Source organism: Pseudomonas petrae (assembly GCF_021728295.1).
Classification (GTDB): Bacteria; Pseudomonadota; Gammaproteobacteria; order Pseudomonadales; family Pseudomonadaceae; genus Aquipseudomonas; species Aquipseudomonas petrae.
In genome coordinates this window covers 171559-286052 of sequence record NZ_JAKJXE010000006.1, presented here as the reverse complement: position 1 = coordinate 286052, position 114494 = coordinate 171559, and the positions used below count along the sequence as shown (strand labels likewise).

The window sequence follows — 114494 nt, the reverse complement described above, 5'->3', positions numbered from 1 at the left end:
AAAGCCGTACGCGGCAATACAGCCTTGGCGGACATACGCGCCATGCTGAAAAGATAACGTTCATTTCGCGCACATCGCGCTCTGAGGACCACCCACGTGGAAGCACTGCACAAGAAAATTCGCGACGAAGGCATCGTGCTTTCCGACCAGGTATTGAAGGTCGACGCGTTTCTCAACCATCAGATCGACCCGGTCCTGATGCAGCAGATCGGCGACGAATTCGCCGCGCTGTTCGCCGACTCGGGCATCACCAAAATCGTCACCATCGAGGCGTCGGGCATCGCCCCTGCGGTCATGACCGGTTTGAAGATGGGCATCCCGGTGATCTTCGCGCGCAAGCATCAGTCACTGACGCTCACTGAAAACATGTTTTCGGCGTCGGTGTATTCGTTCACCAAACAGACCGAAAGCACCATCGCCATTTCCACCCGTCACCTGAACAGCAGCGATCGGGTGCTGATCATCGACGACTTCCTGGCCAACGGTAAGGCGTCCCAGGCGTTGATCTCGATCATCAAGCAGGCAGGCGCAACCGTCGCCGGCCTGGGTATCGTGATCGAGAAGTCGTTCCAGGGCGGCCGCGCCGAGCTGGACGGTCAGGGCTATCGTGTAGAGTCACTGGCGCGTGTGCAGTCGTTGAAAGATGGCGTTGTAACGTTCGTTTGATCCCCCAAGGCCTGAATTTGACACCCCGCACTTCCTGTAAGAGCGCGCTTGCCCGCGAAGACGCCGTAACCGTCAACCTCCGCATCACAGACACAGCGCAACGTCCCTGCATCGGCAACAAAGGAGAGCACACATGATCATTGGCGAAACACTGAGCGTAGAGGCGTTCTTCGATCCGCAGACCTCGACCATCAGTTACCTGGTCATTGACCGCTCTACGCTTCAGGCTGCGCTGATCGACAGCGTGCTGGATTACGACCCGAAATCCGGGCGCACCAGCACGCTGTCCGCGGACAAGCTGATCGACAGGGTTCGCGAGCTGGGCGTGTCGGTGCAGTGGATTCTGGAAACCCACGTCCACGCCGACCATGTTTCGGCGGCGGCTTATCTGAAAGAACAGCTCGGCGGCACCGTCGCGATTGGCAGCCACATTACCCGCGTGCAAAAAGTCTTCGGCACGCTATTCAACGCCAAAGGCGACTTTGCCCGCGACGGTAGCCAGTTTGATCGACTGCTGGAAGATGACGCGCACTTTCAGATCGGCACACTGCAGGCCAGAGCCATGCACACCCCTGGCCATACACCGGCGTGCATGACTTATGTGATTGAAGCGGGGAACGAAGCCGTCGCGTTTGTCGGCGATACGCTGTTCATGCCCGACTACGGCACCGCTCGTTGCGACTTCCCCGGTGCCGATGCGCGCACGCTGTATCGCTCGGTCGGCCGGATTCTCAGCCTGCCGCCGCAGACGCGCCTGTTCATGTGCCACGACTACCTGCCCAATGGCCGTGAGCTAATGTTCATGACCACCGTCGCCGAGCAACGCGCCAGCAACATCCACGTGCGCGAAGGCATCGACGAGGACGCCTTCGTCGAGATGCGTGAGAAACGCGATGCCACCCTCGACATGCCCGTGCTGATCCTGCCTTCGGTGCAGATCAACATGCGCGGCGGCCATCTGCCGGAAGCGGAAGACAACGGCGTGCGCTACCTGAAGGTTCCGATCAATGCGCTGTAAATCCTGCCGAGCGCGCCGATCAGGCGCGCTTATCTAATGCACAGCCCCCACTGAACATGCTCACTTGACATGAATGAACACGAACTGATCGGAGCCGGCCTCGGTACGATCATTGGCGCGGTGTTGGGATTGACGGGCGCGGGTGGCGGCATTCTTGCGGTGCCGCTGCTGGTTTTCGGGCTTGGCCTGACGATGATCGAAGCAGCGCCGGTGGGCCTTCTGGCGGTTGGACTGGCTTCGGCCGTCGGTGCAGCGCTTGGGCTGCGTCAGGGCATCGTCCGTTACCGCGCGGCGATTTTCATCGCGATCATTGGCATCGCGCTTTCGCCGGTAGGCCTGTGGCTGGCGCATCAATTGCCCAATGCACCGCTGGCGTTGGGGTTTGCGCTGATTCTGTTTTATGTGTGCGGGCGGATCTACCGCAAAGCCGCTCACGAGCTGCGCCACGGCAAGCCACCGGATCGAGGGGCATTCAGGCCCTGTGTGGTCAATCCGCTGGTGGGTCGGCTGCGCTGGACCCTGCCTTGCGCACGTTCACTGGCGGCGACCGGCGCATTGGCCGGGCTGTTGTCAGGATTGCTTGGTGTGGGTGGCGGCTTTGTCATCGTGCCGGCATTGACTCGATACACCGACCTTGAGATGAAGAGCATCGTCGCCACGTCGCTGGCGGTGATCGCCCTGGTCTCGACCGGCAGCGTGATCACGGCAAGCGTCAGCGGCGCGATGCACTGGACGGTGGGCCTGCCGTTCGCCGCCGGGGCCGTCGCCGGACTGGTAGTCGGCCGGCAGGTCAGCCGATATCTGGCCGGGCCGAGGTTGCAGCAGTTGTTTGCGGTCAGTGGCTTTTTTGCCGCAGTGTTGCTGGTGATCAAAACCCTCGGTTGAGCGGGTGCAGTTCGCGAGCAAGCTCACTCCTACAGTTTCGCCGCGCGCCCGACATCTGCGTCGGACGCAAATCTACTGTAGGAGTAATCGGAGGTTACGACGGTCGCGAACGCGGTGGGTCTGTGACATCGATGCTGGCTGACAAACCGCATTCGCGGGCAAGCTCACTCCTACAGTTTTGCACCACGTCCAACATCTGCGTCGGACGCAAATCTACTGTAGGAGCAATCGGAGGTTACGACGGTCGCGAAAGCGGTGGGTCTGTCACATCAGGGTTGCCTGACTCAATGCATTCGCGGGCAAGCGCGCTCCTACCGTCTTGCCCCGCGCCCAATATCTGTGCCTGACGCAAATCCCTGTAGGAGCAATCGGAGGTTACGACGGTCGCGAAGGCGGTGGGTCTGTCACATCAGGGTTGCCTGACACAATTGCATTCGCGAGCAAGGTGGAGCGCCACCCCGGTCGCTCTCACGATGTCGTGCCCGCGTCCGTAATCAAGCCGTGGCCTGCAACCCCGCCAGCACCAGCCGCTGATATAGCTCGTCGCGCAACCCCTGGGGATGAGCGAGGCCCATGCGCTGCAGATGCTCCGGGTACGCGCTCACGTCAGGCGCTTCCAGCGTGGCCTTGCCCAGCTCGATGATTTCCGTGAGCTTGAACTTGCTCTTCAACCAGTTCAACGCACGGAGCAGATCGCGCTCCTCGGGCGTGAAATCGCTGCCCAGCGGATACTCGATGAACAGCGACGGGAACTGGTCGCGGATATCCTTCAGCCGCTCGGGCGTGTTCTGGCTGAACAGCGGATCAAGGCGGAAATCCTTCGGCAGCTTGCCGGCCTTTTGCGCCTGATCGATCAGGCCCGGCTGGAAGCGTGAATCGCTGATATTGAGCAGCGCCTCGATCACCGCAGCATCGGTCTTCCCGCGCAGATCAGCGATGCCGTATTCAGTGACGACGATATCGCGCAGATGCCTCGGGATTGTCGTGTGCGCATAGTCCCAGACGATGTTGGAACTGACCTCCCCAGCCGACTCACGCCAACTGCGCAGGATCAGCACTGAACGCGCGCCTTCCAGCGCGTGGCCCTGAGCGACGAAGTTGTACTGCCCCCCGACACCGCTGACCACCCGGCCATCGGCCAACTGATCTGAAACCGCTGCGCCCAGCAAGGTCACGGTGAAACAACTGTTGATGAAACGCGCATCCCGTCGTTGCAGACGCTTGAGGGTCTCGTTGCCGAAAAGCTCGTTGATGTAGCTGATCGCCGTCATGTTGATCTGCGCGATCTGCGCCGGCGTGAATTCCCGCAGTCGCTCGTAGAAACTGCGAGGGCCGAGAAAAAAACCGCCGTGAATCAGCACGCCGTCGCCATAAACCGACTCATCAAGCACCCCGGCATTGGCCATGTGCTGCAGCTCAATGTCGGCGTACACCTTGCGGCGGATGATCCCCGCGTCCAGCAGCACCAGCAGGCCGTTGACCAGCATCTCGCTGCAGCCATAAAGCCCGGTGGCGAAGGGCATCACCCCGCCCTGCGCCTCGATCAACGGCTTCCAGGTAGAAATGCCGTCCAGCTCGGCCAGGCACGCGCGGTAGGTTTCGTTATCGGCCTGGCGCGCAAGCAAGGCGGCGGTCAGGGCGTCGCCCATCGAACCGATGCCGATCTGCAACGTGCCGCCGTCGCGGACCAACGTGCTCGCGTACAAGCCAATGAAATGATCCTGAACACCGACCGGCATGTTCGGCGTCGAGAACAGCGTGCTGCGCTCTTCGTGCTCGATCAGCAGGTCGAAGGTGTCAACGCCGACCTCGGCATCACCCTGCATGTACGGCAAATCCGAGTGGACGTGGCCCAGCATCAGAATGCGCTCGCCCGCCGCACGGCGTTTTTCCACCATCGGCAGCAGGTCGAGGGTGATGTCGGGGTTGCAGCTCAGGCTGAGGTGATCGGGCCGTTGCGGGTCACGGGCGATCAGTTGCGCGATCAGATTCAGGCCGTTGGCATTGATGTCCCGCGCAGCGTGGCTGTAATTGCTGCTGACGTAATCCTGCTGCGCTTCAACACTGCCCAGCAGGCTACCGGGCTGCATGAAGAACTGCTGGACGTGAATGTTGGGAGGGAGGTCGTCCCGGCGCAGATCGGTGAGGAAATCCAGTTCAGGGTAATCGTCGAAGACGCGCTCCAGAAAAGGCTCCAAAAACCGTCCCTGCAAACCGTCGCCGCCATCCGGTCGCCCGAGGCACAAGGCGGTGTAGATCGTGAGTTGCCGATCCGGCAGCGATTTGATTCGGGCATACAACGCGTTGGCAAAGCGATTGGGTTTGCCCAACCCCAGCGGCATACCCATATGGACATGCGCCGGCAACTCGGCCAGCACGTGATCGACAGCTTGCTCGATCGAGCAGGAATGCGGCATCCGGCCTCTCCTGATTTTGTTATTTGATGGGGGTTGGACCGGGCCTTCAGGGCATTTGCTGCAATGCGCCGCTTGCGCCCTCATAAAACGACTGCAACTCGGCGACTCAATCCCGCTTCGTCTCGATTTCTACCAGCTTGTCCTCGACAAATCGCAGGTGTTGTTTTGCACCGTTGCGAGGGCCGTACAACCACAAACTGACCTTGGCAGTGCCGAGCTTCGGAACCCCGTTGCTCCTGAGCGCAGGCATTTGATCAACGCTACTGTCAGGCGCCCCGCACTTTTGACGGACCACATCGGTGGTGTCCCCCAGACTGATAAGCGCCGTGCCGCAGCGCATCGTCGCGTCAGCAGTATCGGCGAAGAGCAAGACGGCCAGCCCGAGGAAGATCAGCTTTCGGCTAATCATGTCGTTGATCAGAAATTCGCTGGCGTGGCAGCGCTGATGAGACGCGCAGGGACGTCGTACGGGTTGCGAAAGCGATGCGGTCGAGAGCTCTCGAAGTAGTAACTGTCACCCTCTTCAAGCACGTAGGTGTCGAGACCGACCACCAGCTCAAGACGGCCCTCGACCACAATCCCGGTCTCCTCGCCCTCGTGCACGAGCATCTCGACGCCGGTGTCGGCACCCGGTGGATAGACTTCGGAAAGGAACGCAATGGCACGGCTCGGATGGGATTTGCCGACCAGTTTCATGGTCACGGCACCGTCCGAGATATCGATCAGTTCGCTGGCTTTATAGACCACTTGGGTCGGGTTTTCGGGTTCGAGCTCTTCGGAAAAGAACTCCACCATGGACATCGGTATGCCGCCCAGCACCTTGCGCAACGAGCTGATCGAGGGGCTGACGCTGTTCTTCTCGATCATGGATATGGTGCTGTTGGTCACGCCCGCTCGTTTGGCGAGTTCACGCTGGGACAGACCTTTGAGTTTACGAATGGATTGCAGTCGTTCACCGACGTCCAATGCGGGAGTCCTCCTGATGATCAAGTTGGGTCAAGTGGCCGCCATCATGGCAACAGCGTTCAGTATTTACAACACTTGAGCCCATGGCCGGAACAGCAAAGGGACTGGCGGCCGTGACTGGCCGCGAAGGGGTGGTTTAGAGGGGATTGCCGAGCGGCGATCAGGCCCCGGTATAGAGCCTCGGCACTCGCTTGAGATTGCAGAGGATTTGGTAGGGGATCATGCCCGCGCTCGACGCAACCTCACTGATGAGGATGTTCTTGCCCCACAGTTCGACGCGGCTGCCCAGCCCTGCGCCCGGCACGTCGGTGAGGTCGACGCAGAGCATGTCCATCGACACACGGCCGAGCAACTGGCTGCGCTGACCGTCGACCATCAAGGGTGTGCCGGTCGGCGCTTGTCGTGGATAGCCGTCGGCATAGCCCATCGCGACCACACCGATGCGCATGTTGCGCTCAGCGACGAATGTACCGCCGTAGCCCACTGGCTCACCGACGGGCAGATCGCGCACGCAGATGACGCGGGACTCGAGGGTCATCACCGGCTGCAAACGATCGGCGACAGATTGCGGCTGATCGAACGGCGTCGCGCCGTAGAGCATGATGCCAGGACGCACCCAGTCACTCGGCACGCTGGGCCAGCCCATGACGCCAGGAGAATTGCGCAGGCTGACTTCCGCGGTCAGGCCGGAACGCGCCGATTGAAAAATCGCCACTTGCTCGTCGGTGCGCACGCTGTCGAGTTCGTCGGCGCGGGCGAAGTGGGTCATCAAGACAATCTTCGCGGCCTTGCCACTGTTCAGCAGCCGTTGATGCGCCGCCTGAAAATCCGCAGGGTGAATGCCCACTCGGTGCATGCCCGAGTCCATCTTCAGCCACACGTTCAGCGGCTTGCCGAGGGCGGTTTGCTCGATGGCATCGAGTTGCCAAAGGGAATGCACCACGCACCAGAAATCATGCTCGACCATCAGCGCCAGTTCGTCAGCCTCAAAAAAGCCCTCCAGCAGCAGAATCGGGGCGTTGATTCCGGCCTGACGCAGCTCCAGCGCTTCTTCAATGCACGCCACCGCGAAGCCATCGGCTTCGGCTTCCAGCGCCTGCGCAACCCGCACCGCGCCATGGCCGTAGGCATCTGCCTTGATGACGGCAAGCGCCTTGGCGCCCGCAGTATCGCGCGCCAGTTGGTAGTTGTGGCGCAGGGCTTGAAGATCGATAAGGGCGCGGGCTGGACGCATGGTGGGGCTTCTTGGTCAGGGTTTCGGAATCTGTAGGAGCGCACTTTCCCGCGATTGCGGTGTGTCAGGCGAGGTCGATGCAGCTAACCCTTTTTTCGCGGGCAAGCGCGCTCCTACAGGAAGATGTTGCGTAAGGTTCAGCGGCACACGGGCGTGCAACGTGCAAATGAGCTACGGCAGCGCCGCAACCACTGACAGCTCCACCAGAATCTCCGGCTCGCACAGCTTGGCTTCAACCGTCGCACGGGCGGGGGCAAGGCCTCTCGGCAACCATTTGTCCCATACGCTGTTCATTCCGGCAAAGTGCGCATCAATATCTTTCAAGTAAATCGTCACCGACAGGATGCGGGTCTTGTCGGTACCGGCCAGGTCCAGCAGTCGCTCAATGTTGTGAAGCGTCTCGCGGGTCTGTTGCTCGATCCCCGCCGCCATGTCGTCGGCCACTTGCCCGGCAAGGTAAACGGTGCCGTTATGGACAACCAACTGGCTCATGCGCTCATTGGTGAGCTGGCGCTGAATGGACATGTCTTGCGATCTCCTTGGAACTGCCGTAACGAGAAATATCGAGGCCTTCAGCACTGATCTGTGGCGCTTTGCGAGCGATCAGGTCAGCCAGCAATCTGCCTGAACCGCAGGCCATCGTCCAACCCAACGTGCCGTGGCCGGTGTTGAGGAACAGATTGCGGTACGGCGTTGCGCCTACGATGGGCGTCCCGTCCGGCGTCGTCGGGCGCAGACCGGTCCAGAAGCTGGCCTGCTGCAGGTCGCCGCCGTGAGGATAGAGGTCGTTGACGATCATCTCCAGCGTCTCGCGGCGACGAGGATTGAGCGACAGGTCGAAGCCTGCGATCTCGGCCATGCCACCCACGCGGATGCGGTTGTCGAAGCGGGTAATCGCGACTTTGTAGGTCTCGTCGAGAATGGTCGAGGTCGGCGCCATTGCCGGGTTGGTGATCGGCACCGTCAGCGAGTAGCCCTTGAGCGGATAAACCGGCGCCTTGATGCCAAGCGGCTTGAGCAGTTGTGGCGAGTAGCTGCCGAGCGCGAGTACGTAGCGGTCAGCCGTTTCGAGCTTGCCGTTGATGCGCACGCCATTGATGACGTCGCCCGCGAAATCAATGGACTCGATCGACTGGCCGAAGCGGAATTCAACGCCCAGCTTCACGCACATCTCGGCCAGGCGCGTGGTGAACAGCTGGCAGTCGCCGGTCTGATCGTTCGGAAGGCGCAGCGCGCCACTGAGAATGTTGCTGACACTGGCCAGGGCTGGCTCGACCCGGGCAATGCCTTCACGGTCGAGCACTTCATACGGCACGCCGGCCTGTTCGAGGACCGCGATGTCCTTGGCGGCGTTATCCAGCTGTTCCTGAGTGCGGAACAACTGGGTGGTGCCCAGACTGCGGCCTTCGTACGCGATGCCGGTCTCGGCACGCAGCTCATCGAGGCAATCGCGGCTGTATTCGGAGAGGCGAACCATGCGCTCTTTGTTCACCGCATAGCGATTCTGGGTGCAGTTGCGCAGCATCTGCGCCATCCACAGGTATTGATCGATATCGGCTGTCGCCTTGATGGCCAGCGGCGCGTGGCGCTGCAGCAACCACTTGAGGGCCTTGAGCGGCACACCCGGCGCGGCCCATGGGGAGGCGTAGCCCGGCGACACCTGCCCGGCGTTAGCGAAACTGGTTTCCATGGCCGCGGCCGGTTGACGGTCCACGACAGTCACCTCGAAGCCCGCACGCGCCAGGTAATACGCAGTGGTGGTACCGATTACGCCACTTCCAAGGACCAGAACGCGCATGTTGATTCCCTCATCGCGGATATCCGCTGACGTTTTCAAGTTTTAAGCAAGGATGTGCGGAGTATAAAAAGGCCCGAGCAGTGCTTTTAACTATATAAACGCCTATATTCGGCGTTTCTTCCCGGCAACCGACGCTTTGGCAGAGGGCTTTTCGATGCGCACCCAGCACCAGTCCAAACGCGAGCTGGACAAGATCGACCGCAACATCCTGCGCATCCTGCAAAACGACGGCCGGATCTCCTTCACCGAACTGGGCGAACGGGTCGGGCTGTCTACCACGCCGTGTACAGAACGGGTCCGTCGGCTGGAGCGTGAAGGCATCATCATGGGCTACAACGCCCGCCTCAATCCGCAGAACCTCAAGGCAAGCTTGTTGGTGTTCGTCGAGATCAGCCTGGACTACAAATCCGGTGACACCTTTGAAGAATTCCGCCGCGCGGTACTCAAACTGCCCCACGTGCTGGAATGCCATCTGGTGTCAGGGGATTTCGACTATCTGGTGAAGGCGCGGATTTCAGAGATGGCGTCTTACCGCAAGCTGCTGGGCGACATTCTGCTCAAGCTGCCCCATGTGCGGGAGTCCAAGAGCTACATCGTGATGGAAGAGGTGAAGGAGAGTTTGTGCCTGCCCATTCCGGAGTAAGCATGCGTAACGGGCTCACTGCAACTGGCTTCGGCTAAACCAATACCTGCCGCGTCGACGCGATGAACTCATGCACCTGCTTCTCGGCGCGAGGGTGAATCAAGACGTCAGGGCGGCGGCCATTGGGGCATGGCAGGGTTTTCGTGGTGCCAAATAGACGGCAGATCAGCGGTCGCTCGTCGTAGACGGTGCAGCCACTGGGCCCCAGGTGTACGCAGTTCAGCTCGTTGAGCGCCGCTTCCTGCTCGGCAGGCGTCTTGCGCGGCAAACGCGACATCTCTTCGGACGACGTGGTAACCGGCCCACAGCAATCGTGGCAACCCGGGACGCATTCCAACGACGGAATCTGCCGCCGCAGATCGCGGATTTTCTCGCTGTTGCAGCTCATAGCGGCAGTTTCCCCTGTGAAAGGTGCTGATTGTGCCCCAGCGCCACTGCGACTGACACCTAGGTGATCATCCGCTGGCATTTTCTTGCCCGTACAACCCGACCCCGCTACCCTCCGTAAAATTTTCCAAACAGTGCTCTCGGGATATTCAACATGAATGCTCGGTCTCCCCAGCCCGGATTGTCTGATCACGCGGCCTCTTACTACGCCGCCACCTCCCATCCCCAGCCTGACTCCCCTGCCCTGCAAGGCGAGATCAAAACCGACGTCTGCATCATCGGTGGCGGATTTTCCGGGCTGAACACGGCGATCGAACTGGCTGAACGCGGCCTGAAGGTGGTGCTGCTGGAGGCGCACAAAATCGGCTGGGGCGCGAGCGGGCGCAATGGCGGGCAACTGATCCGCGGGGTCGGTCACGATGTGGACCAGTTCAGCAATGTCATCGGCGAGGATGGCGTTCGTCAGCTCAAGCTGATGGGCCTCGAAGCGGTGGAAATCGTCCGCGAGCGCGTCAGCAAATACCAGATCGACTGCGACCTGACGTGGGGTTACTGCGATCTGGCGAACAAGCCCAAGGAATTCGAGGGTTTCGCCAAGGACGCAGAAGAGCTGCGCAGCTTGGGTTACCGACACCCGCTTGAATTGGTTGAAGCGGGCAACGTCAGCAGCGTCATCGGCTCGCCCAACTATGCCGGCGCCATGCTGGACATGGGCTCGGGCCATCTGCATCCGCTGAACCTGGCGCTGGCAGAAGCCGCCATCGCCCGGTCGCTGGGCGTGCAGGTGTTCGAACACTCGGCAGCGACGCGGCTGGAATACGGGGCAGAGGTCAACATTCATACAGCCCACGGGCGGGTGCGCGCCAGTACGCTGGTGCTGGGCTGCAATGCGTATCTCAATGAGCTCGATGGGGAGTTGAGCGGCAAGGTCCTGCCCGCCGGCAGTTACGTCATCGCCACCGAGCCGCTGAGTGAAGCACTCGCCAGCCAGCTGATTCCACGCAATACCGCGATGTGCGATCAGCGCGTGGCGGTGGATTATTTTCGCCTGTCGGCTGATCGGCGCCTGCTGTTCGGCGGCGCCTGTCACTATTCAGGCCGGGACCCGAGCGACATTGCCGCGTACATGCAGCCAAAGATGCTCAAGGTGTTCCCTCAGCTCAAAGACGTGAAGATCGATTTTCAGTGGGGCGGGATGATCGGCATCGGCGCCAACCGCTTGCCGCAGATCGGGAGGCTCCATAAGCATCCAAACGTTTTCTACGCCCAGGCGTACGCGGGGCACGGGCTGAACGCGACGCATCTGGCCGGCAAGTTGCTGGCTGAGGCCATCAGCGGCCAACACAGTGGCGGGTTCGAGCTCTTTGCCAAAGTCCCTCACATCACCTTCCCAGGCGGCAAACATCTGCGTTCGCCGCTGCTGGCGCTCGGGATGTTGTGGCACCGCTTCAAAGAGCTGGTGTAACCGGCCTCGCCCTGTGAGGGCAACTGTCACAGTCCTCATTCGCGCCAGAAAGGCTTGAGGCCTTCATGGCGCGCCTGCTCGCTGCTCAAGCCAATATCCCGCAACTGCTCGTCAGTCAGTTTCAACAATGCGCGCCGAGTGGCTCGGCGATGCTGAAACAGCCCCCACATCCCCAGCCCTTCCGGTGCGTTGATGCGCGAGCCCGCGTCATGCTCACGGACCAGCTCACCTGCATACAGCGTTAACCGAACATCACTTATTCCGCTCATTTCCAGACACCTCATGGTAGGTTTCGAGTGAATTCATGATGTGTCTGTATGGAAAACCATTACAGATCCAAAGAATTATTATTCTTTGCATACAGATCGGTTTCATCCCGCGCTGAATGCTGTATTTTCCCAACATCTGTATCGGTTTGCCGATCGCATTACCTTGTGGGAGTACGCCATGACCCTCTACGTCAACCTTGCCGAATTACTCGGCACACGCATCGAAAACGGCTTTTATCGCCCCGGCGACCGGCTGCCCTCGGTGCGTGCGTTGAGTCTTGAGCATGGCGTCAGCCTGAGCACGGTGCAGCAGGCGTATCGATTGCTGGAAGACAACGGCCTCGCACTACCACGCCCCAAGTCCGGGTATTTCGTACCGGCTGGCCGCAAGACGCCCGCCCTGCCTGCGATAGGCCGCCCCGCGCAGCGCCCTGTGGAAATCTCTCAGTGGGATCAGGTGCTGGAACTGGCGCGAGCGGCTCCCAGCCCTGACGTGATTCAGCTGGGTCGCGGCATGCCCGACGTCACCAGCCCGACCTTGCGCCCACTGACCCAGGCGCTGGGCCGGATCAGCCGTCGCTCGGACATGCCCGGCCTGTATTACGACAACATCCACGGTCGGCGCTGCCTGAGGGAACAAGTCGCGCGGCTGCTGCTGGATTCGGGCACCAGCGTTGACCCCGATGACCTGATGATCACCACCGGCGCCCAGGAAGCACTGGCCATCTGCATCCGTTCGGTCTGCGAGCCGGGCGACATCGTCGCAGTCGACTCGCCCAGCTTTCACGGGGCCATGCAGGCGCTCAAGGGGCTGGGCATGAAAGCCCTGGAAATCCCCACCGACCCGCTCACTGGCATCAGCCTCGACGCATTGGAGCTGGCGCTGGAACAGTGGCCGATCAAAGCCATACAGCTGACGCCGAGCTGCAACAATCCGCTGGGCTACATCATGCCGGAGGACCGCAAACGCGCACTGCTGACGCTGGCGCAACGCTTCGACGTGGCGATCATCGAAGACGATGTGTATGGCGATCTGGCCTACACCTACCCTCGCCCGCGCACGATCAAATCCTTCGACGAAGACGGCCGCGTCCTGCTCTGCAGCTCGTTTTCCAAGACGTTGGCGCCTGGCTTGCGCGTCGGTTGGGTCGCGCCCGGTCGATACCTTGATCGCGCTTTGCACATGAAATACATCAGCACCGGTTCGACCGCGACCCAGCCGCAGCTGGCAATTTCCGATTTTCTCAAGGCCGGGCACTACGAGCCGCACGTGCGCCGGATGCGCGGCCAGTACCAGCGCAGTCGCGACCTGATGACCGGCTGGGTCACGCGCTACTTCCCGGAAGGCACCCGGGTGAGCCGTCCCCAGGGCGGATTCATGCTGTGGATCGAGCTGCCGGAAGATTTCGACTCCTTGCGCCTGAACCGCGCGTTGCAGGGGGAAGGCGTACAGATTGCCGTCGGCAGCATCTTTTCGGCGTCGGGTAAATACAGAAATTGCCTGCGCATGAATTTTGCCGCCAAACCGACCGCGCAAATCGAGGACGCAGTCCGCAAGGTCGGCGCTGCCACGGCGCTGCTCATGCAGCGCGTCGAGCCTGCATAACCTTTTGCAGCTTTTAACCTTTTCCAGAAAGCGCGGTCATATCGCCATGACTGATTTTCGGATGACCGCGTTGACGAACTTACGGGCAATGCCCCTCCTGCTGGCTCTTGCTCTCGGCCTCAGCGGTTGCGCGCACACGCCCGCCCCCGACGGTCCGAGTCAGGCCTTGCCAGCGGCGCAGTCTTCGTTCGGGCGCTCGATCATGGCCCAGGCGGCACCTCACGAAGGTCGCTCGGGCTTCCGCCTGCTGCCCAACAGCACCGAAGCCTTCATGGCCCGCGCCGAGCTGATTCGCAACGCCAAAACCAGCCTGGACCTGCAGTACTACATCGTTCACGACGGCCTGAGCACCCGGGCGCTGGTTGATGAATTGCTCAAAGCCGCCGATCGCGGCGTCCGCGTGCGCATCCTGCTGGATGACACCACCAGCGATGGGCTGGATGAAGTCATCGCCACACTCGCTGCGCACCCGAACATCCAGATCCGCCTGTTCAATCCGCTCAATCTGGGCCGCAGCATGGGCGCCACCCGTAATCTGGGTCGGCTGTTCAACCTGTCCCAGCAGCATCGACGCATGCACAACAAGCTGTGGCTGGCCGACGGCGCCGTGGCCATCGTCGGCGGGCGCAATCTGGGCGACGAGTATTTCGACGCCGAACCCAATCTGAATTTCACCGACATCGACATGCTCAGCGTGGGCCCGGTCGCGGAACAGCTGGGTCACAGTTTCGATCAGTACTGGAACAGCACGCTCAGCAAGCCGATCAACGACTTCCTCTACTGGCCGCCCGACCGCAAGGATCTGGCCAAGGCGCGCGTGCGTCTGGCCGAATCGCTGGATCAGGCCCACGTAGAGAAGAAGGCCCTGTATGAACGGCTGATGGACTATCGTCCTCACCCGCGCATGAAGACCTGGCTCAATGAGCTGATATGGGCGCACAACCAGGCCTTGTGGGACGCGCCGACCAAGGTACTGTCACGCGGCGAGCCTGATCCGCACCTGCTGCTGGCAACCCAATTGAGTCCTGACCTGGGCAACGTGCATCAGGAATTGATGCTGATCTCTGCCTACTTCGTGCCCGGGCAGGAAGGCCTGGTGTACCTGACCGGGCTCTCCGATAAAGGCGTGTCGGTGAACCTGTTGACGAACTCGCTGGAGGCCACCGATGTGCCGGCGGTGCATGGCGGCTATGCGCCTTACCGCCGAGCGCTGCTGGAGCACGGCGTGAAGCTGTTCGAACTGCGCCGCCAGCCAGGCGACCCGAGCAATGCCGGGGGAAGCGGGCCGAAGTTTTTGCGCACAAACCTGATCAAGGGCGGCTCGGAATCGAGCCTGCACAGCAAGGCGATGATCTTTGATCGACAGAAGATGTTTGTGGGTTCGTTCAATTTCGACCCACGGTCAGTGCTGTGGAACACTGAAGTCGGCGTGCTGGTCGACAGCCCCGAGCTGACCGAATACCTGCGCGAGCTGGCGCTCCAGGGTATGGCGCCGGCCATCAGTTATCAGGTCAAGCTGGAGAACGACCGACTGGTGTGGGTGACCGAGGACAACGGCAAAATCCACACGCTGTCCAAAGAGCCTGGCGACTGGTGGCGCCGGATGAACGCCTGGTTCAGCACGGCGGTCGGCCTGGAAAAGATGCTTTAAGCCGCCACCGCTGGCGCGCCAAATGCCTTGGGACGCTGGGACAGAATGACCAACCCCAGCGCGCCCGCCGCCATTAGCAGCGGCAGCGCCTGACCACTGACCCACTGGCTGCCAGCGCCTGCGGCCAAAGGGCCGAGCAGGCAACCGATTCCCCACAGCTGGGCGACGTGGGCATTGGCGCGCACCAGGGCGTCATCGCGATAGCGCTCGCCAATCAGAATCAGCGACAGCGTAAACAGCCCGCCCGCACTTGCGCCGAACAGCACCCACAACGGCCAGATGACGATGGTGTCGACCAGCAGCGGGATCGCCAGGCTCGACACCATCAGCACCAGCGCACACCCGGAAAACAACCGCCGACGGGAAACCCTGTCGGCCAGCGCCCCAATCGGCAGTTGCAGAAGCGCATCACCCACCACCACGGTGCTGACCATCGCCAAGGCCACTTCAGGCGTGAAACCCTGTTGCAGGCAATACACCGGCAGCAAGGTCAGGATCATCGCTTCAAACCCGGCGAATAGCGCGATGGCCCATGCAATTGCCGGCAAACTCCGACAGAAGCCGCCAAGATCGCGCAGCGTCACATGGCTGGACTCCGCGCTCGGCGCGCCTGTTCTGCCCAGCAATAGAAACGGCGATACCGCCAGCAACAGGGTCCCGACCCAGAACCCGTAATCTGCTTCCGTGCCAATGAAGCCCAGCAGCACGGGCCCCCCCAGCTGACTCAGCGCGTAGGAACTGCCGTACAGCGCCACCAGCTTGCCGCGCAGCCTTTCGATCACCAACTGGTTGATCCAGCTTTCGCCGAGCACGAACACAATGGTGAGGATTGTCCCGAGCATCAGGCGCAGGACCAGCCATATCCAGTAATTGGGCAGTAACGCCAGCAAACCCACTGAAAATGACCCGGCCCACAGGCACAGCCGCATCAGGTTGGCGGTGCCGAGTCTTGAAGCGAGTCGGCTGGCAAGGCTGGCACCCAGCAACACGCCGATCGCAGGCATCGCGGCCATGACGCCAATGGCAAACGCGCCGTAACCCCAGGCTTCCAGCCGCAGCGACACCAGCGGCATGCTCACGCCCAGCGCCAGGCCGACGCTCAACACCGACGCCAGCACAGCGAAATAAGTACCCCAACGCATCACCACGCTCCTGTGGCTCAAAGGGACGAAACAAAACAGCCGGGCTTTGAGAAAAGCCCGGCTGCGTTGGTTTTTTACAGCGACTGAGTTTTGAAGCGCGCGCGGCCTTTTACAGCTTGATCCAGGTCGCCTTCAGCTCGGTGTATTTATCGAACGCATGCAGCGACTTGTCGCGCCCGTTGCCGGACTGCTTGAAGCCACCAAACGGCGCGGTCATGTCGCCGCCATCGTACTGATTGACCCACACGCTGCCCGCGCGCAACGCCTTCGCGGTCAGATGCGCCTTGGACAAGTCAGCCGTCCACACCGCCGCGGCCAAGCCATAAGGCGTGTCGTTGGCAATCTGAATGGCTTCTTCAGCGGTATCGAAGGTCAGCACAGAAAGCACCGGCCCGAAGATCTCTTCCTGAGCAATCTTCATCGCGTTGGTCACGCCGTCGAAAATCGTCGGCTCAACGTAGGTGCCGCCGGTTTCCTGAAGAATGCGCTTGCCACCGGCGACCAGCTTGGCGCCGTCGGTGTGTCCGGCTTCGATGTACGACAGGACGGTATTCATCTGCTGGGTGTCGACCAGCGCGCCGACCGTGGTTGCCGGATCAAGCGGGTTGCCCGGCTTCCAGGCTTTCAGCGCGTCGATCACCATCGGCAGGAATTTCTCCTTGATCGAGCGCTCGACCAACAGGCGCGAACCGGCCGTGCAGACCTCGCCCTGGTTGAAAGCAATGGCGCTGGCCGCAGATTCGGCCGCAGCTTGCAGATCCGGCGCATCGGCGAAGACGATGTTCGGGCTCTTGCCGCCGGCTTCCAGCCAGACGCGCTTCATGTTCGATTCGCCCGAGTAGATCAGCAACTGCTTGGCAATCTTCGTCGAACCGGTAAACACCGCCGTATCGACGTCCATGTGCAGCGCCAGTGCCTTACCCACAGTGTGACCGTAACCTGGCAGCACGTTAAGCACGCCAGCCGGAATACCGGCTTCAATGGCGAGTTGAGCGACGCGGATGGCGGTCAGCGGGGATTTTTCCGACGGTTTGAGGATCACCGAGTTGCCACTCGACAGCGCAGGACCGAGTTTCCAGGAAGCCATCAGCAGCGGGAAATTCCACGGCACGATGGCCGCCACCACGCCAATCGGTTCGCGAGTCACCAGCCCCAGCTGATCGTGCGGGGTGGGCGCCACTTCGTCGTACAGTTTGTCGATGGCCTCGCCACTCCAGCTCAACGCCTGAGCGGAGCCGGGAATGTCGATGCCGTAGGAGTCGCTGATGGGCTTGCCCATGTCGAGGGTTTCGAGCAGCGCCAGCTCTTCGACGTTCTCGTTGATCAGCTCGGCCAGACGAAGCATGGCTGCCTTGCGCTTGGCCGGCGCCAATCGCGACCAGACGCCGGAATTGAACGTAGCCCGGGCATTTTCGACGGCGCGTTGCGCATCGGCGGCGTCACAACTGGCTACGTGGGCAAGGAAGCGGCCATCGACCGGACTGATGCAGTCGAACGTCGAGCCGGATGCGGCGTCTGTGTATTCACCGTTGATGAAAGCACGGCCTTCGATTTTCAAATCCTGGGCGCGTTGTTCCCAGTCAGCATGAGTCAGGGTGGTCATGAAACGTCCTCCTCTTATGAAATAGGCGCGTCTTCGCACTCGAATCGGGCTTCAGGACAGGTCCTGAAGCGTCATCGGATCGGCCGAAGGCGTTCGCCACCCTAAACCAGCATTGGGCGGATTTCCAATATGTTGGACAGAAGCGGGCGAAACCTGGCCGGATCGTGCATTTTATTCAACAGCCGCCCGGGCTCGCCTGCGCTTTCCATCCGGCCCTCTGCGAGCAACAATCACGCAGCCCCCACTTTCAGGAATCAAATATGAGCATCGAAAGCATCGTCGACTTCAGCGAAGCCACTACTGCAGCGGAGCGTTTCACGCCTGCTGCTGAAAAGATTCTCAAGGGCGAGCCGAACCAGACGGTTTATAACCATTACAACAGCCCGTGCGGGCAGTTGAATGCAGGCGTCTGGGAAGGGGAAGTCGGCCAGTGGAAAGTGAATTACACCGAGCATGAGTACTGTGAAATCGTGCAGGGCGTCTCGGTACTTCGTGACGAAGAGGGCAAGTCGAAAACCCTGCGCGCCGGTGACCGGTTCGTGATTCCCGCAGGTTTTAAAGGCACGTGGGAGGTGCTGGAGGCATGCCGCAAGATCTATGTGGTGTTCGAACAGAAGGTCTGAGTGTTATGTGACCGACTTTAGTGCACCCACAAAAAAGCCCGCATCGCTGCGGGCTTTTTTGTAAGACGCAAAAATCAATTACTTGATTTTGGCTTCTTTGTAGATCACGTGCTTACGAACAACCGGATCGAATTTTTTAATTTCGATTTTGTCCGGAGTCGTGCGCTTGTTCTTGTCGGTGGTGTAGAAGTGGCCGGTGTTAGCGGTCGACACCAAACGGATCAATTCACGCATGATTTTCTCCCTTAAACCTTCGCGCCAGCACGGCGGATTTCGGCCAGAACAACCGTGATACCACGCTTGTCGATGATGCGCATGCCTTTAGCAGATACGCGCAGACGTACGAAGCGTTTCTCTTCTTCAACCCAGAAGCGGTGATGCTGCAGGTTTGGCAGGAAACGACGACGGGTTTTGTTGTTTGCGTGGGAAATGTTATTCCCGGTTACCGGACCCTTACCGGTAACTTGACATACTCTCGACATGCCTCAGCCCTCTAAAACCACATGCCCAACCCGGCATGGGTTGGCCGCTTAATCTCTCAGTCATTTGGCGCCAGGCGCCGCGTTTCTTCAGGGGTCTTACCGGCCACACCTGCGGTGAAGGCAGCGGGCCCCTAGAAAAGAGCGCTGCTTTATACCAGAAAGCCCCCGGTGCAACAACACAAACCACGAATTGCCTGTTAGAAAGCCAGGGCTTTAAACCCGGCAAGGCCAGCAGCGTTAGGCGCAGCGGGAAATATACCACTCGTCGCGCCGCAGCGATTGTTCTGCATCAATCGATGGTCTAGGGTTACTGACTCTCCAGACTGCGCCGGCAGATGGGCTATCTCTGAAAGGAAAATCGCCATGCGCCTAGCCGTTTTACCCCTATTGCTCGCGTCCCTGTCCACGCCATTCCTGGCCCAGGCGGCAACGACGCTGAGCGTCTGCACGGAAGCCAGCCCCGAAGGCTTTGACGTGGTGCAGTACAACTCGCTGACAACCACCAACGCTTCGGCCGACGTGCTGATGAACCGTCTGGTTGATTATGACGCCAGGGACGCCAAGCTGGTGCCGAGCCTGGCGCAGAGCTGGAGTGTGTCGCCTGATGGACTGACGTATGACTTCAAGCTTCGCTCCGGCGTGAAATTCCATCACACCGACTACTTCACCCCGACGCGCGAGCTCAATGCTGACGACGTGGTGTTCAGCTTCCAGCGCATGCTCGATCCGGCCAATCCGTGGAATAAGGTCGCTGCGCAGGGCTTCCCACACGCGCAGTCGATGCAATGGCCATCGCTCATCAAGAAAGTCGAGGCGACCGACGCCACTACAGTGCGCATCACTCTGGACCACCCGGATGCGACGTTTCTGGCGACGCTCAGCATGGGCTTCGCTTCTATTTATTCTGCCGAGTACACCGCGCAGTTGTTGAAGGCCGGCACTCCGGAGAAGCTCAACAGCCAGCCGATCGGCACCGGTCCTTTCGCCTTCAAGCGCTTTCAGAAAGACTCGGTGGTGCGTTACGAGGCCAATCCGGATTACTTCGCCGGCAAGCCCGCCGTCGATACGCTGGTCTACGCGATCACGCCTGACGCCAACGTTCGCCTGCAGCGTATTCGCCGGAATGAGTGCCAGGTCGCCCTGTCGCCAAAGCCCCTTGACGTCGCAGAAGCCGTGAAGGATTCAAACCTGCAGGTCGAAAAAACGCCTGCCTTCATGACCGCTTTCCTGGCGATCAACAGTCAGCATCCGCCGCTGGACAAGCCGGAAGTCCGTCAGGCAATCAACCTGGCGTTCGACAAGGACACTTACCTGAAAGCGGTGTTCGAAGGCTCGGCAAGCCCGGCCAACGGTCCGTACCCGCCTACAACGTGGGGTTACGCCAGCGACTTGCCCGGCTACAAACATGACGTGGCGAAAGCCAAGGAACTGCTGGCCAAGGCCGGTCTGAAAGACGGATTCAAGACGACGATCTGGACTCGCCCATCAGGTAGCTTACTCAATCCCAATCCGAACGCTGGCGCGCAGTTGCTGCAGAACGATCTGGCGGCGGTAGGGATCAAGGCAGAGATCAAAGTCATCGAATGGGGCGAGCTGATTCGCCGCGCAAAAACCGGCGAGCACGACCTGCTGTTCATGGGCTGGGCGGGTGATAACGGCGATGCGGATAACTTCCTGACGCCGCAGTTCTCCTGCGCTGCAGTCAAATCCGGCACCAACTTCGCGCGCTACTGCGATGAAGGGCTGGACAAGCTGATCAGCCAGGGCAAGGCCGTGACCGATCAGGCACAGCGCAGCAAGCTGTATCACCAGGCTCAGGAGCAGATCCAGAAGCAGGCATTATGGCTGCCGCTCGCACATCCAACGGCCTACGCCCTGACGCGCAAAAATGTTGAGGGTTACAGCGTGAGCCCGTTTGGTCGTCAGGATTTTTCCAAAGTGACCGTGAAGTAATTCGCAAAAACCATGGAAGTGAGCGCGCTCAGTAGGACCGGCTTCAGCCGGGAAGGGGCCAGTTTGTACACCTTCAATTATGAGGCGTGACTGCCGACGTCTTCCCGGCTAAAGCCGGTCCCACTGTCGAGGTCACAGCCGGTCCCACGGTCGAGGTCACGCCCAATACCTCTGGATGCGCACGACGCTTTTAGTGGGACCGGCTTCAGCCGGGAAGAGGCCGGTTTGCACACCGACAGTTATGCGGTGTGACTGCCGACGCCTTCCCGGCTAAAGCCGGTCCCACGGTCGAGGTCATGCCCAATACCTCTGGATGCGCACGACGCTTTTAGTGGGACCGGCTTCAGCCGGGAAGAGGCCGGTTTGTACACCGCCAGTTTGCGGTATGACTGCCGACGTCTTCCCGGCTAAAGCCGGTCCCACTGTCGAGGTCACAGCCGATGCCACTGGATGCGCACGACGCTTTGAGTAGGACCGGCTTCAGCCGGGAAGACGCCCGTTTGCACACCGACAGTTATGCGGTGTGACTGCCGACGCCTTCCCGGCTAAAGCCGGTCCCACGGTCGAGGTCACGCCCAATACCTCAGGATGTGCGCGATGCTTTTCAGTAGGACCGGCTTCAGCCGGGAAGAGGCCCATATGTGCGCCGTCAGTTATGCGGCGTGACTGCCGACGCCTTCCCGGCTAAAGCCAGTCCTGGATGAGTTCGGCGGCCAGCCCCAGAATCTCCGTGATTAGCCAGTCCTAAAGCCGCTACATCAACCCATACTCAACCATCGACAGCGGATCGCCGTCGCCGATGATCAAGTGATCCAGCACCACCACGTCCACCAACGCCAGCGCCTGTTTGAGATGCCGCGTCAGGTCGATGTCGGCTTCGCTGGCGTCTTTGACGCCGGAGGGGTGGTTGTGACAGAGGATCAAGCCTGCCGAGTTGTGGGCCAGTGCACGCTTGACCACTTGCCGCGCGTGAACATGCGCCGTGTTGATCGAGCCGTGAAACAGCACTTCGAACGTCTGAACCCGGTTCTTGCTGTCCAGAAACAGACAACCAAAGACTTCATGGGGCTCGTGCCGTAATAGCGCCTTGAGGTAGCGACGCACCTGGGTCGGGTTTTCCAGAACAGAATCGCGCTTCAAATCCTCGCCCATGTTGCGCCTGGCCATTTCCATGACCGCCTGCAACTGCGCGAACTTGGCGGGCCCCAGACCCAGCTCGCTGCTGAATGCCGTCAGGTTGGCTTCGAGCAACGCGCGCAGGCTGCCGAACTGATTCAAAAGGTGCCGGGCCAAGTCCACGGCACTTCTGCCCGAGACCCCCGTTCGCAGGAAAATCGCCAGCAATTCAGCGTCCGAGAGACTCGACGCCCCCCGTTCCAGCAGCTTCTCCCGCGGACGCTCTGCCGCCGGCCAATCGCGAATACTCATAGCAGCTCCCTGTCTGTGGCGCCGCTGTTCCCGTGCGGTCGCTGTGCTATCTTAGCCGCTCTTTTTTGCGCGACAGTCAGGCCTGGGGAGGCGTAATGATTGCCGCGTGTTAACCGACCTAAAGGCAGGCCTATGCAGCGGCTGTATCGAAAACGCATCGTTCTCGGCGTCGGCGGTGGCATCGCGGCCTACAAGAGCGCCGAACTGGTCCGCCGTTTGCGCGACCACGGCGCAGAAGTCCGCGTCGTCATGACCAAAGGCGGCGCTGAATTTATCACCCCGCTGACCATGCAGGCCTTGTCCGGCCACCCCGTTCACCTGGATTTGCTCGACCCCGCAGCGGAGGCCGCCATGGGCCATATCGAGCTGGCGAAGTGGGCCGACATGATCCTCATCGCACCGGGCACCGCCGACCTCATGGCCCGGCTGGCCCAAGGCATTGCCAACGATTTGCTGACCACCGTGGTGCTGGCGACCGATGCCATCGTCGCCGTCGCGCCCGCGATGAATCAGGCCATGTGGCGCGACCCCTCCGTGCAGGCCAATCTGCAACTGCTCGAACAGCGCGGCCTGCGAATGTTCGGCCCGGCAAGCGGCAGCCAGGCCTGTGGCGACGTGGGCTACGGGCGCATGCTCGAACCCGGTGATCTGGCGCAATCAGCCGCCGATTGCTTCCAGCGCCTGACGCTGACCGGCAAGCACGTGTTGATCACCGCCGGCCCTACGCAAGAAAACATCGATCCGGTTCGTTACATCACCAACCACAGCTCCGGAAAAATGGGCTTCGCCCTGGCCGAAGCGGCTGCCGAAGCGGGCGCGCGAGTCACCCTGATCACTGGCCCGGTGAACCTGCAGACGCCTGACCGGGTATCGCGCATCGACGTCGTCAGTGCCCGCGACATGCTCGCTGCTTGCGAAGACGCCATGCCTTGCGATCTCTTCATCGCCTCCGCAGCCGTTGCGGACTACCGGCCGGAAGTCGTCGCCACACAGAAATTGAAGAAAGATCCCACGACCGGTGATGGTCTTCTGCTGCAGATGGTCCGCAACCCGGACATTCTCGCCACCATTGCCCAGCGCCCGGATCGCCCTTTCAGCGTCGGCTTCGCGGCCGAAACCGAACACCTGCTTGATTACGCCGCACGCAAGCTCAAGGACAAGAACCTTGATTTGATCGTCGCCAATGACGTCGCCAATCCCAGCATTGGCTTCAACAGCGAAGAAAACGCCTGCAGCGTGATCGACCGAGCGTTGCAAGCGACGCTCTTCGCCCAGACCAGCAAGGCCAAGATCGCGCGGCAGCTGGTGACTTTTATCGCCGATCGCATGAACCAGGTTTAATCACGAATGCACGCTCTACAAGCCAAGATTCTCGACCCTCGCATTGGCAGCGAATTCCCGCTTCCCGCTTACGCCACTTCAGGCTCCGCTGGCCTGGACCTGAGGGCCATGCTGAAAGAAGACACCCTGCTCGAGCCCGGCCAGACCCTCTTGATTCCCACCGGGCTGTCGATATACATCGCAGACCCTGGCCTGGCTGCGCTGATTCTGCCGCGCTCGGGCCTGGGCCATAAACACGGCATCGTGCTGGGTAACCTGGTAGGCCTGATTGACTCCGATTATCAAGGCGAGCTCATGGTCTCCTGCTGGAACCGCGGCCAGACTCCTTTCAAGATCTCCATCGGCGAGCGTCTGGCCCAACTGGTACTGGTACCGGTCGTGCAGGCGCACTTTGAAATTGTCGAAGAGTTCGATGAAAGTCAGCGCGGCGCAGGCGGCTTCGGTCACTCCGGCAGCCACTGATCCAGCAACAAACACTCACTTTGGCTAACGCATCGCTTGTGGCCTGACTGGCTTTGAGCGGTGCGAAAACAACAAGAATGCGTCAGGACGACCAAGCAGGGAGAGTTAGTTTGAAAGGCATCAAACGCACAGCCAAAGCGACCCCCACCGCGGACACAACTGTCCCGGCCGGCAAAGACGCCAATCTAAGCCTGGCGAGCCCTGGTCTCATTCCTGCGCTCATCGGCTTGCTCGCGGCCATGGTGCTGGTGTGGCTTGCCATTCAAAGCCAGCCGCAGCAACAGGAGCAGCTGGTTCAGGCCTGGGGCAGCGCGCAAGCCGGGGCCGTCAACAAGGCACTGCGCCAGATCAACGCCGACACCCAGGCCGCTGCAATGGATGCCGCGCTGAGCCAGGGCCTTTTGAGCAACAATCCGTCGGTCATCGAAGGCGCGCAGAATCAGCTGCGTTATCGGGACGGCGTGGTGGGCGCACGGCTCAACCCTGTGGGGTTCAACGGCGTAGACACCCAAGGCACGCTGCCGATCAGCTTCGCCACACTGGACATGCTGGCCAAGGCCGGCAGGGGTGAAACGCCTGCTCCCGAAGCGCGCAAGGTCGGCGATAAATGGCTGATCTACAGCGCCGCGCCCCTGCGCACGGCGCCAGACGCGCCGATCACCGGCACCCTGTTGCTGGCGTTCAATCCGCAGCGCCTGATCTACGCACTCCCCGAGACACCCGCCGATGTGGGCCAAGTGGTGCTCGTCCAGCAGTTCGGTAACGCCACTGCGCAGAATTTCCTCACGCGTGGCGAGGACGACGGCAGCCGTCCCCAGGAATTCTCCACCGGCTACCCCAACTGGAAACTGACTTTTGCCGCCGGCCCCGCACTGCAAGGCTCGACGCCCTGGCTGATGCTGCTGCTCGCCTTGCTGGTTGCCGCCGGGGCGATGCTGTTGGGGTTGTACCTGAACGAGAGTGCGCTCAAGCGCCGAGTGGCGGCTGATGCGCGGCAGCTTGAGCAATTGCTGCAAGAACTCTCCGGAGGCAAGGCCGTCAAAGCCTTCAGCTTGAGCCTGCCCGCGTTGAACGGGCTCGCCCAGAGCATGGCGCGGTTCTCGCTGCGCAATAGTCCGACGGGCGCTGCGCCGGCGGATCACGCATCGACAACCGGGACACCGCTGAACGGTCCTGCACCGCTCCTTCCGGTCGTGTCCGAGGAAGACGATCTGACCGACCCGCTGTTCCAGGATACCGATATTCTTGACCTCGACTTGATCGATGAACCCCAGGAACTCCCGCAGCCGGAGCCCTCCCACGCCATGAGCAGCAGCATTTCCTGCGCACCGCCCCTTTCCGAGTCGATATTTCGCGCCTATGACATTCGCGGCATTGTTGGCGATACGCTGAACGCCGAAACCGCCTATTGGATCGGCCGAGCCGTGGGCGCAGAGAGTCTGGCGCAGGGCGAGCCGCATGTTTCGGTGGGCCGCGACGGGCGACTTTCAGGCCCTGAACTGGTCGCGCATTTGATCAAGGGCCTGCACGACAGCGGCTGCCACGTCAGCGACATCGGCCTGGTGCCCACTCCGGCGCTGTACTACGCCACCCACGTACTGGCGGGCAAAACAGGCGTCATGCTGACGGGCAGCCACAACCCGAAGGATTACAACGGCTTCAAGATCGTCATTGCCGGCGACACACTGGCAGACGAGCAAATTCAGGCACTGCACGAACGCATCAAGGGCAATGACCTGCCGGCCGCCAAGGGCAGCATCATCAAGGTCAATATCCTCGACCGTTATGCCAGCCAGATCATCGGCGATGTCGTGCTCGCGCGCCGCATGAAAGTGGTGGTGGACTGCGGCAACGGCGTAGGCGGCGTTATCGCCCCGCAATTGATCGAAGCGCTGAATTGCGAAGTCATCCCGCTGTACTGCGAGGTCGACGGCAATTTCCCCAATCATCACCCTGATCCTGGCAAGCCGGAGAACCTTCAGGACCTGATCGCCAAGGTCCGGGAAACCGGTGCCGATCTGGGCCTGGCGTTCGACGGTGATGCCGACCGTGTCGGTGTCGTCACCAACACCGGCACCATCATCTACCCTGACCGCCTGCTGATGCTGTTTGCCCGCGATGTGGTCAAGCGCAATCCCGGGGCCGACGTGATTTTCGACGTCAAATGCACACGCCGCCTGATACCGTTGATCCATGAATACGGCGGCCGCCCGGTTATGTGGAAGACTGGGCATTCGCTGATCAAGAAGAAGATGAAAGAAAACGGCGCGCTGCTGGCAGGCGAGATGAGCGGACACATCTTCTTCAAGGAGCGCTGGTTCGGTTTCGACGACGGCATCTACAGCGCAGCGCGTCTGCTGGAAATCCTCAGTCAGGAAAAACTCAGCGCCGAGGAGCTTTTCCAGACCTTTCCAAACGATCTATCAACGCCTGAGATCAACATCAAAGTCACCGAGACCCGCAAGTTCAGCATCATGGAAGCGCTGGAGCGTGACGCGCAGTGGGGCAACGCCAACCTCACCAGCATCGATGGTGTGCGGGTTGATTATCCGAAAGGCTGGGGCCTGGTTCGCGCGTCCAACACCACGCCCGTGCTGGTATTGCGCTTCGAGGCCGAAACCGAGCTCGAGCTGCAACGGATCAAGGACGTCTTCCACACCCAGTTGAAACACGTAGCACCGGATCTAGAACTTCCTTTTTGACCCTATTTTGAGTGGAGCCCAAATGACCCTCGAACGTGATGCCGCAGCCAATGCCGCCAAGGTCCTCTCCGAAGCGTTGCCCTACATCCGACGCTTTGTCGGCAAGACGCTTGTTATCAAATACGGCGGCAACGCCATGGAGAGTGACGAGCTGAAAACCGGCTTCACCCGCGACATCGTGCTGATGAAGGCGGTGGGCATCAACCCGGTCGTGGTTCACGGCGGCGGCCCTCAGATCGGCGACCTGCTCAAGCGCCTGTCCATCGAAAGCCACTTCTTGGACGGCATGCGCGTGACCGATGCAGAAACCATGGACGTGGTGGAAATGGTGCTGGGCGGCCAGGTCAACAAGGACATCGTCAACCTGATCAACCGCCACGGCGGCAGCGCCATCGGCCTGACCGGTAAAGACGCGCAGCTGATCCGTGCGAAAAAGATGAACGTCACGCGCCAGACCCCGGAGATGCTCAAGCCGGAAATCATCGACATCGGTCATGTGGGTGAAGTGGTCGGCATCAACACCGACCTGCTGAACATGCTGGTGAAGGGCGATTTCATTCCGGTGATTGCGCCAATTGGCGTGGGCGCAGATGGCGAGTCCTACAACATCAACGCCGATCTGGTGGCAGGCAAAGTCGCTGAAGCCCTGAAGGCCGAAAAGCTGATGCTGCTGACCAACATCGCCGGCCTGATGGACAAGGAAGGCAAAGTGCTGACCGGCCTGACCACCGAGCAGGTGAATAGCCTGATCGCCGACGGCACCATCTACGGCGGGATGCTGCCGAAGATCCGCTGCGCACTGGAAGCGGTTCAGGGCGGGGTGAACACCTCGCACATCATCGACGGCCGTGTGCCGAATGCCGTGCTGCTGGAGATCTTCACCGACACCGGCGTCGGCACGCTGATCAGCAATCGCAAGCGTCACTGATTGCTGCTGTAAAAAGCCCCGCCCGGCTCAACGCTGGGTGGGGCTTTTTTGTGGCCGGATTTTGGCGGCGCCCATAAGCGGTTATCACCGACCGAGCAGTTTCTGCAACCGCGCCCGATCTTGCGCAAACTCGGCCTCAGCCTGGGTTCGCGCCGTCTGGTAGCGCAGGATGTCGATCTTCAGGTTCTGCTGCTGATCACGCAGATCATCCATCTGATCAAGCAGCGTCTTCGGCACAGGGTGCCCTGCCCGCTCTTGATCAGCCGCCTGTGTCTGCAGCGTGCCTTGCTGGGTAACGAGGTTCTGGATATTGCCTTGCGCCACAACGATCAGGCCGTCGAGTTCGGCGAGTCGACGATTCTTCGCCCGATCGACGTCCTCGACGCTGCTGTACAGCCGCAGCAGATGCGCGTCGGCGTCGGACTGAAGCTTGGCGGCCTGGGCTTCGCGCAATTCATCGGCGGACGGTGCAGGCGGTATCGTCTGCACCACGCGACCGCGCTGATTGAGCACTTCATAACCCTTGCCGACGTACTCCGGGGGCACGCCTTGGCGATCGATTACGGTCACGCCGCGACTGTCGACGTAGCGATACAGCACGATGCCCGGCGCGTCGTCCGCATGAACGCTCGCGATGCAACCCAAACCCAGCGACAGACAAAAACCCAACGTGCCCAGCTTGAGCATAAACCGCATCCTTTTGGAGGCTCAGATTCCGTATTGGGCCCGGTATGCTTCGACGGCAGGCAGATGCTGCTTGAGCTGCGGATCGTCGGCCAGGAATTCCAGCACCTGATTCAACGAAACGATGCTCACCACTGGAATGCCGAAATCACGCTCGACTTCCTGAATGGCAGACAGCTCACCGTTGCCACGCTCCTGGCGGTTCAGCGCGATCAGCACGCCGGCAGCGTTTGCGCCCTGGGCCTGGATGATCTGCATGACCTCGCGAATAGCGGTGCCTGCGGTGATGACATCGTCGATGATCAGCACATTGCCGGTCAACGGCGCGCCCACCAGGCTTCCGCCCTCGCCATGGGCCTTCGCCTCTTTGCGGTTGAAGCACCAAGGGAGGTCGAGACTGTGATGCTCGGCAAGGGCCACGGCAGTCGCCGCTGCAAGGGGAATACCCTTGTAGGCCGGGCCGAACAGAACATCGAAGGAGATACCGCTTTCAACAACGGCGGCGGCGTAGAACTTACCCAGTTGGGCAAGGGCCGAACCACTGTTGAAAAGACCGGCATTGAAGAAGTAAGGGCTGGTGCGCCCAGACTTCAAAGTGAACTCACCGAAGCGCAAAACTCCGCGATCGATGGCAAAACGAATGAAATCGCGTTGATACGCCTGCATGAAAAAAGCCCCGAATACCACGGATTTAGCTAATTAGGTAGAGCTCGGGTATCATACACGCACGTGATTTTTGGGGCCATTTATGCGGATCATCAGTGTGAACGTTAATGGTATTCAGGCTGCAGTCGAGCGTGGTTTGCTCAGTTGGCTGCAAGCCCAGAATGCCGACGTCATCTGCCTTCAGGACACCCGCGCCTCCGCCTTTGAACTGGACGACCCAGCCTTCCAACTGGACGGCTACTTCCTATACGCCTGCGAAGCCGAAGTGCCTGCCCAGGGTGGCGTGGCGCTTTACTCGCGGCTGCAACCGAAGGCGGTCATCAACGGTCTTGGTTTCGAGACGGCTGACCGTTACGGGCGTTACCTGCAGGCAGATTTCGACAAAGTCAGTATCGCAACCTTGCTGCTCCCTTCCGGGATGAACGGCGATGAAGACTTGAATCAGAAATTCAAGCTCATGGACGATTTCGGCAAGTACCTCGACAAGCAGCGACGCAAACGTCGCGAGTACATCTACTGTGGCTCGCTGTACGTGGCGCAACAGAAGCTGGACATCAAAAACTGGCGCGACAGCCAGCAATCTCCAGGCTTCCTGGCACCAGAGCGTGCATGGATGGACGAGATCGTTGGCAACATGGGTTATGTCGATGCCCTGCGCGAAGTCAGCCGCGAAGGCGATCAATACAGCTGGTGGCCTGATAATGAACAGGCCGAGATGCTCAATCTGGGCTGGCGCTTCGATTATCAGCTGCTGACCCCGGGCCTGCGTCGTTTCGTCCGCAGTGCACGTCTTCCACGGCAGCCGCGCTTCTCGCAACACGCGCCACTGATCGTGGACTACGACTGGACGCTCACCATCTGACGTTCAGTTGCTCAAAAAAAGCCGACGTGAAGTCGGCTTTTGTTTGTCCGCAGATCAGGCAGTCGCCCGATCTTCGGGAACACTTACTTGATCAACCGCCAGGTAAACGGATAGCGGTAGGCGACGCCGTCATTGACCTTGACGCCCGCGATGATCGTCAGCACCAGCGCGCCGACGCCCACCAGCATCAACAGCGGAAAGCCGATGATTACCACCATCAGCAAAAAACAGATCATCGCGGCGATGGCGACAGTGATCTGAAAATTGAGGGCTTCCTTGCCTTGAGCATCGATGTACGGATCGACTTCTTTCTTGAGCTGCCAGACGATCAGCGGCCCTAGCAAATTGCCGAACGGAAAGATTAGGCCGAAAAACGCCGCGAAGTGGCACAGCATTGCCCACTGACGGACTTCCTTACTCGGCGTTGGCAACGGCGACTGACTCTCGATCATCATGCTTTCCCTGTTTTGATGTAGTGCTCTGACGTAGTGTTCTGACGCAGTAAAAACCGATCAGTCGGCCAATGCCGCCTGCTGCAGTTCGAAGATTTCGTTCATGCCCTTTTGAGCCAGTGCCAGCATTGCGTTCAGGTCTTCAGGCTGGAACGGCGCGCCCTCGGCAGTGCCCTGCACTTCGATGAAACCGCCCGCGTTGGTCATGACCACGTTGAGGTCGGTCTCGGCCGCAGAGTCCTCAAGATAATCCAGGTCCAGAACCGGCTCGCCCTGATACATGCCCACCGACACTGCCGCGATCATCTGCTTCAGCGGATCACCGCCCTTGAGGCCGCCACGCTTTTTGATGGACTTCAGGGCATCGATCAGGGCGACCATCGAGCCGGTGATCGACGCAGTGCGCGTCCCGCCGTCCGCCTGGATCACGTCGCAGTCGACGTACAAGGTGATTTCACCCAGCTTGGACATGTCTAGCGCAGCGCGCAGCGAGCGGCCGATCAGGCGCTGGATCTCGAGGGTACGGCCGCCCTGCTTGCCACGGCTGGCTTCGCGCTGGTTACGCTCGCCGGTTGCGCGTGGCAGCATGCCGTATTCGGCCGTCAACCAGCCCTGGCCCTGCCCCTTGAGAAAACGCGGAACGCCGTTTTCAACGCTGACGGTGCAGATCACCTTGGTATCACCGAACTCGACCAGCACAGAACCCTCGGCGTGCTTGGTGTAGTTGCGGGTGATGCGGATCGGGCGAAGCTGATCGGCAGCGCGACCACTTGGACGTTTCATCTGGGATACCTGTACTGGGAGACGGAAAACCGGTCTGCATTATAGAGGTGCAGGCACGGCTTGGGACATCTAATGACGCATTGCTCACGACGGGCGCTGCAGATTTGCACGCCAGGCAGCACGATCACAACGCCGCGCATCGCTTGCGACAATGCCACATTTGGGCGCACACCCTGCACTGAGCTACAATCCTGCGCCTTTATAGCCAGTCGTTTCCCCACGACACTTTGCCGGGGATTCATCCCGGACCGGCTATCCGCAAACGCCTGAATTTATAGAGGTACTTCCCATGGTGCACAGCATGACGGCTTTTGCCCGCGCTGAACGAGCCGGCCCACAAGGCACGCTGAGCTGGGAAATGCGCTCGGTCAATCACCGTTACCTCGAACCCCATCTGCGTCTGCCGGAATCATTTCGCGACCTCGAAGGCGCCGTGCGTGAGGCGCTGCGCCAGGGCCTTTCCCGGGGCAAAATCGAATGCACCCTGCGCTTCACTGAAGAAACCGCAGGCAAGCCGCTGCAGGTTGATCGCGAACGCGCCGGGCAACTGGTCGCGGCAGCGGAGATCGTTGCCAGCCTGATCAAGCAACCTGCTGCGCTGAATCCGCTTGAAGTGCTGGCATGGCCCGGCGTTCTGGTTGCCGACGCTGCCGATCCGCAAGCGCTGAACAACGACGCACTGGCCTTGTTCACCGAAGCGCTCGAAGAGCTCAAGGCCGGTCGTGCCCGCGAAGGCGCCGATCTGGCCAGGCTTCTCGACGAACGGCTTACCGCAATCAAGACTGAAGTCGCGACCTTGCGTACCCTCGTGCCGCAGATGCTCGCCGCCCAGCGCCAGAAGGTCCTCGATCGTTTTGCCGACATGAAGGCCGAGCTCGATCCGCAGCGTCTGGAACAGGAAATGGTCCTGCTGGCGCAAAAAAGTGACGTCGCCGAAGAACTCGACCGCCTGAGCACTCACGTCACCGAAGTGCGTCGCGTACTCAAGGCTGGCGGGCAAGCCGGGCGCCGGCTGGACTTCCTGATGCAAGAGCTCAACCGCGAAGCCAACACCCTGGGCTCCAAAGCCTTTGATCCTCGAAGCACGCAAGCCGCCGTCAACCTCAAAGTGTTGATCGAGCAGATGCGCGAACAAGTGCAGAACATTGAGTAAGGCCACTTCCCACATGACCCACAGCACCGGCACCCTGTACATCATTTCCGCCCCATCGGGCGCGGGCAAGACCAGCCTGGTCAACGCCCTGATCAACGCTCAGCCGCAAATCCGCGTGTCGGTGTCACACACCACCCGGGCGATGCGTCCGGGCGAAGTAGACGGCGTGAACTACCACTTCGTCGACCGCGCCGAGTTCGTGCGCATGATCGAGCACGGCGATTTTCTCGAACAGGCTGAAGTCTTCGGCAACATGTACGGGACTTCACAGAGCCGTTTGCAGCAGACGCTGGACGAAGGCCACGACCTGATTCTGGAAATCGACTGGCAAGGCGCCGAGCAGGTTCGCAAACTGATGCCCTACGCGCGCTCGATCTTCATTCTGCCGCCGACCCAGCAGGCGCTGCGCCAGCGCCTGACCAATCGAGGTCAGGACAGCGACGAGATCATTGAGGGCCGCATGCGCGAAGCCGTCAGCGAGATGAGTCACTACGCCGAATACGATTACATTGTGATCAATGACGATTTCGCCACGGCGCTCGAAGACTTGAAAGCGATCTTCCGCGCCAACTTGCTGAGCCAGGAACATCAACAGCAGCGCCACGCGGAGCTGTTGGCTCAACTGCTGGCCTGACCGGTTTTATTCGGCAAACCCGATCCATTTAAAATCAGCGCTTCCCTAAACGCTGGTGATTTTTTAGACTGTCGAGTCCGCTCGCCCATTCGGGCACCGCGCATATCGCATTTGCTACGAGGAATACCCATGGCCCGCGTGACCGTTGAAGACTGCCTGGAACATGTAGATAACCGTTTTGAGCTGGTCATGCTCGCCACCAAGCGCTCGCGTCAACTGGCGACCGGTGGCAAAGAGCCAAAGCTGGCATGGGAAAACGACAAGCCTACCGTAGTGGCCCTGCGTGAAATCGCTGCAGGCCTGATGGATTACGCTGTTATCGCAGAAGCCGAAATCGTTGAAGATGAACCACTGTTCGCCGCATTCGAGGACGAGTCCAGCGAGGCCGTCTAAGCCTATGCCTGGTCGACGTAGCAAGGCGCAGGGTCACAGCCTTCGGCAAGGAGATTTATCTTGCCGAGCATAGACGCCCTCGCCGATCGCCTCGCGACCTACCTCGGCGCAGACCAGGTCAATCTGGTCCGCCGGGCGTATTTCTACGCCGAACAAGCCCACGACGGCCAACGCCGTCGCAGCGGCGAAGCCTACGTCACGCACCCGCTGGCGGTGGCCAATATTCTTGCCGACATGCACATGGACCATCAGAGCCTGATGGCCGCCATGCTGCATGACGTGATCGAAGACACCGGCATCGCCAAAGAAGCGCTCTGTGCACAGTTTGGCGAAACGGTAGCTGAACTCGTCGATGGGGTCAGCAAACTGACTCAGATGAACTTCGAGACCAAAGCCGAAGCTCAGGCCGAGAACTTCCAGAAGATGGCGATGGCCATGGCGCGGGACATCCGCGTGATTCTGGTCAAGCTCGCCGACCGCCTGCATAACATGCGCACGCTGGAAGTCCTTTCCGGAGAGAAGCGCCGTCGCATCGCCAAAGAAACCCTCGAGATCTACGCCCCAATCGCCAATCGCCTTGGCATGCACAGCGTGCGTATCGAGTTCGAAGACCTCGGTTTCAAGGCGATGTACCCGATGCGCTCCTCGCGCATCGGTCAGGCCGTCAAGCGCGCGCGTGGCAACCGCAAGGAATTGGTCAACAAGATCGAAGAGTCGCTGAGCCACTGCCTCGCCGTTGACGGCATCGAAGGCGAAGTCAGCGGCCGTCAGAAGCACTTGTATGGCATCTATAAAAAGATGCGCGGCAAGCGCCGGGCCTTCAACGAGATCATGGACGTCTACGCGTTCAGGATCATCGTAGACAAGGTCGACACCTGCTATCGCGTGCTCGGCGCTGTACATAATTTGTACAAGCCGCTGCCCGGCCGCTTCAAGGATTACATCGCGATCCCGAAAGCCAACGGCTATCAGTCGCTGCACACCACCCTGTTCGGGATGCACGGCGTGCCCATCGAGATCCAGATTCGTACCCGCGAAATGGAAGAGATGGCCAACAACGGCATCGCCGCGCACTGGCTGTACAAGTCGTCTGGCGATGAACAGCCGAAGAGCACCCACGCGCGGGCACGTCAGTGGGTCAAGGGCGTGCTGGAAATGCAGCAGCGTGCGGGCAATTCGCTGGAATTCATCGAGAGCGTAAAGATCGACCTGTTCCCGGACGAGGTCTACGTGTTCACGCCCAAGGGCCGAATCATGGAGCTGCCGAAAGGCTCCACGGCGGTCGATTTTGCTTATGCCGTGCACACGGACGTCGGCAACAGCTGCATCGCCTGCCGGATCAATCGCCGGCTGGCCCCGCTTTCCGAACCGCTGCAAAGCGGCTCGACCGTTGAGATCGTCAGTGCTCCCGGGGCTCGTCCGAATCCGGCCTGGCTCAACTTTGTCGTGACCGGCAAGGCCAGAACGCATATCCGTCATGCGCTCAAACTGCAGCGCCGGTCAGAGTCGATCAATCTCGGCGAACGCTTGCTGAACAAAGTCCTCAACGGCTTCGACAGCACACTGGAAAAGATTCCGGCCGAACGCGTGCGCCTGATCCTTGCCGAGTATCGGGTCGAGGTCATCGAAGACCTCCTCGAAGACATTGGCCTTGGTAACCGCATGGCTTACGTGGTGGCTCGCCGATTGCTGGCCAGTGAGGGCGATCAACTGCCGAACGCAGAAGGTCCTTTGGCTATTCGTGGCACCGAAGGCCTCGTCCTCAGCTACGCCAAGTGCTGCACACCGATTCCAGGCGACCCGATCGTCGGGCATCTGTCCGCGGGCAAAGGCATGGTCGTGCACCTGGACAACTGTCGGAACATCGCGGAAATCCGCCACAACCCCGAGAAGTGCATTCAGCTGTCCTGGGCCAAAGACGTCACCGGCGAATTCAATGTCGAGTTGCGCGTCGAACTGGAACACCAGCGCGGCCTGATCGCCCTGCTCGCCAGTAGCGTCAATGCCGCAGACGGCAACATCGAAAAAATCAGTATGGATGAACGCGATGGTCGCATCAGCGTGGTCCAACTGGTGGTCAGCGTGCACGACCGCGTGCACCTGGCCCGCGTGATCAAGAAACTGCGCGCGCTGCCCGGCGTGATCCGCATCACCCGTATGCGCGCGTAGTCAAACCGCAAACAGGAGTTTTTCATGAGCAAGACCGTCATCTCCAGCGACAAAGCCCCTGCCGCCATCGGCACCTATTCCCAGGCAATCAAGGCGGGCAACACCGTCTACATGTCGGGCCAGATTCCGCTGGACCCCAAGACCATGGAGCTGGTCGAAGGCTTTGAAGCACAGACCGTTCAGGTCTTCGAAAACCTGAAGGCTGTGGCCGAAGCCGCAGGCGGTTCGTTCAAGGACATCGTCAAACTGAATATCTTCCTCACCGACCTGAGCCACTTCGCCAAGGTCAACGAGATCATGGGCAAGTATTTCGAGCAGCCGTACCCGGCGCGTGCCGCCATTGGCGTTGCTGCGCTGCCGCGTGGCGCGCAGGTCGAAATGGACGCCATTCTGGTCATCGAGTAAATCCCGGTGCGGAGCCCAAGCACGCTCCGCCTCCTCAGAAAAGGAAGGACTGCACCCATGCGCGTTGCGTTTGCCCTCTCGCTGCTGGTCGCACTGCTCAGCGGCTGCGCCAGCCACTCCGACAAAAGCCCGGACGGCACCTGGATCAACCAGGCCGCCATCGACGCAGCAGCCCAGGGCGGCAACCTGCGTCAGGCGCTGCTGGCTTACGGCCCTAATCTGGAATGGAACATCAACACCAAGGCCGGGCAGGCCACTGCTTCCAACGGCTTCGAGCTGAGTGAAGGCAAGATCGCCAGCAATACCGACGGCAAGCTGCGTGTTGATTTCTACGGCAATGCGTCTGATGAGTTGACCATCAAGGGCGATGAGCTGGTGCAGCGCGCCAGCGACACCGGGCCCGAGCAGCATTTCCGCACGCCCAAGGAAGCACCTCCGGCCGGGGCGCAACCCGGCACCAGCTTCGAGCGTGCTCTTTACACCGCCTACCTCGGCGGCAAGTGGACCATCGTCAATGGTGAAGGCCAGGGCAGCACGGTTGAGTTCTTGCCGGACGGCAGCGTCAGCGGCCTGCCGGGCAATGATCGCTATGCGCTGTGCCTGGCTGGCGACTGCGCGGCCATGAGCGGTGAATACGACAGCATGTGGCTGGAGAAGAACGAGCGCGGCAACCCGTGGATCTTCGTTCGCAACGGCAAGCAGCTTGAGTTGTTCCAGGCGGTAAACAACGCCCAGGCAACCGAGATGCCGGACCTGCGCCCGGGCGAGCGGCGTTGGGTGTTCGAGAAGAACTAAGTCGCCACGCTCGAAAATGTAGGAGCGCGCTTGCCCGCGATTGCGGTGGGTCATCTGGCACGGTATAGCCGGAAAAATCCATTCGCGGGCAAGCGCGCTCCTACAGGGGTTATATGATCCGATCTACTCGTGCTGGTCTGCCAGCATCGCCTCATACCCTTCCTTATAGGTCGCATAACGCGGCGTCCAGCCCAGCGCCTTGGCGCGGGCGTTGCGGCAGCGCTTGCTCCCGGCGCGGCGGACAGTGTTCTCATCCGACCACTCTGTAACGCCCAGACGCTGACGTATCCAGTCGACCACTTCGGCCAGCGGCGCGGGTGCATCGTCGACGCCGATATAACAGTCTTCCAGCGGTACCTCGTCCGAGGCAGCTCGCAGCAAAAACGCCAGCAGTCCGGCCGCATCATCGGCATGAATGCGGTTGCCATACAGCGGCGGATTGATCGCAACGCTGTAGCCCTGGCGTACCCGATTCATCAGGTCACTGCGTCCCGGACCGTAGATTCCGGTCAGCCTGACAATGGTCGCTGGCACCCCGCTGTCCAACGCCACTTGCTCTGCCTCGCGCATGACCTGGCCCGAGTAACCGTTTGCTTCGGCGGGCGACGTTTCATCAACCCATTCGCCTTGCTGCTGACCGTAAACGCTGCTGCTGGACACGAAAAATATCCGCTTCGGTCGCTGTCCGCTGCGCTCGCTCCAGCCTAATACGTGGCGGAGGCCTTCTACATAAGCCGCACGGTAACCCGCCTCATCCCGGTCAGTGGGTGTGGCGCAGTAGACCAGGTAATCAAGCCGGCCTTCCGGCCAGTGCGCGGGAATGCGGGCGTCGAACAAGTCGCCGCTGACGCCGAGCACGCCTGCGGGCAGTTTCTCAACGGAGCGGCGCAGGCCGTACACCGTCCAGTCATCAGGCAACAGTTGGGAGGCCAGTCGGCTCCCGATGTCGCCACATCCAGCAATCAAAACGGATGGCGCTGACATGTCCAATCTCCACATCACTCATTGAATTTCAGCCCGCAAAGCGGGCTATAAAACCGACCATTGGGAAGCATTCTCAGGAAAAAGAGACGCTCTTACTTTTGTTAACAAGAATTACTTGCAATAATGACGGCCCTTTGTTCTCCTCCGCTCGCCTCGCGCCAGCGTGACGCTCTCAGAACGAACACCTATTTTCATATCAGGTCGGGCCAGCATGACATCTATTCAAACCCCCGCTTCGTCAATTGCCAATCGAGGTCTGCCACGCGCAGGACGCGCCATTGCCGCGCTGCTGTTGAGCCTGATGTTGACGCCCGTAGCGCTCGCCGACTCCAACGCTCCTGCACAAAAAACCGCCGTACAAGCCGAGGCGCCAGCCGCCACACCGGTTGACCCTGATACAGCGTCAGGCGTTCAAGAACTGACCCCGGCATCTGCTCCGACTGAGTCGCTCGACGCCGCGGAAGATAACAGCCTGGGCATGGCCCATGATCTCTCGCCATGGGGCATGTACAAGAACGCGGACATCATCGTCAAAGCCGTAATGATCGGTCTGGCCATTGCATCGGTCATCACCTGGACCATCTGGATCGCCAAGGGCTTCGAATTGCTGGGCGCCAAGCGTCGTCTGCGCAGCGAAATCGCCGCGCTGAAACGCGCACGCAATCTGGACGAAGCCAGCGCAGGGGCGAAGAAAGAAGGCACCCTTTCCCATTTGCTGGTGCATGACGCACTGGAAGAGATGCGCCTGTCGGTCAACACTCGCGAACGGGAAGGCATCAAGGAGCGCGTCGCTTTCCGCCTTGAACGGCTGGTCGCCGCTTGCGGCCGCAACATGAGCATGGGCACCGGCGTGTTGGCCACCATCGGTTCGACTGCGCCCTTCGTGGGTCTATTCGGCACCGTCTGGGGGATCATGAACAGCTTCATCGGCATCGCCAAAACCCAGACCACCAACCTGGCCGTTGTGGCACCGGGCATCGCCGAAGCCTTGCTGGCCACCGCGCTGGGCCTGGTTGCAGCGATTCCGGCCGTGGTCATCTACAACGTCTTCGCCCGCTCTATCGCTGGCTACAAGGCACAAGTGTCCGACGCGTCGGCGCAGGTTCTGTTGCTGGTCAGCCGCGATCTGGATCACCAGCCTGCGGCCGAGCGCAGCCAACCGCCGCACATGGTAAAGATGGGGTAAACCATGGGCCTGCATTTGAAGGAAGGCGATGACGATCTCGCCGAGAACCACGAAATCAACGTAACGCCGTTCATCGACGTCATGCTGGTCCTGCTGATCATCTTCATGGTTGCCGCACCGCTGGCAACCGTGGACATCAAGGTTGACCTGCCCGCCTCCACGGCCAAACCGGTGCCACGACCCGAGAAGCCGATTTTTCTGAGCGTGAAAGCCGACCAGAGCCTGTACCTGGGCGATGAAAAAGTGGCTCGCGAGCAGATTGGTCAGGTGCTGGATGCCAAAACCAAGGGCAAGAAAGACACCACGATCTTCTTCCAGGCTGACAAGGGCGTCGACTACGGCGACCTGATGGACGTCATGAATGCCCTGCGCGGCGCGGGCTACCTTAAGGTGGGCCTGGTGGGTCTCGAGACGGTCGGCAAGAAATGATCAATACGCGCCAAAAGCTGACGCGCTATAGCGGTAGTCTGTTGTTGGTGCTGGCGGTCCATGCCGTGGCGATTGTCGTCGCATTGCGCTGGCCCTCCTCGCAGGCCATCGAGCTGCCGCCGGCAGCGATGATGGTCGAGCTCGCGCCCGTTCCCGAGCCAGCCCCGCCGCCACCGCCAAAAGTCGTACAACCGCCGCAGCCGCCTGCGCCTGAAGAACAACTGCCGATTCCGCCAGTCGCCGAAGCGCCCAAGGCCGAAATCGCTGTGCCCAAGCCGGTCAAACCCAAGCCCAAACCACAGCCGCCAAAACCTGTGAAGAAGGTCGAGCCGCCGAAGGAAGAAAAGCCAGCCGACGACAAGCCGCTGGACGCACCGCCATCCAACGCCAAGCCGGAGAAGTCAGCGTCGCCGCAACCTGCTCCGCCCACGCCGCCAAGCAATGCATTACCCACCTGGCAGGGTGAATTGCTGAGTCACCTGAGCAAGTTCAAGCGGTACCCGGAAGATGCTCGACGTCGGGGCATGCAGGGCACCAGTCGTCTGCGCTTCGTGGTCGATGGCGAAGGCCGCGTGTTGTCCTATGAACTGGCCGGAGGTTCAGGAAGCGCTTCACTGGACCGAGCGACACTGGAAATGATCCGCCGCGCGCAGCCATTGCCCAAGCCGCCGCCGGAATTGCTGAAGAACGGGTCGCTGGAAGTGGTCGCGCCCTTCGTTTATTCCCTGGATAAACGCTGAAACCAGAATTTTGTCAGCCGCGGCGGGTTGATAACGTGCGTCTATCGATTGCACCCGCTATGCTGGGGCCGCAACTTCATGGACGCACGTTATGACCCTCACAGAATTGCGCTATATCGTTACCCTCGCTCAAGAGCAGCACTTCGGCCATGCCGCTGAACGCTGTCACGTCAGCCAGCCGACCTTGTCGGTGGGCGTCAAAAAGCTGGAAGATGAACTCGGTGTGCTGATTTTCGAGCGCAGCAAGAGTGCCGTACGTCTGACCCCGGTTGGCGAGGGCATCGTGGCTCAGGCGCAAAAGGTGCTTGAGCAGGCGCAGGGAATTCGTGAACTGGCCCAGACCGGCAAGAATCAACTGACCGCGCCGCTTAAAGTCGGCGCGATCTACACCGTCGGCCCATACCTGTTTCCTCACCTGATTCCTCAACTGCACCGGGTCGCCCCGCAGATGCCGTTGTACATCGAGGAAAACTTTACCCACGTGCTGCGAGACAAGCTGCGCAATGGCGAGCTCGACGCGATCATTATCGCCTTGCCGTTCAACGAGGCCGATGTCCTGACGCTGTCGCTGTACGACGAGCCGTTTTACGTGCTGATGCCGGCCGATCATCCATGGACCCAGAAAAAGACCATCGATGCCTCGGCGCTGAACGACAAGAGCCTGCTGCTCCTCGGTGAAGGTCACTGCTTCCGCGATCAGGTGCTCGAAGCCTGTCCGACGCTGGTCAAGGGCGGCGACGCTGCCAAGCACACAACCGTGGAATCCAGCTCGCTGGAAACCATTCGGCACATGGTCGCCTCGGGGCTGGGCATTTCCATCCTGCCGATGTCCGCCGTCGACAGCCATCACTACGCGCCCGGCGTGATCGAAGTCCGTCCACTGTCGCCGCCGGTGCCTTTCCGCACGGTGGCAATCGCCTGGCGTGCCAGCTTCCCGCGTCCGAAAGCCATCGAAATCCTCGCTGACTCGATTCGTCTGTGTTCCGTTGCTCGTCCTAAAGCTCAGGCTGAAGCGAGTTAAGGGACGGTATGACGGAGCTGTCTCATGTCTCGGTCACGGCGCTAAAAGGCGTCGGTGAGGCAATGGCTGAAAAGCTGGCGAAAGTCGGTCTTGAGAATATTCAGGACGTGCTGTTTCACCTGCCGTTGCGTTATCAGGACCGGACTCGCGTTGTGCCCATCGGCGAGTTGCGCCCGGGCCAGGACGCGGTGATCGAAGGTGTGGTCAGCGGCGCCGACGTGGTCATGGGCAAGCGCCGCAGTTTGCTGGTCAGGATTGGCGACGGGACCGGCGTGTTGAGCCTGCGCTTTTACCACTTCAGCAACGCGCAGAAGGACGGCCTCAAGCGCGGTACCCACGTGCGCTGTTACGGCGAAGCCCGGCCCGGCGCTTCGGGGCTTGAGATCTACCACCCGGAATACCGCGCAATCACCGGCGATGAGCCGGTCGCTGTCGAGCAGACGCTGACGCCGATCTATCCCACGACCGAAGGCCTTACTCAGCAGCGCCTGCGGCAATTGTGTCAGCAGAGCCTGTCAATGCTCGGCCCCAAGAGCCTGCCTGACTGGCTGCCGGATGAGCTGGCGCGCGACTATCAACTCGCGCCCCTGGCTGACGCCATTCACTACCTGCACAACCCGCCTGCCGATGCCGACGTCGAAGAACTCGCGCTGGGCCATCACTGGGCGCAGCACCGACTGGCGTTCGAAGAGCTGCTGACGCACCAGCTTTCCCAGCAACGCCTGCGTGAAAGCCTGCGCTCGCAACGCGCGCCTGCACTGCCACCGGCGAAACGCCTGCCGAAGAAATTCCTCGCCAACCTCGGATTCCCGCCCACAGGTGCGCAGCAGCGCGTCGGCAACGAGATCGCCTACGACCTTAGTCAGCACGAGCCGATGCTGCGGCTGATTCAGGGCGATGTGGGCGCTGGCAAAACAGTCGTCGCAGCCCTCGCGGCGTTACAGGCGCTGGAGGCGGGCTATCAGGTTGCACTGATGGCGCCCACCGAGATCCTCGCTGAGCAGCATTTCATCAATTTCACCCGCTGGCTGGAGCCTCTCGGCATCGAGACGGCGTGGCTCGCGGGCAAACTCAAAGGGAAGGCGCGGGCGGCGTCACTGGCGCAGATCGCCGGCGGCACGCCGATGGTGGTCGGCACCCACGCACTGTTTCAGGACGAGGTGCAGTTCAAAAACCTCGCGCTGGTCATCATCGACGAACAGCACCGTTTCGGCGTTCAGCAACGTCTGGCCCTGCGCAAGAAAGGCGTCGGCGGCTCGATGTGTCCGCATCAGTTGATCATGACCGCCACCCCCATCCCGCGCACGCTGGCGATGAGCGCCTACGCCGACCTCGACACGTCGATCCTCGACGAACTGCCACCCGGGCGTACGCCAGTGAACACCGTGCTGGTGGTCGACAGCAGACGTATCGAAGTCGTCGAGCGCGTACGCAATGCGTGCGCCGAAGGCCGGCAGGCGTACTGGGTGTGCACGCTGATCGAGGAGTCCGAAGAGCTGACGTGTCAGGCCGCTGAAACCACGTTCGAGGAACTGACAAGCGCGCTGGGCGAGCTCAAGGTCGGCTTGATTCACGGGCGCATGAAGCCCGCCGAAAAAGCCGCCGTCATGGCCGAATTCAAGCAGGGCAATCTGAATCTGCTGATCGCCACGACGGTGATCGAGGTCGGCGTGGACGTCCCCAATGCCAGCCTGATGATCATCGAAAACCCCGAACGCCTGGGCCTTGCGCAGCTTCATCAATTACGCGGGCGAGTTGGTCGGGGCAGCGCCGCCAGCCATTGCGTGCTGCTGTATCACCCGCCGCTTTCGCAGATCGGTCGTCAGCGGCTGGGCATCATGCGTGAAACCAACGACGGCTTTGTCATCGCTGAAAAAGACCTGGAGCTGCGCGGGCCGGGCGAGATGCTCGGCACGCGTCAGACAGGGCTGCTGCAGTTCAAAGTGGCTGACCTGATGCGCGATGCAGACTTGCTGCCGGCAGTCAGGGACGCCGCCCAGGCGCTGCTTGAGCGCTGGCCGCAACATGTCAGTCCGCTGCTGGAACGCTGGCTCCGCCATGGCCAGCAATACGGCCAAGTGTGAAGCAGTCAACGCAATAACAGGGTGTCTCACCTCTATAACAACTAAGCTGGTTATACTTCAGCGATTGTAGGAATCTGGATACAGGCCATGACAGAAGTTGCCCACATTGACGCAACCCCACACTGCCCTTCTGTCATTCGGCAGCTGCTGGGCAAAGCCGCTATCAACTTCCGTGAAGTGACTGACGACGAGTCTCTTCCGCTTGATCAGAAATTGCAGGCCATTCTGGTCGACGACTCAGTCGGCGCGCTGTTTATCCTGTTTCCACAGAACCATTTGCTCGACCTCAATCGCATCACAGAGTTGACCGGCCGCAAGTTGAAAGCGCTTCCGAAAGAGTCGCTCGAACTCATGCTGCAAAAACATAAACTGGGCACGCTGCCCGGCCTGCCTTCGCTGACCAGTTCGCCTTGCCTGTATGAAGAGCGGATTCTGTCCGGCCCGACTGTGCTGATCGATTCCGGTGAGCCGGGCCTCTTGCTGGAAATCAGCACCAAGGACTTCAGGACGCTGTTGACCAAGGCCAGCGCCGCCCGCTTTGGCGAACCGGTGACGTCCGTCACGCCCAACCTCACGCGTCCCGATGACGACCGCGAGGAGATCACCAAAGCGGTACAGAACTTCACTGCCCGGCGTATCCAGCAGCGTCTGGAATCCACGGTGGAAATCCCGCCATTGGCCGACACGGCGCAGAAGATCATCAAGCTGCGTGTCGACCCCGACGCAACCATCGACGACATTACCGGCGTGGTGGAAACCGACCCGGCATTGGCGGCACAGGTGGTGAGCTGGGCGGCCTCCCCGTATTACGGCTCCGCCGGCAAAATCCGCTCAGTGGAAGATGCCATCGTTCGCGTGCTGGGTTTTGATCTGGTGATCAATCTGGCGCTCGGTCTGGCACTGGGCAAAACCCTGGCGTTGCCCAAGGATCATCCGCAGCAGGCGACGCCGTACTGGCAGCAGTCGATCTACACGGCTGCGGTCATCGAAGGCCTGACCCGCGCCATGCCCCGTGCCGAGCGCCCGGAAAGTGGCCTGACGTACCTCGCCGGCTTGCTGCACAACTTCGGCTATCTGCTGCTGGCGCATGTGTTTCCGCCACACTTTTCGCTGATCTGCCGCCAGATCGAAGTTAATCCGCATCTGCATCACAGTTACGTCGAGCAGCACCTGCTGGGCATCACCCGTGAGCAGATCGGCTCCTGGCTGATGCGCAACTGGGACATGCCGGAGGAGCTGGTCATCGCCTTGCGTTTTCAGCACGACCCGCATTACGCAGGTGAGCATCACAAGTATGCAAACCTGGTGTGCCTGGCTGTGAGACTGCTGCGCAACGAAGGCATCGGCTCAGGCCCTCTGGAAAGCATTCCGGACGAACTGCTTGAGCGTCTGAATCTGTCCCGCGAGAAAGCACAGGACGTCGTGAACAAAGTGCTGGAGGCCGAAGTGATGTTGCGGGAGCTGGCCTCGCAGTTCAGCTGACTTCGAAGTGTCCGAGAAAGGCTGAGGAAGGCTGAGGAGCAATTGCAGGAGCCGGCTTGCTGGCGAATGCACTGTGTCAGTCAGCATGTTCATACTTGACAAACCGCGTTCGCCGGCAAGCCGGCTCCTGCAGGTTCGTGTTGGGGTCGGTATCTTTATCGGACGTTGGATCAGCAGCCAGCTCAGTGCTGAATCTGTTAAATCATAGGCTTCGTCGCTCAGCCCACGACCTTCTTCTTCCTCGGCTTCAAATACTTGGTCAGCCCCTGGAACCACATCACCAGGCCCGCGTTGCCGGTGACCAGAATGTTCTTGTCCTGAATGCCCTGCATGAAAGCGAGTTGCTTGTTCCGGGCCTGGAGGGTGGCAAAGCCGTAATCGGCATCCTTGAAAGAAATCACGAAAGCAGGCGCCGCAAAGGTGCCGGCGCGGCTCTTGACGCGCTGATCGCGCACGATGAAATGCCGGGCGATCTTGCCGTCAGCCGTCAGCCGTCTGCAACTGGAAAGCCAGATCCTTCCCCGCGAGTTGCTGCTGAAAAGCGGGATTATTGCGACTGGCGCGGCCCATCAAGAAGCCCAACATCCAGAGTAGAAAACGAAACTTCATGCATGGGCCTCATGGGATCAGCGGCGGTCAGGGTGACCAGCCGCAGTGTAGCGAGCTTGATTGACCGGCGAGCAAACAGAACCGGTCAGTCGCAAAGTGGCGGGCTAGACGAAACGCGCAGGGCCGCGCAGGTTGATTCGCCGCCCATAAAAAAATGGGCATGCCGACCGATCGGCATGCCCATCTCCCCGCTGCTCGCCCTCCGCAGAGCGCTCAGCGAATTACTTTTTCTTTGCTGCAGGTACTTTGGCCGCTGCGGCCTTGGCAGGCTTGGCATCTTTGGCGGCTGCAGCCGGCTTGGCTGGTTTCGCTGGCTTTGCCGCGTCCGGGTTAACGCTGTCTTTGAGAAACTTGCCCGGCTTGAATGCCACTGTGTTGCTGGCCTTGATCTTGACGGGCTCACCGGTCTGAGGGTTCTTACCGGTGCGGGCGCCACGATGGCGTTGCAAGAAAGTACCGAAGCCAACCAGCGTGACGCTGTCCTTTTTGTGCAGCGCGTTGGTGATTTCGTCGAGCACCGCGTTGAGGACGCGATTGGCTTGTTCTTTGGTGAGATCTGCTTTCTCGGCAATAGCCGCTGCGAGTTCTGGTTTACGCATATGAAGCCTCTTTTACGGTTTTTTGTTTTTATGTCCCGTGCAGCCCTTGCGGACAGCGAGCAGGTGCCGCAACAGCTCTACGTTGCGGCAGACCGGAATGAGAATGGCACGCCACCGGGACCCGCGCCAGTACGTGGGCCACGTTTGTTTCAACTAAAAGATGGCTTATCCGACAGAACGACTGTCAATCATGCCAGCAGCGGGGGCAAGGCCTTGTTCAGGGCGAGCTTGTCCATCACCGCAGCGCCTGTCAGCGCGTAACCCAGCAGGTTGCCGTCGCTGTCGCAGCACAGCGCCTTGATGTCGGCACCCTCACCATCCACGGTCCAGACACCTTCCGAGCCCTTGGGCGGCGGGGATACCACCAGCGGGCAAACCGGCGTTTTCACCGTAACCGGCATCGGGCCATATTTGACGGGTGTGGGTGTGCCAGCAAGAGTCTGCGCCAATGCTCGGGCGCAGTTCATCAGCGGCATGACGTAGAGCAGATTCAACCCATCGACTTCAGCGCAGTCGCCCAGCGCATAGATGTTTGCGTGGGAGGTCTGCAAATGCCGGTCGACCACCACGCCACGCCCGATTTCCAGGCCCGCCGCTGCGGCGAGATCAGTGCGGGGACGCAGGCCGATGGCCGACACCACCAGATCGCAATGCAATACCTCGCCATCGGACAGGTGCGCCTCGAGCCCGTCGTCGGCACGATCAAGCCGTGTCAGCAAGGGGCCGAGATGAAAACGCGCGCCCAGGCTTTCAAGTCCGGCCCGTACCGCTGCGGCAGCCGCAGGGTGCAACAACGTCGGCATCACCTGCTCGCACGGCGCAACCAAGTCGATTTCGTAACCGCCCAGGATCAGATCATTGGCGAACTCGCAGCCGATCAAGCCTGCGCCCAGAATCAGCACCCGCCTCTTGCCAGAGGCTGCGGCACGGAAACGCGCGTAGTCCTCCAGATCGTTGATCGGGAATATGGCGTCGGCAGCGTCACCCGCCACCGGCACCCGCACGGTTTCCGCGCCCCAGGCCAGAATCAGGTCGCGGTAGGCCACCGCTTCTTCGCCGATCCACAGACGCTTGTGACCTGGATCGATGCCGCTGACGCGGGTGTGCGTGCGCACCTCGGCCTTGAGCTGCTCGGCCATGGCGCCCGGCTCAGCCATGCTCAGGCCGTCGGCATCCTTGTTTTTGCCAAAACCGGTGGAGAGCATGGGTTTGGAGTACGAACGGCCATCATCGGCGGTGATCAGCAAGAGCGGCGTCTCGCCATCCAGCTTGCGAAATTCGCGAGCGAGGTTGTAGCCGGCCAGCCCGGTACCGATGATCACGACAGGTGCGTTCATTCATTTCTCCAGAGGGGTCGTGGAAGTCGGCGGATCAGCCGATTTCGATCATTTCAAAATCCATTTTGCCGACGCCGCAATCAGGGCACAGCCAGTCTTCCGGCACATCCTGCCAGAGCGTGCCCGGCGCGATGCCGTCATCCGGCCAACCGTCGGCTTCGTTGTAAATCAGGCCACAGACTACGCATTGCCACTTTTTCATCGCTCGATTCTCTTGGTTTCAGGCTAGACGTCCCAGACGCTCCGCTGTCTTCGCGAAGTTTATCGAATAGGTCAGGCCTTTTACTGATCACAGCGCCATGACGCAAGTTTCATCGATTCACAACGCGTGCACTTTCTAGTGGGAGCTGGCTTTAGCCGGGAAGGCGTCGGGCGTTACACCGCAAAATTGATGGCGCACACACCGGCCTCTTCCCGGCTGAAGCCGGTCCCACTAATACTCCGCATATCGCCAGTGGGACTGGCTTTAGCCGGGAAGGCGTCGGGCATCACACCGCAAAATTGATGGCACACACACCGGCCTCTTCCCGGCTGAAGCCGGTCCTACTAACACCGCATATCGCCAGTAGGACTGGCTTTAGCCGGGAAGGCGTAGGGCGTTACACCGCAAAATTGATGGCACACACACCGGCCTCTTCCCGGCTGAAGCCGGTCCTACTAACACCGCATATCGCCAGTGGGACTGGCTTCAGCCGGGAAGGCGTCGGGCGTCACACCGCAAAATTGATGGCGCACACACCGGCCTCTTCCCGGCTGAAGCCGGTCCCACTAATACTCCGCATATCGCCAGTAGGACTGGCTTTAGCCGGGAAGGCGTCGGGCATCACACCGCAAAATTGATGGCACACACACCGGCCTCTTCCCGGCTGAAGCCGGTCCTACTAACACCGCATGTCGCCAGTAGGACTGGCTTTAGCCGGGAAGGCGTCCGGTGCCTCAGCGCAAAAATGGCCAGTGCTCCGGTCGTCGGTCAAAAATCGCAATCATGCTAAGCTCGCCGCCTCGATTGCCGCCTGTGTTTGTCTCCCGTGATCCAGCAAACCCCTGCATTTCCAGCGCCCGAGTGGCTTTTGCGCGATCAGTTGATCGAAGCACCCTCGCCCGTCGTTCTTGAGTGGCTGTTCCACGAAGATTCCCTGACCCGACGCCTGACCCGGCTCTCTGACGACCGCTTTTGCGTCAAGCCGCAGTTCGAAGGCTGGCAGCGCCTGCGTGAGTATGAATGCGCCGCGCTGCACTTGCCTGAGGGCAGCGAAGGCTGGGTGCGTGAGGTCTATTTGCTTGGCCGCGATGAAAGATGGGTGTTTGCCCGCAGTGTCGCCGCCCGCAGCGCGCTGGAGCATGACGGCTTGCACATGGACGAACTCGGCACCCGGTCGCTGGGCGAGCTACTGTTCAGCGATAAAGCCTTCGCCCGCGGCACGCTGCAGGTCTGCCGCTATCCTGCACAGTGGCTGCCCGAGACTGATGCACAGCAGGGTTTGTGGGGACGCCGCTCCTGTTTCAGCCGTGGGACTCTCAGCATTCTGGTGGCAGAAGTATTTCTACCCACCGCATGGCGCGCCATCGAAGCCAACCTTCCCCTGCTCGCCCAAGAGGGCCGCTGATGTACCTGTCGTTGCTCAAATCCCTGAACCGTCTGCACCCGCGCGCCTGGGACTTCATCCAGCTCACGCGCATCGACAAGCCTATCGGCATTTACCTGTTGCTGTGGCCAACCTTGTGGGCCGTGTGGATTGCCGGCAAAGGCTCACCATCCCTGAGCACGCTGCTGATTTTCGTCATCGGTGTGTTCCTGATGCGCGCGGCGGGCTGCGTGATCAACGACTTCGCCGACCGCAAGGTGGACGGCCACGTCAAACGTACCGAGCAGCGGCCGTTGGTCAGTGGCAGGGTGACGTCGAAAGAAGCGCTGATTCTGTTCGCAGTGCTGGTGACGCTGAGCTTTGTGCTGGTGTTGTTCACCAACGCTACGACGATCTGGCTGTCTTTCGGCGGTCTTGCCCTCGCGGCGTGTTACCCCTTTATGAAGCGCTACACCTACTACCCGCAAGTGGTGCTTGGCGCCGCGTTCTCGTGGGGCATGCCAATGGCGTTCACCGCTGAGACCGGCGAGCTGCCGGCGGCCGCGTGGCTGCTGTACATCGCCAATCTGCTGTGGACGGTTGGGTACGACACGTATTACGCGATGACGGATCGCGAGGACGACTTGAAGATCGGTGTGAAATCCACCGCGGTGCTGTTCGGCGACGCGGATCGGGTGATTATCCTGACGCTGCAATGCCTGGCGTTGTTCTGCCTGATGCTGGCGGGTACGCGCTTCGAGCTGGGCCTGTATTTCTTCATCGGCCTGCTGGTAGCGGCGGGATGCTTCGCCTGGGAGTTCTGGTCGACGCGCGATAAAGACCCTCAAGCGTGCTTCAAGGCTTTTCTGCATAACCATTGGGCGGGGCTGGCGATTTTTGTCGGTATCGTGGCGGCCTACGCGCTGCGCTGACCGATTCGGGCCAGCGCAGCGGTTGAAGGCTCAGATCACGGCTTGGCGATGTGCCAGACGTCACCCTTGCCGTCGCCGGTTTTATCACCAGCGGCTTTGTCATTTTTGAAGGTGTACAGCGGCTTGCCCTTGTAAACCCACTGCGAAGCACCGTCATCGCGCTTGATGATGGTCCAGTCGCCTTCAGGCTTGTCGCTTGTTGTGGCAGTCAGCGGCGGCCAGTTGGTTGCGCATTGATCGTTGCAGACGGATTTGCCCGCTGACGTGTCTTTGTCGTAGGTGTAGAGGGTCATGCTTTTATGATCAGTGAGCATGCCGTCAGTGGTCATCGCTGGCGCGGCAGCGAATGCCATGCCGGAGGACGCCAACGCTGCTGCTGCCAAAAGGCGCATCAAAGCGGTAGAAATTTTAGCCATGGATGAATCCTCTTTTTGTTTGTCGCTGGATGGACATTTCTTGTAGGACAAGTCGCCAGCTTAGCGCTAGACCGGCGAATACGCCTAGCTCGAACTAACCTGTCACACGACTGCAATAATTCCGTTATCTAATGCGCCCCAAGACAGTTAAATGACATGAGGTTCGAGGCATGGCTGGCAGGAGTATTCTGATCGTCGACGACGAAGCGCCCATTCGCGAAATGATTGCCGTCGCACTGGAAATGGCCGGCTATGACTGCATTGAGGCTGAGAATTCGCAACAGGCCCACGCTGTTATCGTCGACCGCAAGCCGGACCTCATCCTGCTGGACTGGATGCTGCCCGGCACATCCGGCATCGAGCTGGCCCGCCGTTTGAAGCGTGACGAGCTGACCGGTGACATCCCGATCATCATGCTCACGGCCAAAGGCGAAGAGGACAACAAGATCCAGGGCCTTGAAGTCGGCGCCGATGATTACATCACCAAACCCTTCTCTCCCCGCGAGCTGGTCGCCCGGCTCAAAGCCGTGCTGCGTCGGGCTGCCCCGAACGATGGCGAATCGCCGATCGAAGTGGGCGGTCTGCTGCTGGACCCGATCAGCCACCGCGTGACCATCGACGGCACACCTGCCGAGATGGGCCCGACTGAATACCGCCTGCTGCAATTCTTCATGACCCATCAGGAACGCGCCTACACCCGCGGGCAGTTGCTCGATCAGGTCTGGGGCGGAAACGTCTACGTGGAAGAGCGCACCGTGGATGTCCACATCCGGCGTCTGCGCAAAGCCCTCGGCGAGGCTTACGAAAATCTGGTACAAACCGTCCGCGGTACTGGCTACCGTTTCTCCACCAAAAGCTGAAAAAGCTTTTGGCAGCGATTCAGACCGCTGAAGACAAGGACGCGTTAATTGAATCACAACTGGCATGGCACCCTGATCCGCCACTTGCTGATGTTGGTCACAGCCTCGCTGCTGGCCGGTTTGATCAGCGGGCATTACGGCGGGTGTCTGGCAATCGGTCTGGGGCTTTATCTGGCCTGGACCCTCAAACAGCTGCTTCGCCTGCATGACTGGCTTCGCCATCACAAACCCGACGAGCCGCCGCCCGATGGCTATGGCTTGTGGGGTGAAGTCTTCGACAGCATTTACCATCTGCAACGTCGTGACCAGCGCGTGCGTGGCCGCCTGCAAGCGGTTATCGACCGTGTCCAGGAATCCACCGCCGCATTGAAAGATGCCGTGATCATGCTCGACAGCGACGGTAACCTGGAATGGTGGAACCGCGCGGCAGAGACCTTACTGGGCCTGAAGACACCCCAGGACAGCGGTCAGCCGGTGACCAATCTTGTGCGCCACCCGCGCTTCAAGGAGTACTTCGAGCACGCCAATTACGCCGAGCCGCTGGAGATCCCTTCGCCGTTCAATGACCGCCTGCGCATTCAGATGCTGATCACCCGCTACGGCAACAACGAGCATTTGATGCTGGTGCGAGACGTGACGCGCATGCATCAGCTGGAGCAGATGCGCAAAGACTTCGTCGCCAACGTGTCCCACGAGCTGCGCACACCGCTGACGGTCATCTGCGGGTACCTGGAAACGCTGCTGGATAACGTCGAAGAAGTGAATCCGCGCTGGGTCCGTGCGTTGCAGCAAATGCATCAGCAAGGCGGACGCATGCAGACGCTGCTCAACGACCTATTACTGTTGGCCAAGCTGGAAGCCACCGATTACCCGTCCGATAACCAGCCCGTGGCCGTGTCGTCGCTGCTGCAAAGCATCACCAACGATGCTCAGGCGCTGTCGGGGAGCAAGAATCAGCAGATCACCCTGGAGCTGGAAAGTGACGTCAGCCTCAAGGGCAGCGAGGCGGAGCTGCGCAGCGCGTTCTCCAACCTGATCTTCAACGCGGTCAAATACACGCCGGCCGAGGGCAAGATCCGCATCCGCTGGTGGAGTGACGGCCGTGGCGCGCACCTGAGCGTGCAGGACTCCGGCATCGGCATCGACAGCAAACACATTCCGCGCCTGACCGAGCGCTTCTACCGCGTCGATTCCAGCCGCGCGTCAAACACCGGCGGGACAGGCCTGGGCCTGGCGATCGTCAAGCACGTGTTGCTGCGCCACCGCGCGGCACTGGAAATCAACAGCGTCCCCGGCAAGGGCAGTGTGTTTATCTGCAACTTTGCCCCGGCCCAGATGACCAAAGCCTAGGCAAGCCGGTAGATAGCCGCTAAATTGCGTCCCTTGTGCCCTCCAATTGTGAGGGCTTGTTTCATTCCACACTTCAAAACGGAACCTGCAAAACCCAATCATGGACCCTTCCCCTGGTATTAGCCTGGCTTCACTCTTCGCCGATTTCGGCATGATTCTTTTCGCAATGGTGTTGGTTCTGCTCAACGGATTTTTCGTTGCGGCCGAGTTCGCCATGGTCAAACTGCGCTCCACCCGCGTCGAGTCCATTGCCGACAACAACGGCTGGCGCGGACGCATTCTGCGCACCGTTCACAGCCAGCTGGACGCTTATCTGTCGGCTTGCCAGCTGGGTATTACGCTGGCGTCGCTGGGTCTGGGCTGGGTGGGCGAGCCGGCGTTCGCGCACTTGCTGGCGCCGTTGCTTGAGACGGTTGGCGTGGAGTCGCCTGAAGTCGTTAAGGGCGTGTCGTTCTTCAGCGCTTTTTTCATGATTTCGTACCTGCACATCGTGGTGGGTGAACTGGCGCCAAAATCCTGGGCTATTCGCAAACCCGAACTGTTGTCGCTGTGGACGGCGGTGCCGCTGTACCTCTTCTACTGGGCGATGTACCCGGCCATTTACCTGCTCAACGCCAGCGCCAACGGCATTCTGCGCATCGCAGGCCAGGGCGAGCCCGGCCCGCATCACGAGCATCATTACAGCCGTGAAGAACTCAAGCTGATCCTGCACTCAAGCCGCGGTCAGGACCCGAGCGACCAGGGCATGCGCGTGCTGGCCTCCGCTGTGGAAATGGGCGAGCTGGAAGTGGTGGACTGGGCAAATTCCCGCGAAGACATGGTCTCGCTGGAATTCAACGCCCCGCTTAAACAAATCCTCGCCATGTTCCGTCGGCACAAGTTCAGCCGGTATCCGGTGTACGACTCTGACCGCAATGAATTTGTGGGCCTGTTGCACATCAAGGACCTGCTGCTGGAGCTGGCGGCGCTGGATCACCTTCCCGAATCCTTCAACCTCGCCGAGCTCACGCGGCCGCTTGAGCGCGTGTCCAAGCACATGCCGTTGTCGCGTCTGCTGGAGCAGTTCCGTCAGGGCGGTGCGCACTTTGCGCTGGTCGAAGAGGCCGACGGCAAGATCATCGGCTACCTGACGATGGAAGACGTGCTGGAAGTGCTGGTGGGCGACATTCAGGACGAACACCGCAAGGCCGAGCGCGGCATCCTGGCTTATCAGCCGGGCAAGCTGCTGGTACGTGGTGACACGCCGCTGTTCAAGGTCGAGCGCCTGCTGGGTATCGATCTGGACCACGTTGAAGCCGAAACCCTGGCAGGCCTGATCTACGACAGCCTCAAGCGCGTGCCTGAGGAAGAGGAGGTCATGGAAGTCGAAGGCCTGCGCATCATCATCAAAAAGATGAAAGGCCCGAAGATCGTGCTGGCGAAAGTGTTGAAGCTGGATTGACCTCGCCGCTGGCAGGATCCTGGATGTGCCATCTTGCTGCCGCTGCGCGCCAGATCGCGGGCAAGCGCGCTCCTACATCAGGTAGCGCGTTGCTGACAGAGGTTTAATTCCCGCCAATCGCGAAGTTAGGCAGGCTCTGGACCGGTTGCGAGAATTCGTACGGAATCGACTCCAGCGCCAGCCCGACATTGCGTTGCACCACGAAGTGCAAATGCGGGCCGGTGCTGTTGCCGGTGTTGCCGGAGCGCCCGAGCGGCGCGCCCACTGCCACATGCTGGCCTTCCTTGACGCTCACCGATCCCTGCTGCAGATGCAGATAAACGCCCATCGTGCCGTCGTCGTGCAGGATGCGCACGAAGTTGCCCGATGGATTTGCGCCTCGGCCCGACTGGGCATTCTCGGTCTTGACCACGGTACCGCCCCGGGCAGCGATGATCTGCGTGCCTTCGGGCATCGCGATGTCGATCGCATAGCGGCTCTTGGCCCCTATGTGGCTGTAGGACCCATTGGCACCCTGACTGATGCGAAACGGCCCGCCCACCCACGGCAACGGATAGCGATAGGCAAATCCACTCGCCGAGACGCCCCGCTGCGGGTCGCCCACGATTGATCGCAGACTGGGCTTGTAGGTCATGGCCTTGCTGGCGACTTGCGGGCTGAGGGCGATGAGGCGTTCGTTGCTGCGCGCCGCAATTGTGCGGCGAATGACTTGGTCCGATACCCCCACCACGTTCTTCACCCCGGCCAGACGCAGCTCGACTTCGACAGGCGCGTAAAGGTCGTTTCGCACGTACAGGCTGTCGCTGCCGTTGGCTTTCTTGACGCTCAGGCGCACCTGGCTGTCGATGCGCTCGACCATGCGCTCGCGAAGCTTCATCACCTGCGCGCCACGTACAGGCTGGTCGGTAAACGACACAACGCCATTAGCATCGGTGAACCGATAGATCGTGACTGCCCCGGCGGTCTGCGTGGCCAGCAGTAAGGCACAGACAACCAGCACGCGCTCTAACATCGGGATAGACCTGGTGAGTGGACGATTGGCGCCCAGCCTAACAGCGATGCCGACGCAATTGGACTCATCCGAATCAATCGGTAATAGACGAAGCGTCAAGGAAATCGCGTCAGGACGGGGCGCGATCGGAATTGCAATTTCTATGCAGGGTAGGCGTGCGTTTCGTCAGACCGTTCTTCGCCTGCGCTGACATGCCCATCGTCCAGACGCTGCGCGTGCGCGCAGCGAACTGGCTTGCGAATCAGGCACCCGGCACGAAGTGCTTCTGCGCTGTGCCACGGGCAATCAGGCGCGAGAGGTAATCAAGCTTCTGGGTGTCCTTGTCGACGAAGCGGAAGGTGACCTGCAGCCACTCGCTGTCTGGCTTCTGCTCAAACGCGGCAATCGCGTGCAGATAGCCATTGAGACGCGCGACCTCGGCGTTTTCACCCTGCTCCAGATCGAGCACGGCGCTTTCGAGGATCTGCGGCAGGACGTCGCCACGACGGACCAGCAGTGACGCTTCCTTGAGCGTCAGCGCCTTGATCACGCAGGGCTGGGTCCCGCTCGGAAGACGCAACTGACCCTGACCACGCCCCGTGGGTGCGGCGGCGGGAGCAGCATTGGCCATCGGCTGGGCCAGAGGCTGAGCGGCCTGGGGTGCCGCAGAAGCTGCGGGCGCCGTGTTGACGACCTCGGGGCGATTACCCGTCAGGGCGCTGAGCGAGTCATTGGCAAACGCCGCATTGACGCGAGCCGGACCACTGGACATCAACGCGTCGAGCTTGCCGACCTTGTGCAGCGCTTTTTTGACCTTGGTCAGCAGCTGCTCGTTGGTAAACGGCTTGCCGATGAAGTCCGAGACGCCGGCCTGAATCGCCTGGATCACGTTTTCCTTGTCGCCACGGCTGGTGACCATGATGAAAGGCATGGTCTTCAGGTTGTCCTGCTGGCGGCACCAGGTCAGCAATTCCAGCCCGGACATTTCGGGCATTTCCCAATCGCAAAGCACCAGATCAAACACTTCCCGGCTGAGCAGGACTTGCGCCTTGCGGCCATTGACTGCGTCTTCCAGAGCGATTCCCGGGAAGGCGTTGCGCAGGCCTTTCTTGACCAGATCGCGGATGAACGGTGCGTCATCCACCACCAATACACTGACTTTACTCATCGACGCTCCTGATGGCGTGTTCACCGTAAATGGCGAGCATTCGCTGGCGGGTGGCCAGCTGCCAAACTGTTTGACGACACCGGGACTTTTATTCGCGGGTGACTTGAAAACTACGGGCAGACCGGAGAAACAAAAACGCCCGGCGGTCGCCAGGCGTTTTTTCTCAGGCAATCTTATTTATCGTCAGGCGTGTCCAGAACATTAATCCTTTCGGCGGTCAGGCCTTTGACTTCTTCCTGCATGCGCTTGAGGCCAAGGTGGCGAACGTCGGTACCGCGCACGAGGTAGATCACCAGTTCGGAGATGTTCCGCGCGTGATCGCCGATGCGCTCCAGCGAACGCAAGACCCAGATCACGTTCAACACTCGGGAGATCGAGCGCGGATCTTCCATCATGTAGGTGACCAGCTCACGCAATGCGGTCTTGTATTCGCGGTCGATGTTTTTGTCGTACTGCGCAACCGACAACGCCAGATCGGCATCGAAGCGGGCGAACGAGTCCAGTGCATCGCGCACCATCTTGCTGACCTGATCGCTGATGTGGCGCACTTCGACGTAACCGCGCGGCGACTCACCCTCTTCGCACAGCTGAATCGCACGCCGGGCGATCTTCGTGGACTCATCGCCGATTCGCTCAAGGTCGATGACCGACTTGGAGATGCTGATGATCAGACGCAGGTCGGAAGCGGCAGGCTGACGACGGGCCAGAATGCGCAGGCACTCTTCATCGATGTTGCGCTCCATCTGGTTGATGCGGTCGTCCACCTCGCGCACTCGCTGGGCCAGGCCCGAGTCGGCTTCGATCAACGCGGTGACGGCGTCGTTGACCTGCTTCTCGACCAGACCACCCATTTCCAGCAGGTGGCTGCGAACTTCTTCCAGTTCAGCGTTGAACTGCTGGGAGATGTGATGTGTATGGCTGTCTTTGATCATGAGTGTCCGTCCGATTAATTGCGCGGTGGTTCAAGGCTGACGAAACACGTGCTAGCCGTAACGACCGGTTATGTAGTCTTCAGTCTGCTTTTTGGTCGGATTGGTGAACAACGTATCGGTGTCCCCGTATTCGACCACCTTGCCCATGTGCAGAAACGCGGTGTAATCCGACACGCGCGCAGCCTGCTGCATGTTGTGGGTAACGATCACAATGGTGTATTTGGATTTCAGTTCGTAGATCAACTCTTCGACTTTCAGGGTCGAAATCGGGTCGAGCGCGGAGCACGGCTCATCGAGCAGCAGCACCTCGGGTTCGACGGCGATGGTGCGGGCGATCACCAGACGTTGCTGCTGACCACCGGAAAGTCCGAGCGCCGACTCATGCAGGCGGTCCTTGACCTCGTCCCACAGTGCGGCGCCACGCAACGCCCATTCGACGGCTTCATCGAGCACGCGCTTCTTGTTCACGCCTTGAATACGCAGCCCGTAGACCACGTTTTCATAAACGGTCTTGGGGAACGGGTTGGGCTTCTGGAAGACCATGCCGACCCGACGACGCAACTCGGCAACGTCTTCGCCCTTGGTGTAGATGTCGTGGCCATAGAGCTTGATCTCGCCCTGGACGCGACAGCCGTCCACCAGATCGTTCATGCGGTTAAAGGTGCGCAGCAAGGTGGACTTGCCGCACCCGGACGGCCCGATGAACGAGGTGACGCGTTGTTTCGGGATGTTCATGCGGATGTCGAACAGCGCCTGCTTCTCGCCATAGAAGAGATCCAGCCCCGGCACTTCCAGCGCAACGGCTTCGTTCGCCAGATCCAGTACTTGGCGCTTGCGACCCAGGGCCGACATGTTGATGCCGTGGGCGTGGGGTTCGTGTTGCATGGTCTCTCTCCGTTCGTAGCTGCCAGCGTTGAGCTGCACGCGTTGAGCTGCAAGCTGCAAACTGCAAGCTGCAAGCTGCAAGTTTGATGCAAATACAGTACGCGGCTTTCAGCTGGCCTTCTTGCCGCTTGTAGCTGCCTCAGTCTTCAAAGGCCTTGTATTTGTCGCGCAGGCGGTTGCGAATCGTCACCGCCGACAGGTTCAGCAGCGCAATCACCAACACCAGCAACAGCGCCGTGGCGTACACCAGCGGGCGTGCGGCCTCGACATTGGGACTTTGAAAGCCGACGTCGTAAATATGAAAACCCAAGTGCATGATCTTCTGGTCGAGGTGCAGGTACGGGTAATTGCCGTCCAGCGGCAGAGACGGCGCCATCTTGACCACACCCACCAGCATCAGCGGCGCCACTTCACCCGCCGCCCGCGCCACGGCCAGAATCAGGCCGGTCATCATGGCCGGGCTGGCCATCGGCAAAACGATCCTCCACAGCGTTTCGGCCTTGGTCGCGCCCAGAGCCAGCGAGCCCTCGCGCAACGTCAGCGGGATACGCGCCAGACCTTCTTCGGTGGCGACGATCACCACCGGCACGGCGAGCAGTGCGAGGGTCAGTGACGCCCACAGCAAGCCCGGTGTGCCGAACGTCGGCGCCGGCAGGGCTTCGGGGAAGAACAGCTGATCCAGAGAACCGCCCAGCACGTAAACGAAAAAGCCCAGCCCGAACACGCCGTAGACGATCGCGGGAACGCCCGCGAGGTTGTTCACGGCGATGCGGATCAAGCGCGTCATCACGCCCTGGCGGGCGTACTCACGCAGATACACAGCCGCGAGCACGCCAAAGGGCGTCACGATGACGGCCATGATCAGCGTCATCATCACGGTGCCGAAGATCGCCGGGAAAATCCCGCCCTCCGTGTTGGCCTCGCGTGGGTCGTCGCTGAGGAACTCCCAGAGCTTCTGGAAGTAGAACCCCAGCTTGGTCATCGTGCCCATGGCGTTGGGTTGATACGCGTGAACCACCTTGCCGATGCTGATCTCGATCTCTTTGCCGTTGGCGTCACGCGCCGTCAGGCTGTCGCGATTGTATTCGGCGTGCAACGCGCCCAGCCGCGATTCGACGTCCTTGTAGCGGGCGTCGTATTCGGCGCGTTCAGTGGCCATGTCGGCCTGGGCCGCTGCATCAAGTTCGCCGTTGAGCTCAAGCTTGCGGGCGTGCAGACGCAGCCGCTCGATGCCATGGTTGATCGCGCCGATCTCGCCCTTCTCCAGGTCGTCCAGTTGATCGGAAATGCCCTGCACACGCTCGATACGCGCCTGCAGTTGCGGCCATGCGGCTTCGCCTTCCGCGACGACTTTGCCGTCTTCCTTGACGTTGACCAGATAGCCGTAGAAGTTGCCCCACTCGCGGCGCTCCAGCGTCATCACCTCCGCTGGCTTGCTCTGATCCTTGAGCCACTCGCCAATGACCCAGTTGAAATCGCTGGGGCTGATATCCCGGTTGCCGACCTTGAACAGATCGCGGGTCATGAACTCGGGCCCCTGATCAGGGACTGGCAACCCGGCGGCCTTGAGCCTGGCGCGCGGCACTTGTTCAGACTGAACCAGCTCGCCCACCAGCACATGGTTCTCCTGCCCGGGAACGTCGTACTGCGCGGAAATGACATCGGCGGGCCAGAAGTGTCCCAGCCCGCGCACGGCGATCACCGCCAGCAGGCCGATGGTCATGATCACCGCGATGGATACCGCACCCGCGCTCAGCCAGACGCCGGGGCCGCCACTGTTGAACCATCGCTTGAGGGAGGTCTGCTTCATCGGTTTCAACCTGCCCTAGAGAGACGAATACTGCTTGCGCAGGCGCTGACGAATCAGCTCTGCCAAGGTATTCATGACAAATGTGAACATCAGCAGCACCAGAGCGGCGAGGAACAGCACGCGATAATGACTGCCGCCCACTTCCGACTCGGGCATCTCCACCGCTACGTTGGCCGCCAGCGTGCGCATGCCTTCAAACAGGTTCATGTCCATGATCGGCGTGTTGCCGGTGGCCATGAGTACGATCATGGTTTCGCCGACAGCACGCCCCATGCCGATCATCAGCGCAGAGAAAATCCCCGGGCTGGCCGTGAGAAGCACCACACGAACCAGCGTCTGCCACGGCGTGGCGCCGAGGGCCAGCGAGCCGAGCGTCAGGCCCCGCGGCACGCTGAACACAGCGTCCTCGGCAATCGAATAAATGTTGGGAATGACCGCAAAGCCCATCGCGATTCCGACCACCAATGCGTTGCGCTGATCGTAGAGGATGCCCCGGTCGTTGATCCAAGAGCGCATGTCGCCGCCAAAGAACCAGTTCTCCAGGTGCGGGCTCATGCTCAGTGAGGCCCAGCCAATCAGCAGAATGACCGGAATCAGAATCGCGCTTTCCCAACCCTCAGGTACCCGCTGGCGAATCGAGTCAGGCAGGCGCGTCCAGCCAAAGCCCGCCAGCAAGATGCCGATGGGGGTGAAGATCAACAGACTGAAAATCCCCGGCAGGTGCCCTTCCAGATACGGCGCCAGGAACAGCCCTGCGAAGAAGCCGAGAATCACGGTCGGCATCGCTTCCATCAGCTCGATGATCGGCTTGACCTTGCGGCGCATGCGCGGCGCCATGAAGTAAGCAGTGTAGATCGCCGCAGCGACGGCGATCGGTGCGGCCAGCAGCATGGCGTAGAACGCGGCTTTGAGCGTGCCGTAAGTGAGCGGCGCGAGGCTAAGCTTGGGCTCGAAATCACTGTTGGACGCGGTGGATTGCCAGACGTATTTGGGTTCGTCGTAGTTCTCGTACCAGACCTTGTCCCACAACGCGCTCCAGGAAATCTCCGGGTGCGGATTGTCGAGGCTCAAAGGCAGCAGCTTGCCGCTGTCTTCAACAATGATGCGATCCGCCCGTGGCGATAAACCCATCACGGCCGGGCCGCTGGCAATCGGGTCGATCAACAGCGTGCGGTGAGCGGTGCTGTGGAACACGCCGAGCTTGCCGGCGGTGTCCATGGCAATGAAGCCTTTGCGGCGTTGCTCGGCGGTGATCTGGGAAATCGGCGCGCCACTCATTTTGAAGTCACGAATATGCTGCAGACGCATCTCGCCATCGACGTCCCGCGCCATGAACCACTGTGCGATGTTACCCCTGGAACTGCCGATCACCAGAGAGATGCCGCCCACCAGCTGCGCACTGGCGGTGGTTTCGGCGTTGGCGTCTTCAAGCAGTTTGTAGCGACCGTTCAACGTGCGATCGCGCAGGTCGAACACATCCACCAGCGCGCGACCATTGATCACGTACAGCCATTGCTGGCGCGGGTCGACATAGATGGCTTTGACCGCCGCTGACAGCTGCGGCAGGTCGATGCGGCTTTGCTCGCGGTTGGTTTCGCCGGTCATCAGGTTTTCGGATTGGGTCAGCGACAACACGTGCAGCTGGGTGCCGGTTGCACCGGCCAGAATCAGGGTCGTGTCGCTGGCATTCAGATTGACGTGCTCAAGCGCCCGCCCGCCTTCATCCAGCACCAGCGGCGTCTCGCCGTAGGGATAGGTAATCGTGGGGGTGATGGTTTTTTTGCTGTCGGGATAGCTGATCGGGTAAGCGTGCTTGAACACCAGCACCTGTCCGTTGGACAGGCCAACCGCGATCAAGGGCTTGCCGGGCTGATCCTGCGCCACTGAAGTGACCTGCGCGCCAGCGGGGATGGGCAAGGCTACACGGGAAATCTCACCGCCGTCCTTGAGGTGGAAAAACAGCGCCTCGCCCTTGTCGGAGACGCGCATGGCGACCTGGTTCTGCTCTTCGATGACCAGGACCATGGGCTTGCCGGAATCCTGCATCCAGGCAGGCGTCTGAGCATCGTCGCGCGTCAGCTTCGCACCCTGAAACAAAGGCGCAACGACGTAGGCGAGGTAGAAGAAGATCAGCGTGATGGCGGCCAGCACGGCAAGACCGCCCACCAACACGTACCAACGCGTCAGGCGGTCTTTGAGCGCACGAATCCTGCGCTTGCGTTGCAGCTCGGGCGCATTGAAATCGATGCGCTCGGGACGGGGGTTTTCGGTCATTGATGAATTGGCCAAATCATTCATGCGCACACCGTAGCCGCTGTGTATGACAAATACATGACAGCGAGGTGACGCAAAAAAGCCCGCCGCTCCTTAATCGGGGCAACGGACTGTTCAGTGTTCTGCGAGCCTCGTTCCATAAGGCCTTTATCGTTTAGGGCGGGACGAACCTGTCACCCCGCATCAGGGTTGTCTGGGCAGCGTGCTCGCTACCGTTCTTGTAGCCCCAGATCAGCCAAGGCTTTGCTGACGACCTTGGCTGGTAACGGAATGTACCCGTCTTTCATGACAACTTCCTGACCTTGTTTTGACAGGATCAATCTGACGAACTCGGCTTCGAGTGGATTCAACGGTTTGTTCGGCGCCTTGTTGACGTACACATAAAGGAAACGCGCCAGCGGGTAGGTACCATTCAGCGCATTGGCTTCGTTGTCTTCGACAAACTCGCCGCCCTCTTTCTTCGCGAGGGGTACGGTGCGGACGCTGGATGTTTTATAACCAATGCCTGAATAGCCGATGCCGTTCAGCGAATTGCTGATGGAGCTGACCACCGAAGCAGAGCCGGGCTGTTCGTTAACGTTGGGTTTGAAGTCGCCCTTGCACAGCGCCTCTTCCTTGAAGTAACCGTAGGTGCCGGAAACCGAATTGCGCCCGAACAGCTGGATGGCCTTGCCGGCCAGATCCCCCGTTACGCCCACATCGCCCCAGGTCTTTGCATCGGTCCTGGCGCCGCACAGCCGGGTCGCGGAGAAGATCGCGTCGACCTGCTGCAACGTCAGACCCTTGATCGGGTTGTCCTTGTGGACGAACACTGCCAAGGCATCCACCGCCACGGGAATCGCCGTCGGCTTGTAGCCATGCTTCTGCTCGAAGGCCGACAATTCGCCGTCTTTCATCTTGCGGCTCATGGGCCCCAGTGTCGCAGTGCCCTCGGTCAGTGCGGGCGGCGCTGTCGAGGAGCCGGCGGCCTGAATCTGGATGTTCACGCTTGGGTATTCTTTCTTATAGGCCTCGGCCCACATCGTCATCAGATTGGCGAGGGTGTCGGAGCCCACGCTGGATAGATTCCCGGAGACACCACTGGTTTTGACGTAGGGCTTGATCGCCGGGTCGACGGCGGCGCAAGCATTGCCGAGAGCCGCGCCCGCCGCAACGAAAGTCAGCGCCGTCATCAAACGTTTGAAGGTCATGCCTTGCTCCTGGCGAGGTGAAGAGTGCCGCCGTCGATGGTGGCCATGTGACCACTCTATGACCGGAATATGACAATCAAATGAAAGGCCGCGAGTCATTACGACTGGCGGCCTCGGTTTCAGCGGGAAGGTTTGCCTTTGCCTCGATCAGGACTCGACCGGCTTTCTTCTCATCAGGAAAACACCGATCCCCATGCCCATGGCGCAAAGAATCGCCACGTACCAGGAAGGACCCATCGGGTTGGCAGCGAACATCAGGCTGACGACCATTGGCGTTAAACCGCCAAAGATGGCGTACGCCAGGTTGTAGGAAAACGACAGCCCGGAGAAGCGCACCACCGGCGGGAAGGCCTTGACCATCACGAACGGCACCGCGCCGATGGTGCCGACGAACAAGCCGGTGATGGCGTACAGCGGATACAGCAGATCCGGGTGCGTGCCGATCATGTGGTAGAAGGTCCACGAACTCACCAGCAGACCGAGCGAGCCGAACAGGAACACCAGTCCCGCGCCGACTCGATCCGCCAGCGCGCCAGCCCCGATACACCCCAGACTCAGCAAAACAATGGCGAGGCTGTTGGCTTTCAGGGTGTCGGCAGGGGCGAAACCATAGGCCTTCTGCAACAGGGTCGGGGTCATCAGAATGACCACCACCACGCCCGCGGAGAGCAGCCAGGTCAGCAGCATCGACAGCACAACGGCGCCGCGATGATCGCGCAGCACTGCCTTGAGCGGCACTTCGTCAGCCAGTTGCTTGCGCAATTGAAGCTCGGCGAAGACCGGGGTTTCGTGCAGCCAGCGGCGCAGGTAAACCGACATCAGACCGAAGACACCACCGAGCAGGAAAGGAATACGCCATGCGTAGTCCGAAACCTCGATCGGCGAGTACACGCTGTTGATCCAGGTGGCGACCAGTGAGCCGAGCAAAATCCCGGCAGTCAGACCGGACGTGAGGGTACCGCAGGCGTAACCGACGTTACGGGCGGGAACGTGTTCGGAAACGAATACCCACGCGCCAGGCACTTCGCCGCCGATCGCGGCACCTTGAATGACGCGCATCAACAGCAGCAAGAGCGGCGCCCAGATGCCTATCTGCGCGTAGGTTGGCAGCAGGCCCATGATCAGCGTCGGCACGGCCATCAGAAAAATGCTCAGGGTGAACATTTTCTTGCGACCCAGCAGATCGCCGAAATGCGCCATGACGATGCCGCCCAGCGGCCGAGCCAGATAACCGGCGGCAAAAATGCCAAACGTTTGCATCAAACGCAGCCATTCGGGCATGTCTATGGGGAAAAACAGCTTGCCCACCACTGCTGCGAAGAACACGAAAATGATGAAGTCGTAGAACTCCAACGCTCCGCCCAGGGCAGACAGTGAAAGGGTTTTGTAATCGTTGCGGTTCAGCGGGCGCGAAGGCTGCGTGGCACTTAAAGGCACAGAGGACATAACAATGGCTTCTCTTTTGAGGCTCTCTTTGGGCGAAAAATCAACGGTGACTCAACCGTGGGTAACGGCTTCACACGCGATTTCTCGACTCGAAAAGTTAATCGGGCATCAAAATTGCGTGCCAAAAATGGCGTAGTGCGCCAAGTCGGTCCGGCACGATAGCAAATTGCGTACAAATGCACATGGATTGCAATGACGCGAAGGCATTATGGAAAACCGGCGGTCGTTTCGAGACGGCGCGCCCGATATACTCGCCGGCCGCGACTCAACCGGTCTCTTCAGGGAAGTTGTGCGAAGCCATTTGCCCAAGTCGTTTTCGCAGAGTTTCCCTTTAAACGAAATGAAGACTACCTAGAGTCAGCAGACGCTGTGAAAACGTCACGAGCGAAGGCAAGACAAGGCAAAAGCAGGCGGAAAAGCGGAGTCTAGAGGCTCCTAAATGAGCATTTTCCGCCTGCTTTTAACGCAGTATTGTGTGCGTAACGCCGAAGGTGCCCAGCCTGTAGTAGTTTTCACAGGGTCTGCAGGGTCAGAGGAACCCAGTAATGATTGAGCTCGAACAAGAAGATCCGATACCGCAGGGCGATCTTGCCCTGCAGATTACCGCCCTACCCCGCGAAACCAACGGCTTCGGCGACATTTTCGGCGGCTGGCTGGTTGCCCAGATGGACCTCGCCGGTACTGCCATGGCGAGCAAGGTGGCCGGTGGCCGTGTGGCGACTGTTGCCATCGACCGCATGGCGTTCCTGGTGCCCGTCGCGGTGGGGGCGCAATTGTCGTTCTATACCCAAACCCTGGAAATCGGCCGCAGCTCGATTCAGATGATGGTTGAGGTGTGGAGCGATGATCCCCTGTCCAGCGAATGGCGCAAGGTGACCGAAGCGGTGTTCGTTTTTGTCGCCATCGACGGCAGCGGCCGTACCCGTTCGGTGCCGGCTCGACGCTGATCATGAAGCCAGGGTGGGCGTCAATGTGCCCGCCCTTGGCTTTGCGCAACAAACTCATCAAGCTTGGCGCAGTCTGATTCAGTCACTGTCCTTCGAGTGAGTACCCCTATGCCTACGTCAAACGTCGAATCCTTCCAGCTCGGTGAGCTTAACTGCTGGCGCATCCGCCACGGCCAGGCGGAGCTGGTAATCGCCCAACAAGGCGCGCACATCATCAGTTACCAGGTGGACGGTGATGAGCCGCTGATCTGGTCCAACCCGGGCGCGTTGTTCAAATCGGGCAAGCCTATTCGCGGCGGGATGCCGATCTGCTGGCCGTGGTTTGGCAATTTTCAGCGTAATCCGTCAAGCGTGCAGGCAATGCGCGAGAGCGACGAACCGGCGAAGGCCCACGGCGAAGTCCGGGCGATCGACTGGGAGTTGATGGGCGTGGGTGAGGACGGCGACGCATTGATCGTCGAATTCATCCAGCCCCAGGCCGAAGGACAGTTGCCAGGCTGGCCGCACGCTGTTGGCCTGAAGCTGCATATCCGCCTGGATGCCGCGCTGAATGTCAGTTTGGTGAGCTTCAACGCTGGCGCTGAAGACGTCACGCTCAGTCAGGCGCTGCACAGTTATTTCGCGGTGAGTGATGTGAGCCAGATCAGCATCGAAGGGCTGGATGGCGTCGAGTACCTGAACACACTGGAAAGCTGGGAGACCCAGAACGTACAGGTGGGTGACATCACGTTCACCGGCGAGACGGACCGTATTTACCAGGACACGCCCGACCTGATCTCAGTGGTCGACCCGCAATGGAAACGCCGGATTCAGATTCAAACGACGGGCTCGCAATCGGCCATCGTCTGGAACCCGTGGGTCGACAAGACCAAAACTTTCGACGATATGCAGTCTGATGGCTGGAAGGGCATGGTGTGCGTTGAGACGGCTAACGTCATGACTGACGTCGTGACGCTCAAGCCCGGTGATATGCATGCGCTGAGCGTGAGCATCTGGGCCGAGCCATTGGCAGAAGCCTGACAGCCTGTGGGAATGGCGTCTACGCCAGTCCTACTGAGCGAACGCGCTCCAGTGGGACCGGCTTTAGCCGGGAAGGAGCCGGTTTGAGCACCATCAATTTGTGGTGTAACAGACGACGCCTTCCCGGCTAAAGCCGGTCCTACACTGAGGTTCAGGGCCAGTCCCACCAGATGTAGGCCCTGCCCCAATCCCTACAAATCCGCCTCAACCACCACACGCACTTTCGACGCGTCCAGCGCATAGGCGGCGTCGGCAAGATCGTTGTTGACCTTCTCGACCTTCAACGTGCCGATGACCCACAACGGTGTGTAGATGTCCGAGATCTTCAGGCCTTTCGGATAACGCACCAACACCAGCTGATTCGGCGGCGGTGGCGGCACGTGGATGCAGGCGCCCGGGTACGGGACGAGGAAGAACAGCGTGCTGTGACCCTTCGCGTCAGTCTCCAGCGGCACCGGATAACCACCCAGGCGAATGGTTTTGTCGTTCATCGACGCGACGGTTTTGGTGGAGTACATGACGGCAGGCAAGCCTTTGCTCTGCTTCAAACCGCCCTTGCTGTCGAACGTTCCCTGGCCTTCCGGCGAGTTATGGTCGATTTCGGGCATGGCTTCGAGGGCTTTCTGATCCGACTTCGGCATCAGTTCAAGCCAGTCGGTTTCGGGTAATTCAGCGGCGCGTACCAGTCCGCAGACCAACAGCAGTGAAACGAAGAGGAGATGACGCATTGGAGATGCTCGGCGGGAGGAGTTGAGTGCCGGGCATTCTAGCCCTCTGCGCAGCAATTACGCAGAAGGCCAGGCGTGCTTAACGCTTTTTAATCATGCCGTAGATCACCAGCAGGATGATCGCGCCGACGAGCGCACCGAGGAAACCTGCACCCTCGCCTGCGCGGTAGATACCCAGCGCCTGACCACCATAAGTGGCGGCCAGCGAGCCGCAGATGCCGAGCAGGATGGTCATGATCCAGCCCATGCTGTCGTCGCCTGGCTTCAGAAAGCGCGCCAGCAGACCTACGATCAAGCCGATGAAGATGGTTCCGATGATTCCCATGCCATGTCCCTCTGTTTGAATGAATATGCCGAGAGCCTAGCTGGCAAACGGCAACACGCTATGAGAGGGGTGGGGATAACGAATGGTTCAACTGGAAAGTACACCGGTCTTTGCAGGAGCGCGCTTGCCCGCGATGGCGGTGGGTCAGACACGAATCAGGTTCAGACAGATCGCATCGCGGGCAAGCGCGCTCCTGCAGTAAACGGCGCCGGGGCGCCATTATTCAGCGGCCGGCACAGCATCCACCCTAGCAAGTATTGATCAGTTTTTGATCAACGCCTCGACCTGTTTCACCTGACGATCCAGCGTCGCGCGGTCTTTGCTGCGCACGGTGGCGTGGCCGACCTTGCGCCCGGCCTTGAAGGCCTTGCCGTAGTGATGCAGGTGGCAATCTTCGACGGCGATGACCCCGCTCACAGCGGGCACTTCACCGATGAAGTTGAGCATCGCGCTTTCGCCGACCTTGGCAGTCGAACCCAGCGGCAGCCCGGCAACGGCGCGCAGATGGTTCTCGAACTGGCTGCACTCGGCGCCTTCGGTGGTCCAGTGACCCGAGTTGTGGACGCGCGGGGCGATTTCGTTGGCTTTCAGGCCGCCATCGACTTCGAAGAACTCGAAGGCCAGAACGCCTACATAATCCAGCTGCTTGAGCACGCGCCCGGCGTAATCCTCAGCCAGCGCCTGCAACGGGTGATCGGTGCTGGCGATGGAAAGGCGCAGGATGCCGCTGTCGTGGGTGTTGTGGACCAACGGATAGAAGCGGGTCTCGCCATCACGGGCGCGTACGGCGATCAGCGAGACTTCGCCGGTGAACGGCACGAAGCCCTCAAGCAGGCACGGCACGCTGCCCAGCTCGGCGAAAGTGCCGCTCACATCTTCAGGGGTGCGCAGGACTTTCTGGCCCTTGCCGTCGTAACCCAGCGTGCGGGTTTTCAACACAGCCGGCAGGCCAATGCTGGCCACCGCAGCGTGCAGATCCGCCTGGGACTGGATGTCGGCGAACGCCGGCGTCGGGATACCGAGGTCCTTGAACATGCTCTTTTCGAACCAGCGATCGCGGGCGATGCGCAGCGCTTCGGCACTCGGGTAAACCGGCACGAACTGCGACAGGAAGGCAACGGTTTCAGCCGGCACGCTTTCGAATTCGAAGGTGACCAGATCAACATCATTGGCCAGCTGACGCAGGTGTTCCTGATCGCCGTAATCGGCGAGCAAGTGCTCGCCAAGCGCAGCGGCGCAGGCGTCCGGTGCGGGGTCAAGGAAGGCGAAGTTCATTCCCAGCGGGGTGCCCGCCAGTGCCAACATGCGACCCAACTGGCCGCCACCGATTACGCCGATCTTCATGAAAACCTCAGGCCTCGCGTGGGTCTGGATTGTCCAGAACGCTGTCTGTCTGCTCAGCGCGGAATTTCTTCAGCACTGCGTGGAAGTGTGGATGCTTGGCGCCCAGGATACTGGCCGACAACAGCGCGGCGTTGATCGCGCCCGCTTTGCCGATGGCCAGGGTCGCGACCGGAATGCCGGCAGGCATCTGCACGATGGAGAGCAATGAATCAACGCCCGACAGCATGGAAGACTGAACCGGGACACCCAGAACGGGCAGATGAGTCTTGGCAGCGCACATGCCTGGCAGGTGAGCCGCACCGCCGGCACCGGCGATGATCACCTCGATGCCACGGCCTTCGGCTTCTTCGGCGTACTTGAACAGCAGATCGGGCGTGCGGTGCGCCGAAACCACTTTGACTTCGTACGGAATGCCGAGCTTTTCAAGCATGTCGGCGGTGTGGCTAAGGGTGGACCAATCGGACTTGGAGCCCATGATCACGCCAACCAGTGCGCTCATCGTCGTGCCTCTCATCGGGCGCCCGCAGGCGCGGCTAAAAACAACAAGCCACGCGGGAAAACCGGCGTGGCTTGTCGTACAAATTATGACCAGTCGAACCGGCCGAAGGCCGCGGAGTATACCGCAAAGATTCTCGTTTGACAGACTGCCGGCGACCTCCCGTCAGCCAACCAAACCGGCCCATGGAAGTCCGGATTTACTGACTCCGAGGTCAGGCGGCCGGCGAGGTGCCGCCGGCTTCCAGCTTGCGCCACAACAGCCGGACATTGGCCTTGCGAACCAACGCGCAACGGTACAACCGAATCTCCAGCGGGACGTGCCACTGAGTGCCGCCGCAGATCACCAGCTCCCCCCGTTCGAGCTCCGCCGTCACGCTCAGGCGCGGCACCCACGCGATACCCAGCCCCTGCAACGCCATGCCCTTAAGGCTGTCGGCCATCGCCGTTTCATAAATCGTCGTGAAGCGCACGCTGCGTTGGCGCAACAGCAGGTTCACCGAGCGACCCAGAAACGCACCTGCGCTGTACGCCAGCAGCGGCACGCTCTGCTCCCCTTCCAGGTCGAACAGCGGCCGCCCCGCTTCGTCCGTCGAGCAGACTGGCAGCATTTCGGTCATGCCCAGATGCAGCGACGGGAAGATCTCGGCGTCCATCTGCAGTGCGGCGTCGGGGTCGTAGAACGCCAGCATCAGATCGCAGCCCCCTTCACGCAGCGCGTGCACTGCGTCGCCGACATTGGTGGCGACCAGGCGCGTGGCGATGTTCAGCCCTTCGTTACGCAGCTGCGCGATCCAGCGCGGGAAGAAGCTCAGCGCCAGCGAGTGCGCGGCAGCGATCTGCATGACTTCACCCTGCCCGCTTTCCAGGTGGTGCAAATGACGCAGCACTTCGCCGAGCTGGTCGACCACCGTTCGGGCGGTGACCAAGAATAATTGCCCCGCCGCCGTCAACTCGATCGGCGTGCGCGAGCGATTGACCAGCGTCAGCCCAAGCGCCGCTTCAAGGCTGCGAATGCGCCGGCTGAAGGCCGGTTGCGTGACGAACCGACGCTCCGCTGCCTGGGAAAAACTGCGGGTCGCGGCCAGCGCACTGAAGTCTTCCAGCCATTTGCTTTCCAGGTTCATCGTTTCTCCAGCCTTAGAAGTTGCGCATTCGCGGGTGCGGACGGGAGCCTCATACACTGATTCACACGCTCGTAACAATCCCCGCGTCACAGTGACATTATGCCGATTGTGCATAGGGCAGCGTTTTACAGCATTGGTCCAGAATAGCCCACAGGCCTAGTATCAAGGGCGTTCCGGCTTAGTCCGTGCCCATCTTGAGACTTTCTCTATCATGTCCTCCGCTGCATCATTTCGCATCGAAAAAGACTTGCTTGGCGTTCTCGAAGTACCCGCTGAAGCGTATTACGGCATCCAGACCCTGCGCGCAGTGCACAACTTCCGCCTCTCTGGCGTTCCGCTTTCGCACTACCCCAAGCTGGTCGTAGCGCTGGCGATGGTCAAGCAGGCAGCAGCGGATGCAAACCATCAGCTGGGCCATTTGAGCACCGAGAAGCATGCGGGCATCAGCGATGCCTGCGCACGACTGATCCGCGGTGATTTCCACGATCAGTTCGTCGTCGACATGATTCAGGGCGGCGCCGGCACCTCCACCAACATGAACGCCAACGAAGTCATCGCCAACATCGCGCTCGAAGCGATGGGCTATGCCAAGGGCGAATATAAATTCCTGCACCCGAACAACGACGTGAACATGGCGCAGTCCACCAACGACGCCTACCCGACGGCCATTCGCCTGGGTTTGCTGCTTGGCCACGACGCGTTGCTCGCCAGCCTCGACAGCCTGATCCAGGCGTTCGCGGCCAAAGGTCACGAGTTCAACCACGTATTGAAGATGGGCCGTACCCAACTGCAGGACGCCGTGCCGATGACCCTGGGTCAGGAATTCCGCGCCTTCGCCACCACCTTGACTGAAGACCTCAACCGCCTGCGCAGCCTGGCGCCTGAGCTGCTGACCGAAGTCAACCTCGGCGGCACCGCCATCGGTACCGGGATCAATGCCGACCCTGGTTATCAGCACCTGGCCGTTCAGCGTCTGGCGACCATCAGCGGCCAGCCGCTGGTGCCGGCTGCGGACTTGATCGAAGCCACCTCCGACATGGGTGCTTTCGTGCTGTTCTCAGGCATGCTCAAGCGCACTGCAGTCAAGCTGTCGAAGATCTGCAACGACCTGCGTCTGCTCTCCAGCGGCCCGCGCACCGGCATCAACGAAATCAACCTCCCTGCCCGTCAGCCAGGCAGCTCCATCATGCCGGGCAAGGTCAATCCGGTGATTCCGGAGGCGGTGAACATGTGCGCCTTCGAAATCATGGGCAACGACCTGGCACTGACGATTGCGGCCGAAGGCGGTCAATTGCAGCTGAACGTGATGGAGCCGTTGATCGCCTACAAGATCTTCGACTCGATTCGCCTGCTGCAGCGCGCCATGGACATGCTGCGCGAGCACTGCATCGTCGGCATCACCGCCAACGAAGTGCGCTGCCGTGAACTGGTCGAGCACTCGATCGGCCTTGTCACTGCGCTGAATCCGTACATTGGCTACGAAAACGCCACTCGCATCGCCCGCGTCGCGCTCGAAACAGGCCGTGGCGTGCTCGAGCTGGTGCGCGAAGAAGGCTTGCTGGACGACGTCATGCTGGCAGACATACTGCGCCCCGAGAACATGATTGCGCCGCGACTCGTGCCTTTGAAGGCTTGATCGTCCGGCTCTGCAGCACTTGCAACACGATCACCAGGCTGAGGGTCTAGACACCCCTCACCCTTTTGAGGGCCGAAAGCACACGCTTCCTGGCCCTTTTTTTTGCCCAGCGTCATTCGGGCTTGAAGCAAACCGGATAAAGACTCCAATAACGCGCGCCGGTATAGTGCGCACCCTCTAAGAAAGCGAGGAAACACCAATGCTTGAAGTCATCAACGACTTCCTCTCGGGAAAAGTACTGATCGTGCTCATTGTCGGGCTCGGTGGATATTTCACGATTCGCTCGCGTTTCGTTCAGTTCCGTCACTTCTTTCACATGTTCGCGGTGTTTCGCGACAGTCTGCGCAGCAGCGCGGGCCAGTTGAGTTCATTCCAGGCCCTGATGCTGAGCCTTGCCGGCCGCGTCGGCGCCGGTAACATCGCAGGCGTCGGCATCGCCGTGACCCTGGGCGGACCCGGCGCGGTGTTCTGGATGTGGGTCACTGCCCTTGTCGGCATGGCAAGCAGCTTCTTCGAATGCTCCCTCGGCCAGCTGTACAAACGCTGCGACGCCGAAGGCCAGTACCGCGGCGGTCCGTCGTATTACATTCAGCACGGCCTGGGCAAACGCTGGCTGGGCATGATCATGGCGGTGTTGTTGCTGGTGACCTTCGGTTTCGCCTTCAACGGCCTGCAATCCCACGCAGTGACCCACTCGCTCAACGACGCGTTCAAGATCTCGCCAGGCTACGCCGGCGTCGGTCTGGCGATTCTGCTGGGCCTGGTATTCGTCGGCGGGATCAAGCGCATCGCCAAGGTCGCTGACCTGCTGGTGCCGATCAAGACGCTGGTTTACATCGCGGTCACGCTGTATGTGATTGGCGTGCAGTTCGAACACGTTCCGCACATGCTGATGACGATCGTCAAAAGCGCGTTCGGCATGGATGAAGTGTTTGGTGGCCTGATCGGCAGCGCCATTGTGATGGGCGTCAAACGTGGCGTCTTCGCCAACGAAGCCGGCCTGGGCAGTGCGCCCAACGTGGCAGCGGTGGCGCAGGTCGAGCACCCGGTTGCACAGGGTGTGGTTCAAGCGTTCAGCGTGTTTCTCGATACCTTCGTCATCTGCACCTGCACCGCGTTGCTGATCCTGCTGTCCGGTTTCTACACCCCGGGCTTCGAAGGCGATGGCATTGCCCTGACGCAGAACTCCCTCGCCGCCGTCGTCGGTGACTGGGGCAAGCTGTTCATCAGTGTGGCGCTGGCGCTGTTCGTGTTCACCTCGATTCTCTACAACTACTACCTGGGCGAAAACAGCCTGCGCTTCCTGATGGGCGAGAACCGCAAGGCGATCTTCGGCTACCGCGTGCTGGTCCTTGCGCTGATTCTGTGGGGCGCGGTCGAGGATCTGGGCACAGTGTTCGCCTTCGCCGACATCACCATGACGCTGCTGGCCTTCGTCAACCTGATCGCGCTGGCGATGCTGTTCAAAATCGCGCTGCGGGTGTTGAACGACTACGATGCCCAGCGTAAAGCCGGCATCAAGACGCCGGTTTTCGACTCCAGCCAGTTCCCCGATCTGGACCTGGACCTGAAAGCCTGGCCAAAGCTTGATGCCGCGCAGCCTGCGGCAACCTCGGCGACGGTCAGCGGCAAATCGGTCGCAGACGCGCATTGATCATTTGAACGTCGGTCCAGGGAGACAGGCATGAATCGCCAAAACCACACAGCAGCCCGCCAGGTGATGGTGCTGTATACCGGTGGAACCATCGGCATGCAGGCCAGCGAAAACGGGCTGGCACCCGCTTCCGGCTTTGAAGCGCGCATGGCTGAGCAACTGGCTGCACTGCCCAAAATGGTGGTGCCGCAGTGGTCGTTCCGCGAAATGTCTCCTTTGATCGACAGCGCCAACATGACACCCGCCTACTGGCAGCGCCTGCGTGAGGCGGTGGTCGATGCAATTGAAACGCAAGGTTGCGATGCCGTGCTGATCCTGCACGGCACCGACACTCTGGCTTACAGCGCAGCGGCCATGAGCTTTCAACTGTTGGGCCTGAAGGCGCCGGTTGTGTTCACAGGCTCCATGTTGCCGGCAGGCGTGCCGGACAGCGACGCCTGGGAAAACGTCAATGGCGCTTTGCAAGCCTTGGGTCAAGGGCTCGCCTCGGGGGTGCATCTGTACTTCCACGGCGAGCTGCTCGAACCCACTCGTTGCGCGAAGATTCGCAGCTTCGGCCGCAACCCTTTCGCGGCGCTTAATCGCGCACGGGGTGGTGAGGCCGCATCGGCGTTGCCGGCGGCACTGGACTATCGCCAGCCCAAGCAACTGGCGAATGTTGCGGTGCTGCCACTGTTTCCCGGCATCGGCGCTGCTCAGCTCGACGGTTTGATCGACAGCGGTATTCAAGGTGTTGTGCTGGAGTGTTTCGGCAGCGGCACAGGGCCCAGCGATAACCCCGGCTTCCTTGCTAGCCTGCAGCGTGCGCACCGGCAAGGTGTCGTGGTCGTGGCGATTACCCAATGCCACGAAGGCGGCGTCGAACTGGATGTGTATGAGGCTGGCAGTCGTCTGCGCGGTGTCGGCGTCCTGTCCGGCGGCGGCATGACCCGCGAAGCCGCGTTCGGCAAGCTGCATGCACTGCTGGGGGCTGGACTGGATGGGGATAAAGTGCGGCGGCTGGTTGAGCTGGACGTGTGCGGGGAGTTGCGCTGAGGCGTGTAGTGCCAGTCAGCACGATCGCGATGGCTAACTCAATCCCACTGTAGGAGCCGGCTTGCTGGCGAACCGGATTAGTCATTCACCAACAATGTGTCTGTATCATCGCTTTCGCCAGCAAGCCGGCTCCTACAGGTCTTTCGAAATCAGGCTATACCCGCGCAGCATTTCGGTACTAAGGGGAGTTTTAGGGGGCAACCCGCCCTATCAATGTTTGGCACTCTCCCAAGCGTTGGTCAACGCTCCCTTGAAACAACGGCATGACCTCATCGCGAATAAGCCACCTCAACCGGCCGCTTATCGATCGCATCCTGCAGCATCGAATTCAGATTGCCGGAGATGTTTTCGCACAGCGCTTTCATCTGGATCTCGTGCTCGGAGGCTTTGAACGGGCTTTGCAGGTCGGTGCCGATTTTCTCGATTGCCAGTAGCATGAACCCGACCACGGTGGACGCCAGCGGCGTGAACCATCCCAGCGTTTCCACCAGACCGATCGGCACGATGATGCAGAACAGCGTGATGAACAGGCGCGGGAACGTCACGTACGGGTAAGGCAACGGGGTATTGGCGATGCGCTCCATTCCGCCCTGGTTGTTGGAGATTTCCACCAGCGTCGCTTCGAGCCGTTCAAGACGGATGCTGTCCAGACGGCCGGCTTTATATTCCTGAGCAATGATCGCGGCGGACTCATTGAGGATCGCGTTGGGGAAGTTGTTGGTGCGCATGCGGCGCTCGTACTCTTCCCGGGAAATCATCGCGGTGACCTGCTCGCCGCAATCGCTGCCCTTCAAATGGGCCGACAGGCATTCAACATAGGCCACATGCCGGCGCAACAGCGTGGCCTTGACCGGGTTCAGCCCGTCCTCGTCATCAATGAACGTCAGCACCTGCCGGGCGAAGCTGCGGGAGTTGTTGACCAGCGCACCCCATAACGTGCGCGCCTCCCACCAGCGGTTGTACGCACTGGTATTGCGGAAACTGGTCAGCACGACCAGCGCAGAACCCAGCAGCGTCAGGGGCATCGATGGCAGGGTGATCTTGCGATCCAGAAACAGCATGAAGTCGACGGTAACGACGACGTCCCATATCAGCAGCCAGAACAAGGACCAACCGATGTAGGTAAACGTCCGGATCATGGCCCGGTACTTCTTGACGATCAATTCCTGCAAAAGCCACCTCCGTCGCAATACGTTGAATCAGTCGGCAAAGGCTCGACCCACAGCTTCGAATACCTGCGAGCAAGTTGGTTCGTTTCGGCCACAGGCTATATGTAACCAAATACTCAAGGAAAGCTGAATCGCTTCTCCCCTGAACCGGCTGACCGATTGTTCATGGAACGATCACCGCCTCCAGAGGCTCAACACCTATCTGGATGCTTCCGCTACCCGTCACGAGGAGAACGTTAATGAGCTCGTCTGCCAACTCTCACTCCACCGAACGATCAGGCGCAGTGCGCGCGTTTACGCCGCACAACGACCGCGACCAATTGACCATCAACACCATCCGCACCCTGGCCATGGATGCCGTGCAAAAAGCCAACTCCGGGCACCCCGGTACGCCGATGGCGCTGGCACCTGTCGGCTACACGCTGTGGAAAGATTTCCTGCGCTATCACCCGGAACACCCTGACTGGCCAAACCGCGACCGCTTTGTGCTATCGGTCGGTCACGCTTCGATGCTGCTTTATTCACTGCTGCACCTGGCGGGTGTGATCGAGATCGACGAGCACGGCAAACCATCGGGCAAACCTGCGGTGAGCCTTGAGGACATCAAGCAGTTTCGCCAGATGGACTCCAAAACCCCGGGCCACCCCGAATACCGCATGACCACGGGCGTGGAAACCACCACCGGCCCGCTGGGCCAGGGCTGCGCCAACAGCGTCGGCATGGCGATGGGCGAGCGCTGGCTGGGCGAGCACTTCAACACGCCGGGCGCTACGCTGTTCGATTACAACGTTTACGTACTTTGCGGCGACGGCGACATGATGGAGGGCGTGACGGGCGAGGCGGCGTCGATTGCCGGGCACCTCAAGCTGTCGAACCTGTGCTGGATCTACGACAACAACACCATCAGCATCGAAGGCCATACCGAGCTGGCCTACAGCGACGATGTGCAGAAGCGCTTCGAAGGCTACGGCTGGAAGACCCTACACGTCAAAGACGCCAACGACGCCAACGCCCTGGCAAAGGCGCTCCAGACCTTCCAGCAAACCCACGACGCGCCGACCCTGATTGTGGTCGACAGCATCATCGGTTTCGGCTCGCCCAACAAACACAACACCTCCGCTGCCCACGGTGAACCGCTGGGCGACGACGAAATCAAGCTGACGAAGAAAGCCTACGGCTGGGATGAAAACAGCAGCTTCCTGGTCCCGGAAGATGCTCGCCATTACTTGCGTGATGCGCTGCTGGAACGTGGCGGGAGTGATTACGACGCCTGGCTCGCGACCCTTAACCAGTTCGAAAACGACCAGCCAAAGCTTGCAGATCAGCTTAAGCGCATGCGTGCCGGGGAAATGCCCGACGGCTGGCAAGACAAGCAGATGAATTTCGAAGCAGACGCCAAAGGGATCGCCTCGCGTGCTTCCGGTGGCAAGGTGCTTAACGCCTTCGCCGAGCAGATTCCGTGGCTGATTGGCGGCTCCGCAGACCTTTCGCCATCGACCAAAACCAACCTGACGTTCGACGGTGCTGGCAGCTTCGAAGCGGGCAATTACAGCGGCCGAAATCTGCATTTCGGCGTGCGCGAACATGCCATGGGCTCGATTGCGAATGGCTTGGCGCTGTCTTACATCCGCCCGTATACCTCGACTTTTCTCGTCTTCAGCGACTACATGAAGCCACCGATTCGTCTGGCGTCGATCATGGAGTTGCCGGTCGTGTTTGTCTTTACCCATGACTCCATCGGCGTCGGCGAAGACGGCCCGACCCACCAGCCCATCGAGCAACTGACTCAACTACGGGCGACACCGGGTGTGCTGACGATTCGTCCGGGCGATGCAAACGAAACGGCGCAGGCCTGGAAAATCGCGCTGGCGCAAACCAGCAGGCCGTCGTGTCTGGTGCTGTCGCGTCAGCCGCTGCCAACCCTTGATCGCTCGAAATACGCCAGCGCCGAGGGCCTGACCAAAGGCGCTTATGTGCTGGCCGATGCGGTGGAAGGCAAAGTGGACGTCATCCTCATCGCCACCGGCAGCGAGGTTGGCATGACCGTCGAGGCGTTCGAGAAGCTCAAGGCCGAAGGCGTTGCGGCGCGAGTGGTGTCGATGCCGAGCTGGGAATTGTTCGAGGACCAGGACAAGGCCTATCGCGACGGCGTGCTGCCGCCGGACGTTAAAGCCCGGGTGGTGGTGGAACAGGCGGGGCCAGTGGGCTGGGATCGCTATGTCGGTCAGACCGGCGCGAAGATTGTGATGAACACCTTCGGTGCATCGGCTCCCATCGAGAAGCTGCAGGCCAAGTATGGATTCACGGCGCAAAACATCGCCAAGCTGGCGAAAGAGCAAATCGCCGGTTAAACCCTGTGCAGGCGCGCTTGCTCGCAAACAGTGGGCAAGCGCGCTCCTTCCTTGAGCTCACTCGATCAGCATCCGGTCAAAACAGCGGGCCGACGTTCACCCTCGAAGAAGAACGGCCGAATCCTCACGCCCACTGCGTTGCCCGCAAAGGCAGCGACCAGCCAAAGCCAGCCGTGCAGGCTGCCCGAGGCGATGCCACTGAAATACGCGCCGATGTTGCAGCCGTACGCCAGGCGCGAACCGTAACCGAGCAACAGTCCACCAAGCACTGCAGCGATCAGCGAGCGTGTCGGGATCTTCAGACTCGGGGCGAAGCGTCCTGCAAGGCCGGCCGCCACTGCCGCACCCAGCATGATGCCGATGTCCATGACGGTGGTGATGTCTTCCCATACGGGAGCCGCCAACGCCTTGGCATTCGCTGGCATCTGCCAGAACGGCCAACTGCCCACATCCACGCCCAACCCGCTCGCCACCTTGGCGCCCCACAAGGCGAACGCCGAGGTAATTCCCCAAGGGCGACCTGCCAAAGCCAGGGTGGCGTAGTTGAGCAGCGCCAAACCTACGGCGCCCCACACCAGCGGCCAGGGCCCACGCAGAAAGCGGCGCAGGCCGACATGTTCGCTGGTGACGGCCGCTTCCAGAGCGCCGTGCCGACGCTTTTCCAGCTTGACGGTGACAAGGGCGATGACCGCGAACAGCGCCAGGCTCATGAGCAGCGCAGGGATCACACCGAAGCTTTTGACAATGGAGGTGGCGGGGAACGACGGCAGCGAGAACCACCAATCGACGTGATGGGTGGCGATCAGTGAGCCGATGATGAAGAACAGCAAGGTCACGAGCATCCGTGCATTGCCGCCGCCGACGGTGAACAGCGTGCCGGACGCACAGCCGCCGCCCATTTGCATGCCGATGCCGAAGATGAAAGCGCCGAACACAACAGACATGCCGGCCGGCGCCACGAGGCCGGTCACCGGCGTGCCGAACAGCGTGCCCGCGCCCAGCGCGGGGAAAAACAGCACCACCGCGACGGCCAGCATCACCATCTGCGCGCGCAGGCCGGCGCCGCGTCGCTCGTTGATGAACACCCGCCAGGCTGAGGTGAAGCCAAAGGCCGCGTGATAAAGCGTCAGGCCCAGCGCGGCGCCAACGATCAGCAACAGCACTTGCCTGCCGCCAACGGCGGCTTGCAGAAACAGAGCGCCGACTACCAGCAAGAGGAAGGCGATCAGCGGCGTGCCGAGCTTGCGCTGCGGCGCCGCAGAGAGAGGAAGACTCATGGGCGTATCTCGAACAATGGTTGCAATAACCGCGAGTATACGCACCTGAATCCGGGGGTTTTAGCAATAAACAGGGGGCATCGGCCATGAAGGCGAATGCCCTGGCCCTCACCGAAAGAAAGAGCGGGTATACCCGAAAAAAAACCATCGCTCGAACAACCCGGGTCATCCGCTGCGATGGTAACGGCTGGTCGTTGCTCCGAGCCGGTTTAAACGTAACGCTCAGGCAGCATTGCTCAGAATGAGAACTTGCCGTTGGTCACCTGATAACCGTCGTTGTCGAAATAGAATGCTCCCGAAACTGGCCCCCCCGGCTCTTTTACAAGGCTCACAGACCCGTTTTTCCCACAGATCCGCTCACCTTCAGGCGGCTTGTAGGTCACGATCACCCGGGTATCCGGGAGCGGATACGTTCCCGGCTCAAGTGATTTGTCCACCTGAATCGCGAGCAGACTTGCATTCTCAGTCTCAGCAATGACGCAATAGTGATAAGGGGTAGAGACATCGATGAACCCTTTCGCGGGAAACGCTTGCCCGTTTACATCAGCCTGGACATAAACGGTCGACTCCACACCGGCGATCTCGATACGAGCGTCTGTAATGACCAATCTGTTTGCGGACCCATCGTTGCAATCGAATGTCGCAGCCAGTTTCGGCCCGGGCCATTGTAGGGATTCAATAACCAACGTGCCGGCGGTGGCCCGGGCAACTTCATGACCCAGATAAACAACATGCACCCCAGCTTGGGAGAAAGGGACAATAGGGTGACGTCCGGTGGCCAAGCCCTGCGGCATGGACAAGGCTAACTGCCCACCATCGAAAAACACCGTCACTTGCAACTGTCCATCGCCAAGGACGGAGTCCAGTTGTGTGGACTGAACGGGTTTGCTGTTGATGGTCGCTTCAAATGTTCCGGAAACCGACGCTCTTCTGGCGCTTCGACCAACCGCCTCTGGCTCAATAACAAACTGACCACTGGTTATCTTTACCTCTTCTTCTGTTGTGAATTCGAACTTGCCGTGTGCTGATTGCTCCGCACGATCATAACGGGTCAACTCAAAATACCCCTCAGCGGCATCGCTGACAGAAGAATCGCCTAATGCGAACTTCATCTGTATGCCATCAAATTCCGGTTCTCCCACGGTGTAAGTTCCTACCTTTAAGACTGCGGGAAATGAGAGAAGCGCATAGCTCCCCAAGACCGGCGGCTTATCAGTTGTCCCGGAGATGATCATTCGGTCTTCGCTGATGAAGCCCCTCGTCGTACTGGAAATGAACGGGGCGGCATTGGCGAGCGCGGTCATCCAGTTCAAGCCAGGAAAACCTAAAATGTCGAGGTTCAGGTCACCCTTCGCCACGAATCCGGGGGTGTCGGAGCTCTCGCACTCGAAGGTCACAACCAGTGTCCCGGCGGCTCTGTCCCACTCCACGGTCGCATTTCCGCTGTTGGCCCTCATGACCGCCAGCTCAGAATTTACCGGGTAGATATAGATAAGCCCTATCTCATCCGTTGAGGTGGCTAGATCATATTGCTTGTTCTCGACGTTATTGCTTAAGCGGCACACAAATGTGCTTTGCCCGCTGGACGCATAAATCGAAACTCCGGCATCCACCATGACACGAGGATTATTATCATCAAAGTTTTCCAGATTGGTCGTGACGCGAAATGAACCCGGTACTCGTGAAGCCAAATCGTCCTTATTTTCCGTTACTTTTGTACTCATGATCTCACCCAATCAATAACTTAAATAACGCAACGCTGTAACGGCACAAAGCCGCTGCTGTTGCGACACTTGATTCTTACGTAGTCATGCGCATATCACGAAGTCAAGGTTTGCTTTGACCACTCGCAAATAGTTACTCGAATCATGACGACATAACAAGGGCAGGGATAGAACCATTCCTGATTATCAAGTAATGGTTTCGCTATAGCGCATTACCAATCGCGATAAGAAGCGTGGCGCTTAATATTAAATACTCAGCTATTTCCAGACTTCGCGCAGTTTCCGCAAGGCAGATTCGATATCGGCTGCTGGCACCGCCGCAAATCCGAGTACCAGTCCTGCCCGATCATCCACCGGCGTCGTTGACTCCGGCAGCCAATACTCACTCAAGGGCGCGATCTCGACGCCGACACTGGCCGCTTTGGTCACCAGTTCCGTTTCGCGCTCGAGAGTGTCCACCGCGACAGTGACGTGCAGCCCTGCAACCGGCTTGATCATCGGGCTGCAACCCGCAAGCCCCTGAGGCCAGCCGGCCAGTAATGCGTCGCGTCGACTCAACGCAGCCCGGCGCATGCGGCGGATGTGCCGCTGAAAGTGGCCTGCCGCGATGAACTCGGCCATGACCATCTGCGTGCCGACCTCGGAATGACGCATGTCCACGGCCCGGCGCCGGCTGAACGGCTCGACCAGGTTGCGCGGCAGCACCAGATAACCCAGACGCAGGGCCGGAAATGCGACCTTGCCGAATGTCCCGACATACAGCACGCGACCGCTACGATCCAACGCTGCCAACGGCGCCAGCGGGGCGCCGCTGTAGCGGTATTCGCCGTCGTAGTCGTCTTCGACGATCCAGCCCTGATTGCGCTCGGCCCACGCGAGCAGTTCCAGCCGCCGCGCCAGACTCATCGTCACGCCCAGCGGGTATTGATGAGAGGGCGTCACGTAAGCCAACTTGCAGCTTGCATCATCGCGAGCCGGACTGCGCATGCCCTCGGCGTCAACCGGCATGCCCTGCAACTTTGCGCCAGCCACCCCGAAAGCATGACCGGCCGCGCGATACCCCGGATTTTCGATTGCCACCACGTCGCCCTTCTCCAGCAGCAGCTGTGCACAAAGGGTAATTGCCTGCTGCGCACCGTTGGTGATCACAATTTGCTCAGGTGCACAGCGCAGGTCGCGGGAGGTCCTCAAATATGCAGCGATCAGCTCTCGCAGCCGCCATTCGCCGGCCGGGTCGCCGTAGCCCAGATGTTGAAGGCCCGGTTTACGCCAGAAAGCCGCGTGCAGCTTGCCCCACGTGTCGAAGGGGAAGAGATCAAATGCCGGAACCCCCGTTCGAAACGCCTTCGGCAGGCCACTTTTCGGGGGCCATAAATGGTGCTGCTCCAGCGTATGCATCGCCGTGCTGTGGATAACATTGCTCGACAGTTCTCCCGTCATTATCGACGGCTTTGTGGATAAAGCTGTTGATAAGGTTGGTGATAACCCTGTGGACAGGTGTGTGGATAGTTTTTTTGCAGCCGGCGGCTTTTCCCTCAGCAGGGCGACGTAAGTGCCATCGCCCACGCGGCTTTCGGTAAAGCCTTCGGCATAGAGCTGGTCATAGGCCCGCATCACGCTGTTGCGGGAAATGCCGAGGGACAGCGCCAGATCCCGGCTCGCCGGCAAGCGCGTGCCTCCCGACACGCGCCCGTCGAGGATGCGCTCGCGCAGCGTCTGATAGAGCTGGCGGCTAAGACCATGGCGGCGGTTCAGCTCGATGCCGGCGAAATCGAACGTCAGCGCTGGCGAGGGTGCGTGCATGGGATTGGCCCTATGAGATTGACCATTAATGGCTCTTACAACGAACCATTAGGCTGCCTAGGATTGGCTCAGCCGCCAAGGAAAATCTCATGTATACGCCCAGCTATTTCAAAGACGAAGACCTCGCCAGCCTGCACGGGCGGATAGAAGCCACGCGCTTGGCGACACTGGTCACTTTTGATGAGACCGGTTTGCAAGCGAGTCATATCCCCTTGTTGCTCGAACCCACTCAGGGTCCGCAAGGCACGCTGTACGGGCACCTGGCCAAGGCCAATCCGCAGTGGAAAGCCCTTGAGACGGGCGCCGAAGCGCTGCTGATTTTCCAGGGCGCAGACGCCTACATCAGCCCCTCTTTTTATGCTGCCAAGGCCGAGCATGGCAAAGTGGTGCCTACATGGAATTACCTAGCGGTGCACGCGTATGGCCGTGCCGATGTGTTCACTGATCCCGAGCGGCTGTTGCGGGTTGTCACCGGCCTGACCGACAAACACGAAGCCAGCCGCGCCGAGCCCTGGGCTGTCAGCGACGCACCCGCCGATTACATCGAGAAGATGCTCAACGGCATTGTCGGCTTCGCGATCCCCATCGAGCGACTGGAAGGCAAGCGCAAGCTCAACCAGAACCGCAGCGCCGCAGACATCGCCGGCGTCAGCAAAGGCCTGGCACTCAGCCAAGACCCATCCGATCAGAAAATCGCTCAATTAATGAGCCAGGGAGCAACGCGTGTCTGACCTCCACATCCGTCCCGTCACCGCCGAAGATCACGACGCCTGGCTGCCGTTGTGGAAAGCCTATCTGACCTTCTACAAAACCACGCTGGCCGATGCAGTCACACAGAGCACCTGGCAGCGGTTTCTGGACAGCAGCGAGCCCACCAACGCTGCCCTCGCCTGGGAGAACGGCAAGGCCGTGGGCATGGTGCATTTCATTTATCACCGTTCGAACTGGAGCATCAGCAATGCCTGCTACTTGCAGGACTTGCTGGTGGTGCCGGAACAGCGCGGCACGGGCGTTGGCCGCCAGTTGATCGAGTACGTCTATGCGACCGCCAAACAAGACGGCGCCGACAAAGTCCATTGGCTTACCCACGAGACCAACGCAACTGCCATTCAGCTCTACGAGCGTATTGCTGAGCGGCCGGGCTATATTCAATTTCGCAAACCGCTGTAAGACCAGGAACTCTCGATATGTCGGATCTCACGCACTGGCAACCGGCCAAGCTGCCGGACACGCGCACGCTGCAAGGACGCTTTATTCGTCTGGAAAAACTGAATGCCGCCCGCCATGGCGATGGCCTGTGGGAGGCGCTGGAAGGTCCGGCCGCTGACCGAAAGTTGTGGGATTACCTGTTCGTGGGCCCGTTTCCCGAGCGCGGCGCATTCGATGACTATCTCGCAGGGCTGGAAGGCTCGACCGATCCGTGGTTCTACACCGTCGTCGATCAACAGACCGGCGCCATCCATGGCTTTCTGGGCTTGATGTCCATTTTCCCAAGCGCGGGCCGCATCGAAATTGGCCATGTGACCTTCGGCGCCTCGATGCAGCGCACCCCAAAAGCTACTGAGGCGGTTTACCTGCTCGCGAGGGAATCCTTTGCGCTGGGCAATCGCCGCCTGGAATGGAAATGCAATGCCAACAACGCCCGCTCCAAGCGTGCAGCCGAACGCTTCGGGTTCAGCTTCGAAGGCACATTCCGCCAGCATTCGGTGTTCAAGGGGCAGAATCGCGACACCGCCTGGTACTCGATCATCGACAGCGAATGGCCGGTTGCAAATCAGGCGTTCGAAGGGTGGCTGGCTGTGGATAACTTTAAGGACGGTCAGCAAATCAGGACGCTGGAGCAACTGCGCGGCAGTTGAGCGCGTTGAAACGAAACCGCCGGAGGCGCCCAGCGTCAGGCAAAAAAAGAGGAGCCACAAGAGCTCCCCCAGAGGTAACCGTTCAGCCTGCCGCGTCTGTGCGCGGCAGGCCGTTAACTGTGCAGCGGCTATCAGCCCTCGATTTCGACCAAAATCTCGCCCGGGTTCACGCGATCGCCTTTCGCGACATGGATTGCCGCGACCTTGCCAGCGATTGCAGCCTGGACTTCGGTCTCCATCTTCATCGCTTCGGTGATCAGCACCGCCTGACCGGCGCGGACGGTATCGCCCTCTTTCACCAGCACGTCGACGATATTGCCCGGCATGGAAGTGCTGACATGACCTGGCTTACTGGCCTGCGCACGCTTGCCGATGCCACTGCCGACGAACTCATTGAGCGGCTCGAACACCACTTCTTCCGGCATACCGTCGATGGAAAGATAGAAGTGACGCTTGCCCTCGGCCTTCACGCCTACGCCGGTGATATCGACGCGGTAGCTTTCGCCGTGAACATCGATCACGAATTCGGTCGGGACGCCCTCGCCGCCTGCTTTCGCCACTGCGCCGGGCTCTGGAATCGGCAGCAGAGGCTCTGGCGCCAGAGTGCCCGCCGCACGCTCCTCGAGAAACTTGCGGCCGATGTCCGGGAACATGGCGTAAGTGAGCACGTCCTCTTCGGTGGTGGCCAACGCGCCGATCTCGCCGCGCAGCTTGGTCATTTCCGGCTTGAGCAGGTCGGCTGGGCGCACGTCGATCAGCTCTTCACTGCCGATGGCCTGACGGCGCAGGGTCTCGTCCACCTGTCCTGGCGCTTTGCCGTAGCCGCCCGTCAGGTAAAGCTTCACTTCATTGGTGATGGTTTTGTACCGCTGGCCGGCCAGCACGTTGAAAAATGCCTGGGTGCCGACGATCTGTGAAGTCGGGGTCACCAACGGCGGATAGCCCAGGTCTTTGCGCACCCGCGGAATCTCGGCCAGCACTTCGCCCATGCGGTTCAAAGCGCCCTGCTCTTTGAGCTGGTTGGCGAGGTTGGAGATCATGCCGCCCGGCACTTGGTTGACCTGCACGCGGGTATCGACCGCCGTGAATTCGCTTTCGAACTGGTGATACTTCTTACGCACCGCGTAGAAATAAAGGCCGATTTCCTGCAGCAGTTCCAAGTCCAGCCCGGTGTCGAATTCGCTGCCTTTCAGGGCGGCGACCATCGATTCGGTACCCGGATGGCTGGTGCCCCAGGCAAAGCTGGAGATCGCGGTGTCGATGTGGTCGGCACCGTTTTCGATGGCCTTGAGCTGGCACATCGCAGCCAGGCCGGCCGTGTCGTGGGAATGAATGAACACCGGCAGCGACTGCTCGGCCTTCAGCGCCTTGACCAGCTCGCCCGTGGCATAAGGGGTCAGCAGGCCGGCCATGTCCTTGATCGCTACAGAATCACAGCCCATCGCTTCCATTTCTTTGGCCTGCGCCACAAACGCGCCAATGGTGTGCACCGGGCTGGTCGTGTACGCGATCGTGCCCTGGGCATGTTTGCCGGAAGCCTTCACCGCTTCAACCGCAACGCGCAGGTTGCGCACGTCGTTCATGGCATCGAAGATGCGGAACACGTCGATACCGTTGTCCGCTGCCTTGGCGACGAAGGCTTTGACCACGTCATCGCTATAGTGGCGATACCCAAGCAGGTTCTGACCGCGAAGCAGCATTTGCAAACGCGTGTTCGGCAGCGCAATGCGCAATTGGCGCAGGCGCTCCCACGGATCTTCCTTCAGAAAGCGCACGCAGGCGTCGAAGGTCGCCCCGCCCCATACTTCCAGCGACCAATAGCCGACCTTGTCGAGCTTGTCGCAGATCGGCAGCATGTCCTCGGTGCGCATGCGGGTCGCCAGCAAGGATTGGTGGGCGTCGCGCAAAATGGTGTCGGTGACATGGATCTTCTTGGTCATTTTTATCTCCTCAGAGCTGCAAGCGCCAGGCTGCAAGCCTCAAGCAAAAGCCGATTGCGCTCCTGCTTGCAGCTTGCCGCTTGTAGCTTGCAGCTAACGTGTTCATAGGCCGGCGTGTGCAGCGATGGCGGCGGCGATAGCCAGGGCCAGCTCTTCGGGTTTGCGCTTGATCGAGTAGTTGGTCAGCTCGGGATGGCTCTCGACGAAGCTGGTATTGAACTGGCCGCTGCGGAATTCCGGGTTGCGCAGGATTTCCTGGTAATACGCGGCCGTGGTCTTCACCCCTTGCAGACGCATGTCATCCAGCGCACGCAGGCCGCGGTCCATCGCCTCTTCCCAGGTCAGCGCCCAGACGATCAGCTTCAGGCACATGGAGTCGTAATACGGCGGAATGGTGTAACCGGTGTAGATCGCCGTATCGGTGCGCACGCCGGGACCGCCAGGGGCGTAATAACGGGTGATCTTGCCGAAGCTCGGCAGGAAGTTGTTTTTCGGGTCTTCCGCGTTAATGCGGAACTGCAACGCGAAACCGCGATGGATGATGTCTTCCTGCTTGACCGACAGCGGCAGTCCCGAGGCGATGCGAATCTGCTCGCGGACGATGTCGATCCCGGTGATTTCCTCGGTGATCGTATGCTCGACCTGCACGCGGGTGTTCATCTCCATGAAGTACACCTCGCCCTCGGCCAGCAAGAACTCCACGGTGCCGGCGTTCTCGTAGCCCACGGCCTTGGCGGCGCGCACGGAAAGGTCGCCGATGTAGGCGCGCTGCTCCGGCGTCAGTTGCGGGCTTGGGGCGATTTCGATGAGTTTCTGGTTGCGGCGCTGGATCGAGCAATCACGCTCGAACAGGTGAACGACGTTGCCAAAGCTGTCGCCGAGGATCTGCGCTTCGATGTGCTTGGGATTGACGATGCATTTTTCGAGAAAGACTTCGGCCTTGCCGAACGCCTTGGTGGCCTCGGAAATGACCCTCGGGAACGCCTGTTCCAGCTCTTCCCGGCTGTTGCAGCGACGAATGCCGCGACCGCCGCCGCCCGAAGTGGCCTTGAGCATGACGGGGTAACCGATGCGATCGCCTTCAACCAGTGCTTCGGCGATGTCGGCCACGTTGCCTTCCGTGCCGGGCGTCACGGGTACGCCCGCCTTGATCATGCTGCGGCGGGCTTCGGTCTTGTCGCCCATGCGGCGGATCACTTCAGCGGACGGACCGATGAACTTGATCCCTCGTTCAGCGCAGATATCAGCCAGCTCGGCGTTTTCCGACAGAAATCCATAGCCGGGGTGCAACGCATCACAGCCGGTTTCCACGGCGAGGTTCACCAGCTTGCGCGGGTTCAAATAGCCTTCGAGGGGCTCCGACCCAATGCCGTAAGCTTCGTCGGCACGCTTGACGTGTAGCGCGTGACGGTCCGCGTCGGAATAGATCGCCACCGAGCGGATGCCCATTTCGGCGCAGGCGCGCACGATTCGGACAGCGATTTCCCCACGGTTGGCGATCAGGATTTTTTTTATCACTGGTATTTCCTCAACCGATTAGCAGACGGACCAGATGGCTGGCCGATACCGCGCGACATTCCGTTACTGCATGTTGCTCGCAGGTGAAGCCACCCTATGACGAATCAGCAATTAACAAAAATGAATAAATATTGGGTGAACCATAAGCAAAACCTTATAGTTGCCAGTATTAGCTAAGCGGCCAGGAGTGGTTAAATGCGTAAGTCATTGATGCGCATGACATTGCGTCAATTGCGGATCTTCAATGAGGTCTGCGATTTGCGCTCTTACAGTCGAGCGGCTGAGGAAATGTCGCTGACCCAGCCGGCGGTGAGCCTGCAGATTCGTCAGCTGGAAGAGCTGGTCGGCCAGCCGCTGTTCGAGTACGTGGGTAAAAAGCTCTATCTCACGGAGGCAGCCGAGGCACTGCAGCTGGCCAGCCGCGACATCTTCGGTCGGCTGGAGAACCTCGACATGCAGCTCTCCGACATGCAGGGCTCGCTGCAGGGGCAGCTCAAACTGGCGATCGAATCCAGTGCCAAGTATTTCGTTCCCCACCTGTTCGCGGCCTTCAAGCGCAAATACCCGGAAGTCATGCTCAACCTCACGGTCGTCAATCGGGCGCAGGTGATTCGGCGACTCTCGGATAACCGCGATGATCTGGTGGTGATGTCGATGGTCCCGCAGGACATGGGCCTGGAGTTCTTACCCTTTCTGAATAACCCGATCGTTGCCGTGGCGCAGCCGGATCACCCATTGACGCTGTTGCCCAGTCCGACGCTGAAGGATCTGGAATCAGCAACATTGGTGGTCCGCGAACAGGGTTCAGGGACGCGAAAGGCTTGCGAGGAGTATTTCAAGGAGAAGCGCATCCACTTCGAGCACACGCTGGAGGTGTCCTCGGCCGAAGCACAGCGTGAATGCGTGGTGGCGGGGCTTGGCGTCGCACTGCTGACGCGCCATGCGCTGAGCCTGGAACTCGCCACTGGCACGCTGATCGAGCTGCCAGTGGCCGAGTTGCCGCTGTACCGAAGCTGGTGCGTCGTACAGGCACGGGACAAACGTCTGTCGCCGGTGGCTCACGCGTTCCTGTCATTCATTCGCACGGAGCGTACGCAGATCAGCGAGCTGGTCGCGCGCTTTGATGGCCACCTTCCGAAGCGTTAGCGCTCTGCCAGAAGTGGGCGGTGGCGCCATCAAGGTAGCTCGAGAGTTCCTGGTTCAGGCGGCGCTCTTCGGAATGGCTTTCGATCGCACGACGGAACGCCATACGGCGCTGGTCTTCCTGCTGACGGCGGGTCTTGGTGCTGGAGGTGCTGTGCTGCTGCGAGTCATCGTAGTGCCGAGGCATATCCTGTCTCCCATTCGTGTGCGGGAGTACAGAGTGGCGGGATGCGGTGACGATCAGACGTCGGAAGCGTTACAGGTTGGTGAAGGTTTCAGCATTGCGCGGGCTCAGCTCAATCTTCGGACGATTTGATCGACTTCGGCGACAACCGCAGGCTGCGCAAGCTGCGCTTCACGCTTTTCAGGTGATTGACCAGGCTCGGACCGCGCGCCATTGCGACGCCCATTGCCAGAACATCGATGACCACAAGGTGCGCAATGCGTGAAGTCAGCGGCGTGTAGATCTCGGTGTCTTCGTGCACATCGATCGCCAGGTTGACCGTGGAAAGCTCGGCCAGTGGCGTCTGGCTCGGGCACAGGGTGATCAGGTTGGCGCCGCTTTCGCGCACCAGATTGGCCGTGATCAACAGATCCTTGGAACGACCGGACTGGGAGATGCATACAGCGACATCCGTGGGCTTGAGCGTCACGGCCGACATCGCCTGCATGTGCGGATCGGAGTAGGACGCTGCCGTCAGTAACAGCCGGAAGAATTTGTGCTGGGCGTCAGCCGCGACTGCGCCCGATGCGCCGAAACCGTAGAACTCGACACGATGCGCCGCAGCCATGACCGTCACCGCCGCCTGCAAGGCATGGGGGTCGAGCTTTTCGCGCACTTCTATCAGCGTGTGCAGCGTGGTGTCGAAAATCTTCAGGCTGTAATCGGCAACGGAATCGTCTTCGTGGATAGCGAACTGGCCGAAGCTCGCGCCGGCGGCAAGGCTTTGCGCCAGCTTGAGTTTCAGATCCTGGAAACCGGTGCAGCCAATGGCGCGGCAGAAACGCACGATGGTCGGCTCGCTGATACCGACCGCATGCGCGAGATCGGCCATGGAGCTGTGCATCACGGCCGCCGGATCGAGCAGCACGTGATCGGCTACCTTCAGCTCCGACTTGCGCAAGAGATGGCGTGACTGGGCGATGTGCTGCAACAGATTCAAAGGGCAGGACTCAAGTGAAGGATGGGCCGGGCTGTAGCTTTCTTGTAGTTATACTACATGACCTGCAAACCGCACAGTTAAACGATCTTCCCGTGGTCAACCGATCGGTGTTGAGGCTCAGGTCGCTTTGCAGTGTAGGGCTTTTCGCACAGGACTCCAGGCTTCGGTTTGCCGCCTGCGCAGGATGCCGCCCATGACGCTGGCCTCCACCGGCCGACTGATCAAGTAGCCTTGTACCTCGTCGCAACCGTGAGACCTGAGAAACTCCAGTTGCTCGCAATCTTCCACGCCCTCGGCCACGACCCTGAGGTCAAGACTATGGGCCATCGCGATGATCGCCCGGGTAATCGCCGCGTCTTCCGCGCCTTCATTCAAACCACGAATAAAGGCCTGGTCGATCTTCACACAGTGCACCGGAAACCGTTTCAGGTAGCTCAACGATGAATAGCCGGTGCCGAAATCGTCGATGGCCAATTTCACGCCGAGTGCGCGCAGTTGCTGGAACGTGGTGATGATGTGCTCGACGCTCTCCAGCAGCTGACTCTCGGTGAGCTCCAGCTCCAGGTATTCGGGCTTGAGCCCGGTCTCTTCGAGCACTTGCCGCACGAGGCTGACCAGCTTGCCCTGACGCATCTGATGCACCGAGAGATTGACGGACACCCTGATCGGAGCGATGCCCTCCCGCTGCCATTCGCAGGCCTGATGGCAGGCTTTACGCAGCACAAACTCCCCGATGTTGGCGATCAGGCCAGTCTCCTCCGCCAACCCGATGAACTCGCCGGGCGAAATCAGACCGCGCTCGGGATGACGCCAGCGCACCAGTGCTTCCGCGGAATTGAGGCGCCCGCTCTCGAGCTCCAGCTTCGGCTGATAAAAAACCTCCAGCTGCCCTTCTGCAATCGCGCGACGCAGTTGGATTTCCAGCTGCAAGCGACCGGGGGTGCCCGCCTCAAGGCTCTCGCTGTAGAACTGGAAATTATCGCCGCCCAGGTGCTTGGCGTGCTGCATGGCCATATTCGCCTGGCTAACCAGGGCGGCGATGTCCCTTGCAGATCCCGGCAGCAAAGCGATGCCGATCGAGGCGCTGACCACCAGCTCATGGCCGGACACCGATATCGGCAAGCGCAGTTTCGCCAGCAGGCGCGTCGTGATCCGCGCCAACGTGGTCAGGTTGCCGTGGCTGTCGAACAGCACGGCAAACTCGTCGGCCGACAACCGCGCGACGGTATCGGCGTCTCCCACGTGAGCATTCAGCCGGCGCGCAACAAGGCGCAGCAGTTGGTCAGCCATGTCGTGGCCCAGGCTGTCGTTCAGCAACTTAAAGCGATCGAGATTGATGTGCAGCAGCGCCAGCGTGCGCCCGCCATGACGCGCACGCTGATTGGCCTCACGCAAGCGCTCGTTGAACAGCGCCCGATTGGCAAGGCCGGTCAGCTCATCGTAATGGGTCAGATAACGCGTACGCTCTTCGTACTGGCGCGTCAGCTCGCGGTTAAGCTCGTTGCTTTCGGCCTGGGCCTGTTGAAGATGCTCGATGAGCGCCACGTTCTGGAATCGCCGGATCAGGCCCCGCTCGATCAAACGGTTGACCTGCGCGGCCACCACGATCAGTGCCAGCAGCAGAATCAGTCCGAGCCAGCCCCAGCCATGGCATTGTGGGTCGTCGGTCCAGAACAGATAGAGGATGGGCGGCAGCAGACACGGCAGCGTGAATGTGAGGAACGCCGGAATGCTCACCGCATAGGCCACACTGGCAGACAGCGTCGCAGCGCCGATCAGGCCGAACACCCAGGCCTGCTGGGCCAGGCTTTGCGCCGGCATCAGCACCAGCGCGGCGCTGGAAAGGGTGAAACCGCTGACGCAGGCGCCGGCCAGAAACATGCGATTCCAGATCGGTTGCGATCGACGATCAAGCGATGCCGACCTAAACGCTGCGACTTGCAGCACGCGCAGGCACACCAGCGCTGACAGCCATCCCAGCCAGACGCCAACCAGCACATAACGCTCGGGGCTCCAGAGCAGCCACGCGCAGAGCAAACCATTGATGAACATGAACAGGGTCGGCAGCAGCGATCCCTGGTAAAGAAGGCGGGTGCGCTCGACGGCAAGCTGGGTCGCGAACTGCTTGCAGATGACACGACGTGTCGCCACAGAGTCTGCCGGGGCTTCGGAGCTGAAGGTCATGGCGTTTCTTATAATTGGTGGCCTTGAACGTTCGCGGAGGATACACAAGGGACCGTCGAGACCAAACAGTCATCAATTAAAATCTACAGACGGCAAAATGGGACCGACAACATCACGACCGGCCAGCGTTAGGGTTTGCCCATGCCTTCACGGCACCCTAGAATGCCCCGATGCGCGATGACCTCTCCCTTCTGCTTAACTCCCTCAACGATGCCCAACGCCAGGCCGTAGCTGCCTCTGTGGGTCGTCAGTTGGTCCTGGCCGGCGCTGGTTCCGGCAAAACCCGAGTGCTGGTGCACCGTATCGCCTGGTTGATCCAGGTCGAGAACGCCTCGCCGCACTCGATCCTGTCGGTGACGTTCACAAACAAGGCCGCTGCCGAGATGCGCCATCGCATCGAGCAGTTGATGGGTATCAACCCAGCCGGCATGTGGGTGGGCACCTTCCACGGCCTGGCGCACCGACTGCTGCGGGCGCACTGGCAGGAAGCGGGTCTGAACCAGAGCTTCCAGATCCTCGACAGCGATGACCAGCAGCGACTGGTCAAGCGCGTCATGCGCGAGCTGAATCTGGATGAGCAGCGCTGGCCGGCACGGCAGGCGCAGTGGTTCATCAATGGCCAAAAGGACGAAGGCCTGCGCCCTAAACACATTCAGGCCTCGGGCGACCTGTTTCTGACGACCATGAAGTCGGTCTACGAGGCGTATGAAGCGGCCTGTCAGCGCGCCGGCGTCATCGACTTCTCCGAGCTCCTGCTTCGCGCGCTGGACCTGTGGCGCGACAACCCGAGCCTGCTTGCGCACTATCAGCGTCGTTTCCGTCACGTGCTGGTGGACGAATTCCAGGACACCAACGCCGTTCAATACGCCTGGTTGCGCCTGCTTGCCCAGGGTGGCGACAGCCTGATGGTGGTAGGCGACGACGACCAGTCCATCTATGGCTGGCGCGGCGCGAAGATCGAAAATATTCATCAGTATTCCGAAGACTTCCCCGACACCGAGACCATTCGCCTGGAGCAGAACTATCGCTCCACCGCGAGTATCCTCAAGGCCGCCAACGGCCTGATCGTCAACAACACGGGGCGTCTGGGTAAAGAGCTGTGGACTGACGTCGGCGATGGCGAACTGATCAGCCTTTATGCCGCGTTCAACGAACACGACGAAGCGCGCTACGTGGTCGAGACCATCGAAAGCGCGATCAAGACCGGCCTCGCGCGCAGCGACATCGCCATTCTGTACCGCTCCAACGCCCAGTCGCGGGTCCTCGAAGAAGCCTTGCTGCGCGAGCGCATCCCGTACCGTATTTACGGAGGCCAGCGATTCTTCGAGCGCGCCGAAATCAAGAACGCCATGGCGTATATGCGTTTGCTGGACGGGCGCGGTAACGATTCGGCGCTGGAACGGGTGATCAACGTCCCGCCGCGCGGCATTGGTGAGAAAACCGTCGAAGCGATTCGCGAGCATGCGCGCCATGCCGACGTGTCGATGTGGGAAGCCATGCGCCTGCTGGTCGCCAATAAAGGGCTGACTGGTCGTGCGGCTGGCGCGCTGGGCGCGTTTATCGAACTGATCGAAAACCTCGCCGCCAAGGCCGCGGACATGCCGCTGCACCTGATGACCCAAACGGTCATCGAGCAGTCCGGCCTGATCACGTACCACAAGGAAGAGAAAGGCGAGAAAGGCCAGGCCCGGGTGGAAAACCTTGAGGAACTGGTCAGCGCCGCGCGTGCCTTCGAGAACAGCGACGAAGAGGAGGACCTGACGCCACTGGCTGCATTCCTCGGCCATGCCTCACTGGAGGCAGGCGATACGCAGGCGGACGAGCACGAAGACAGCATTCAGTTGATGACGCTGCACAGCGCCAAAGGTCTGGAGTTTCCGTACGTGTTCCTGGTGGGCATGGAAGAAGGTCTGTTTCCGCACAAGATGAGCCTGGAAGAGCCGGGTCGTCTGGAAGAAGAGCGTCGACTGGCTTACGTGGGCATCACCCGTGCCATGCAGCACCTGGTGATGACGTATGCAGAAACCCGACGCCTGTACGGAAGCGAAACCTACAACAAGGTCTCGCGCTTCGTACGGGAGGTCCCGCCCAATCTGATTCAGGAAGTGCGGCTGTCCAACAGCGTGACGCGGCCGTTCGGCGGTTCTAAAACCATGGCCCCGAGTCGTCTGTTCGATGGCGAAGCCATTCCGCAGAGCCAGTTCTCCCTGGGTCAGCACGTGCAGCATGCGGTGTTTGGCGAAGGCGTGATCCTCAACTTCGAGGGATCTGGTGCTCAGGCGCGGGTCCAGGTCAACTTTTCGGAAGGCAGCAAGTGGCTGATGCTGGGGTACGCGAAGCTCGAGCCGGTGTGACCGACGACTGACAACGCTTCGACGCGCCCCTTGCATTCCCACATCCACCCCCCATCTTTCCTACAGAACTTTCTTCATCTGCCTACAACCCAAGTAGAACAGGCAGGTGAAGATTCACGCAAAAGCCGGAAACATATGGCCGCTGGTCATCCCCATTTGTCCTGTGCAACATGGCGCGCGTGCAATCCACAAACGGGAATTCCCTTATGCAACGTTTTCTTAGCATCGCTCTGGCAATGATTATCGGGCTCACCATGAGCCTCGATGTCAATGCTGCGCGTTTCGGTGGTGGCAAGAGCATGGGCTCGGCGCCAAGTCACCAGGCGCGTCAAACAGCTCCTTCTGCTCCTGCCGCAGCACCTAACGCCGCCGGCCGTCCTGCGCCTGCTGCGGGCGGTGCTTCAAAATGGCTGGGCCCATTGGCCGGTCTCGCTGCGGGTGGTCTTCTGGCTTCCATGTTCATGGGCGGTGGCTTCGAGGGCATGCAGTTCTTCGATATCCTGATCATGGCGATCATCGCTTTCGTGATCTTCCGCTTCATCGCAGCGCGTCGACGCAAACAGCAGCCACAGATGGCCCCCGCTGGTGCTCCTTATCAGCGTGAAACCTTCGAACAGCCACAACCGGCACAGAATTCGATCTTCGGCGGTTCCGCTCCAGCAGCGGCAGCCCGTCCGGTGATCAACGCGCCGGCCTGGTTCAACGAAGAACGCTTCCTTGAAGCGGCGCGCGGCCACTTCCAGTCGCTGCAACAGCACTGGGACGCGAACGAGATGGACAAGATCTCGGAGTTCGTGACCCCGCAGATGCTGCAGTTCCTGAAAAAAGAACGCGCCGATCTGGGCGATGGTTTCCAGTCCACGTTCATCGACAACCTCACCGTGCAACTTGACGGCCTGGATGATCGCGCCGACAAGACCATCGCCACGCTGACGTTTAACGGTGTGTCGAAAACGTCGCGCTTTGACCAGGGCGAAGTGTTCAGCGAGAGCTGGAACATGGAACGTCCTCAAGGCGACAACCAGCCCTGGCTGGTGGCAGGTATTCGTCAGAACGGCTAATACCGCTGAGCTGCTGCAAATGAACCCCGGACTTGTTCCGGGGTTCTGTTTTTAGAGAAGCCAAGTTAATTTGGCGATGTCTTTGAGCTACTGTATAACCCGCGCAAATCGTTAGAGGATCCACGTCGTGGAAGAAGTCATCGAACAACTCCGTGAAGCCAATGAGCCGGTCCCTGTCCCGCTTGAGCTGCCTGATGAAGATCAGCTGGTCGAGGTTGAGGAGCAGCTGTTCATCAATATCCCCTTCGTCTTCAAGGAGTTCTTGCTGACCGTCAGCGACGTGGTCTACGGCAGCCTTGAGCCCGTCACCGTCACTGATCCGGGCTCGCATACCTATCTGCCGGAAGTGGCAGCGACCGCCTGGGACATCGGCGTGCCGCGCGAATTGATCCCGATCTGTCAGGACGGCGAGGATTACTACTGCGTTGAAGAAGACGGCACTGTGGTGTTGTGGTCTGGCGAAGAAGAACTCGTGACCGAAGAGAGCTGGGAATCCGTCTGGCACTGGGCGCGGGATGTCTGGCTGGAAAGCTGAGAAGCACAACTGCTCTCCTGAATCAGCCTTGAGGCACGAACCTCAAGGCTGATTCAGCGCTCATGACTCAGGGTGATTGCCCAGGGTTTCGAGCAACGCGATCTGCATGCGCGTGTGCACCCGGATGAACCAGCGCCACAACACGGCAGCCACCGCGGCCGCCACCACGACGATCAGCATTAGCCATTCGCGCGTCGGCAGCATGCTGGATGACAGCAATGCGATGAGCAGAAAAATCACCATCAATGACAGCAACGGGATCACTTCGGCGATCACCCGACGGACGCGCGCTGTATGCCTGCCCGCCATCTCCGGCTTCACGCTTATCTCTGCCAGCAGCATCGAAAGCGCCTTGAGCTTGCGGTAAGCAGCGATCAGAAACGGCAGCGACAATAGCAATGCAGCGCCCCAGATCCAGGCTTTTTGCTGCCCGACGTCGCTGACCCAATCGCTGAAATACACGCCAATCCGCTCCGCAAAGAATGCCCCGGTGAAGAAGATGGCGATGACCAGCGCCAGATTGATGCCGACTTGCAGCAGGATCTTTCGGATCATCGCCGCCAGCACCGCGCCTTGCCCTTGCGGCTGAATGCTGCGCAGCCACTCTCCGTACAGGCCAAACACCCGCGCCACGGGTGCAGGAACAATGGCGCCCAGCGTGTGGGACAGCGGATCTGCTGCGCGGATGAGGTAAGGCGTCAACAGCGTCGTGATTGCGGAGACCGCCACGGCGACCGGATAGAGAAAGTCGCTGGTGACCTGCAGCGTCATCCCCAGCGCTGCGATGATGAAGGAGAATTCGCCAATCTGTGACAGCCCCATTCCCACCCGCAGCGAGGTCTTACCGTCGTTGCCGGCGATAAAGGCGCCCAACCCGCAGGAAATCATTTTGCCCAGCACCACAGCGACAGTGATCACAGCAATGGGCCACGCGTAGTCGAGCAGAATTTTCGGATCGATCATCAAGCCGATCGCGACGAAGAAGATCGCGCTGAACATGTCACGGATGGGCTCGACCAGGTGCTCGATCTTCGCCAGTTGCCTAGATTCGGCCATGATCGCGCCGATAAGAAACGCGCCCAGCACCATGCTGTATTCGAGTTTGACCACCAGCAGGCAAAAGCCGAAACAGAGGCCCAGCACCGTGATCAGCAGCATCTCGTTGCTTTCGAACTTCGCCACATAAGCCAGCAACCGCGGCACCACCAGAATGCCGATGACCAGCGCGACGATCATGAACAGCGATAGCTTGCCGACGGTTGAAATCACCTCGCCGGAACTGACCGTGCCGCTCACGGCGATGCCCGATAACAGCGCGATGATGCCAATGCCGAGGATGTCTTCAACGATGAGCACGCCGAAGATCAGCTGGGCAAAGCGCTGGTTTTTCATCTTCAGATCGTTGAGCGCTTTGACGATGATGGTGGTGGACGAGATCGCCAGAATGGCGCCCAGGAACAGCGAGTCCATGGTGTTCCAGGCGAAGAACTGGCCGATTTCGTAACCGATCCAGATCATCAGCATGATTTCGAGAAACGCAGCTATGAAAGCCGTCGCGCCCACCTTGAACAGCTTGCGCAGGCTGAATTCCAGGCCAAGGCAAAACATTAGAAAGATCACGCCCAGTTCGGCGAGGGTCTTGATGGTGTCTTCGTCGTGAATGAGGCCAAAGGGCGGGGTGTGTGGGCCGATGATGAACCCGGCAACAATGTAGCCGAGCACCACGGGTTGCTTGAGCCGATGAAACACCACCGTTACGACGCCAGCGATGAGCATGATCACAGCCAGGTCTTGAATGAAACTGATGGCATGCACAGGCGCTGCTCCTGCTGGCAATCGGTGAAATACGCGTATCCGTCTGAAAGAGAGACGACTGCTGTACGAAAACTCGCCAATAAAGCCTGAATATTCTGACTGAGACGCAGGATTTACCCCATCCAAGGGCTTCCGCAGGTTAACACCGCACAAAAGCGGCAGAAGCCAGTGCAATATATGGAAACAGATGGGTGCAGGGCGTGACGGCGGAGCGGTCGTCGGCGTCCCGGTATCGATGGTTTTGTAGCCAATCTGCATTCGAGCACCTGAGCAAGGTGCCTTCTGACCCTTTTTGACCGTGAGCACGCTATGGAACCCGGAAACGCCCAACTGTCGATGACTGTATTGATGACCCCGGACATGGCCAACTTCTCCGGCAACGTGCACGGCGGGACGCTGCTGAAGTACCTCGACGAAGTTGCCTACGCATGCGCGAGCCGTTACGCAGGCCGCTATGTGGTGACGCTGTCGGTGGATCAGGTGATTTTCCGTGAGCCGATTCACGTCGGCGAGCTGGTCACATTCCTGGCATCGGTCAACTACACCGGCAATACGTCCATGGAAGTGGGCATCAAGGTAGTGACCGAAAACATCCGCGAGCGCTCGGTTCGTCACACCAACAGCTGCTTCTTCACCATGGTGGCGGTAGACGACCAGCGCAAACCTGCCAGCGTACCGCCGCTGACGCCGGCCAACAGCGAAGACAAGCGCCGTTACGTGCAGGCACAACAACGCCGCCAGATCCGTCAGGAACTGGAGAAGCGTTATCGTGAAATCAAGGATGAGCCGGTGTAATCCAGCGCCGGAATTCGGCTTAAAGCCGGACCGCTTCGAACCTTACGCGCGGATGAGCAATGCGGTCCTGCGAGCGCACCAGTTCCAGCTCGTAGCTGCCGCAGGCCTGGGTTTCCAGGAGCACTTCATGCACCGCTGACGCCGCGAATTCGAAGGCGCTGCGCAGGTCGTCACCCAGCAGAATCCGGGACAGGAACAGCCCGGAAGTCAGGTCGCCCACACCGACCGGCTGCCGAGGGAATGCCAGCAGCGGTCGGCGCAGGTGCCAGGTTTCGTGTTCGGTCACCAGCAGCATCTCAAAGCCGTCTGCAGGTTTCTCCGGATAGGCCAGGTGTTTGACGACGACCGCCTTGGGGCCTCGGGCCAGCAACGCCCGAGCCATTGCCACGCAGTCGAGCAACGATTCGGGTTTGCGACCGGAGAAGCTGTCCAGCTCCAGCTGATTCGGACAAAGAAAGTCGGCCACCGCAGCGGCTTCGTCCAGCAGGAAATCGCTGACCTCCTGCGGCACGATGCAGCCCTTCTCCGGGTGCCCCATCACCGGATCACACAAATACAGCGCGCGCGGATTAGCGCGTTTGATCTGTGCAACGGCGCTCAGAATCGCCCGTCCCTGCGCTGCGCTCCCCAGATACCCCGACAGCACCGCGTCGCAATTACCCAGTTCGCCTATCGCGGCAATCCCCTCGACCAACGCCGGAATCTGCTGCGGCGCCAGGACTTCCCCCGCCCAGTGTCCATACTGAGTGTGGTTGGAGAACTGAACGGTATTCAACGGCCAGACATTGATGCCGATACGCTGCATAGGGAACACGGCTGCGCTGTTGCCGGCGTGACCAAACACGACATGCGACTGGATGGCGAGTAGATGGGGCGTACGTTTCATGACAGGTTCCTGAGACCGGGAAGGCACAGTAGTGGCGATGCCGGACGAAGTGAAGCGAAATTAAACTTTCGGGCTATGGCTGTCTGTCACCCGACGCAGTTAAGCTGCAAGTCTTCTGTTGGAGTTCCTTTTCCATGCTGACCCTGGGCAACATTTTCGTCCTCATGCTGCTGGCGACGGCCGGCGCCTGGCTGTGGCACGCCCATGGCCTGCGTGAACGGGCGCTAGAACGCGTCAAACAACATTGCGCCAAACTCGATCTCGAGCTGCTAGACGGCAACGTGGCGCTGAAGCGCCTCGCCTTCAAACGTGACAATGAAGGCCGCAAGCGCCTGGCGCGGGTGTATAACTTTGAGTTCACGGTCACCGGCGAGCATCGGCATCCCGGCACGATCACCATGTTCGGTGCCCATGCGGCGCAGATCGAACTGGCGCCCTACCCGTTCGAGATCAAAGATCCGAAGCCTACCGCCGAGATCATTCAGCTGAGCCAGTGGCGTCAGGAACACAACAAGTGGAAGCAGTGATCCTCTGTGGATAACTCGCTTTAGAGCAGACAGCCCGCCAGCGCCGTCTGCAGAGCGGCCTCGTCCTGAGGCCCCTCGAAGATCAGCTCAAGGCGCGAGTCCTTGCGCCACTCGCTCGATGCCCATTCCAGCGTGCTCCCATTCAGCGCGTTGCCCGATACCCATCCCTTTTCGCTGTGGATAACCAGCTTGGCGCGCCGCCAGCTCAAGGTTTGCAGCCAGATTTGCACCTTCGCCGCATCAAATACCCGCTCAGGGTGCCAGCGCCAGCCAATGCTCCAGCCTTCCGCCTGTTGCTGGCTCAGACAGACCGGCGTCATCGGGTCTACCCATGCTGGGGGAAGTTGCGCCAATGACCGGGGCACGGCCGGATTGTCAGAGCCAGCGTGAGCGCTGACGTCGATGCCGGGCAATGAATCCAGTGACAATACGCCGTGGTCTGTCCAGCGCAGCAGGCGAGCAGGCAGGGCATCGGCAATCGCCTTTCGCGTCGCTGAGTCCAGCCCTTCAGACTTGTTCAGCACCAGCAGGCCCGCCTGCGGCAGGGCGTTTCGCTGAGTGTCAGGCAGCTCTTTGCCCTGGGCGAGTGTTTGGGCGTCGAGCACCATGACACTCGGCTGGATCGCCAGCACTCCGATCCAGGGCGCCTCGTGTAATTGCCTGATCAACTGAACCGGATGCCCCAGCCCGGAGGGCTCGATGAGCAAGCGATCCGGTCTGGCCTTGCGCAACAGCCGGCCGAGGCCAATCTGAAAAGGCGCGCCATTGACGCAGCACAGGCAACCGCCAGCCACTTCGCCAAGTGCGATACCATCGTCGCCGGTCGTCAGCAGCGCGGCATCCAGGCCTATCTGGCCGAACTCATTGATCAGAACAGCCCAGCGCTCGCCCGCAGGTTTCTGCTTGAGAAGATGCCTGATCAGGCTCGTCTTGCCGGCACCTAAAGGGCCAGCAATGACATGAGTGGGGATGTTCTGCAGTATGTCGGCCATTCTTGAGATCGCTCCTGAAATGAGCGCTGACGGAGGTAATTGATGCGAGCAATCTGGCCGCCCATGGGGCTGGTGTGGGCGCTGTTGGCGATGACGTCAACGCAGGCCTGGGCCGAATCGTGCGTCGTGCACAGCCAAGGCGAGCGAGTGGACGTTAAAGTCTGTCAGGAGAATCTGAACATCCCGCCAGACCTGTTCCATGACGGTTTCTGCAAACCCCAGCTCAAGGATCAGAAAACCGAGGTCACGTACTCGGAACAGTGCCCTGCCGGATCATTTGGTCAGTGCAGCAACGCGCAGGTGGCCAATATGCCTTATCGGCAGAACATTCACTATTACGGCGTGGCCAGCGACGCAGCGTTTCTCAAACCGTTCTGCGAGCAGCAGAGCAACGGCATCTGGAAAACGCAGTAAGACTGAGGGGCATCCAGCGGCGCTATGCCGCATCGCCGTACCAGTCGCCAAACGGATCAGGCATTGAGCGCCAGCCTACAACGCCGGCCGCCATCTCGGCGTCAGTCAGCAGACATTCATCCAATTCGGTAGCCAGCCGGCCGAAGTCGATGTTCTGCCCGATGAACACCAGTTCCTGACGGCAATCGCCGGTCTCCGCCTCCCAGCTGCGCATGATCACCTGCGTGCTTTCGTCGTCCTGCGGCCACTGCGCCTTGGGTACGAAGCGCCACCAACGTCCGGCGAAACCGTGACGCATCAAGCCGCCGGCCTGGGACCAACTGCCCGCGTCCTCGTGCTTGCTTGCGAGCCAGAAAAAACCCTTCGAGCGCAGCAGTCGGCCGTTTTCCCACGGCGCATTCAGGAAGTCGAAAAAGCGTTGGGGGTGAAAAGGCCGACGCGCCCGATAAGCCGTGGACGCGATGCCATATTCTTCGGTCTCCGGCGCACGTTCGCCACGCAGCTCCTTGAGCCAGCCCGGTGCCTGCGCCGCGCGCTCGAAGTCAAAACGGCCCGTGTCGAGGATCTTGCCGAGGGGCACGGCGCCCATGACCATGGGCAGAATCTCCGCCTGGCTGTTGAGGCGGCGCAAGATCGCCATCAGCTCCCGGCGGTCGGTTGAGCTGATCAGATCGATCTTGCTGATCAGGATCACGTCGGCGAACTCGACCTGCTCAATCAGCAGATCAGTAATCGCACGCTCGTCATCCTCGCCCAGGGTCTCTCCGCGTGAGGCCAGGCTTTCTGCGGCGTTGAAGTCCTGCAGAAAATTCAGCCCATCGACCACCGTCACCATCGTGTCGAGACGGGCGACATCGGCCAGGCTCCGGCCCTGCTTATCGCGAAAGGTAAATGTCTCCGCCACGGGAAGCGGCTCGGAAATGCCAGTGGATTCGATCAACAAATAGTCGAAACGGCCTTCATGGGCCAGCCGACTGACCTCTTCCAGCAAATCTTCGCGAAGGGTGCAGCAGATGCAGCCGTTGCTCATCTCCACCAGTTTTTCTTCCGCCCGATTGAGGCTGACGTCTCGCTGAACTTCGCTCCCGTCAATATTGATCTCGCTCATGTCGTTGACGATCACGGCGACGCGCAAGTTGTCGCGGTTGCGCAGGATGTGGTTCAGCAGCGTGCTTTTGCCAGCGCCAAGGAAGCCGGAAAGCACAGTAACGGGAAGGCGGTTCATGAAGGTCTCACCAGAGTGCGAATGTGATCGATTTTTACGTTATAGTATAACGATACTTAAACGCTAATCTTTTTTAAGGCAGCTTCATGACTCGGTTGTTTTGGTTGTTGGCAGGGTGTTCGCTGGTACTGAGCACGCAGGTGTTCGCCCTGCCGCCCTCGCCCGGGCTGGACAAGGCGTTATGCACGCGCACCGCGACGCTGTTGGCCTGCATCGATGCCGACAACAACACGTACAGCGTGGCGGTGGCCGGGAAAACCATGTTTGTGCGCGGCTTCGAAAACGTGGGCAAGCGCCGCTGGGCGCAGACTAACAGCCGTTATGGGCCGCTGACGTTTTTCACCGGGCTGGCATCAGACGGCGAGACCTGGGTGGGGTATACCCAGAAAGTGGGCTGGACGACGATCACTCGGGTGTCGAGTTCGAGCGGGAGCCGGACCAAAATCACCTGCGACCGAGTGATGGGTTGTCGGTGAGCTGCACGGCTGACCCGTTTCCGAGGAGAGTCAATCTGCTCTCCCCGCCGCTCGGCATCGTGAGCCTTAGGCCAACGCCTCATTCGCATTTTGCTCTTGCCGCCAGGCAACGTACGAGCCTGCCGGCGGATTGCGCTCGAAGTAGCGTTTCATACCATCAAACAAACCATCGGCGACGGCCTGCTGATGGCGCGCTGTGACGAGTCGCTGACTATCGCGGCTGTTGGAGATGAAGCCGGTTTCGACCAGAATCGACGGCACATCCGGTGACTTCAGCACCGCAAAACCGGCCTGTTCCACGCGTTTCTGGTGCAGCGTCGTGATCCCTTCCAGGCTACCCAGTACGGTGTGGCCCAAATCCAGACTCGCGGCGATCGTGGCGTTCATCGACATGTCGAGAATCACGCCGGCCAGCATCGGGTCTTTGTCTTTCAAGTTCAACAGGCTGGTCGCGCCGATCAGGTCGGCGCCGTTTTCACGCTGGGCCATGAAGCGCGCCGTTGCCGATGTAGCGCCGTTCTCCGACAAGGCAAACACCGACGCGCCAGAGGCGGTCAACCGAGGGGCGGCGTCGGCGTGGACCGAGATGAACATGTCAGCGTTGTATTTGCGTGCGACGTCGACGCGCTTGCGCAGCGGAACGAAGAAGTCGTCGTTGCGGACCAGGCGCACATCAAAGCCCTTTTCGCGCTTCAAACGCTTGGCGAGCAACTGCGCGATGGACAGCACGACGTCTTTCTCCCGCTCACCCTTCGAGCCAACGGCGCCAGGGTCTTTGCCACCATGGCCGGCGTCGACGACCACCATGATGTCGCGCTTGGAACGGTCCCTTCCCGTAGTCTGCGCGGGTGGCTCTTTTGCCAACGGTGCGGCTGCTGCCAACTGAACCGGAGGATGGGCAAGTACGTCATGCCCCAGATCCAGGACCAGCCGGTTACCCTGAGCGCCATCGGGGCCCAGCAGGAAACTGTTGATCTGCACGGGCGATGTCAGGTCGAGGACGATGCGCGTATCGCTCTGACCGAAGTGGCCGGAACGAATGGATTTGATCGGCGTGTTTTCCAGCGCCAGCTGACTGAAGTTGCCCTCAAGTCGGGCGCCGCTGACATCGATGATAATCCGCTCAGGCGCGCTGAGCGTGAAGGTCTTGTACTGCACCGGGCCGCTCAGGTCGAACACGAGACGAAGCTTGCTATCGGATCGCCACAGGCGAGCGTTTCGAATCTGCGTCGCGTTGACTGAAAATGGAAGCGCAAAGGCTGCGCTGGCCAAAAGCATGTTGAGCAGCATTTGACGTCGGTGCATGGCACGTTCCGAAGGCGAAGAGCATCCCGGCTCTGAGATGGAGGACGATGGTTACAATATAACATCCGGAATATCTGCCGAAGATGAAGCTTTTTATAAGATTGGCGGGGCTTTTAATGAGCGTGTTCAACGCGTAAGGAGGAAAAGCTCATGTGAAACAGCAAGATGTTCCACGTGGAACACGACCTTTTGTCTGTACAGACAAAAACGCCCTGACAAGTCAGGGCGCTTAACAAGCAGGGCGAATCAGGTCCTCGGTTTTACAGTGCCACACTGCTGGCCCAGCCAAACAGCGCGCGTGTCCATGCTGCCGTTCTGCTGCTGGCCTGTCGCGTTGAAGGAGCCAATGACATGGGTGTTGAACTCACGGTCACTGAGGAACTGGGCAGTGCCAGTGCCTTGAGCGCGAGGGCAACTGAACTTGAATTTCCAGGTAGCGCCGGTACGTTCGGTGACCTGCTGGGTGCAGCCCGACTTCGGATCTGTCAGCGGGATCTGCTCATTCTTGACCTGGTCTTGCGTCAGGCAAATACGCACGCCCTTCCCGCCCAGAGTAACGCCTTGTTTTTCCAGCATTTGTTCCATGGCCGCTCGCTGCTGCGGCGCCATCATCTGCAGCTGAGACAGCATCACCTGCAAGTCCGGCATCTGCTGGCCGTCCACCTGCATGTTGCTTGAGCTCAACTCCCACAGTCCCGGCTGCAACACCTGCGCCTGGGCGAAGGGCGCAGTCAGACAAACCATCAACGCCAGTACGCGCTTTTTCATGAATCGGGTTTCCTTTTTTTCTCTTGGGCATCTTGATGCGGCCTGCTTGCAAGCCACTGAACGATGACGGTTAGACGGCAGATAGGGTGGCCAGTTGCACCCGCAATAAAATAGCGACAATCCCGGTGCGGTGTGGTCTGTTAGACACCAATAAGCTCTAGAACAAGGTTGCGCATGGATTACCACAGCCCGTATTTCTTTGGCTATTTGCTGGGTTTCACTCACCTGCTGGGCATTGTCGCAGCAATCCACGCCTTGCTCACCGTTCGTACTGCTCAGGGCTCGATTGCCTGGGCGATGCCCCTCATCTTCATCCCCTATGTCGCACTCATCCCGTATCTGGTTTTCGGGAGGAGTACGTTCGATGCCTACATCAAAGCGCGGCGTCAGGCGAACACCGAGATGCGCACAGCGATCGCCGACTTCAACTGGAAGCCATGGATTGAAGAGGCGGTGGCAGCGCGGCGCTCGGACGCTTATCGATCCCTGCGTGCGATGCCAAAACTGGGACGCATGCCGTGCCTGGCGAACAACGAAGTGAAGCTGTTGATCAACGGCGATGAAACATTCGGCGCGATATTCGAGGCCATCAAAAGCGCCCGGCAAGTGGTGTTCGTGCAGTTTTTCATCATCCACGACGATGACTTGGGCCGCCGCCTGCAAGGGTTATTGCTGGAAAAGGCCGCCGAGGGCGTTGCCGTTCATGTGCTCTACGACCGCATCGGCAGCCACGCGCTGCCGGCGCATTACATCGAAACGCTGCGGGCCGGTGGCGTGCAGATTAAAGCCTTCGCCACACGAGGCGGCTGGCTGACACGCTTCCAGATCAACTTCCGCAACCATCGCAAGATCGTGGTGGTTGACGGCGTCAAAGGCTTCGTTGGCGGGCACAACGTGGGCGATGAATACCTGGGCCTCAAGCCGCCGCTGGCGCCGTGGCGCGATACCCACGTTAGCGTTGTCGGACCTGTCGTGGCGTGTCTGCAGGAATCGTTCGCCGAGGACTGGTTCTGGGCGACTCGTGAAATCCCGCCGCTGATCCTGCCGGACAGTTACCCGGAAGACGGCGTGCTGTGCCAGTTACTCGCCAGCGGCCCGGCCGATGCGCAGGAAACCTGCTCGCTGTTCTTCGTCGAAGCTATTCACGCGGCAACCGAACGGGTATGGATCACGACACCGTATTTCATTCCCGATGAAGCGGTGTCGGCGGCGCTGAGATTGGCGGTCCTGCGCGGTGTAGATGTGCGCCTGCTGCTGCCGTCGCGTCCTGACCACTACACGGTGTACGCCGCCTCCAGCTTGTTTGCGTTTGAAGCAGTCCGCGCAGGCGTGCGCATCTTCCGCTACAAGCCTGGCTTCCTGCACCAGAAGGTGGTGCTGGTGGATAACGCGATCTCGGCGATCGGCAGCGCCAACCTGGACAACCGTTCGTTCCGGCTCAATTTCGAACTCATGCTGCTGACCGTGGATGAGGACTTCGCACGCGAGGTCGAAGCCATGTTGATCGACGACTTCGCCCTCTCCCACGAAATCTCCAGCGAAGAAAGCAAAGAGACCCATCATTTGCAGCAGTTGGGAATGCGGGTCGCCAGGCTGATTTCGCCCATCCTTTGAGTGCCTACCCATGGCCTGTGGGAGTGAGCTGACGTCCACAGGCTTCAGGCACTCACCTGTACAAATCATTCCGCGTCATCGGCAAGTCATGGCTACCGTCGGGATGCGGCTTCACCGCCAGAATCTGGTGCAGGTTGATCCAGCCCTTGGAAAACGCGTACGCGCAGCCAGCCAGATACAACCGAAAGATCCTCAGCGCTTGCTCCGGCACCATCGCAGCCGCGACGTCGAGCTTCTCTTCCAGACGGGCGCTCCAGTGCTCGAGCGTCTTGGCGTAGTGCAGGCGCAGGCTTTCCACATCGACGACTTCCAGACCCGCCTCGCTGATGAACCCGGCAATCATCGACAGGTGCGGCAGCTCACCGTTGGGAAACACATAGCGATCAATAAAGTTGCCCGCGCCGCGCCCGACAGGACGCCCGTCGGTGTGCTTGGCAGTGATGCCGTGGTTCATTACCAGCCCCCCCTCCTTCACCGCATCGAACAGGCATTTTGCGTACAGCTCGAGATTGGCGTGGCCGACATGCTCGAACATTCCGACGCTGACGACCTTGTCGAAACGGCCGTCCTTGGGCAGATCCCTATAGTCGAGCAGCTGCAGTTCGACACGGTCCTGCAGACCATCCGCGCGCACCCGCTCCTGGGCCAGCGCCAGTTGCTCGCGGCTTAACGTGATGCCGAACACCTTGACGCCGTATTCACTCGCGGCGAATCGGGAAAGCCCTCCCCAGCCACAGCCGACATCGAGCAGGTACTCCCCCGGCTTGAGGCGCAGCTTGCGGCACAGGTGGTGAAACTTGTCCTGCTGCGCCTGATCGAGCGTCTCGTTGCCGGTCTTGAAGTACGCGCAGGAGTAGACCATCTCCCGGTCCAGCCACAGGCGGTAGAAGTCGTTGGAGAGGTCGTAGTGGTAGGAAATCGACGCGGCGTCGGTGGCCTTGTCGTGCTCGGTGCGCACAGGGAGATTGTCGTCGGCCTCGTCCACCAGCGCTTTGGTCAGCTCGTCGCACACTCGAACCACTTCGCTGATAGACCCTTCCAGTTCCAGCCGCCCCTCGACGAAGGCGCTGCCCAGAAGGTCCAGGCTCGGGTGTGTGAAATCAGAAACAAGCGAAGGATCTTTGACCACGATCGTGACGCGGGGATCACTCCCCAGGTCGAGTTCGTTGCCGTCCCAGAGCTTGAGACGCAGCGGTAGATGAAGGTTCTGTAACGCCGGTGGAAGTTGCGCGAGCATATGAAATCCCCCTGATCCAGCTACATGGAAAAGGGTAGTCCATAACCGACTCCAGATCAGGAGCCGTCAGGCGATCGGCTTGTTTGAACGACGACGAACCTACAACGGGTACGACCCTATGCCCCAGAATTCGAGCCAATGTGACGCCTGCAAATGGATCACCCCCGACAAGACTGAAGTTAATTTGTAACAGAGTTCTTCAAAGCTCAAGCGAATTTTAATACTTAGTGGAGCCCTCTAACCCGGCGCTCTCGGTGCAGGCGCCGGGAAATCTGGCTCAGGAAGGATTGTGAAACTTCGCGATGGGCTCGTGAAAACGCAGCAGTCGCCCGGCATTGCCAAGCACCAGCAGCGTGCTGAGGTTATGCAAGACCGCAGCAATCATGGCGCCTGCCGCACCCAGCACACCGAAAGCCGCCATGGCGACAATGGCCAGCGTCCAGCCAAGTCCGATGATCACGTTCACCTGCAAGGTGTGACGGCACTGGCGGCTCAGTCGCACACAGGTGCCCAGGCGGCGCAGGTCACTGCCGATCAATACGATGTCGGCGGAGGCCAACGCTATATCCGCCCCGCCTGCCCCCATCGCAACGCCGACCACCCCAGCCTTCAGCGCCAACGAGTCGTTGATGCCATCGCCGACGACCATCGGACGAAAGCCTTTTTTGATTTCACTCATAACCCGATTGAGCTTGTCCTCGGGCAACGCCTGGGCGTGGATATCAGTGATGCCGACCTCGTGGCCCAGACTGTCGGCGACACTTTGCCGATCCCCCGTCAGCAACAACTGCCGACCCATGCCCAGCTCGCGCAGCTCACTCAACGCCTGACGTGCCTCGGGCTTGAGGCTGTCGGCCAGCAGCAGCCAGGCCAGGAAATGGCCATTCACCGCAAGCCCGGCAATCGGGCCATCGTGATCGGGAACCGGCGAGGTCGCAATGCCCAACTGCGCGAACAGCTCAGGCCGCCCCAACGCGGCTTCACCCCGGGCTGTCTGCGCGACGACGCCCAGCCCCTGGCGCTCACGAATGTCGTCCAGTGGGAGCAGATGATCCTTGTCGACCAAAGTGGCCAGCGCGCGACTGACCGGATGGCTGCTCGCCGAACCCAGGCTTGCCGCCAGCGCGATCACGTCGTCGCCCGCACCCTCCTCGGCCTGGACCGATTGCAGACGCAAACTCCCGTAAGTCAGCGTGCCGGTCTTGTCGACGACCAGCGAAGTCAGGTCGGCCAGCTCTTCAAGAAATGCCGAACTGCGGATCAGAATGCCGTGGCGCGCGGCGACAGCGATACCGGCGATGGCTGTCGCCGGCGCCGACAGCACCAACGCGCAGGGACACGCGGCGACCAACACCGCCAGCATGGCCTGCGCGTTGTTGGTGATGAACCACGTCACGGCCGCGATCAGCAGCACCAGAACCATGTAGCTGCCGGCGTACTTTTCCAGCAGGCGAGTAATAGGCGGCTTGGAGCGCTCAGCGCTTTGCATCAGCGCGATGACCTTGCCCAGGGTCGACTCATTGCCAATACGCGTCACTTCAATACGCAGCAGGCCGTCGAGGTTGATCGCGCCACCGAAGACTTCCATGCCCGCGCGCGCTTCAAGCGGGACGGACTCACCGGTAATGGGCGCCGTGTCGAGGCTGGCCTGCCCCGAGATCACCAACCCGTCAGCCGGTACGCGGTCGCCAGCACGCACTTCGACGCAATCACCGGCCACCAGCGTGCCGTTGTCGACTTCGCGGATCGAGCCATACTTGTCGATCAACCGGGCGTGGCTGCGGGTCAGACGGCCCAACGCCTGAATCGCCTCTTGGGAGCCAATCACGCTGCGCTCCTCCAGTACATGGCCGAAGATCATGATGATGGGCAGCAGCGCGGCGGTCATCAGATCGCCCGTCGCCCAGGCGCCGAGCATGGCCAGTGCGATCAGTTGATCGGTAATGCCGTGCAGGCTGGGGTAGCGCAGGCTGTGCCAGCCGGCGCTGACCACCGGGATTGCGACCAACAGCGAGGCGGCGCCCAACAGCAATTGGCTGACGCCGACTTGCTCGGGGGAGAAGAATCGCCAGACCAGCCCCAATGCGAGCAAGCCCAGGGCAAGCATCGCCAGCGTCAACTGACGGGCCGCACTGCTCTGCTCGCGGCTGGTGAGCATGCTGCCGGGCGCGACTGGCGCGGCGTGGTCGTGGGAATGGTTATGTACGGCTTCGCCACTCATTTGTCAGCTCCCTGAATGATCAGGCGGGAATCGTCGCGGGGGTCGACCGTGGTCACTGAACCCGCCTGTTTCAGGATGGCAGGCACCCGCTCGCGGTAGATCCGCAACAGCAGTCCGGGGTCGCTATTGTTTTGGATCGACTGGGCCAACCCCGTCACCGCAGCGGTGTCGGTCTGCGCCTTGGCCAGCCGTTCGGACGCCTGGGCATGGGCGACCTGCAGGGTACGGTCGGCCTGCTGATTGGCGGTCTGATTGAGTTTTTCCGCGTCCGTGCGCGCGTTCGCCACGGCCTGATCGGCTTGCTGACTGGCGGTAAGCACCGCGTTGAACGCATTCACCGCAGCGGCCGGCAGACTGGACTGCACATCGACACGAACGATTTCAACGCCCAGACCCACGCCGGTGGTCGTCAGCTCGCCAAGCCGCGTATTGATGCCCTGCACCAGGTCGCCACGCAGACGCTCGCGCCGCTCGGCAGACTGGCTGTCGGAGCCCACCAGCTCGGGACGCGCTACCAGAATGGTGTCCAGGTCCCGCGCCGCGGTGAGGCTGACGGCGCTGCGATTGACCAGACGATCCAGCGCCGGCAGCACGTGCTCGCCTTGCAGCACGAACGCTCGTGGGTCCGTCACTTTGTAGTAAGCCGTCACGTCGAGTTGGACGACACCGGCGTCGCCCGTGAGCAGATAGCCCGAACCTGCCAGCGCGTCGCTCATCGGCGTCGCAAAACTGGTGATCTTGTCGGCTGCCAACGCTGTGGGTGAACGCAACAGCGTTTCGACATGGCGCTCTATCACGCGGTCAGCAGAAGGCAACAGCACGACCTGCTCGAACGGTTGCGGCCAGGCCAGCAGCAGACCGGCGTTCTGCACGCGATCCAGCTCGCCAAAGCGAAACACCACGGCACGGTTCTGTGGATCGATTTCCCGCACATTGGAGACAGCCCAGCCGAGCGCCGCCAGCAGCGTTACGACATACAACCCCAGAAACGCCAGCCGACTGGCCTGCAGCCAGGGGCTGTTCACCACCGGCCGCTCGATGTGCGCCGCGTCTTGCTCATTCATGGCTGCGTTCCAGCCTTGCCATCCAGGGTCGGCGGGCCGTCTACGAGCACGCGGAACGGCGCAGCATCGGTGCGCAGAATCAGTTTGGTGCTTGGCCCCACCACGGTGCCGAGGGTGTCCAGGGAGCGCAGCAAGTTGTAAAGCTGCGGGGAACCGGCATAGGCGCGGCCGTAAATCTGCGCCGCTTCGACGCGGGATTGCGCTTCGATGTCGGCGGCTTTCACGGTGGCGTCGGCCTCGACAATCCGCGCGTCGCGCTCGGCGGCAGAGCGGATCTGCGCCGCCTCGCGTTTGCCGATGGCGGTGCGCTCAGTGGCGATGGTTTCGCGCTCGGCGCGCATGCGGTCGACCGTCGCGTTGAGGGTCACCGACGGCAGCGTAAGACGCTCGACACCCACTTGCAGGACGCGGACGCCATAGGTGGTCAGCAGTTGCTTGTCGATCTGCTGACGCAGCTGGTTTTCGAAATCGGCGATGCGCACCTGATTGGCGTCGGTGTTGATCAGGCTCGACAGATCGAAGCTCGCGGCGGTGGTCTCCAGTGCCGAGCCGACAAAGGTGCGGATCTGCCGCGCGGCTTCGTCCGGCTGGTTTTGCACGGCGCGCATGAAGCGCTTCACGTTGTCCGGATCGCCCTGCACCTGCCAGGCCACGTACGCCTGAACAATGATGCGAAGGCCGTCACGGGTACCGACGTCCTGCAAGCCACTTGAGGTGGTGCGCAAACGCAGGTCGACGGGGATCGCTGCTTCGAATGGCGCCGGCCAGCGCCAGCTCAGGCCGGGATCGAGCAGCACCCGGGCGGGATTGCCGAAGCGCGTGATGACCGTCGCCTCGCCGGAGCGCACCTGCACCAGACTCGCCGCCGCGACCGCGAAAGCAATCAGCACCGCTGCCAACGCCGCGCGGCGCCACGGAAACACGGCCGGGCCGGAGGCGTCGCCATGGTGATGACCGTGATGGTGGCCGCCATGACCGTGACCGCTGTGGTCGTGACCGGAATGGTCGTGATGATCGTGGGAATGAAACAGGCTCAAGGGAAGACTCCTTATTCAGCCGAGGGCTGGTCAGCTGATTGAGTCGACGCTGCGGGGTCGACCGGGAGGGTAAAAGAACGCAGATCGATGGTCGGCGCGCTGGTGCCGCCGAGCCGATGATCCAGCACCAGCAACTTGGCGTGGGTCAGCCCCTGGGTCAGCTGACTGAAGTACTGCTCCAGCAGAAACGCCTGGCCCGCTTTGGCGTAGCCCTGTTGTTCGGCGCTGAAACGCAAGTCCGCACCTTGCGCCGTCGCCATGACTTCCCGCGAGGTGGCCGCCGCCTGATCGTGGGCCATGCTGGCGTGTAACTGCGCCACATTGGCCTGATCGGCCGCCGCGCCACGCTCCCGGGCAATAAGTGCCTGGGCGCTGATCTGTGCGGCCTGCACAGCGTGGTAGGCGTTGGCCGCGCCCGCCGGTGGATGAATCGACTCGACCACGGTCGCGAGAATTTCCACACCGCTGTCGAATTTTTTCAGGTCGCGCTGTACGGCGTCGCCGACGTCAGCCGCCAGATCATTGCGCTGCTCACCGAGCAATTCGTCGAGAGTGCGCGAGGCGAAGTCGTGCACCAGCACGCGGCTGGCGGTGCTGCGAATCAGGCTGGGAATGTCGGCGCTGTTATAGGTCGCGGCCAATGCGGCCTCGTCCGTCAAACCGATGCGATACACAAAGCGCACGTCCATGTTGACGATCTGGAAGCTCTGCTTATCACCGGAGCCGCTGGCGATCACTTGCGATTTGTCATTGATGTGCGTGGCGTCCCACAACCGGTTGGCAATGGCAGGCGGCGGGCCTTCGGCAGCGTCAAGCGCCTGCTCGGCACCCGCGCCTTCAGAGACGCTGGTCGCAAGCTCGTGGACCACACCATTTTCCACCGCCAGCACCGTTCCGAAAGGCCAGGGCAAACCGGCGTGCAGACCCGGCTCCAGGACTTCAACCGGCTTGCCAAATCGCTCGTAAATGCCGCGGCCCTGCATGGGGATTTCATGGACACCACTCAGCAACCATCCGAGGCCGACGATGACCGCCAGCACCGGCAGAAAGGCACGGCGCATGTAGGTAAACGCCCAGATCTGCCGCAGGTCGATGCCGAAGCGGTTGTGCAGCTCGTTTTGCAGCGCCAGCAACGGGCGCGGCGGCCAGCGCAACAGGCCGGCAACGAAGCTACTGGCAATCAGGCGCGGTTCAAGGCGTTCGTTGCGTGGACTAAAGACGGACAAGAAGGCGCGGATGAGTAACTCGACGGCGACCAGCCCAGGCAGCAGGCCAATCAACACCGCGAGCCGGGCGGGCCATACGCGATCAACGGAGGAGAAAAACAGGC

At 60.4% G+C, this 114494-nt stretch carries 104 protein-coding genes and 2 pseudogenes (2 of these 106 only partly in view); 50 read left to right on the top strand and 56 right to left on the bottom strand.

The annotated features are described in order from the left end of the window. From rep to L4G42_RS12790, 4 genes are all read left to right on the top strand, one after another. Positions 1–57, top strand: the 3' end of a protein-coding gene (rep, locus tag L4G42_RS12805) for a DNA helicase Rep (RefSeq protein WP_237250076.1). Its footprint begins 1953 nt before the window's first position; 57 of the gene's 2010 nt are visible here — the last part of the coding sequence; the start codon falls outside the window, past its left edge; the stop codon is at positions 55–57. A gap of 39 nt (positions 58–96) precedes the next feature. After that, positions 97–666 (top strand): xanthine phosphoribosyltransferase, encoded by a 570-nt coding sequence (locus tag L4G42_RS12800; protein ID WP_237250077.1) that lies wholly within the window; start codon positions 97–99, stop codon positions 664–666. 133 nt (positions 667–799) lie between these two features. Next, on the top strand, positions 800–1684 hold the full coding sequence (locus tag L4G42_RS12795) for an MBL fold metallo-hydrolase (RefSeq protein ID WP_237250078.1): 885 nt from the start codon (positions 800–802) through the stop codon (positions 1682–1684). Between the two features lie 69 nt (positions 1685–1753). Next, a complete protein-coding gene (locus L4G42_RS12790) occupies positions 1754–2569 on the top strand; it encodes a sulfite exporter TauE/SafE family protein (protein ID WP_237250079.1) in 816 nt (271 codons plus the stop codon). 494 nt (positions 2570–3063) lie between these two features. Here the strand turns inward: L4G42_RS12790 and L4G42_RS12785 are convergent, their stop codons facing one another. From L4G42_RS12785 to dadA, 6 genes are all read right to left on the bottom strand, one after another. Continuing rightward, positions 3064–4986: an acetyl-CoA hydrolase/transferase C-terminal domain-containing protein gene (locus L4G42_RS12785; RefSeq protein ID WP_237250080.1), complete on the bottom strand. Its 1923-nt coding sequence runs from the start codon at positions 4984–4986 to the stop codon at positions 3064–3066. Positions 4987–5092: 106 nt separating this feature from the next. Next, positions 5093–5395: a DUF2845 domain-containing protein gene (locus L4G42_RS12780; RefSeq protein ID WP_237250081.1), complete on the bottom strand. Its 303-nt coding sequence runs from the start codon at positions 5393–5395 to the stop codon at positions 5093–5095. An 8-nt stretch (positions 5396–5403) separates the two neighbouring features. Then, positions 5404–5952 carry a cupin domain-containing protein gene (locus L4G42_RS12775; protein WP_237250082.1) on the bottom strand — a complete coding sequence of 183 codons (549 nt, stop codon included), beginning with the start codon at positions 5950–5952 and terminating at the stop codon, positions 5404–5406. A 160-nt stretch (positions 5953–6112) separates the two neighbouring features. Continuing rightward, positions 6113–7186, bottom strand: coding sequence for an alanine racemase (alr, locus tag L4G42_RS12770; RefSeq protein ID WP_237250083.1), 1074 nt, complete (start codon positions 7184–7186; stop codon positions 6113–6115). 171 nt (positions 7187–7357) lie between these two features. After that, on the bottom strand, positions 7358–7711 hold the full coding sequence (locus L4G42_RS12765; protein WP_237250084.1) for a RidA family protein: 354 nt from the start codon (positions 7709–7711) through the stop codon (positions 7358–7360). Further along, the gene (dadA, locus tag L4G42_RS12760) at positions 7683–8984 is read right to left on the bottom strand and encodes a D-amino acid dehydrogenase (RefSeq protein ID WP_237250085.1); all 1302 of its coding nucleotides are present in this window, start codon (positions 8982–8984) and stop codon (positions 7683–7685) included. Before dadA ends, L4G42_RS12765 begins: the two co-directional genes overlap by 29 nt. A gap of 154 nt (positions 8985–9138) precedes the next feature. On the opposite strand from dadA, the gene dadR reads away from it, so the two are divergent. Further along, positions 9139–9627, top strand: a complete 489-nt coding sequence (gene dadR / locus L4G42_RS12755; RefSeq protein WP_065988245.1) for a transcriptional regulator DadR — start codon at positions 9139–9141, stop codon at positions 9625–9627. Positions 9628–9661: 34 nt separating this feature from the next. On the opposite strand, the gene L4G42_RS12750 is transcribed toward dadR, so the two are convergent. Then, positions 9662–10015 carry a YkgJ family cysteine cluster protein gene (locus L4G42_RS12750; RefSeq protein ID WP_237259224.1) on the bottom strand — a complete coding sequence of 118 codons (354 nt, stop codon included), beginning with the start codon at positions 10013–10015 and terminating at the stop codon, positions 9662–9664. 153 nt (positions 10016–10168) lie between these two features. Between L4G42_RS12750 and L4G42_RS12745 the strand changes: the two genes are divergently transcribed. Continuing rightward, positions 10169–11479, top strand: coding sequence for an NAD(P)/FAD-dependent oxidoreductase (locus L4G42_RS12745; protein ID WP_237250087.1), 1311 nt, complete (start codon positions 10169–10171; stop codon positions 11477–11479). A gap of 35 nt (positions 11480–11514) precedes the next feature. Here L4G42_RS12745 and L4G42_RS12740 read toward each other — a convergent pair whose 3' ends face one another. Continuing rightward, the gene (locus L4G42_RS12740; RefSeq protein WP_237259225.1) at positions 11515–11748 is read right to left on the bottom strand and encodes a DUF1127 domain-containing protein; all 234 of its coding nucleotides are present in this window, start codon (positions 11746–11748) and stop codon (positions 11515–11517) included. A gap of 178 nt (positions 11749–11926) precedes the next feature. Here L4G42_RS12740 and L4G42_RS12735 point away from each other — a divergent pair, with 178 nt between their 5' ends. Together L4G42_RS12735 and L4G42_RS12730 are read left to right on the top strand one after the other, a co-directional pair. Next, positions 11927–13354 (top strand): aminotransferase-like domain-containing protein, encoded by a 1428-nt coding sequence (locus L4G42_RS12735; protein ID WP_237250088.1) that lies wholly within the window; start codon positions 11927–11929, stop codon positions 13352–13354. A 70-nt stretch (positions 13355–13424) separates the two neighbouring features. Beyond that, on the top strand, positions 13425–15005 hold the full coding sequence (locus L4G42_RS12730; protein WP_237250313.1) for a phospholipase D family protein: 1581 nt from the start codon (positions 13425–13427) through the stop codon (positions 15003–15005). On the opposite strand, the gene L4G42_RS12725 is transcribed toward L4G42_RS12730, so the two are convergent. Beyond that, on the bottom strand, positions 15002–16147 hold the full coding sequence (locus L4G42_RS12725; RefSeq protein ID WP_237250089.1) for an MFS transporter: 1146 nt from the start codon (positions 16145–16147) through the stop codon (positions 15002–15004). The two genes, L4G42_RS12730 and L4G42_RS12725, sit on opposite strands and share 4 nt — an antisense overlap. 109 nt (positions 16148–16256) lie before the next feature. Continuing rightward, positions 16257–17750, bottom strand: coding sequence for an aldehyde dehydrogenase (locus L4G42_RS12720; protein WP_237250090.1), 1494 nt, complete (start codon positions 17748–17750; stop codon positions 16257–16259). Between the two features lie 260 nt (positions 17751–18010). Here L4G42_RS12720 and L4G42_RS12715 point away from each other — a divergent pair, with 260 nt between their 5' ends. Next, positions 18011–18373, top strand: coding sequence for a cupin domain-containing protein (locus L4G42_RS12715; RefSeq protein ID WP_237250091.1), 363 nt, complete (start codon positions 18011–18013; stop codon positions 18371–18373). A gap of 78 nt (positions 18374–18451) precedes the next feature. Here the strand turns inward: L4G42_RS12715 and rpmG are convergent, their stop codons facing one another. Together rpmG and rpmB are read right to left on the bottom strand one after the other, a co-directional pair. Continuing rightward, positions 18452–18607 (bottom strand): 50S ribosomal protein L33, encoded by a 156-nt coding sequence (gene rpmG / locus L4G42_RS12710; protein ID WP_010225867.1) that lies wholly within the window; start codon positions 18605–18607, stop codon positions 18452–18454. 11 nt (positions 18608–18618) lie between these two features. After that, a complete protein-coding gene (gene rpmB / locus L4G42_RS12705; RefSeq protein WP_037016669.1) occupies positions 18619–18855 on the bottom strand; it encodes a 50S ribosomal protein L28 in 237 nt (78 codons plus the stop codon). Between the two features lie 363 nt (positions 18856–19218). Here rpmB and L4G42_RS12700 point away from each other — a divergent pair, with 363 nt between their 5' ends. Beyond that, entirely contained in the window at positions 19219–20808 is a 1590-nt protein-coding gene (locus L4G42_RS12700; protein ID WP_237250092.1) for an ABC transporter substrate-binding protein, read from the top strand. A gap of 753 nt (positions 20809–21561) precedes the next feature. On the opposite strand, the gene radC is transcribed toward L4G42_RS12700, so the two are convergent. Further along, a complete protein-coding gene (gene radC, locus L4G42_RS12695) occupies positions 21562–22236 on the bottom strand; it encodes a RadC family protein (RefSeq protein ID WP_065988236.1) in 675 nt (224 codons plus the stop codon). A 132-nt stretch (positions 22237–22368) separates the two neighbouring features. Between radC and coaBC the strand changes: the two genes are divergently transcribed. The 4 genes from coaBC to argB all read left to right on the top strand — a co-directional run bounded on the left by coaBC (position 22369) and on the right by argB (position 27669). Continuing rightward, positions 22369–23577: a bifunctional phosphopantothenoylcysteine decarboxylase/phosphopantothenate--cysteine ligase CoaBC gene (gene coaBC, locus L4G42_RS12690; protein ID WP_237250093.1), complete on the top strand. Its 1209-nt coding sequence runs from the start codon at positions 22369–22371 to the stop codon at positions 23575–23577. Positions 23578–23583: 6 nt separating this feature from the next. Further along, on the top strand, positions 23584–24039 hold the full coding sequence (dut, locus tag L4G42_RS12685) for a dUTP diphosphatase (protein WP_237250094.1): 456 nt from the start codon (positions 23584–23586) through the stop codon (positions 24037–24039). A gap of 1304 nt (positions 24040–25343) precedes the next feature. Further along, positions 25344–26741, top strand: coding sequence for a phosphomannomutase/phosphoglucomutase (locus L4G42_RS12680; protein WP_237250314.1), 1398 nt, complete (start codon positions 25344–25346; stop codon positions 26739–26741). A 22-nt stretch (positions 26742–26763) separates the two neighbouring features. After that, positions 26764–27669 carry an acetylglutamate kinase gene (gene argB, locus L4G42_RS12675; RefSeq protein WP_237260847.1) on the top strand — a complete coding sequence of 302 codons (906 nt, stop codon included), beginning with the start codon at positions 26764–26766 and terminating at the stop codon, positions 27667–27669. Between the two features lie 84 nt (positions 27670–27753). On the opposite strand, the gene L4G42_RS12670 is transcribed toward argB, so the two are convergent. Together L4G42_RS12670 and pyrE are read right to left on the bottom strand one after the other, a co-directional pair. Continuing rightward, the gene (locus L4G42_RS12670; protein ID WP_419789367.1) at positions 27754–28365 is read right to left on the bottom strand and encodes a DUF4124 domain-containing protein; all 612 of its coding nucleotides are present in this window, start codon (positions 28363–28365) and stop codon (positions 27754–27756) included. Positions 28366–28377: 12 nt separating this feature from the next. Then, a complete protein-coding gene (gene pyrE, locus L4G42_RS12665; RefSeq protein WP_074885836.1) occupies positions 28378–29019 on the bottom strand; it encodes an orotate phosphoribosyltransferase in 642 nt (213 codons plus the stop codon). Positions 29020–29101: 82 nt separating this feature from the next. Here pyrE and L4G42_RS12660 point away from each other — a divergent pair, with 82 nt between their 5' ends. Further along, a complete protein-coding gene (locus L4G42_RS12660; RefSeq protein ID WP_065988229.1) occupies positions 29102–29881 on the top strand; it encodes an exodeoxyribonuclease III in 780 nt (259 codons plus the stop codon). Between the two features lie 83 nt (positions 29882–29964). On the opposite strand, the gene L4G42_RS12655 is transcribed toward L4G42_RS12660, so the two are convergent. Further along, positions 29965–30333, bottom strand: a complete 369-nt coding sequence (locus L4G42_RS12655) for a DUF4870 domain-containing protein (RefSeq protein WP_065988228.1) — start codon at positions 30331–30333, stop codon at positions 29965–29967. Between the two features lie 60 nt (positions 30334–30393). After that, on the bottom strand, positions 30394–31116 hold the full coding sequence (rph, locus tag L4G42_RS12650) for a ribonuclease PH (protein ID WP_122534172.1): 723 nt from the start codon (positions 31114–31116) through the stop codon (positions 30394–30396). A gap of 289 nt (positions 31117–31405) precedes the next feature. Here rph and L4G42_RS12645 point away from each other — a divergent pair, with 289 nt between their 5' ends. From L4G42_RS12645 to L4G42_RS12620, 6 genes are all read left to right on the top strand, one after another. Beyond that, positions 31406–32269 (top strand): YicC/YloC family endoribonuclease, encoded by an 864-nt coding sequence (locus L4G42_RS12645; RefSeq protein WP_237250097.1) that lies wholly within the window; start codon positions 31406–31408, stop codon positions 32267–32269. Between the two features lie 13 nt (positions 32270–32282). Further along, positions 32283–32903: a guanylate kinase gene (gene gmk / locus L4G42_RS12640; RefSeq protein WP_237250315.1), complete on the top strand. Its 621-nt coding sequence runs from the start codon at positions 32283–32285 to the stop codon at positions 32901–32903. Positions 32904–33032: 129 nt separating this feature from the next. Further along, positions 33033–33296, top strand: a complete 264-nt coding sequence (rpoZ, locus tag L4G42_RS12635) for a DNA-directed RNA polymerase subunit omega (RefSeq protein ID WP_025257879.1) — start codon at positions 33033–33035, stop codon at positions 33294–33296. A gap of 60 nt (positions 33297–33356) precedes the next feature. After that, on the top strand, positions 33357–35465 hold the full coding sequence (spoT, locus tag L4G42_RS12630) for a bifunctional GTP diphosphokinase/guanosine-3',5'-bis pyrophosphate 3'-pyrophosphohydrolase (protein WP_237250098.1): 2109 nt from the start codon (positions 33357–33359) through the stop codon (positions 35463–35465). 24 nt (positions 35466–35489) lie between these two features. Continuing rightward, complete coding sequence (locus L4G42_RS12625; RefSeq protein ID WP_065988223.1) at positions 35490–35870, top strand: RidA family protein; 381 nt, start codon at positions 35490–35492, stop codon at positions 35868–35870. Between the two features lie 57 nt (positions 35871–35927). Beyond that, a complete protein-coding gene (locus tag L4G42_RS12620) occupies positions 35928–36665 on the top strand; it encodes a hypothetical protein (RefSeq protein ID WP_237250099.1) in 738 nt (245 codons plus the stop codon). Between the two features lie 123 nt (positions 36666–36788). Here L4G42_RS12620 and L4G42_RS12615 read toward each other — a convergent pair whose 3' ends face one another. Further along, positions 36789–37649, bottom strand: a complete 861-nt coding sequence (locus tag L4G42_RS12615) for an SDR family oxidoreductase (protein WP_237250100.1) — start codon at positions 37647–37649, stop codon at positions 36789–36791. A gap of 211 nt (positions 37650–37860) precedes the next feature. On the opposite strand from L4G42_RS12615, the gene exbB reads away from it, so the two are divergent. From exbB to L4G42_RS12585, 6 genes are all read left to right on the top strand, one after another. Then, positions 37861–38835, top strand: a complete 975-nt coding sequence (exbB, locus tag L4G42_RS12610) for a tonB-system energizer ExbB (protein ID WP_237250101.1) — start codon at positions 37861–37863, stop codon at positions 38833–38835. Positions 38836–38838: 3 nt separating this feature from the next. Continuing rightward, entirely contained in the window at positions 38839–39264 is a 426-nt protein-coding gene (exbD, locus tag L4G42_RS12605) for a TonB system transport protein ExbD (protein WP_122534179.1), read from the top strand. After that, positions 39261–40004: an energy transducer TonB gene (locus L4G42_RS12600; RefSeq protein WP_074885868.1), complete on the top strand. Its 744-nt coding sequence runs from the start codon at positions 39261–39263 to the stop codon at positions 40002–40004. The genes exbD and L4G42_RS12600 overlap by 4 nt, the downstream gene beginning before the upstream one ends. Positions 40005–40095: 91 nt before the next feature. Then, positions 40096–41025: a hydrogen peroxide-inducible genes activator gene (locus L4G42_RS12595; RefSeq protein WP_065988216.1), complete on the top strand. Its 930-nt coding sequence runs from the start codon at positions 40096–40098 to the stop codon at positions 41023–41025. A gap of 8 nt (positions 41026–41033) precedes the next feature. After that, complete coding sequence (gene recG / locus L4G42_RS12590; protein WP_237250102.1) at positions 41034–43109, top strand: ATP-dependent DNA helicase RecG; 2076 nt, start codon at positions 41034–41036, stop codon at positions 43107–43109. 87 nt (positions 43110–43196) lie between these two features. After that, on the top strand, positions 43197–44591 hold the full coding sequence (locus tag L4G42_RS12585; protein ID WP_237259226.1) for an aminoacyl-tRNA deacylase and HDOD domain-containing protein: 1395 nt from the start codon (positions 43197–43199) through the stop codon (positions 44589–44591). Positions 44592–44809: 218 nt separating this feature from the next. On the opposite strand, the pseudogene L4G42_RS12580 reads toward L4G42_RS12585, so the two are convergent. The 4 genes and pseudogenes from L4G42_RS12580 to L4G42_RS12565 form a co-directional block, all read right to left on the bottom strand. Further along, positions 44810–45200, bottom strand: a pseudogene (locus L4G42_RS12580) (helicase). Positions 45201–45529: 329 nt separating this feature from the next. Next, a pseudogene (locus tag L4G42_RS12575) lies at positions 45530–45799 on the bottom strand (HU family DNA-binding protein); the annotation flags it as partial. 188 nt (positions 45800–45987) lie between these two features. Then, positions 45988–47136, bottom strand: coding sequence for an NAD(P)/FAD-dependent oxidoreductase (locus tag L4G42_RS12570; RefSeq protein ID WP_237250105.1), 1149 nt, complete (start codon positions 47134–47136; stop codon positions 45988–45990). A 34-nt stretch (positions 47137–47170) separates the two neighbouring features. Then, on the bottom strand, positions 47171–47338 hold the full coding sequence (locus L4G42_RS12565) for a rubredoxin (RefSeq protein ID WP_032856748.1): 168 nt from the start codon (positions 47336–47338) through the stop codon (positions 47171–47173). A gap of 826 nt (positions 47339–48164) precedes the next feature. On the opposite strand from L4G42_RS12565, the gene L4G42_RS12560 reads away from it, so the two are divergent. Then, on the top strand, positions 48165–48743 hold the full coding sequence (locus L4G42_RS12560; protein WP_237250106.1) for a chorismate--pyruvate lyase family protein: 579 nt from the start codon (positions 48165–48167) through the stop codon (positions 48741–48743). Further along, on the top strand, positions 48743–49633 hold the full coding sequence (ubiA, locus tag L4G42_RS12555) for a 4-hydroxybenzoate octaprenyltransferase (protein WP_237260843.1): 891 nt from the start codon (positions 48743–48745) through the stop codon (positions 49631–49633). Before L4G42_RS12560 ends, ubiA begins: the two co-directional genes overlap by 1 nt. A gap of 35 nt (positions 49634–49668) precedes the next feature. Here ubiA and L4G42_RS12550 read toward each other — a convergent pair whose 3' ends face one another. Further along, complete coding sequence (locus L4G42_RS12550; protein ID WP_237250108.1) at positions 49669–50049, bottom strand: COG4315 family predicted lipoprotein; 381 nt, start codon at positions 50047–50049, stop codon at positions 49669–49671. A 170-nt stretch (positions 50050–50219) separates the two neighbouring features. On the opposite strand from L4G42_RS12550, the gene phoB reads away from it, so the two are divergent. The 3 genes from phoB to L4G42_RS12535 all read left to right on the top strand — a co-directional run bounded on the left by phoB (position 50220) and on the right by L4G42_RS12535 (position 53700). Continuing rightward, a complete protein-coding gene (gene phoB, locus L4G42_RS12545; protein ID WP_065988205.1) occupies positions 50220–50909 on the top strand; it encodes a phosphate regulon transcriptional regulator PhoB in 690 nt (229 codons plus the stop codon). A 90-nt stretch (positions 50910–50999) separates the two neighbouring features. Beyond that, positions 51000–52259 carry a phosphate regulon sensor histidine kinase PhoR gene (phoR, locus tag L4G42_RS12540; RefSeq protein ID WP_237250316.1) on the top strand — a complete coding sequence of 420 codons (1260 nt, stop codon included), beginning with the start codon at positions 51000–51002 and terminating at the stop codon, positions 52257–52259. Positions 52260–52359: 100 nt separating this feature from the next. Continuing rightward, the gene (locus L4G42_RS12535; RefSeq protein ID WP_237250109.1) at positions 52360–53700 is read left to right on the top strand and encodes a hemolysin family protein; all 1341 of its coding nucleotides are present in this window, start codon (positions 52360–52362) and stop codon (positions 53698–53700) included. A gap of 103 nt (positions 53701–53803) precedes the next feature. Here L4G42_RS12535 and L4G42_RS12530 read toward each other — a convergent pair whose 3' ends face one another. The 8 genes from L4G42_RS12530 to L4G42_RS12495 form a co-directional block, all read right to left on the bottom strand. Next, positions 53804–54712, bottom strand: coding sequence for a peptidoglycan DD-metalloendopeptidase family protein (locus L4G42_RS12530; RefSeq protein ID WP_237250110.1), 909 nt, complete (start codon positions 54710–54712; stop codon positions 53804–53806). A 241-nt stretch (positions 54713–54953) separates the two neighbouring features. Beyond that, positions 54954–55859 carry a response regulator gene (locus L4G42_RS12525; protein WP_237250111.1) on the bottom strand — a complete coding sequence of 302 codons (906 nt, stop codon included), beginning with the start codon at positions 55857–55859 and terminating at the stop codon, positions 54954–54956. Between the two features lie 173 nt (positions 55860–56032). Further along, the gene (gene phoU, locus L4G42_RS12520; protein ID WP_133773894.1) at positions 56033–56791 is read right to left on the bottom strand and encodes a phosphate signaling complex protein PhoU; all 759 of its coding nucleotides are present in this window, start codon (positions 56789–56791) and stop codon (positions 56033–56035) included. Between the two features lie 51 nt (positions 56792–56842). Continuing rightward, a complete protein-coding gene (pstB, locus tag L4G42_RS12515; RefSeq protein ID WP_065988194.1) occupies positions 56843–57676 on the bottom strand; it encodes a phosphate ABC transporter ATP-binding protein PstB in 834 nt (277 codons plus the stop codon). 139 nt (positions 57677–57815) lie between these two features. Continuing rightward, entirely contained in the window at positions 57816–59486 is a 1671-nt protein-coding gene (pstA, locus tag L4G42_RS12510) for a phosphate ABC transporter permease PstA (RefSeq protein ID WP_237250112.1), read from the bottom strand. Positions 59487–59501: 15 nt separating this feature from the next. Then, on the bottom strand, positions 59502–61784 hold the full coding sequence (locus tag L4G42_RS12505) for an ABC transporter permease subunit (protein ID WP_237259227.1): 2283 nt from the start codon (positions 61782–61784) through the stop codon (positions 59502–59504). Positions 61785–61969: 185 nt separating this feature from the next. Beyond that, positions 61970–62950 carry a phosphate ABC transporter substrate-binding protein PstS family protein gene (locus tag L4G42_RS12500; RefSeq protein ID WP_237250114.1) on the bottom strand — a complete coding sequence of 327 codons (981 nt, stop codon included), beginning with the start codon at positions 62948–62950 and terminating at the stop codon, positions 61970–61972. Positions 62951–63097: 147 nt separating this feature from the next. Next, complete coding sequence (locus L4G42_RS12495) at positions 63098–64396, bottom strand: MFS transporter (protein ID WP_237250115.1); 1299 nt, start codon at positions 64394–64396, stop codon at positions 63098–63100. A gap of 545 nt (positions 64397–64941) precedes the next feature. Here L4G42_RS12495 and L4G42_RS12490 point away from each other — a divergent pair. Both L4G42_RS12490 and L4G42_RS12485 read left to right on the top strand, forming a co-directional pair. After that, a complete protein-coding gene (locus tag L4G42_RS12490; RefSeq protein WP_093466337.1) occupies positions 64942–65343 on the top strand; it encodes an acyl-CoA thioesterase in 402 nt (133 codons plus the stop codon). Positions 65344–65451: 108 nt separating this feature from the next. Then, a complete protein-coding gene (locus L4G42_RS12485) occupies positions 65452–66363 on the top strand; it encodes a D-hexose-6-phosphate mutarotase (RefSeq protein ID WP_237250116.1) in 912 nt (303 codons plus the stop codon). Between the two features lie 191 nt (positions 66364–66554). Here the strand turns inward: L4G42_RS12485 and L4G42_RS12480 are convergent, their stop codons facing one another. The 5 genes from L4G42_RS12480 to L4G42_RS12460 form a co-directional block, all read right to left on the bottom strand. Then, positions 66555–67091, bottom strand: a complete 537-nt coding sequence (locus L4G42_RS12480; RefSeq protein ID WP_237250117.1) for a DUF3299 domain-containing protein — start codon at positions 67089–67091, stop codon at positions 66555–66557. A gap of 79 nt (positions 67092–67170) precedes the next feature. After that, positions 67171–67416 carry a GlsB/YeaQ/YmgE family stress response membrane protein gene (locus L4G42_RS12475; RefSeq protein ID WP_037016790.1) on the bottom strand — a complete coding sequence of 82 codons (246 nt, stop codon included), beginning with the start codon at positions 67414–67416 and terminating at the stop codon, positions 67171–67173. Between the two features lie 261 nt (positions 67417–67677). Then, positions 67678–68760, bottom strand: coding sequence for a 5-(carboxyamino)imidazole ribonucleotide synthase (locus L4G42_RS12470; protein ID WP_237250118.1), 1083 nt, complete (start codon positions 68758–68760; stop codon positions 67678–67680). 7 nt (positions 68761–68767) lie between these two features. Beyond that, complete coding sequence (purE, locus tag L4G42_RS12465) at positions 68768–69259, bottom strand: 5-(carboxyamino)imidazole ribonucleotide mutase (protein ID WP_074885928.1); 492 nt, start codon at positions 69257–69259, stop codon at positions 68768–68770. 211 nt (positions 69260–69470) lie between these two features. Next, entirely contained in the window at positions 69471–70382 is a 912-nt protein-coding gene (locus L4G42_RS12460; protein WP_237250119.1) for a LysR substrate-binding domain-containing protein, read from the bottom strand. Between the two features lie 211 nt (positions 70383–70593). Here L4G42_RS12460 and L4G42_RS12455 point away from each other — a divergent pair, with 211 nt between their 5' ends. From L4G42_RS12455 to L4G42_RS12445, 3 genes are all read left to right on the top strand, one after another. Next, positions 70594–72018, top strand: coding sequence for an aspartate ammonia-lyase (locus L4G42_RS12455; RefSeq protein WP_237250120.1), 1425 nt, complete (start codon positions 70594–70596; stop codon positions 72016–72018). Between the two features lie 199 nt (positions 72019–72217). After that, complete coding sequence (locus L4G42_RS12450; protein WP_237259228.1) at positions 72218–73672, top strand: alanine/glycine:cation symporter family protein; 1455 nt, start codon at positions 72218–72220, stop codon at positions 73670–73672. Between the two features lie 30 nt (positions 73673–73702). Beyond that, the gene (locus tag L4G42_RS12445) at positions 73703–74707 is read left to right on the top strand and encodes an asparaginase (RefSeq protein ID WP_237259229.1); all 1005 of its coding nucleotides are present in this window, start codon (positions 73703–73705) and stop codon (positions 74705–74707) included. A gap of 269 nt (positions 74708–74976) precedes the next feature. Here L4G42_RS12445 and L4G42_RS12440 read toward each other — a convergent pair whose 3' ends face one another. Further along, positions 74977–75846: a bestrophin family protein gene (locus tag L4G42_RS12440; RefSeq protein ID WP_419789373.1), complete on the bottom strand. Its 870-nt coding sequence runs from the start codon at positions 75844–75846 to the stop codon at positions 74977–74979. Between the two features lie 269 nt (positions 75847–76115). On the opposite strand from L4G42_RS12440, the gene tkt reads away from it, so the two are divergent. Then, on the top strand, positions 76116–78227 hold the full coding sequence (gene tkt / locus L4G42_RS12435) for a transketolase (RefSeq protein ID WP_272903831.1): 2112 nt from the start codon (positions 76116–76118) through the stop codon (positions 78225–78227). A gap of 65 nt (positions 78228–78292) precedes the next feature. On the opposite strand, the gene L4G42_RS12430 is transcribed toward tkt, so the two are convergent. The 3 genes from L4G42_RS12430 to pdxR all read right to left on the bottom strand — a co-directional run bounded on the left by L4G42_RS12430 (position 78293) and on the right by pdxR (position 83031). Continuing rightward, the gene (locus L4G42_RS12430) at positions 78293–79504 is read right to left on the bottom strand and encodes a YeeE/YedE family protein (RefSeq protein ID WP_237250124.1); all 1212 of its coding nucleotides are present in this window, start codon (positions 79502–79504) and stop codon (positions 78293–78295) included. 236 nt (positions 79505–79740) lie between these two features. Beyond that, positions 79741–81228: a hypothetical protein gene (locus L4G42_RS12425; protein ID WP_237250125.1), complete on the bottom strand. Its 1488-nt coding sequence runs from the start codon at positions 81226–81228 to the stop codon at positions 79741–79743. Positions 81229–81486: 258 nt separating this feature from the next. Then, positions 81487–83031, bottom strand: a complete 1545-nt coding sequence (gene pdxR, locus L4G42_RS12420; protein WP_237250126.1) for a MocR-like pyridoxine biosynthesis transcription factor PdxR — start codon at positions 83029–83031, stop codon at positions 81487–81489. An 89-nt stretch (positions 83032–83120) separates the two neighbouring features. On the opposite strand from pdxR, the gene L4G42_RS12415 reads away from it, so the two are divergent. The 3 genes from L4G42_RS12415 to L4G42_RS12405 are packed head-to-tail and all read left to right on the top strand — an operon-like array spanning position 83121 to position 84890. Then, positions 83121–83762, top strand: a complete 642-nt coding sequence (locus L4G42_RS12415) for an FMN-binding negative transcriptional regulator (RefSeq protein ID WP_237260841.1) — start codon at positions 83121–83123, stop codon at positions 83760–83762. After that, positions 83755–84201 (top strand): GNAT family N-acetyltransferase, encoded by a 447-nt coding sequence (locus L4G42_RS12410; protein WP_237250128.1) that lies wholly within the window; start codon positions 83755–83757, stop codon positions 84199–84201. Before L4G42_RS12415 ends, L4G42_RS12410 begins: the two co-directional genes overlap by 8 nt. Before the next feature lie 17 nt (positions 84202–84218). Beyond that, a complete protein-coding gene (locus L4G42_RS12405) occupies positions 84219–84890 on the top strand; it encodes a GNAT family N-acetyltransferase (RefSeq protein ID WP_237250129.1) in 672 nt (223 codons plus the stop codon). 131 nt (positions 84891–85021) lie between these two features. Here L4G42_RS12405 and oadA read toward each other — a convergent pair whose 3' ends face one another. Then, positions 85022–86830: a sodium-extruding oxaloacetate decarboxylase subunit alpha gene (gene oadA, locus L4G42_RS12400; RefSeq protein WP_237259230.1), complete on the bottom strand. Its 1809-nt coding sequence runs from the start codon at positions 86828–86830 to the stop codon at positions 85022–85024. A 102-nt stretch (positions 86831–86932) separates the two neighbouring features. Continuing rightward, positions 86933–88348: an acetyl-CoA carboxylase biotin carboxylase subunit gene (locus tag L4G42_RS12395; RefSeq protein ID WP_074885974.1), complete on the bottom strand. Its 1416-nt coding sequence runs from the start codon at positions 88346–88348 to the stop codon at positions 86933–86935. Positions 88349–88543: 195 nt separating this feature from the next. Between L4G42_RS12395 and L4G42_RS12390 the strand changes: the two genes are divergently transcribed. Further along, complete coding sequence (locus tag L4G42_RS12390) at positions 88544–89494, top strand: LysR family transcriptional regulator (protein ID WP_237250131.1); 951 nt, start codon at positions 88544–88546, stop codon at positions 89492–89494. On the opposite strand, the gene L4G42_RS12385 is transcribed toward L4G42_RS12390, so the two are convergent. The 3 genes from L4G42_RS12385 to L4G42_RS12375 form a co-directional block, all read right to left on the bottom strand. Continuing rightward, positions 89448–89678, bottom strand: coding sequence for a PA3496 family putative envelope integrity protein (locus tag L4G42_RS12385; protein WP_237250132.1), 231 nt, complete (start codon positions 89676–89678; stop codon positions 89448–89450). The two genes, L4G42_RS12390 and L4G42_RS12385, sit on opposite strands and share 47 nt — an antisense overlap. A gap of 109 nt (positions 89679–89787) precedes the next feature. Next, the gene (hexR, locus tag L4G42_RS12380; protein WP_065988147.1) at positions 89788–90654 is read right to left on the bottom strand and encodes a transcriptional regulator HexR; all 867 of its coding nucleotides are present in this window, start codon (positions 90652–90654) and stop codon (positions 89788–89790) included. Between the two features lie 117 nt (positions 90655–90771). After that, entirely contained in the window at positions 90772–92838 is a 2067-nt protein-coding gene (locus tag L4G42_RS12375) for a putative bifunctional diguanylate cyclase/phosphodiesterase (protein WP_237250133.1), read from the bottom strand. A 170-nt stretch (positions 92839–93008) separates the two neighbouring features. On the opposite strand from L4G42_RS12375, the gene uvrD reads away from it, so the two are divergent. The 3 genes from uvrD (at position 93009) to L4G42_RS12360 (ending at position 96788) form a co-directional block, all read left to right on the top strand. Next, complete coding sequence (uvrD, locus tag L4G42_RS12370) at positions 93009–95192, top strand: DNA helicase II (protein WP_237250134.1); 2184 nt, start codon at positions 93009–93011, stop codon at positions 95190–95192. 206 nt (positions 95193–95398) lie between these two features. Beyond that, a complete protein-coding gene (locus L4G42_RS12365) occupies positions 95399–96253 on the top strand; it encodes a Tim44 domain-containing protein (RefSeq protein ID WP_237250135.1) in 855 nt (284 codons plus the stop codon). Positions 96254–96380: 127 nt separating this feature from the next. Further along, entirely contained in the window at positions 96381–96788 is a 408-nt protein-coding gene (locus tag L4G42_RS12360) for an SMI1/KNR4 family protein (protein WP_065988140.1), read from the top strand. Between the two features lie 60 nt (positions 96789–96848). Here L4G42_RS12360 and L4G42_RS12355 read toward each other — a convergent pair whose 3' ends face one another. Next, positions 96849–98603: a cation:proton antiporter gene (locus L4G42_RS12355; protein ID WP_237250136.1), complete on the bottom strand. Its 1755-nt coding sequence runs from the start codon at positions 98601–98603 to the stop codon at positions 96849–96851. A 309-nt stretch (positions 98604–98912) separates the two neighbouring features. Here L4G42_RS12355 and L4G42_RS12350 point away from each other — a divergent pair, with 309 nt between their 5' ends. Continuing rightward, positions 98913–99398: an acyl-CoA thioesterase gene (locus L4G42_RS12350; protein ID WP_122534219.1), complete on the top strand. Its 486-nt coding sequence runs from the start codon at positions 98913–98915 to the stop codon at positions 99396–99398. 19 nt (positions 99399–99417) lie between these two features. Here the strand turns inward: L4G42_RS12350 and pdxY are convergent, their stop codons facing one another. Continuing rightward, on the bottom strand, positions 99418–100284 hold the full coding sequence (pdxY, locus tag L4G42_RS12345) for a pyridoxal kinase PdxY (RefSeq protein ID WP_237250137.1): 867 nt from the start codon (positions 100282–100284) through the stop codon (positions 99418–99420). Between the two features lie 134 nt (positions 100285–100418). Here pdxY and L4G42_RS12340 point away from each other — a divergent pair, with 134 nt between their 5' ends. Then, positions 100419–100811 carry a DUF3301 domain-containing protein gene (locus tag L4G42_RS12340; RefSeq protein WP_074886003.1) on the top strand — a complete coding sequence of 131 codons (393 nt, stop codon included), beginning with the start codon at positions 100419–100421 and terminating at the stop codon, positions 100809–100811. A 20-nt stretch (positions 100812–100831) separates the two neighbouring features. On the opposite strand, the gene L4G42_RS12335 is transcribed toward L4G42_RS12340, so the two are convergent. Continuing rightward, positions 100832–101794 (bottom strand): CobW family GTP-binding protein, encoded by a 963-nt coding sequence (locus tag L4G42_RS12335; protein WP_237250318.1) that lies wholly within the window; start codon positions 101792–101794, stop codon positions 100832–100834. Positions 101795–101845: 51 nt separating this feature from the next. On the opposite strand from L4G42_RS12335, the gene L4G42_RS12330 reads away from it, so the two are divergent. After that, on the top strand, positions 101846–102217 hold the full coding sequence (locus tag L4G42_RS12330) for an NADH:ubiquinone oxidoreductase (RefSeq protein WP_237250138.1): 372 nt from the start codon (positions 101846–101848) through the stop codon (positions 102215–102217). Positions 102218–102239: 22 nt separating this feature from the next. Here the strand turns inward: L4G42_RS12330 and zigA are convergent, their stop codons facing one another. After that, complete coding sequence (gene zigA, locus L4G42_RS12325) at positions 102240–103442, bottom strand: zinc metallochaperone GTPase ZigA (protein WP_237250139.1); 1203 nt, start codon at positions 103440–103442, stop codon at positions 102240–102242. Positions 103443–103528: 86 nt separating this feature from the next. Between zigA and L4G42_RS12320 the strand changes: the two genes are divergently transcribed. Further along, on the top strand, positions 103529–103918 hold the full coding sequence (locus L4G42_RS12320) for a glutamine synthetase (protein ID WP_237250140.1): 390 nt from the start codon (positions 103529–103531) through the stop codon (positions 103916–103918). A 66-nt stretch (positions 103919–103984) separates the two neighbouring features. Here the strand turns inward: L4G42_RS12320 and L4G42_RS12315 are convergent, their stop codons facing one another. Further along, entirely contained in the window at positions 103985–105223 is a 1239-nt protein-coding gene (locus L4G42_RS12315) for an N-acetylmuramoyl-L-alanine amidase (protein WP_237250141.1), read from the bottom strand. 246 nt (positions 105224–105469) lie between these two features. Next, positions 105470–105991 (bottom strand): DUF3617 domain-containing protein, encoded by a 522-nt coding sequence (locus L4G42_RS12310; protein ID WP_237250142.1) that lies wholly within the window; start codon positions 105989–105991, stop codon positions 105470–105472. A gap of 174 nt (positions 105992–106165) precedes the next feature. Between L4G42_RS12310 and cls the strand changes: the two genes are divergently transcribed. Beyond that, positions 106166–107605, top strand: a complete 1440-nt coding sequence (gene cls, locus L4G42_RS12305) for a cardiolipin synthase (RefSeq protein WP_237250143.1) — start codon at positions 106166–106168, stop codon at positions 107603–107605. 52 nt (positions 107606–107657) lie between these two features. Here cls and cfaB read toward each other — a convergent pair whose 3' ends face one another. From cfaB to hflK, 5 genes are all read right to left on the bottom strand, one after another. Continuing rightward, entirely contained in the window at positions 107658–108842 is a 1185-nt protein-coding gene (gene cfaB / locus L4G42_RS12300) for a C17 cyclopropane fatty acid synthase CfaB (RefSeq protein ID WP_237250144.1), read from the bottom strand. 277 nt (positions 108843–109119) lie between these two features. Continuing rightward, positions 109120–111063, bottom strand: coding sequence for a cation-translocating P-type ATPase (locus L4G42_RS12295; protein ID WP_237250145.1), 1944 nt, complete (start codon positions 111061–111063; stop codon positions 109120–109122). Then, complete coding sequence (locus tag L4G42_RS12290; RefSeq protein ID WP_237250146.1) at positions 111060–112127, bottom strand: SPFH domain-containing protein; 1068 nt, start codon at positions 112125–112127, stop codon at positions 111060–111062. The genes L4G42_RS12295 and L4G42_RS12290 overlap by 4 nt, the downstream gene beginning before the upstream one ends. After that, positions 112124–113164, bottom strand: a complete 1041-nt coding sequence (gene hflC / locus L4G42_RS12285) for a protease modulator HflC (RefSeq protein ID WP_237250147.1) — start codon at positions 113162–113164, stop codon at positions 112124–112126. Before hflC ends, L4G42_RS12290 begins: the two co-directional genes overlap by 4 nt. Before the next feature lie 11 nt (positions 113165–113175). Then, a protein-coding gene (gene hflK / locus L4G42_RS12280) for a protease modulator HflK (protein ID WP_237250148.1) crosses the window boundary here: on the bottom strand, positions 113176–114494 show its 3' portion. 649 nt of this gene lie beyond the right edge of the window; the window shows 1319 of its 1968 coding nt (coding positions 650–1968); its start codon lies beyond the right edge, outside the window; it ends in the stop codon at positions 113176–113178.

What these genes read in the sequence shown, in the direction of transcription:
- zigA (WP_237250139.1), bottom strand. Translation starts at nt 103,442, where the DNA reads ATGAACCGCCTTCCCGTTACTGTGCTTTCCGGCTTCCTTGGCGCTGGC.
- pdxY (WP_237250137.1), bottom strand. Translation starts at nt 100,284, where the DNA reads ATGAAACGTACGCCCCATCTACTCGCCATCCAGTCGCATGTCGTGTTT.
- L4G42_RS12340 (WP_074886003.1), top strand. Translation starts at nt 100,419, where the DNA reads ATGCTGACCCTGGGCAACATTTTCGTCCTCATGCTGCTGGCGACGGCC.
- L4G42_RS12745 (WP_237250087.1), top strand. Translation starts at nt 10,169, where the DNA reads ATGAATGCTCGGTCTCCCCAGCCCGGATTGTCTGATCACGCGGCCTCT.
- L4G42_RS12415 (WP_237260841.1), top strand. Translation starts at nt 83,121, where the DNA reads ATGTATACGCCCAGCTATTTCAAAGACGAAGACCTCGCCAGCCTGCAC.
- alr (WP_237250083.1), bottom strand. Translation starts at nt 7,186, where the DNA reads ATGCGTCCAGCCCGCGCCCTTATCGATCTTCAAGCCCTGCGCCACAAC.
- L4G42_RS12750 (WP_237259224.1), bottom strand. Translation starts at nt 10,015, where the DNA reads ATGAGCTGCAACAGCGAGAAAATCCGCGATCTGCGGCGGCAGATTCCG.
- L4G42_RS12530 (WP_237250110.1), bottom strand. Translation starts at nt 54,712, where the DNA reads ATGTTAGAGCGCGTGCTGGTTGTCTGTGCCTTACTGCTGGCCACGCAG.
- pdxR (WP_237250126.1), bottom strand. Translation starts at nt 83,031, where the DNA reads ATGCACGCACCCTCGCCAGCGCTGACGTTCGATTTCGCCGGCATCGAG.
- L4G42_RS12595 (WP_065988216.1), top strand. Translation starts at nt 40,096, where the DNA reads ATGACCCTCACAGAATTGCGCTATATCGTTACCCTCGCTCAAGAGCAG.
- L4G42_RS12460 (WP_237250119.1), bottom strand. Translation starts at nt 70,382, where the DNA reads ATGAACCTGGAAAGCAAATGGCTGGAAGACTTCAGTGCGCTGGCCGCG.
- L4G42_RS12320 (WP_237250140.1), top strand. Translation starts at nt 103,529, where the DNA reads ATGACTCGGTTGTTTTGGTTGTTGGCAGGGTGTTCGCTGGTACTGAGC.
- L4G42_RS12450 (WP_237259228.1), top strand. Translation starts at nt 72,218, where the DNA reads ATGCTTGAAGTCATCAACGACTTCCTCTCGGGAAAAGTACTGATCGTG.
- L4G42_RS12700 (WP_237250092.1), top strand. Translation starts at nt 19,219, where the DNA reads ATGCGCCTAGCCGTTTTACCCCTATTGCTCGCGTCCCTGTCCACGCCA.
- L4G42_RS12670 (WP_419789367.1), bottom strand. Translation starts at nt 28,365, where the DNA reads ATGCGGTTTATGCTCAAGCTGGGCACGTTGGGTTTTTGTCTGTCGCTG.
- radC (WP_065988236.1), bottom strand. Translation starts at nt 22,236, where the DNA reads ATGAGTATTCGCGATTGGCCGGCGGCAGAGCGTCCGCGGGAGAAGCTG.
- exbD (WP_122534179.1), top strand. Translation starts at nt 38,839, where the DNA reads ATGGGCCTGCATTTGAAGGAAGGCGATGACGATCTCGCCGAGAACCAC.
- exbB (WP_237250101.1), top strand. Translation starts at nt 37,861, where the DNA reads ATGACATCTATTCAAACCCCCGCTTCGTCAATTGCCAATCGAGGTCTG.
- L4G42_RS12365 (WP_237250135.1), top strand. Translation starts at nt 95,399, where the DNA reads ATGCAACGTTTTCTTAGCATCGCTCTGGCAATGATTATCGGGCTCACC.
- L4G42_RS12720 (WP_237250090.1), bottom strand. Translation starts at nt 17,750, where the DNA reads ATGACCACCCTGACTCATGCTGACTGGGAACAACGCGCCCAGGATTTG.
- L4G42_RS12500 (WP_237250114.1), bottom strand. Translation starts at nt 62,950, where the DNA reads ATGACCTTCAAACGTTTGATGACGGCGCTGACTTTCGTTGCGGCGGGC.
- pyrE (WP_074885836.1), bottom strand. Translation starts at nt 29,019, where the DNA reads ATGCAGGCGTATCAACGCGATTTCATTCGTTTTGCCATCGATCGCGGA.
- L4G42_RS12655 (WP_065988228.1), bottom strand. Translation starts at nt 30,333, where the DNA reads ATGATCGAGAGTCAGTCGCCGTTGCCAACGCCGAGTAAGGAAGTCCGT.
- L4G42_RS12350 (WP_122534219.1), top strand. Translation starts at nt 98,913, where the DNA reads ATGGAACCCGGAAACGCCCAACTGTCGATGACTGTATTGATGACCCCG.
- L4G42_RS12475 (WP_037016790.1), bottom strand. Translation starts at nt 67,416, where the DNA reads ATGGGAATCATCGGAACCATCTTCATCGGCTTGATCGTAGGTCTGCTG.
- L4G42_RS12735 (WP_237250088.1), top strand. Translation starts at nt 11,927, where the DNA reads ATGACCCTCTACGTCAACCTTGCCGAATTACTCGGCACACGCATCGAA.
- L4G42_RS12385 (WP_237250132.1), bottom strand. Translation starts at nt 89,678, where the DNA reads ATGCCTCGGCACTACGATGACTCGCAGCAGCACAGCACCTCCAGCACC.
- L4G42_RS12740 (WP_237259225.1), bottom strand. Translation starts at nt 11,748, where the DNA reads ATGAGCGGAATAAGTGATGTTCGGTTAACGCTGTATGCAGGTGAGCTG.
- L4G42_RS12505 (WP_237259227.1), bottom strand. Translation starts at nt 61,784, where the DNA reads ATGAATGATTTGGCCAATTCATCAATGACCGAAAACCCCCGTCCCGAG.
- L4G42_RS12535 (WP_237250109.1), top strand. Translation starts at nt 52,360, where the DNA reads ATGGACCCTTCCCCTGGTATTAGCCTGGCTTCACTCTTCGCCGATTTC.
- rpmB (WP_037016669.1), bottom strand. Translation starts at nt 18,855, where the DNA reads ATGTCGAGAGTATGTCAAGTTACCGGTAAGGGTCCGGTAACCGGGAAT.
- L4G42_RS12485 (WP_237250116.1), top strand. Translation starts at nt 65,452, where the DNA reads ATGCCTACGTCAAACGTCGAATCCTTCCAGCTCGGTGAGCTTAACTGC.
- uvrD (WP_237250134.1), top strand. Translation starts at nt 93,009, where the DNA reads ATGCGCGATGACCTCTCCCTTCTGCTTAACTCCCTCAACGATGCCCAA.
- L4G42_RS12490 (WP_093466337.1), top strand. Translation starts at nt 64,942, where the DNA reads ATGATTGAGCTCGAACAAGAAGATCCGATACCGCAGGGCGATCTTGCC.
- L4G42_RS12290 (WP_237250146.1), bottom strand. Translation starts at nt 112,127, where the DNA reads ATGAATGAGCAAGACGCGGCGCACATCGAGCGGCCGGTGGTGAACAGC.
- recG (WP_237250102.1), top strand. Translation starts at nt 41,034, where the DNA reads ATGACGGAGCTGTCTCATGTCTCGGTCACGGCGCTAAAAGGCGTCGGT.
- L4G42_RS12585 (WP_237259226.1), top strand. Translation starts at nt 43,197, where the DNA reads ATGACAGAAGTTGCCCACATTGACGCAACCCCACACTGCCCTTCTGTC.
- pstA (WP_237250112.1), bottom strand. Translation starts at nt 59,486, where the DNA reads ATGAAGCAGACCTCCCTCAAGCGATGGTTCAACAGTGGCGGCCCCGGC.
- tkt (WP_272903831.1), top strand. Translation starts at nt 76,116, where the DNA reads ATGAGCTCGTCTGCCAACTCTCACTCCACCGAACGATCAGGCGCAGTG.
- L4G42_RS12790 (WP_237250079.1), top strand. Translation starts at nt 1,754, where the DNA reads ATGAATGAACACGAACTGATCGGAGCCGGCCTCGGTACGATCATTGGC.
- purE (WP_074885928.1), bottom strand. Translation starts at nt 69,259, where the DNA reads ATGAGCGCACTGGTTGGCGTGATCATGGGCTCCAAGTCCGATTGGTCC.
- phoR (WP_237250316.1), top strand. Translation starts at nt 51,000, where the DNA reads ATGTTGGTCACAGCCTCGCTGCTGGCCGGTTTGATCAGCGGGCATTAC.
- L4G42_RS12550 (WP_237250108.1), bottom strand. Translation starts at nt 50,049, where the DNA reads ATGGCTAAAATTTCTACCGCTTTGATGCGCCTTTTGGCAGCAGCAGCG.
- ubiA (WP_237260843.1), top strand. Translation starts at nt 48,743, where the DNA reads ATGTACCTGTCGTTGCTCAAATCCCTGAACCGTCTGCACCCGCGCGCC.
- rpmG (WP_010225867.1), bottom strand. Translation starts at nt 18,607, where the DNA reads ATGCGTGAATTGATCCGTTTGGTGTCGACCGCTAACACCGGCCACTTC.
- L4G42_RS12390 (WP_237250131.1), top strand. Translation starts at nt 88,544, where the DNA reads ATGCGTAAGTCATTGATGCGCATGACATTGCGTCAATTGCGGATCTTC.
- L4G42_RS12725 (WP_237250089.1), bottom strand. Translation starts at nt 16,147, where the DNA reads ATGCGTTGGGGTACTTATTTCGCTGTGCTGGCGTCGGTGTTGAGCGTC.
- oadA (WP_237259230.1), bottom strand. Translation starts at nt 86,830, where the DNA reads ATGACCAAGAAGATCCATGTCACCGACACCATTTTGCGCGACGCCCAC.
- argB (WP_237260847.1), top strand. Translation starts at nt 26,764, where the DNA reads ATGACCCTCGAACGTGATGCCGCAGCCAATGCCGCCAAGGTCCTCTCC.
- L4G42_RS12330 (WP_237250138.1), top strand. Translation starts at nt 101,846, where the DNA reads ATGCGAGCAATCTGGCCGCCCATGGGGCTGGTGTGGGCGCTGTTGGCG.
- gmk (WP_237250315.1), top strand. Translation starts at nt 32,283, where the DNA reads ATGACCCACAGCACCGGCACCCTGTACATCATTTCCGCCCCATCGGGC.
- L4G42_RS12455 (WP_237250120.1), top strand. Translation starts at nt 70,594, where the DNA reads ATGTCCTCCGCTGCATCATTTCGCATCGAAAAAGACTTGCTTGGCGTT.
- L4G42_RS12645 (WP_237250097.1), top strand. Translation starts at nt 31,406, where the DNA reads ATGGTGCACAGCATGACGGCTTTTGCCCGCGCTGAACGAGCCGGCCCA.
- L4G42_RS12315 (WP_237250141.1), bottom strand. Translation starts at nt 105,223, where the DNA reads ATGCACCGACGTCAAATGCTGCTCAACATGCTTTTGGCCAGCGCAGCC.
- L4G42_RS12660 (WP_065988229.1), top strand. Translation starts at nt 29,102, where the DNA reads ATGCGGATCATCAGTGTGAACGTTAATGGTATTCAGGCTGCAGTCGAG.
- L4G42_RS12295 (WP_237250145.1), bottom strand. Translation starts at nt 111,063, where the DNA reads ATGAGTGGCGAAGCCGTACATAACCATTCCCACGACCACGCCGCGCCA.
- coaBC (WP_237250093.1), top strand. Translation starts at nt 22,369, where the DNA reads ATGCAGCGGCTGTATCGAAAACGCATCGTTCTCGGCGTCGGCGGTGGC.
- cfaB (WP_237250144.1), bottom strand. Translation starts at nt 108,842, where the DNA reads ATGCTCGCGCAACTTCCACCGGCGTTACAGAACCTTCATCTACCGCTG.
- L4G42_RS12570 (WP_237250105.1), bottom strand. Translation starts at nt 47,136, where the DNA reads ATGAACGCACCTGTCGTGATCATCGGTACCGGGCTGGCCGGCTACAAC.
- L4G42_RS12615 (WP_237250100.1), bottom strand. Translation starts at nt 37,649, where the DNA reads ATGTCAGCGCCATCCGTTTTGATTGCTGGATGTGGCGACATCGGGAGC.
- L4G42_RS12600 (WP_074885868.1), top strand. Translation starts at nt 39,261, where the DNA reads ATGATCAATACGCGCCAAAAGCTGACGCGCTATAGCGGTAGTCTGTTG.
- phoU (WP_133773894.1), bottom strand. Translation starts at nt 56,791, where the DNA reads ATGATCAAAGACAGCCATACACATCACATCTCCCAGCAGTTCAACGCT.
- L4G42_RS12425 (WP_237250125.1), bottom strand. Translation starts at nt 81,228, where the DNA reads ATGAGTACAAAAGTAACGGAAAATAAGGACGATTTGGCTTCACGAGTA.
- L4G42_RS12470 (WP_237250118.1), bottom strand. Translation starts at nt 68,760, where the DNA reads ATGAAGATCGGCGTAATCGGTGGCGGCCAGTTGGGTCGCATGTTGGCA.
- dadR (WP_065988245.1), top strand. Translation starts at nt 9,139, where the DNA reads ATGCGCACCCAGCACCAGTCCAAACGCGAGCTGGACAAGATCGACCGC.
- L4G42_RS12480 (WP_237250117.1), bottom strand. Translation starts at nt 67,091, where the DNA reads ATGCGTCATCTCCTCTTCGTTTCACTGCTGTTGGTCTGCGGACTGGTA.
- L4G42_RS12620 (WP_237250099.1), top strand. Translation starts at nt 35,928, where the DNA reads ATGCGCGTTGCGTTTGCCCTCTCGCTGCTGGTCGCACTGCTCAGCGGC.
- L4G42_RS12765 (WP_237250084.1), bottom strand. Translation starts at nt 7,711, where the DNA reads ATGTCCATTCAGCGCCAGCTCACCAATGAGCGCATGAGCCAGTTGGTT.
- rpoZ (WP_025257879.1), top strand. Translation starts at nt 33,033, where the DNA reads ATGGCCCGCGTGACCGTTGAAGACTGCCTGGAACATGTAGATAACCGT.
- L4G42_RS12565 (WP_032856748.1), bottom strand. Translation starts at nt 47,338, where the DNA reads ATGAAAAAGTGGCAATGCGTAGTCTGTGGCCTGATTTACAACGAAGCC.
- L4G42_RS12495 (WP_237250115.1), bottom strand. Translation starts at nt 64,396, where the DNA reads ATGTCCTCTGTGCCTTTAAGTGCCACGCAGCCTTCGCGCCCGCTGAAC.
- L4G42_RS12715 (WP_237250091.1), top strand. Translation starts at nt 18,011, where the DNA reads ATGAGCATCGAAAGCATCGTCGACTTCAGCGAAGCCACTACTGCAGCG.
- cls (WP_237250143.1), top strand. Translation starts at nt 106,166, where the DNA reads ATGGATTACCACAGCCCGTATTTCTTTGGCTATTTGCTGGGTTTCACT.
- L4G42_RS12310 (WP_237250142.1), bottom strand. Translation starts at nt 105,991, where the DNA reads ATGAAAAAGCGCGTACTGGCGTTGATGGTTTGTCTGACTGCGCCCTTC.
- L4G42_RS12785 (WP_237250080.1), bottom strand. Translation starts at nt 4,986, where the DNA reads ATGCCGCATTCCTGCTCGATCGAGCAAGCTGTCGATCACGTGCTGGCC.
- L4G42_RS12780 (WP_237250081.1), bottom strand. Translation starts at nt 5,395, where the DNA reads ATGATTAGCCGAAAGCTGATCTTCCTCGGGCTGGCCGTCTTGCTCTTC.
- L4G42_RS12625 (WP_065988223.1), top strand. Translation starts at nt 35,490, where the DNA reads ATGAGCAAGACCGTCATCTCCAGCGACAAAGCCCCTGCCGCCATCGGC.
- pstB (WP_065988194.1), bottom strand. Translation starts at nt 57,676, where the DNA reads ATGCAACACGAACCCCACGCCCACGGCATCAACATGTCGGCCCTGGGT.
- L4G42_RS12375 (WP_237250133.1), bottom strand. Translation starts at nt 92,838, where the DNA reads ATGACCTTCAGCTCCGAAGCCCCGGCAGACTCTGTGGCGACACGTCGT.
- L4G42_RS12440 (WP_419789373.1), bottom strand. Translation starts at nt 75,846, where the DNA reads ATGATCCGGACGTTTACCTACATCGGTTGGTCCTTGTTCTGGCTGCTG.
- L4G42_RS12445 (WP_237259229.1), top strand. Translation starts at nt 73,703, where the DNA reads ATGAATCGCCAAAACCACACAGCAGCCCGCCAGGTGATGGTGCTGTAT.
- phoB (WP_065988205.1), top strand. Translation starts at nt 50,220, where the DNA reads ATGGCTGGCAGGAGTATTCTGATCGTCGACGACGAAGCGCCCATTCGC.
- rph (WP_122534172.1), bottom strand. Translation starts at nt 31,116, where the DNA reads ATGAAACGTCCAAGTGGTCGCGCTGCCGATCAGCTTCGCCCGATCCGC.
- L4G42_RS12405 (WP_237250129.1), top strand. Translation starts at nt 84,219, where the DNA reads ATGTCGGATCTCACGCACTGGCAACCGGCCAAGCTGCCGGACACGCGC.
- L4G42_RS12795 (WP_237250078.1), top strand. Translation starts at nt 800, where the DNA reads ATGATCATTGGCGAAACACTGAGCGTAGAGGCGTTCTTCGATCCGCAG.
- dut (WP_237250094.1), top strand. Translation starts at nt 23,584, where the DNA reads ATGCACGCTCTACAAGCCAAGATTCTCGACCCTCGCATTGGCAGCGAA.
- dadA (WP_237250085.1), bottom strand. Translation starts at nt 8,984, where the DNA reads ATGCGCGTTCTGGTCCTTGGAAGTGGCGTAATCGGTACCACCACTGCG.
- L4G42_RS12430 (WP_237250124.1), bottom strand. Translation starts at nt 79,504, where the DNA reads ATGAGTCTTCCTCTCTCTGCGGCGCCGCAGCGCAAGCTCGGCACGCCG.
- L4G42_RS12525 (WP_237250111.1), bottom strand. Translation starts at nt 55,859, where the DNA reads ATGAGTAAAGTCAGTGTATTGGTGGTGGATGACGCACCGTTCATCCGC.
- L4G42_RS12680 (WP_237250314.1), top strand. Translation starts at nt 25,344, where the DNA reads ATGAGCAGCAGCATTTCCTGCGCACCGCCCCTTTCCGAGTCGATATTT.